Genomic DNA, 114,849 nt, shown 5'->3' on the forward strand with positions numbered 1-114,849 from the left:
GCCGCCGCGTACGCTCTCGTCCGCCGTGATCAGGGTGCGGCATTCGGCGTCTTGGATGCGATCCTTCAGCGCTTCGGGCGAGAAACCGCCGAATACCACCGAATGAACGGCCCCGATGCGCGTGCAGGCGAGCATGGCGACGGCCGCTTCCGGAATCATCGGCATGTAGATACAGACGCGATCGCCTTTCTTAACACCGCGTGCTTTCAGCGCATTCGCAAACCGACACACTTGCTCGTGGAGTTCGCGGTAAGTAATTCGTTTGTCCTGATCGGGTTCGTCGCCTTCCCAAATTAAAGCCGTTTGCTCGCCGCGCGTTTCCAGGTGGCGGTCCAGGCAGTTGTAGCTGACGTTAAGCTTGCCGCCTTCGAACCAGCGTACCTGACCTTTGGCAAGATCGTTGTTCTCGACCCGATCCCAACGTTTAAACCAGGTCAGAAACTTCTCGGCCTGTTCGGCCCAAAAGGCATCCGGCTCGTCCAGGGAGCGCCGATACATAGCCTGATAGTCATCGGCGGTGAGTAGGGCATGTTTGCCCTCGGCCGAGAGGACATTCGGAACGGTTTCGGACATGGGCTTCTCCTCCGATCAATTCGCGTCAGATTATTTTGCCGAGGTGTTCGGTACTGGGCCGAGAGTAGTCGAGTCCTGCGCTTGACCTCGGTCGGTTGTAGAGTCGCGATCGCGTGTTCCGCTGGTAAATTGCCCCTGAGCGCGCTTCAACCAAGTGTCTCTGCTTTGTGCAGGTCTTCCTCATCAAGCCTAGCAGGCTGCCAGGCCGTCTCTACCCAGTTGTAATTGTTGGCCCAGGGGCATGAATAAAAAAGGGCGTCGTAGTTAATCGTCAGCAGTTGTCCGACTGCGAGACAAACCGCTACCGTGCCGGGGAGCGACGCCCAAAGAAACTATTTTTGTGGACCGCTGAGCAAAACTGAGCGCTTAAGGAGAAAAGAGCAGGATAAAACCCCTTTGCCGTAGGAACTGGGTACGGATTAAGGCGGATGAGCTCTTTAAATGTCGTGTTCATACGTACTCCTCCAGGACTTACCGTCCTTGTCTTGTCGCACTTATGCGTGCGTTTCTAATGCATCGTATAGCGAAAACCGTGCCAACGATGGAGTCCTCTCTAAGTGGCTGTTTTTCTAGGAGAGCTGTTTTTGTTCGGCGACGCTGGCGCGTATCTGCGTTACCTCTCGTAACGCAGATTTGGGGCGTAATGTAACACTAACGGTACACCCTGCTTTGCTGTATGCTACGCCGGTAGCAGCCTGGTTGTGATGCGCCGCCAGGAAATGCGCTCGCTCAATCCGTTAGGCATGACGAGCGCGGGGAATATTCAACCGCTGCCGTTTTTCCCACAATGCTTTGCGGCTGATGCCCAGCTTTTTGGCCAGTTCCGTTTCCGTCATTTGATCTTGATTGGTCAGGACGAATTCCCGAAAGTAGTCTTCTAACGATAAGTCGAGATGGCTGTCGGCCTCAGAGTGTGTCGTTTGCGGTAAGCCTAATAGTTCCGTCGTGACAAGTTGACTCTCTGCCAGAATGACGGCGCGCTCGATGACATTGCCTAATTCCCGCACATTGCCCGGCCACTCGTATTGCCTGAGCACGGCTAGCGTATCGGTATGAAATTGCATGGGAGGGCGGTGTTGCCGTCTACAGGCTTTATCGAGCAGGAACTGAGCGAGCGATTCGATATCTTCGCCCCGCTCGCGTAAGGGCGGAAGGCGAATTTCCATGACGTGGATGCGGAAGTAGAGGTCTTCGCGGAATTGTTGCTGTTCGACCATTTTTTCCAGATCGCGGTGAGTCGCGGCTACGAGACGGATATCTACCTTACGGGCATTGGCCGAGCCGACCCGGCGAATTTCGCCTTCCTGTAACACCCGCAGCAAGCGAGCCTGAGCGGTTAACGGCAGTTCGCCGATCTCGTCGAGGAATAACGTCCCGCCGTCGGCGGCTTCGACCAAACCCTGGCGCGTGCCGACGGCCCCGGTAAACGCTCCTTTCTCGTGACCGAATAGCTCGGCTTCGATCAGCGTGTCGGGAATGGCGGCGCAATTGACTGCGACCAAAGGCGCTTCGCTACGTCGGCTATGCTCGTGTACCGCACGAGCAACCAATTCTTTGCCGGTGCCGGATTCGCCGAGGATAAGCACCGTCGTGTCCGTGGGGGCGACTTTGTGCACCCAGTCGAATACTCGTCGCATGGCCTCGCAGTGGCCGATCATGCCGGCGACGGGATAATCGCGCTCTACGTCGGCCTTGAGTGCAGCGCTGCGGCGTTGTAGTCGGTCTTCGGCTAATGCTCGTTTAATGGTCAGCAGCATTTCGTCGTGGTCGAAAGGCTTCGCCACATAGTCCACCGCACCCTGTTTCATCGCATCGACGGCCGAGCGGACGCTTGCGTAGCTGGTCATGATGATGACTGGGACCTCCGGCGCGCGCTGCATGACATCCGTACCTTCCGCTCCAGGTAGGCGTAGGTCCGAGAGAATAAGGTCGAAGTCGTTCAGGTCATGAGCGGCCTCGGCATCTTCGACTGACGCCGTATCGGCGACTTCGTAGCCGTTGCGTTCCAGCAAGCGTTTTAGCGAGCGTCGAATAATGCTCTCGTCTTCTATGATCAATATACGTCCCATAAGCTCCCCTTTAGATACTGGCGCTGCTATCGGTCAGCACGGCTTCCGGACGAGGCAGGGCTAGCAGAACCCGTGTCCCTCGCTGGTCGGAGTCGAGGCGGAGTTCGCCGCCATGTTCCTTCACGATGTTGTAAACCAGAGGTAGGCCTAAGCCGGTGCCTTGGCCGGCCGGTTTGGTAGTGAAAAAAGGTTCGAGCACTTTGTCCCGAATCGCGGGCGGAATGCCGGGGCCGTTATCCCGCACATGGATGTGAACCATCCGCCGATAGTTGCGTGCGGCAATGTCGACTTCGCCGCCGTCGCCACACACATCCGCGGCGTTGGAGAATAGATTGACGAATACTTGTACTAAGCGCTGACCATCGCCCAGCACCCAGAGGTCCGCCGGTACTCGATTGCGAAAGCGCAAACTACGCGCGCGTTTGCTCAGCTCTACGACGCGCCGGGCTTCCTCGACCGTGTCGCGCAGCCGTATCGGTGCCGGCTGATTCTCATTGCGCGCGCCGGCGTGGGCGTAGCTGACCAAGGTTTGCACGATATTGCTAATGCGGCGGGTCTGCTCGAGGATGTCGTCCAGTTGTTCGTGGATAATCGCCTCTTGCGTCTCTTGTTTCAGATCCTGTGCCAGGCAGGCAATACCGGTAACAGGGTTGCCGATCTCGTGGGCGACGCCGGCGGCTAAGCGGCCAATGGAGGCCAAACGTTCGCTATGAGCGAGCTCGTCTTCCAACAATTGCATCTCGGTGCGGTCGACGACCAGCAGTAGCCTATCGCCGGTTAGCCCCGTTCCAGGCTCGGCGATGTCGGCACGATGTAGGCTCAGCCAGCGGGTGTCTTCTCTGACCTGGAGGGCGCGCTTGTGAACATGCTCGGGCGAGCTTTCGAGAAAATCGCGCAAGAAGTCTCCCCAAGGCTCGGATAGTTGTTCGAGCGCACGGCCTAACGCTTCGTGGCTGGTAATGCCGGTAAGGCGCGTCATCGCCGGGTTCCAGCGGACTACGGTTCGATTGACCGTGATGGCAACAACGCCAATCGGTAGGTCTTCTAGAATTTGCCGATGGTAGCGGCGCAATGCGTCTAGTTCCGCGGCGACCCCGCGGAAGCGGCGATGCGAGTTCTCCAGTTGCTCCTCGATCATTTGCACGTTACGGGCAAGAGCGGTGCGGGTAACCGGATCGAGTTGCAGGTGTTCGTCGACAATCATGCGGGCCAGCACCGGGCCAAGCATACCGGAGAGGTTGCGTTCGATTTGTTGCCGGAGTCGATGCAGCCGGGAGGGTCTTTTCTCATCCCAGCTTAAGCCCAGATCCTGCAAGGCGGTCGCGACCTCCTTGTGAGCCGCAATCGAGCCGGTAACGGGCGCTAAACGGTCGATAAATTGCTTCGGTGAGCCGGCTTTTACCGCCGGCGAAGATAAGCGCACATTAATGTTTCGGCAAGCAGCGGCGGCATCGCGTTCGCGCTCGTCAGGCGCTTTCCAAAGCGATACGACGGCGAATAGCAATGTATTAATGGCCAGCGACCAGAAGGTTGTCGTCGTGTACGCGCCGAGGTTGCTTAAATCGGCGCCGAACAGGTATAGCGGTAAATTAATCGGACTGACTGCCGGTAGCAGTGCGGCAAATAACCAAATGAGTCCGCCGGCGCTAAGACCGGCTATAAAGCCGGCTCGCGTAGCGCCGGACCAGAACAGCACGCCGAACACGCCTGGCAAGAACTGCGCCATGGCGAGAAAGGATATGAGCCCCCAGGCAACCAGGCCTTCGCTATGCTCCAATATCAAATAGAACCCGTAGCCGGCGGCGATGATCGCTGCAATTAAGGCGCGCCTGGCCCAGCGTAGCGAGGCGTAAATGTCGACCGTTGGCTTGGGTTTTAGCAAAGGCAGTAAAAGGTGGTTCAACGAAGTCGCCGACAAGGCAAGCGTCACCACGATAATCATCGCGCTTGCCGCCGATATGCCGCCCAAATAGGTAAATACCGCTAAGGTAGGCGACTCGCTGAGCATGGCGAGCCCGAGGACATAGTAATCGGCTTGGGTTTCCGGCCCGAGAACCTGTCCGGCCCAGAGGATAGGAGGGACGCATGCGGCTAATAGCAACAGAAACAGGGGGAATCCCCAGGCTGCCGTATATAAGCTGCGCGGCCGCGAGTTTTCGGTGAAGATCATGTGAAACTGCCGCGGCAGGAGAAAGCCGGCCGCGAAGGCAAGGGTCAGTAGACTCAGCCAAGGACCTTCGCCGGTCGGTGAGTAAAAGCTTTCTAAGCGGTCGGGGTTAGCATCAAGCCAGGTTTGCATACCGGCGAAGCCGCCGAAGGCCATATTGACCGCCACCCAAACCAGAATCAGTAATGCCAGCAATTTAATGAGCGATTCGAAGGCGATAGCCAGGACCAGGCCGGAGTGCTTCTCGCGGGTGGTGACATGGCGAACGCCGAAAATAATGGCGAACACCGTCACCAGGATACAAAACCCCAGGGCGATAACCCCGGATTGCTCCTGTCCGGAGAGGACGTCGGTGCTTTCCGCGACGGCACGAATCTGCAGTGCGATGTAGGGCAGGCTGCCGTCAGCATCATCAGCGTGACCAATACGCCGGCCCATTGGCTTTGAAAACGAAAAGCAAACAAATCGGCAACGGACGTTAGCTGATGGCGGCGACACAGCTGCAATAACGGGAAGAGAAGGACCGGCGTTAAGACAAAGGCTAGCGACACGCCAACATAAATGGTGAGAAAAATCGCGCCGTGTTGCTGTGCCAGACCGACGCTACCGTAGTAGCTCCAGGTGGTCGCATACACCCCGAGCGAGAGTACATACACCAAAGGGTGTTTCACGATGGCTGCCGGTAGCCAGCGCCGTTCGGCCGCCGTAGCGATAAGAAATAACAGCAGCAGGTAAGCGGTAGCGCTTAGGAATAAGCTGCTTAGCTCATAGGTCATAGCGCCGCCACCTACGCGCTAGCAATCCCGTTACCGCTGTTAGCCCGAGCCAGAATACATAGGGCACGAACCACGGCGGATTAAGCTGAAACCACCAGAACGTAAAGGGCGACGCAAACAAAAACAGGGCGCATAGGAAAAGCACGAGGCTTTCCGCGCCGGGGCTGTTGTCCCGCTGCATGTCTCTCCTCCTGTGCCGACGTTGATCGTCGGTCTATCGTGTTACTTAAGGTAGCACATTAGTTGTCGATGCAAAGTCCCGATTGCGAAAATTACGGAAACGAGCGGATTTAACGCTTCGGCGCCTCAAGCGTGCGGCGGACGGCTGAATGCCTAGCGCGCGCTGCGGCGGAACTAACTCATCAGGCTCGGGGTGGGTAATGCCTCGCGACGGGGAAGGCTGGCGATATCCCAAGCGGCTATCGCCCAATCCCAAATCTCGGGCAGCGGGGCGGCGGTTAATTCTTTAGGCACTGGTTGGCCGAGAAACTGTAACGCCGCTGCCAGTAGCTCGTTGGCCCGGCTGTGGTCGAGCGCCGTAGCGAAAGTCTGTTTGCTGAGCTTCTGTCCGGCCCGGTTGACCGCAATCGGTAAATGGAGATAGGAAGGCGTAGGGGCGTCCAATAAACGCTGTAGGTGTATTTGCGGCGGGGTGCAGGCCAGTAAATCTTGCCCGCGGACAACCTCGGTGATACCGGCGGCTGCATCGTCGACGACCGACGCTAAATGATACGCGTAGTAGCCGTCGGCGCGGCGGACGACAAAATCGCCGATCATGTCGTCCAAGTTCCAGTACACCTCGCCCTGCAATCCATCGCTGAAAGCTACCTGCTCCCCCTCCGTGCGAACGCGCCAGGCCCGGGCTTGGCGGCCGTTTAAGCCCTCCCGGCAGGTGCCGGGATAAATGGCCCCTGCCGGCCCCAGGCGGGCGACGGCTTGAATCTGCTTCCGCGTACAAGCGCAAGGGTAGGCCAAGCCATGCTCGGAGAGCCTGTCGAGTGCTGCTTGATAGGCCTCATGACGCTCGCTTTGATAGACCTCCTTTGCGTCCCATTCGAAACCGAATGCCGTTAAGGTGCGCAGAATGTCGTCGGCAGCACCAGGAACTTCCCGCGGCGGATCGATGTCTTCGATGCGGAGGAGCCAGCGACCGTTCTGGCTTCGTGCTTGCAGGTAGCTGCCTGTCGCGGCGATTAATGAACCGAAGTGTAACGGACCGGTTGGGCTGGGTGCGAAACGACCGCGATATTCGGGTGCTTGCATAGGCTGTGGCTACCGTTGCGGGGGTCAAGCTTTAGCGGTAAGTGTATCCCGGAAAGAGTGCGAAGAGACGCACAGTTTTTAAGGCACGACCGTGACTAATATGAAAAATGGGGATGGGCGATACACTTTTTAGACACCTAATGGAATACCGAGTAAGCGCGTCGCCCCTCCGGCCGAAATGCCGGCCGGAGAGCATGAACGGAACTCTCCGCCCTTGTCTAGCGAATCAAAAGGGCAGTTGCACCGGAATCGGCGGCGTCCAGCCCTCGGCTCGGTGTTCGGCGACCACGTCGGTGTAGATGCCGCCGCGCACGTTAAATTCGGCCCGTAGTCGCATGTAGCGTGGTTCCAGGGCGCGCACCAAGTCGCTGAGAATTTCGTTTGTAATGGCTTCGTGGAACGCGCCCCGATCGCGGAACGACCAGATATAAAGCTTCAGGGCCTTTAACTCGACGCAGCGTGCTTCGGGAATATAGTCAAGATAAAGCGTTGCGAAATCCGGTTGGCCGGTTTTGGGGCACAAGCACGTGAATTCGGGAATGCGGATGCGAATAGTGTAGTCGCGCTCCGGCGTCGGGTTGGCAAAAGTCTCCAGCTCTGTACTCGGTTGTGTGGACATGGTGGCTTTCCAAGGATCTAACGTGTCGGGATAATGAGCGGCCGATTTTAGTGATGTCGCCACGGAAATGCTATGCATACTAACCTTTCAGGAAGTATTGCCCTATCTCGGCGGCGGCGCCGCGTTGACGCTTGTGCGTCTGGGCAAGAACGGCTTGAGATGCTAGCGGCGCTCTGCATCCGGGTATGGGCAGTAGATCGACCACGGGCCGGCCTAGTTCCGATTTTGTGCAGCGGTGTTGGGCACGGTTGTGGCGCTTGCCGTACAATCCGCGCCACAAAGTACGGTTTGAGACGACAGCACGTTAATGGGATGCGGACCAGCGATTGCCGGCATCCTGCCAAAGGGCGGCTGAAAGGAAATACGCTCGCATGCGTCTGACCAAAATAAAATTGGCGGGGTTCAAATCCTTTGTGGATCCGACCACGGTCGTGCTCCCCAGTGCGCTGATTGGCGTGGTGGGGCCGAACGGCTGTGGCAAGTCCAATATCATCGACTGCGTGCGGTGGGTGATGGGCGAGAGTTCCGCCAAGTACCTACGCGGCGAATCCATGACCGACGTTATCTTCAACGGCTCGTCGTCGCGTAAGCCGGTCGGTCAAGCATCGGTCGAGCTGGTTTTCGACAATCGCGACGGCACCTTGGGCGGGCAGTATGCGAGTTACAACGAAATCTCCGTTAAGCGGCAAGTCAATCGCGAGAGCCAATCGCATTATTACTTGAACGGCACCCGGTGCCGAAAGCGCGATATCACCGACGTTTTTCTCGGTACGGGTCTAGGGCCGCGCAGTTACGCGATTATCGAGCAGGGCATGATCTCTCGGGTGGTAGAGGCTAAGCCCGAGGAGCTGCGAGTATATCTTGAAGAGGCCGCAGGCATTTCCCTGTACAAGGAAAGGCGCCGGGAAACCGAGCGCCGGATGCGGGATACGCGCGAGAACCTGGAGCGGTTGAACGACGTTCGCGAAGAGGTCGGCCGACAACTGGAAAAGCTCAAGCGGCAGGCCGAGACCGCCGAGCGCTACAAGGCATTAAAGGCCGAGGAGCGCCAGTATCGGGGCCAGCTAATGGCGCTGCGGCTAAGAGATCTTGATCGCCAACTCGAAGAGCTGGGGCAGGTGCTACAGGAAAAGGAAACGGCGACCGAGGCCGAGCTGGCCAAACAGCGCGAATCCGAGCGCGGCATCGAAACGGCCCGCGAGGCGCATGCGGAGCGTAGCGAGCTATTGGGCGAGGTTCAGGCGCGTTACTACTCCCTGGGTAGCGAAATCGCCCGGATCGAGCAGCAAATCACGCACCAGAAAGAGCTACGCGGTAAGCATCAGGAAGACCTCGACCGTAACCAGGAAGCCATCGATGCGGCACAGCTTGCCCTGGAAGAAGACCGCGATAAGCTGGCCGAGTTGCGCGAGCGCCTGGAAGAGCTGGAGCCTATGCTGGAGGAAGGCGTCGCGGCCGAAGAGGAAGCGGCGGAGCGTGCCGGCGAGATTCAGGAGCGCTTGGACGAATGGCAGGCGCGCTGGGAGCAGTTCAACCGGGATGCTGCCGAGCCGGTACAAACGGCGCAGGTAGAGCGGGCGCGTATCGAGCAGTTCGAACGCCGCAATCAGGATTTGGTGCGGCGACGGGAGCGCTTGCAAGAAGAACATGGCACGATTGACCTGGCCGGTTTCGAAGACGAGATAGAACAGCTGGCGGAAGAAGAGCGGCAACTCGGCGAGCAACAGCTTACGCTCCAGGAACAACGCGAAGAGGTGCAGCAGCGGTTCGAGGCGTTGCGCGAGCAACATAACGACTTAGGCGAAGCGCTTGCCGAATGGCGGGGGACCGTGCAGCAAACGCAGGCGCGTTTGACCTCGTTGGAGACCTTGCAACAGGCTGCGCTCGGCGGTGTCGACGGCTTACAGCGTTGGCTAGCGGAACAGGGGTGGAATAGCGACGAGCGCCTGGCGCAGCAATTGGATGTCGAGCCAGGCTGGGAGCGCGCGGTAGAAATTGTGCTTGGCGATGTGCTGCAAGCCGTTTGTACCTCCCGTTTAGGTTTAGACGGAGCCTTGCTGCAAGGCCCGGAGCAGGGCCGCGTCACGATCATGGAGCAAGCGCCTACCGAAGCGGCGCCGGATGCTTTCCTGGCTAGTAAGGTCGCGGCCGATTGGCCGGTGCGCGATTTTCTATTGGGCGTAAGGTGGGCGGAGGATATGGCCGCTGCGCGCCAAATCCAGGCGACGTTAGCGCCTGGCGAGTCGGTCATTACCCGCAACGGCGTGTGGCTAGGTAAGCACTGGCTGCGCGTGGAAGGCGGCGAAGAGGCTGGTGGCGGCGTTCTCGAGCGCGAGCGAGACATTCAGCAGCTGCGCGAATCGCTGGTGGGCGAAAAGGATCGCTTAAGCGAGATCGAAGCGCAGCTGGAGCAGGCCAAAGCGCATTTGCAAGAGACGGAAGAGCGGCGCGACGAGCTGGCCTCTGCCCTGCACGAGTTGGAGCGCCGTTTATCCGCCGTCAGCGCGCAGCTTGAGAGCCGTCGTGGCCGTGTTGGCGAGTTGCAACAACGGCGCCAGCGTCTGGCCGAAGAAATAGCCGAAATCGATCGTGAGGTTGAAACCGGCGAAGAGGAGCTGCGGGCGGCGCGGCGGCACTTACAGGAAGCATTGTCGCGCTCGGAGGAGTTGGAAGCGCAACGGGAGCAGTTGCAGGGCGAGCGCGACGAATTGCAGGAGCGCTTGCAGGACTATCGAGAGCGGGCGCGCGAACAGCGCGAGTTACGGCACGATCTTTCCTTGAAAGTCGAGCATGCGAAAACCGCCGGTCGCTCTTTGGAAGAGGCCTTAGAGCGCTCCCAAGGGCAATTGGAACGGCTTTGCGAACAGCGCGAGAGCTTGCGAGAGGTGCTGCAGGAGCAGGGCGATCCGACCGAGGATTTGAGCCACCAGCGCGAGGCGTTACTGGAACAGCGCTTGCGGGTCGAGGAAGAGTTGAGCGAAGCGCGTGCGCAGCTAGGCGACCTGGAGGCGCAGCTGAGAGAGTTGGCCGACCGGCGGACCGAGGCCGATCGAGAGGTCCAGAGCCTGCGGCAAGCGCTAGAGAGCTTGCGCTTGAAGGCGCAAGAATTCAAAGTGCGGCGTCAGAACGAAGTCGAAAAGCTTAGCGACCTGGATCTGGAGTTGGATACGCTGCTGGACGCCTTACCGGCCGATGCTGCCGAAAGCGAATGGCAACAACAGCTAGAGCGTTTGGAAAGCCGTATCGCCCGGCTCGGCGCGATCAACTTGGCGGCGATCGACGAGTACAAGGCCTTAGAGGAGCGTAAAACCTACCTCGACCGTCAGCACGAAGATCTAACCGAGGCGATGGAAACCTTGGAAAGCGCCATTCGCCGTATCGACCGCGAGACACGCACGCGCTTTAAAGAAACCTACGACAAGGTTAATGCCGGTATGCAGCGGATTTTCCCGCGCTTATTCGGCGGCGGTCAGGGCTATCTGGAACTGACCGGAGACGATTTACTGGAAACCGGAGTGGCGATTATGGCACGCCCTCCGGGCAAGCGGATTACCAACATCCATCTGCTCTCGGGCGGCGAAAAGGCGCTCACTGCGGTGGCGTTGGTGTTTGCAATATTCGAGCTCAATCCGTCGCCATTCTGTATGCTTGACGAAGTAGATGCGCCTTTGGACGAGGCCAATGTTGGCCGATTCTGTAATCTACTCGTCGAAATGTCGCAACGGGTACAATTCATTTTCATTACCCATAACAAAGCGACGATGGAAATTGCAGAGCACCTGACCGGCGTCACCATGCACGAACCGGGCGTCTCGCGCCTGGTTATGGTGGATGTCGATGAAGCGGTGCAGTTGGCGGCGGTGTAACACATAGGCATGTTTGGGGACGCCCATGGATGAACTTCGCTGGTTTCTACTCATAGTCGGCTTGCTGGTGATCGGCGGGATCTACGGTTTTGGCCGCTGGCAAGAACATCGCCGGCAGGGCGGTCGCGGGCCGGGTAAAAGCCGACGAGAGGCCTTTAGCGACGATGGCGAGGTCGACGCAGCGTTGCGCGATTTAGATGCTGTCATTGGGGCGGCCGATCCGGTCGATCCCGTGTCGCGTCCCTTACCGGTCGAGCCCGACGAGCCGGCTAAGCCGGTCGCCACGGTCGAGTCGCCGGTTCCAAAAGAGCCGGTACGGGAAAAACGCAGCGAGCCGACGGCGGCTCCCATGCCGGAAGGCCTGGAGCAGAAGTTCATCGTGATTCACGTCGCTTCGCCGAACGGCGAAATGTATCGAGGCGATGAATTATGGGCAGCGATGGAGGCCGTAGGGCTGGAGCATGGCGAATACGATATTTTCCATCACTACATCGACCTCAATGGTAAACCGTGTTCGATGTTCAGCGTCGCCAATATGTTGGAGCCAGGCTGGTTCGACCGCGAACTGATCGATGAGATTCGTTCGCCGGGGTTGGCCTTGTTCCTGCAACTGCCGGCGCCGTTTGAGGGGCAGGAGGCCTTCGACGAGATGCTGGCAACCGCGCGGGCGTTGGCCGAGCATTTGAATGCGACGCTGCTCGATGGCCGCCGCTGCAATTTAACTCAACAAGCTATCGAGCATATCCGCGAAGAGCTACGCGAGTATCGTCGTCGGGCGCATTTATTGGCGAGTCAGCAAAAGCGCTGATTCTACCGCCAACAGCCTGTTAGAAAGGGTACCGCTGAATGTCTAGCGTAGATTCGCGCCAACCCGGCGTTGCGCAACGCATCGCCGAATTACGGCAAACTATCGACTATCACAACTACCGCTACTACGTGCTCGACGATCCGCAGATTGCCGATATCGAGTACGACCGCTTGTTGCGCGAACTCCAAGAGTTAGAAACGCAACACCCCGAGCTGGTGACGCCGGATTCGCCGACCCAGCGGGTCGGTGCCGAGCCGATCGCCGCTTTCGGCGAAGCGCGCCACGGGGTGCCGATGCTTTCTTTGGATAATATCTTCTCTGAAGCAGAGCTGGAGGATTTCGACCGGCGGGTTCGCGAAGGCTTAGGCTGGGAGCACGTGGACTACGTCGCCGAGCCGAAATTGGACGGTTTGTCGGTTAATTTGCGTTATCAGGACGGCCTGCTGGTACAGGCGGGTACTCGCGGCGATGGCCGGGTCGGCGAAGATATCACGGCCAATATTCGTACCGTCCGCACCGTGCCGTTGCGTCTGCAAGGCGACGGCTGGCCCGAGTTGCTGGAGGTGCGCGGCGAGGTGGTCATTCGCCGAGCAGATTTCCAACGTTTGAACGAGCTGCGGCTCGATCAAGGAGAGAAGCCGTTTGCTAACCCGCGCAATGCGGCTGCCGGTAGCTTGCGTCAGCTTGACCCCCGTATCACGGCGGCGCGTCCTTTGAGCTTTTTCACCTTTGGCACGGGCGCAAGTTCCGAGCCCATCGACGGCAGCCACTCCGCTGTGTTGGAGCGTTTGCGGCAATGGGGGTTTTTGGTCAACGACCAAGTCAAAAAAGTCGTGGGTGCCGAAGGTTGCGAGACCTATTACCGCGACTTGTTGGCACGCCGCGACGAGTTGCCTTTCGAGATCGACGGCATCGTCTATAAGGTCGACGACCTGGCCGCGCGGGAAGAGCTGGGGTTTACCGCCCGGGCGCCGCGGTGGGCCGCCGCGCACAAGTTGCCCGCTGTCGAGGCCAGTACGCGCGTTGCCTCTATCGAGCCCTCGGTAGGCCGTACCGGCGTCATCACGCCGGTGGCGAATCTGGAGCCGGTTGCCGTTGGCGGCGTTACCGTCAGCCGGGCGACCTTGCATAACCTGGACGAGGTGCGGCGTAAGGACGTACGGGAGGGCGATACGGTGATGGTGCGCCGGGCCGGCGACGTGATTCCGGAGATTACCGCGGTCGTTGTCGACAAGCGGCCTGCGGCCGCCGAGCCGTGGGAAATGCCCGCGAGCTGCCCGGTATGCGGTTCCGAGGTACAACGTTTGGAGGGGCAGGCAGCGCACCGCTGTATCGGCGGGTTGTACTGCCCGGCGCAACAGGTAGGGGCGGTCATTCACTTTGCTTCTCGCAAGGCAATGGATATCGACGGCCTCGGCGATAAACTGATCGAGCAACTGGTCAATAAAGGGTTAGTGCGGACGGTGGCCGATCTCTTCGCACTGAGCCACGAACAGGTGGCCGGGCAGGAGCGCATGGGCGATAAATCCGCCGACAACCTGCTCAAGGCCATCGATCGCGCCCGCAAGACCACCTTGCCGCGCTTGATCTACGCCTTAGGTATCGATCAGGTCGGCGAGGTGACGGCGAATCAACTGGCCCAGCATTTTGGCGATCTCGACGCCGTAATGCAGGCTGACGAGGAAGCCCTGCAAACGGTGCCCGATATCGGCCCGGTAGTGGCAAAAGCATTGCCCATTTCTTTGCCCAGCCGCATAACCGCGACGTGATTGAGGCTTTACGGCGTGCCGGCGTCGAGTGGGAGTCGGTGGCCGTAACGCACGAGGGTACGCTGAGCGGAAAAACCTTTGTGCTAACCGGCACTTTACCGAGCATGACGCGCGACGAAGCGAAGGCGAAAATTGAAGCTGCCGGTGGGCGCGTCGTAGGCAGCGTTTCGAGTAAGACGGACTACGTGGTCGCCGGCGAAAAGGCGGGTTCCAAGCGGGAGAAAGCCGAGCGCTTAGGGGTGAGTTTGCTAGACGAGGAAAGCTTGTTGGCGTTGCTAGCCGACAACGCCGGCTAAGGCCGAGCGTCACGAGGCGCTGGACCAAAGTCCAGCGCCTCGCAAAGTCCGCTTACGGTTGAGCCTGGATATCGATATCAACCTGTTCCCGGAGTTCTTCCAAGCGTTGCTCAAGCCGCTCTTGAGCCAGCATTTGCCGGATGCCATCCTGCACGTCGGCAAATTCCGGTGGCCTTGCTTCTCGCGTATCCTCTAACAAGATAATGTGCCAGCCGAACTGTGTCTCAATGGGTTCCTCGGTCATCTGGCCGGGTTCCATGGCGCGTACGGCAGCGGAGAAGCTATCGACCATCGCCCCCGACGGGAACCAGCCTAAATCGCCCCCGTTGCGGGCCGAGCCTGGGTCCAGCGAATGCTCTTCCGCTACAGCCGCGAAATTGGCGCCTTCTTCGATCTGTGCGAGCAGTTCGCGAGCGGTTTCTTCGTCTTCGACCAAAATGTGGCTTGCCTTATATTCGAGCGCTCCCTCCTCGACGAAACGCTCTTCGTAAGCGGCACGGACTTCTTCGTCGCTAACGCCTTCGGCTTCCATCCATTCGACCAGCCGCCGGGTCAGCACTTCGTTACGGATATTTTGAAGCTGTCCGATCAGCTTAGGGTCTTCCAACAAACCTTGGTTTTCCGCTTCGCCCGCCAACAGCGTGAGGTCGACCAATACCTGTAGCAACGCTTCCCGCTCCTCCGGCGTTAATCGCTCGGGCTGGCCTTGCGTGCGTTGCTCCAAGTAGGCTTCATACTGCTCTTGCGTGATTGTGTGGCCGTTGACCGTCGCGAGTGGCTCGGACGCAGCCGGTTCCGTTTGGTCGTTACCATTGCCGCACGCGGTGAGCCCCAGGGCTAGCGCGACACCCATCGCTAGGGAGTAGTATTTTTCATAGAAAGTCCTTATTACATCCGTGATCAACTTGCGTAGAAGCGTCGGCCTGACGCCGTGGGTACCAGGCTATTCGTTTACCTCCCGGTGTTGCCCTACCGAGCGCGAACCGATAGAACCGTGCCGGCTGCCTATCCTATCGAACGAGCGCTTGCCCAGAGGCTAAAGCGCCCGAAATTCCTCCGGCGTATACGCTTTGATGCTTAACGCGTGAATAACGTCGTTACGCATGGCATCGCCCATGGCAGCATAGATCATCCGGTGCCGTTCCATCGTGCTCTTGCCCGCGAAATCGGGGCTGACCACACGGGCGCGGAAGTGACCGCCGCCTGCCGCGGCGCCGGCATGTCCTGCGTGTTTATGACTATCGTCGATGACGTCGAGTTCCTCGATGCTCAGCGCTGCGTTTAAACGCTCCTTAATCATGGCGACACGTTCGGCGGTCATGGCAATACTCGTTTGAAGGGTTTGACGGTGACATCTCGGTAAACGCCGGCGGCGACATAAGGGTCGGCATCGGCCCAGGCGCGCGCCTCCTCCAGCGAGGCGAACTCGGCAACCACGAGGCTGCCGCTAAAGCCCGCCGGGCCGGGGTCCGGACTGTCGATGGCGGGGAGAGGGCCGGCCAACAGCAGGCGACCTTCGTCGCGCAGCACTTCCAAACGCTGCAAGTGTGCCGGCCGGGCTTGGGCGCGTAAGGGTAGGCTGTTCTCGACGTCGGTACTGATAATAGCGTAATACATACGGGTTCTGGCCTCCTTGAAACCAGAATTATGCAACAGACCAGCGCTGGAGCACACTGGGGCTAGCCCGATCGAGTAGGAGGGATAAACCGTTTGAGTTGCCCGAACGGTGTTTTTTCACAACAGAGTGCTTTGACTTCGGTACAATGGCCGTTTTCCGACGACTCCAGGGCCTTTGAGAGATACGATGAGTCAATACTTCGAAATCCATCCCGTCACTCCACAGCCACGCTTGCTCAAGCAGGCCGTTGAGATTTTGCGTAATGGCGGGGTTATCGTCTATCCGACCGACTCGACCTACGCGCTCGCTTGCCGTATCGGCGACAAACCGGCTTTGGAGAGGATTCGCGCTATCCGTCGTTTGGACGATCGCCACAACTTTACCTTGGCTTGTCTCGATTTATCGGATATTTCCCGCTACGCCAAAGTCGATAACCGCGCCTACCGCACGCTCAAGGCGCACACGCCCGGGCCTTACACCTTCATTTTAATGGCTACCCGCGAAGTGCCGCGTATATTGCAGCATCCGAAACGGAAAACGATCGGTATTCGGGTGCCGGAGCATGCGGTGGCGCGCGCGCTATTGAACGAGTTGGGCGAGCCGCTGATGACGACCAGCTTATTGCTGCCGGAAGACGATCTCCCGTTGACCGATCCGGACGATATTCGGGAGCGTTTGGACAAACAGGTCGATGCCATTGTGGCTTCCGGCACCTGTGGTTTGGAGCCCAGTACCGTCATCGATTTGAGCGGCGATGAACCTATTGTGGTTCGCCGTGGTCTGGGAGATGCGAGTCTATTCGAAGGGTAAGCATCTATGATGGCAGAACTCTCCTTATTGGAGCGTTTAGCGGTGTGGGCTTTGCCAGTGATTTTCGCCATTACGGTCCATGAAGTTGCGCATGGCTGGATGGCGGAACGCTTAGGCGACCCTACGGCCCGACGCTTGGGTCGGATCACGTTAAACCCAATCAAGCATATCGATCCTCTTGGTACCTTAATCGTGCCCGGACTGCTGCTGTTTGCCGGCGGTTTTATTTTCGGGTGGGCCAAACCGGTGCCGGTAACCTATGAAAACCTGCGCGATTCGAAACGCGGAATGGCCATTGTGGCCGCGGCGGGCCGGGTGCAAACCTGTTAATGGCGGTTTTGTGGGGGCTATTTATTAAACTGGTCTATAGCCTTGGGTTGGCGCCGGGTTTAAGCCAGGGGCTTATCCTGATGGGTATCGCCGGTATCCAGATCAACGTCATTTTAATGGTACTGAATCTGCTGCCGATTCCACCGCTCGACGGTAGTCGAGTGTTGGGCGGTTTCATCTCCGACCGGGCTGAAGCTGCGTTAATGCGTTTGGAGCCGTATGGCTTTCTTATTATTCTCGGTCTGCTAATTACTGGGATTCTCGGTTTTCTGCTGATGCCGCCGGTATCCGCTATCATAACGGGCATTGCTAGCCTACTAGGAATTTGAAGGAGGGACGTTGAGTACGCTTACCTCGCAAAGTCGTGTGCTATCTGGCATGCGCCCGACCGGAAGTCTGCACCTTGGCCACTACCACGGCGTATTGAAGAATTGGATCAAACTCCAGCAGGAGTATGAGTGTTACTTCTTCGTTGCCGACTGGCACGCCCTGACCACGCATTACGACGAACGCGAGGTGTTGGGTAAACACGTCTGGGATCTTGTCATCGATTGGCTGGCCTGCGGGGTCAACCCTAACCTGGCAAGGATCTTTATCCAGTCGCGGGTACCGGAGCACGCCGAGCTGCATCTATTGCTCTCGATGATCACGCCTTTAGGGTGGTTAGAACGGGTTCCGACCTATAAGGATCAGCAGGAAAAGCTCAAAGAGAAGGACTTGGCAACCTACGGTTTCTTGGGTTATCCGCTGTTGCAAAGCGCCGATATTCTCATCTACAAGGCCGACGCGGTGCCGGTAGGAGAGGACCAGGTAGCGCATGTTGAGATCACGCGAGAGATTGCCCGTCGCTTTAATCATATGTACGGACGCGAGCCGGATTTTGAGGAACGGGCGGATGCGGCTGTCCGGAAGATGGGTAAGAAAAACGCTAAGCTCTATTTCAATCTGCGCAAGCGGTATCAGGAGCAAGGCGATCACGAAGCGTTAAACGTCGCACAAGCCTTGCTGGAAGATCAGCAAAACATCACGCTGGCCGATCGCGAGCGTTTGTTTGGGTATCTAGAAGGTAGCGGGCGCAGTATTCTGCCGGAGCCGCATGCCTTGTTAACGCCGGCGGCGCGTATGCCCGGACTTGACGGGCAAAAGATGTCGAAGTCGTATCACAACACGATTTCCCTACGAGAACCGCTGGATTTGGTCGAGAAGAAAATTCGCACCATGCCGACCGACCCGGCGCGGGTGCGGCGGAGCGATCCGGGAGAGCCGACGAAGTGCCCGGTGTGGGAATTCCATAAAATCTATTCCGAGGACGATACGCAGGAGTGGGTGCTGAAAGGGTGTCGCACTGCCGGTATCGGTTGCATTGAGTGCAAGGGGCCAGTTATCGAGGCCGTTCAGGAGGAGCTGCGGCCCATCCAGCAGCGTATTCGGGAGTTTGAAGAAAGTCCGGAAGTGGTGCGTAGCATCGTTGCCGAGGGCACCGAAGCGGCACGTACCGTTGCCCGCGAGACCATGATCGAGGTCCGTAGTTCGATGGGGCTGGAATATCGCTGATGGAAGCCGGCCAGCCGGACGCCGATGAGGCGCTCGTCGAACAGATCGCGGTTGTCGCCGGAGAGCCTTTTACCGCGCTGCCGCAGGATCTTTACATCCCGCCGGATGCTCTCGAAGTGTTTCTGGAAACCTTCGAGGGCCCGTTGGATCTGTTGTTATACCTGATCAAACGCCAGAATCTGGATATTCTCGATATTCCTATAGCAGAGATCACGCGACAGTACATAAGCTACGTGGATTTGATGAAGGATCTACGGCTTGAGTTGGCGGCGGAGTATTTAGTCATGGCGGCAATGCTGGCGGAGATTAAATCGCGCATGTTGCTGCCGCGTCCGGCGCAAGCGGACGACGAGGAAGCCGATCCGCGGGCGGAGTTGGTCCGGCGCCTACAAGAGTACGAGCGCTTTAAGACGGCGGCCGAAAATCTGGACGAGCTGCCGCGGGTTGCCCGCGATATCTTCCCGGCACATGCCGAGGCGCCCGAGCGCAGGGTGGTCAAATTGCAGCCGGAAGTTAGCCTCAAAGAGCTGCTTTCGGCTTTTAGCGACGTATTGAAACGGGCAGAGCTATTCACCCACCACCAGGTGCAACGTGAAGCCTTATCGGTGCGAGAGCGGATGACGGAGACGCTAAGCCGGTTAAACGCGGATCGTTTCACTGTATTTACCGATTTGTTTCCGATTAAGGAAGGTCGGCTTGGTGTGGTCGTGACGTTTCTGGCGGTGTTGGAGTTGATTAAGGAATCCCTGGTGGAGCTTGTCCAGGCGGAGCCCTTTGCGCCGATTTATCTCAAAGCAAGAGCCTAAGGTCGCACCGTGGCTAAACCGAGTCTGAAAAATATCATTGAAGGTGCTTTGCTGGCGGTCGGCGAACCGTTAAGCATCGATCGGTTGCGTAATCTTTTCCCCGATTCCGAGATGCCCGAGCGCGAAGCCGTGAAGGCTGCGTTGGCCGAGTTGGAATACGACTACCGGCGGCGGGGAATCGAGTTGAAAGAGGTTGCCAGCGGTTTTCGCATCCAGGTGCGCGACGAGTTATCGCCCTGGGTATCCCGCTTATGGGAAGAGCGTCCGAGCCGTTACTCCCGTGCCTTATTGGAGACGTTAGCCATTATTGCCTACCGCCAGCCGGTGACGCGGGCCGAAATTGAAGATATTCGCGGGGTTAGCGTGAGTTCGAATATTATGCGCACCTTACAAGAGCGCGAATGGGTGCGCGTTATCGGCCACCGGGATGTGCCCGGCCGGCCGGCGATGTTTGGCACTACCCGTAAATTTCTCGATTATTTCAACCTTAAGAATCTCGACGATCTACCGAGTCTGATCGAGCTGCGGGATCTTGAGGAAATACATATGGAATTGGATCTGAAGCTGCCGGAAGAAGTGCCGGCCGCCGAGGGCTCCGAAACCGAAGCCGATGTGCCTGCGCAGGAGGACGATCCGGTATGAGCGAAAAATTACAGAAGGTGCTCGCCCGTGCCGGTATGGGATCGCGGCGCGAGATAGAGGGTTGGATCAACGAAGGCCGGATCAAAGTCAATGGCCGTATAGCGACCCTTGGCGATCGAGTAGAGGCTAAGGACCGCATCGAAGTCGACGGTCGAGCGGTGAAAGCCGAGCGCTTAGAGGTGCCGGAACGGCGCGTCTTGATGTACTACAAACCCGTCGGCGAAGTGACCACTCGGGACGACCCCGAACAGCGGCCGGTCGTTTTCGACCGCTTACCGAAGCTTGAGCGGGGGCGTTGGATTGCGGTCGGTCGTCTCGATGTGAACACCTCCGGGCTATTGCTGTTTACGACCGACGGCGAGCTGGCTAACCGCCTCATGCACCCTTCGTATCGGATTGTGCGTGAGTATGCGGTGCGTGTCTTCGGCGAAGTCACGCCCGAGATCTTGAATGAGTTGATACGGGGAGTGGAGCTGGAAGATGGTTTTGCCCGGTTCGAGCGCATCGACCCGGTGAGCGAAGGCGCGGCCAATGATTGGTTTCATGTCGTCTTGCGGGAAGGCCGTAAGCGCGAAGTACGGCGTCTTTGGGAGTCGCAGGGTTTGAAAGTAAGTCGTTTGATACGCGTTCGTTTCGGCCCTATCGAATTGCCCCGCAATATGCGCCGTGGCGATGTACGAGAGCTGCCGACAGGGCCGATTCGCAATCTGTGCGAACGGGTTGATTTGCCGGTCCCGCAGTCGCCGGCGAGGACGCGAACGACGAGCAAGACAAAGAAGCCCGTCCGGCGCCGTCGCTGAGGAGTTGTTTGCGGAGGGGGCATCCCCCTCCGGCTGCTGGCAGGCTGCTCTAGGTGTTGCTGGCGCGCTGCGAGGGGCGTATTTGGTGGCGTAAGCGTGCCACGTAGCTATCGAAAACGGCTGGAATCTCAATATCCTTACCCAGGAAAACTACCAGCCGCCTTATCTTGTCCTCTTTCTCCAACAGTTGCGTTAGCTGCCGGTGAATGGAGGGCTTACCAAGGGCAATGTCGAACTCGCGCAGGAGATAAATGCCGTAGTGACGGCTGCTGATCACGTAAGCCAAGGCGTCTGCCGGCGCGCGCGTACGCGGAATAAAAATATGCTCGATGCCGAGGCGGTAAAGGCCGTTTTCGGGGCTCCAGTCGTAGATAGCACGGCCGCTTGTCAATGCCTGGCGTTTAAATAGACTAAGCAGGCGCTCAGGTTCCGCCGTGTCGAGGACCGCAAGCCGGTACGGTGAGTCGATGAGCTTATCAAGGCTGATGTTCTTGTTTTCTTCCATGATTTTTCTCGTATGACTTTCCGTCACTATATGTTGTCGTTATCGTGCCTGCTGTGAGCCGGGTCAGAAATCGGTACGTTAAGAGTGGCTAATGCAGACATCTCTCCATGTGCTCTATGGAGATCTCCACCTGTAAACGCAGTTAGCTTAGCGCTCTATTCGTAGCATTTCTCCGTGCAGGTTGCGACCCTCCGGACTGAATAAATACAACATTGCGCCGACAATGTCCTCCGGCTCTGGCAGACGATCTTTGTTTTCGGCCGGATAGGCCGTGTTGCGCAGGTTGGTGCGGACGGGGCCAGGGTCGATACTATTGACGCGCAACGAGGTGCTAGAGGCGACTTCTTCGGCAAGAATTTGCATCAAGCCTTCCAAACCGAATTTGGCCACGCCATAAGAGCCCCAGTAGGCTTTGCCGCGGCGCCCGACGCTATCGCCAAGGAACAGAATCGAACCGTGTTCGCCTTTCCGCATTAACGGTAACAGCGCCTGGGTGAGCAAGAAGGGCGCGGTTAAATTGACTTGCATGGTGCTGAACCACAAACCGACGTCGGAGAGCTCCAGCGGAGCGAGCCGACCGAGCGTTGCTGCGTTATGGACTAGAATATCCAGGCCGCCGAAGTTGTTATCCAGGGTGGCGGCGAGTTCGTGGTAGTGCTCCGGCGTTGCGGTTTCCAGGTTAAGCGGATAAATGGCCGGCTGCGGCCCGCCGTCCGCTTCGATCTGGTCGTAGACCAACTCCAACTTGCGGACATTGCGATCCAAAAGCACAACGGTCGCTCCGGCACGCGCTGCCGCCAGCGATAGCGCTTTGCCGATGCCGTCGCCAGCTCCGGTGATCAACATGACGCGTTGATCGAGCAGGGCGTCGGGTGCCGCGTAATTGGCCGGAATGGTTTTTACGTCTTGAGAGTCTGTCATGCCCGTGCCCTCTTGTATGGCTTTTGCCGGCGCATACTGCGCCAGGCGATCCAAAGCTTGCGGATCGGTGTCAGGTGATACTCGCGTTCGAGTACCGGAAAGCTGTCGACCTGCATCTCAAGCAGCAACGTCCGATACAGCTCCCCAAGTATAATGATCGGGCGTTGCCTCCAGCGGTCTACGTCCGGTAGGTCCGCCTCGGCTTGTAGGAAAAATCGTCGATGCGTTTTGCCTGCTCCGCCAACAGTTCGCTGACGCGTTCGCTCATGCGGGGCTGGCGTAAATCCGCTTGGCTGACGTTGGCAGCCGCCATTTCGTCTTCGGGGATATAAAAGTGTCCTGCATCGGCATCGCGCCGGAGATTGCGCAGCTGCCGCGTTAATAATAGCGCGACGCCCAGGTGGTGAGCATGGCGCAATGTCGCCTTGTCGCGGTAACCGCAGACCTCGGCCATGAGCTGAGTTAGCGATGTTCCCATCCGGTGCGTGTAGACGCTAAGTTCCCGAAAGCTTGGATAACTCCCGTATTCCAAGTCCATGGCAACCGCTTCGATGATCTCTGCAAACGGTTCTTTCTCCAGCCCGAACTCTTTGATTGGCTGCTGCAAAGCCTGGCTTATCGGATGGCGGCCTTTGCTGTCGAAAGCGAAGCCGAGTTCCTGCCGCCACCAGTTGAGCTTTACCTCGGCTACGCTGCGCTCTTTGACTTCCCGCGCGATGTCCGCCAGCTCCGCTTGATACGCCAATACGGCTAGTAAGGCGGGTTGGCGTTGACGGTCGGCGAAATACACCGCGTAGTAGTTGCTGGAAGCGGGCGGTGCCGCCTTAGACCGGCAATATTCTAATGGTGTCATAAGCGCTGCTACTAAGTCCCAGGCTAAGGGCGGTCACATGATGCCGTAAATGGGCCGCTACGGCTAGTGGCCTATCGCCTTTCGCTTTGCCGGTTCAGCGGCCCATTCCGGGGTCGTTCTGTCAGGCAGCGATAAGGGCTTTCCCGTTAGTGTTCTTCGGAAATACTCGGCTCGCGTGGGGCTGATTCGATGGGGAGAGGCGATTCGACGGCTTTTCGACTTTCAATTCCCAGCTCGGTGAACCGGCGAGCAGAAGGTAGGAGCTGCCGTTCTAGCGAGCCGACCGCTTTATTATAGTGTTCCACACTGCCGCTAAGACTCTTGCCCAGCCGGGCTAGGTGTTCGCTGAAGGTGGCGGTTCTGCGATACAAGGTTTCGCCAAGCTCGCGGATTCGTTCGGCGTGTTCGGCGACGACCTCTTGCCGCCAGCCGAAGGCAACGGCTCGCAGCAGCGCGACGAAGCTGGTGGGGGTTGCGAGCACGACTTTATCCCGAAGCGCGTCTTCCAGCAGATTACGGTGGATTTCCTGTGCGGCGGATAAGAATTGTTCGCCGGGAATAAACAGGACGACAAAGTCCGGCGCATTCTTAAACTGTTGCCAGTAGCCTTTGCGCGCCAACTCGGTCACGCGATCTTTCACTTTGTTGGCGTGCCGTAGCAATTCCTGTCGGCGGGTTTCGTCGTCGCCGGCTTCGACTGCATTTAAATACGCATCTAAGGGGGTTTTGGCGTCTACCACGATTTCCCGCCCGTTCGGTAGGCGAACAATCATGTCCGGGCGCAATAGGCCTTCTTCGCTGTTGATGCTTTCTTGCTCGTAGAAATCGCAATGCTCGACCATGCCGGCGAGTTCGGCAAGACGTCGTAGCGTCAACTCGCCCCAGCGGCCGCGAACTTCCGGGCGCCGTAAGGCTTGTACGAGATTACGTGTTTCGTTTTGCAGATGCTGTTGGGCTAGCGCCATGCTGTGTAGGTGTTGGCTAAGCGAACCGTAGGCCTCCTTGCGTTCGTGCTCCATCAAGCGAATCTGTTGCTCGGTTTTCTGCAAGGCGTCGCGAATGGGGGAGACGAGGCCCTCGATCGCTTTTTCCCGCTCGCCAAGATCCGCTTTGGCCTGCAATTGAAACTGTTGCAGTTTCTCCTGCGCTAAGCGTAGAAAATGTTCGTTGTTGTCTCGCAACGCTTCGCTGGAGAGCGCGCTGAATGTTGCACTTAATTGATCGCGCGCTTCTTGGAAGGCTTGTTTTCGTTCCGTTGCCAGTCGTTGCTCGGCGAGCAGTTGCGCGCGCAGCTGGTGATTCTCGGCGCGTAGCGCGGTGTGCCGTTGCTGTGCTCGTAGATAAGCCGCCAGCCCCCCGGCAACAGCGGCTAGCGTCGCCACAACGAGAAGTAATATTAACGTTGCGAGGTCGATGCTCATGCCTCGGTTCCGGCTTTCAGGAAGGGTTGCATCATCCACTGGTTCCTTCGGGTAGGCCGTGAACAGGGACAAGGGGTTCGTTCAGCGTTTCCTTAAGAGCCGGTGGCGGCCCACTCCGGCTGCCGCGGTATTTGCCCCAGCAACTCGGGGTCTAACCAGCGCAGGATCTCTTCAGGATGGCTTATGATGCCGTCCGCGCCCCAGCGTCGCACGTGGTCTTCGCCGCAGATGTAGCCAAAGAGTGCGGCCAGCGTCAACGCACCGGCCCGGCGGCCTGCTTCGATATCGCGCTCGGCATCGCCGACCAAAACGCAATCGCAGGGCGCTAGCGCCAAACGTTTGCAGGCAAGCAGGATCGGGCCGGGGTCGGGTTTACGCGCGGCGAGCGTATCGCCGGAGACAATACAAGCCGCGCGGGGCGCGTAGCCGAGATCGGCTAATAGCGGCTCGGTAAGCCAGCCGGGCTTGTTGGTGACTACGCCCCAGGGGATGCCGCGCTCGTCGAGCAGGTCAATCAGTTCGTCCATGCCCGGAAAAGCCCGGGTCGCCTGACTCACGCGCGCTCGGTACAGGGCGAGAAAGCGCTGCCGCAAAGCCTCGAAACCGGCAGTGTCCGGTGCCAGATCGAAGCCGCGCTGCACCATTGCCGCACTGCCGTGGGAAACCACCGGTTGCAGGTGGCCTTCCGGTAAGGGCGTCTTGCCGTGCTCGCCGCGGAGCGTATTAAGCGCGCCGATGAGGTCGGGAGCGGTATCGAGCAAAGTGCCATCGAGATCGAGCAATACAGCGCGCGCTTGCGGGGGGAGTGGCATGGTTAGACCTCTTCGCCGAGGCGACGGAACTGCGCCAGATAGTTAACGTCAATATCCCGCCCTAACGAGTAATGGCGGGTCAGCGGGTTGTAGCTGATACCGGTGAGGTCTTCCAACCGTAATCCGGCCGAACGCGCCCAGGCATCCAACTCCGAAGGCCGGATGAAATGCGCGTAATCGTGAGTGCCTTTAGGCAGCAATCGGAGCAGGTATTCGGCGCCGACAATCGCAAGCAGGTAAGCTTTCGGATTGCGGTTGAGCGTGGAGAAGAATACTTCGCCGCCGGGTTTGACTAAGCGGGCACAGGCTGCGATAACCGAGGCAGGGTCGGGCACGTGTTCGAGCATCTCCAGGCAGGTGACGCTATCGAAACTGCCGGGCATTTCCTCGGCTAGGGTCTCAACGGTTTGTTGTCGGTACTCTACGTCGACCCCGGTTTCCAACGCGTGCAGACTGGCCACTTCCAAGGCGGCCGGCGCCATGTCGATGCCGAGCACGTCAGCACCGCGACAGGCCATGCCTTCGGCGAGTAAGCCGCCGCCACATCCCACGTCGAGAATGCGTCTGCCTTTGAGGCCGCCGCGACGTTCGATGTAATCCAGCCGCAATGGGTTGATATCGTGTAACGGCCGAAACTCCCCTTCCGGATCCCACCAGCGGGATGCAGCAGAGTCGAATTTTTCGACCTCGGCCAGGTTGACGTTCGGTGAGCTCATTTGCTCTGCTTCGCTCCTTTGTCAAGATGCTGCGATCTTATCACGCCAGCGGCGCGCTTTCGCGATGACCTCGCCGCGACTGATGGTGGTCAATTCCCGCTCGCGCACCAGGTGGCGGCCGGCCACCCATACGTCACTAATTTGGTTGCGATTACTTGCATATACCAGCTGCGACAGTGGGTTGTACATCGGCTCGCTGTGCAGGTCATCGAGGCTTATAGCCGTAATATCGGCGAATTTCCCTGCTTCTAGAGAGCCGATGACGTCACTCAGCCCTAGGGCTCGCGCCCCGTTCAACGTTGCCATCCTGAGTGCTGCGTGAGCGGGTAAGGCCGCGGCGTCGCCAGCGACGGCTTTGGCTAACAAGGCGGCCGTTCGCATCTCGCCGAAGAGGTCGAGGTCGTTATTGCTGGCAGCGCCGTCGGTCCCTAAAGCGACGTTTATCCCGGCTTGCATAAGCTCATGTACCGGGCAAAAGCCGCTGGCGAGCTTTAAGTTCGACTCAGGGCAGTGCACGGCGTGAGCGCCGACATCGGCCATCCGCTCGATTTCCGCTGTTTCTAATTGAGTAAGATGAACGGCGATAAGTTCCGGCGAAATCAGCCCCAGCCGGTCTAGCTTAGCGAAGGGACGCTCGCCTTCCGAGGCAACGGCCTGGGCGACTTCCTCGGCGGTTTCGTGGAGGTGGATATGAATAGGCGCTTCCAGCTCGGCTGCCAGGGCACCGACCCGTTCTAGGTTTTTTCGCTGACCGTGTAGGGGGAGTGAGGCGCGAACACGGTCGAGACGAGCGGGTGGTGGCGGTAGTGGTCGTGCAGCGATAGGCCTTTGTCGAAATATTCTGCGGGCGATTGTGCGTAACTGCTCGGAAAGTCGATGAGAATCATACCAAGGCTGACCCGAATGCCGGCCTGTGTTGCCGCCTTTGCCGTCATCTCGGGGAAAAAGTACATGTCGTTGAAGCAGGTGATGCCGCCCAGCAGCATTTCTGCAATCGCCAGTTCCGCGCCGTCGTGCACAAACTCGGCGCTGACGTGACGTTGTTCGGCAGGCCAGATGTGTTCGTTAAGCCATGTCATCAACGGTAGGTCGTCGGCCAAGCCGCGCAGTAGGCTCATCGCCGCGTGGCTGTGCGCGTTCACCAGCCCCGGAATCAACACATGGTGACTTAGTTCGTGAACGACTTTTGCCTCATAGGCGGACTCGGCCTCATTTCGTGGCAGTAAGGCCAGAATGCGGCCGTCGCGAATCAGCAAACTGTGGTTTTCCAGTACGGTATCCGCCGGTTCCACCGGTACGATCCAGCGGGCATGAATGATCGCGTCGATTGACTCCATGGGCTCCCCCTCTCGCAAGTAAGTCGCCAGTATACTATTGCGCCGGAGCCGGAGAAATTCGGTAGGGTGTCGATGTAGGCTTGGAAGAGGGGCTTTTGCAAAGGAAAGGCATTTGGCGAATACCCTGCAATAGAGCAAGTAGTGTAGCCTGAATAGGGATAGAGGAGCTCGGAAATCGTTATGAATGCATACGATAGCGTACGGCCGCTACGCTGGGTCGATTCGCGTCTACAGCTGCTGGATCAGCGCCGATTACCGTTACAGGCCGAATATGTGGATTGTTACTCGGCGCTGGAAGTGGCGGAATCGATCAAAGAAATGGTGGTGCGGGGTGCGCCGGCAATCGGTATAGCGGCCGCGTATGGCGTTGTATTAGCGGCAAAAGATGCCTATGCCCGGGCTGGCCAGGGCTGGCGGGAAGCGATTGCCGATGCGCTGCGTCAACTGGCCAATGCGCGTCCGACCGCGGTTAATCTGCATTGGGCCTTGGCACGGATGGAGCGCCGGATGGCTACCTTACCGATTGGCGACGACCCTTACCTTACCCTGCTTGACGAAGCGCGCAAGATTCAGGAAGAGGATCTTGCGGCGAATCTATATATGGGGGAGCAGGGAGCGGCCTTGATGCACGAGCAAGGCGCGGTGCTTACGCACTGTAACACCGGTTCGTTGGCGACAGCGGGTTATGGAACGGCGCTGGGAGTCATCAGGAGTGCCTACGCGCAGGGGAAAATCACCGAGGTCTTTGCCGATGAAACCCGGCCGTGGTTGCAGGGCGCGCGGTTGACTGCCTGGGAGCTCAAGCAAGACGGTATTCCGGTAAAGCTGATCGCGGATGCCGCCGCTGCTTTCCTTATGAAACAGGCTAATGTGCAATGGGTTGTCGTCGGTGCCGACCGCATTACTGCCAATGGCGATGTGGCTAATAAAATCGGTACCTACGGACTGGCGTTGGCGGCGCGGGCGCATGGGGTTAAATTTATGGTGGTGGCGCCCAGCTCGACCATCGATTGGGAGATGGCAACCGGGGCGGACATCCCGATCGAAAGCCGAATGGGAGACGAGCTGCTTGCCGTGCAGGGGCAGCGGGTGGCCGTTGAGGGTGTGGATGCCTGGAACCCGGTGTTCGATGTGACCCCAGCGGAGTACGTTGACGTCTTAGTGACCGAGCGCGGTGTGGTGCACCGCCCGAGTCGGGAGCACATGGCGGCATTGCGTTAAACAGCAATAGAGGAATGCGACTAATCATGGCGGAGCTAACACTGGTTATCGGCAATAAAAACTACTCGTCCTGGTCGTTGCGGCCTTGGTTGTTACTGAAGGTCGGCAAGGTCGATTTCCGCGAAGTGCGAGTCCCTTTGCATGCGGAAGACTCCGAGCAGCAGGTGCGGCGTTACTCGCCGACCGGGAAAGTACCGGTATTGCAGCACGGCGACTTAACGATCTGGGATTCGTTGGCGATAGCGGAGTACCTCGCCGAGCAGTTTCCGCAGCTTAAGGGTTGGCCGGAGGATGCCACGGCGCGCGCCGTTGCGCGTTCGGTGAGTGCAGAGATGCATTCGGAGTTCGCGGCGCTGCGCCAGGAGCTGCCGATGAATTGCCGGGTGCAGTTGAAAGACTACCCCTTGTCGGAGGACGTGCAGCGCGATATCGATCGGATTTGCGAGATTTGGCGCGATTGCCGTGCCCGTTTCGGAGGCGGTGGCCCCTGGCTGTTCGGCGAATTCTCGGTTGCCGATGCTATGTTTGCTCCGGTTGCCTTGCGCTTCATGAGTTATGGGGTCGCCCTTGGCGAGTTCGAAGCAGCTTATCGAGACCAAATTCTAGCGATGCCGGAAATCCAGGAGTGGATCGAGGCCGGGCGGGAAGAATACGAAGTGATTGAGCGGGCGGAAGTCCGTATTTAGGTCCGCCTCGGATCGCATGATTATACCGTCGTAGCTTTAGCGCGATGGCTGCCATGCGGTGTTAAGGAAATACTGAACAATTCTCTCGTCTGTAGCTTGAGCTGCGGGGCGAAGGTATGCAGCGGGCGGCAGTTTGGCGGTTGCCTCGTTTTCCTTGCATTGGGGGAGGGAGTCGTTCAGTGTTTCTTAGTATGATGTTTTATACTGGCCTATTCTTAAATGCCGATCGCTGTGTGGTGGTTTGCGTCGCTGCCAGATAGAAGACCCGCCATTTTGACACTCTACCCGTTTCGTTTCGGTATCGGCAGTTAGCCGTTCCTTAAGGAGATTGTTCAGCGTTTCCTTAATGGTAGCTAGCCCGGCTTTTCCGCTTGAGGGTGCGGAGGGGCAAGCGGTATTTTCTGGTTGTATGGAGAGAACGATGAAGTTTGGACGGTTTTTCGGTATTGTTGCCGCTTTTGCGTTGGGCTTGTCCTTTTCGGCACCGGCGCTTAGTGAAGAGTCGGGTGGTCAACCCGTTGAGGAGCAAACGATGGTCGTATTTTCCACCAATTACGGTGACATCAAACTGGAACTTTTCCCTGAGGAAGCGCCGATTACCGTCGAAAACTTCCTGTCGTACGTCGATGCCGGGTTTTATAACGGCACGATCTTTCATCGGGTTATCCCCGGCTTCGTCATTCAGGGCGGTGGCTTCGACACCGATATGAATCAAAAGCCCACCGAAGATCCGATTAAGAACGAAGCCGATAATGGTCTGAAGAACGAGCGCGGAACGCTGTCGATGGCGCGTACACAAGCAGTCGATAGCGCTACGTCGCAGTTCTTTATCAACCTGACGGACAATGCGTTTCTCGATCACGGTACGCGCGATTTCGGCTACGCGGTTTTGCGCGGGTTGTCGAAGGTATGGATGTGGTCGATCAGATCGCCAAAGTCGAAACCGGCAACCACGGTATGCATAGCGATGTGCCCCGCGAGCCGGTTGTCGTAGAGCGCGCACATCGCGTCGAAGACTAAGCAACCTTGTCGAGTGCGGTCGCCTCTATGGGGCGGCCGCGCTTGATTTCGCCCCGCTTCGCTCTGGCCGGTCGGCCAAAGCCCGCCTTCGCAAATACTTGCACCCGGTGGGCATGCGCTTATGGCGCCCCCTATGCTAATATTCTCTGTTTCCTACGACCGCTGCCCTTTCGGTTCGCAGCGGTTGCCGTAGTTGTTATAAAACGAGGTCGCAACCACTAATGGCGAGCGTCGCGAAAGAGATTCTTCCGGTCAACCTCGAGGACGAGATGAGGCAGTCCTACCTCGACTACGCGATGAGCGTAATCGTGGGACGGGCGCTGCCGGACGTGCGCGACGGGCTTAAGCCCGTACACCGCCGTGTGCTCTACGCAATGCGGGAGCTGGGCAACGATTTCAATAAGCCGTACAAGAAATCGGCGCGTGTCGTCGGTGACGTGATCGGTAAATATCACCCTCACGGCGATTCTGCGGTCTACGACACCATTGTGCGTATGGCGCAGCCCTTTTCGTTGCGCTATATGCTGGTCGATGGGCAGGGTAACTTCGGCTCGGTCGATGGCGACGCTGCGGCGGCTATGCGGTACACCGAAGTGCGCATGTCGAAGATTGCGCATGAGCTGCTTGCCGATATCGAGAAGGATACGGTCGACTTCGCCGAGAACTACGACGGCTCCGAAAGCGAGCCGACGGTGTTGCCGACGCGGGTGCCGAACATGCTGGTAAACGGCGGTTCCGGTATCGCGGTAGGCATGGCGACCAATATCCCGCCGCATAATCTATCCGAAGTGGTCAATGCCTGCATCGCACTAATCGACGACGAAACGCTCGCTATCGAGGCGTTGATGGAGTACCTGCCGGGGCCGGATTTGCCGACGGCCGCTATCATCAACGGGGTGTCGGGGATTCGCGAAGCGTATCGTACCGGCCGCGGCCGAATGGTTATGCGGGCGCGGACGCATATCGAGGAAGACGAAAAGAGCGGCAAGCAAAGCATTATCGTCACTGAGCTTCCTTATCAGGTAAATAAGGCGCGTTTGCTAGAGAAAATTGCGGAGCTGGTCAAGGAAAAACGCCTCGAAGGCATTACCGAGCTGCGTGACGAGTCGGATAAAGACGGTATCCGCATGGTCATCGAGCTGCGGCGGGGCGAAGTAGCCGAGGTGGTGCTGAATAATCTTTTCCAGCATACGCAGTTGCAGACCGTTTTCGGTATCAATATGGTGGCGTTGGTCGAAGGCCAACCTAAGTTGCTGAACCTTAAGGATGTGTTGGAAGCGTTCCTGCGCCACCGACGTGAGGTCGTGACCCGCCGTACCGTCTTTGAACTGCGTAAGGCGCGGGAACGGGCACATGTGTTGGAAGGCTTGGCGATAGCGCTGGCCAATATCGACGAAATCATTGCCTTGATCAAAGCCTCTTCCGGTCCGGCCGAGGCGAAAGAGCGCTTGATGGAGCGGCGCTGGCAGCCCGGCATGGTCAATAACATGCTGGAGCGTGCGGGTGCGGCGGCTTCGCGTCCGGAAGGGCTGCCGGCGGAATTCGGGCTCAACGAAGACGGTTATCGCTTGAGTGCCGCTCAGGCGCAAGCCATTCTGGACCTTCGTTTGCATCGCCTGACCGGGCTTGAGCAGGATAAGATCCTTGAGGAATATCGGAACCTGCTCGATCGTATCGACGAGTTGTTGCAAATTCTCGGTTCCAGCGAACGCCTGATGGAAGTTATTCGCGAAGAGCTGGTAAGTATCCGCGAGCAGTATGGCGATGCGCGCCGGAGCGAGATCATCGAGCAGCAGGTCGACCTGACGCTGGAAGATTTGATCAGCCCGGAAGATGTGGTGGTAACCTTGTCGCACGGGGGATATGCCAAGTCGCAGCCGCTCGATAGCTATCGTGCCCAGCGGCGTGGCGGTAAAGGCAAGAGCGCTACGGCGATCAAAGAAGAAGATTTTATCGACAAGCTCTTCATCGCCAACACCCACGACACCCTGCTGTGTTTCTCCAGCCGCGGCAAGTGTTATTGGCTTAAAGTCTATGAGTTGCCGCAGGGAAGTCGCGCCTCTCGCGGTAAGCCGATTGTTAACCTGTTGCCTTTAGAGCCGGAGGAGCGGATTAACGCGGTACTGCCGATCCGGGAGTTCGACGACGATCACTTCGTCTTCATGGCGACCCGCGACGGCACGGTGAAGAAAACCCCGCTGTCGCACTTCTCGCGGCCGCGCTCTAGCGGCATTATCGCGGTGGATCTGCGTGCCGACGATTACCTAGTGAACGTCGCCATTACCGACGGCAAGCGCGATGTCATGCTGCTGACCGATGGCGGTAAGGCGATGCGCTTCAACGAAGCGGATGTGCGTGCTATGGGGCGCACCGCCACGGGCGTGCGCGGTATTCGGCTTGCCGAAGGCCATAGCGTCATTGAACTACTGATCCTCGGCGAGGGCGATATCCTCACGGCTACGGCCAAAGGTTATGGCAAGCGTACGGCGGTGGACGACTATCCGGCCAAAGGGCGCGGCGGGATGGGGGTTATCTCCATTCAGACCAGCGAGCGCAACGGACCGGTGGTAGGTGCTTGCCAAGTCGTCGATGGCGACGAGATCATGCTGATCACGAAGGCCGGCACACTGGTACGTACCCGAGTGGACGAGATTTCTTGCTTGAGCCGCAATACGCAAGGTGTGAAGCTCATCAGCCTTGGCGACGACGAGGAGTTGGGCGGCGTCGAACGGATTGAAGGCTTAAACGGGGAAGACGACGGCGAACTGGAAGGCGCCGAAGCGTAAACGAGTGGTCGATCTGCTTGAATGTTGCGGGGGCCTGAACGCTGCTCGCAGGTCGACCGCTAGAGGCCAGACGTTTTTAATCACCTAAGGAGCGTTGGTTCATGACGCGAGTGTATAACTTCAGTGCGGGACCGGCCATATTGCCGGAAGCGGTGTTGCAGCAGGCTAGGGAAGAAATGCTGGACTGGCGCGGCTCCGGAATGTCTGTCATGGAGATGAGTCACCGCGGTAAGGAGTTCGTGTCCATTGCCGCCGAAGCGGAAGCTGACCTCCGTGACTTGCTGGCTATCCCCGAAAACTACAAGGTCTTGTTCTTGCAAGGCGGTGCGTCTGCGCAGTTTGCGGCGGTGCCGTTTAATCTGCTGCGGGGGAAAACGTCGGCCGATTACGTTAACACCGGTTCCTGGTCGAAGAAGGCGATCTCCGAAGCCAAGAAGCACGCCGGCGTCAATGTCGCGGCTAGCGGCGAGGCGAGTAACTTCATGTCGATTCCGGCACAGTCCGAATGGCAGCTCGACCCGAATGCCGCTTATCTCCACTACACTCCCAACGAGACGATCAGCGGTGTCGAGTTTCATTGGGTTCCGGAAACCGGCGATGTGCCGCTGGTGGCCGATATGTCCTCCACTATCCTCTCGCGTCCGATCGATGTCAGTCGGTTCGGAATGATTTACGCTGGGGCACAGAAGAATATTGGTCCGGCCGGTTTGACGATAGTCATCGTGCGGGAAGATTTGCTCGGGCATGCTTCGCCGCTTACCCCAAGCGTGCTGGATTATAAAGTGCAGGCGGATGCCGACTCTATGTCCAATACGCCCCCAACCTACAGCTGGTATCTCGCGGGTCTAGTCTTTAAGTGGTTGAAAGAGCAGGGCGGCTTGTCGGCAATGGCGGAGCTTAACAAGCGCAAAGCCGAGAAGCTGTACCGTGCTATCGACGAATCGTCGTTCTATAGCAATCCGGTCGATCCTGCTTGCCGTTCCTGGATGAACGTGCCCTTCCTGTTGGCGGACGACGCGCTGAATAAGACATTTCTTGCCGAAGCCCAAGAGGTAGGGCTGACTACGCTCGCGGGGCACCGCTCGGTTGGCGGTATGCGCGCGAGTATTTATAACGCGATGCCGGAAGCCGGTGTCGATCGTTTGCTTGCGTTCATGCAGGAATTCGAGCGCCGCAACGGCTGATTTGGGTTGCGCGGGGCGAGTGGCCCCGCGCGTAGGCCATGATTGACGGCCGTTTCTGGCTGCTTGCCAGCATCCGCAGGAGGGCGTGATGTACAAAGTCCAGACGTTGAACAACATTTCCGTGAAGGGCCTGGAGCGTTTGCCGCGGGAACAGTACGAAGTTGCTTCCGAAATCGGTCATCCGGACGCGATCCTGGTGCGTTCGGCGAAGATGCACGATATGGAAATCCCGACCACGGTAAAAGCGATTGGCAGGGCCGGGGCGGGTGTCAACAACATCCCGGTCGAGGTCATGAGTCGGCGTGGAGTGGCCGTATTCAACGCGCCCGGCGCCAACGCCAATGCCGTTAAGGAATTGGTGCTGGCTGCTATGCTGCTGGCGGCAAGGAATATCTGCCAAGCCTGGGATTTCGCTCGGCGGCTCGAAGGCGACGACGCTAGCATCAACCAGCAAACCGAGGCGGGTAAGAAGAACTTTGTCGGTTTCGAGTTGCCGGGCCGTACCTTGGGCGTCGTCGGTTTAGGGGCGATAGGCGTTAAGGTGGCGAATGCCGCACGGTTATTAGGTATGGAAGTGATCGGTTTCGATCCGCAAATCACCGTCCGCCGAGCTTGGCAGCTGGCTTCCGATGTTCGACAGGCGCATACGGTCGACGAAGTGGTGGCCAACAGCGATTTTGTCACGCTTCATGTGCCCTTAAACGAGCATACGAAAGGGCTGATCAACGCCGAGCGCTTGAGTTTGATGCCTGAGCAGGCGGTTGTGCTGAATTTCTCGCGGGCCGGGATTGTCGACGACGAGGCCGTCATCGCTGCCTTAGACGGCGGTCGTTTGCATGGGTACATGTGCGATTTCCCGAGCAACCGTCTGAAGGATCATCCCAAAGTCGTTACCTTGCCGCATTTGGGGGCATCCACCCGCGAGGCGGAAGAAAACTGCGCGATCATGGTCGCCGACCAAGTTCGCGACTACCTGGAAAACGGTAATGTTCGCAACTCGGTGAACTTCCCCGACATGAATATGCCGCGTGGCGGCAAAGGGGATCGCTTAGCGGTGGTAAACGCCAATGTCCCGAACATGCTCGGGCAGATCTCGACCGCGTTGGCCGATGCCGGTTTGAATATTGACGATATGTACAACAAGTCCCGCGGGGACTTGGCCTACACGTTAGTCGATGTGGAAGGCAAAATTCCCGACGCGGTAACCCAACGAATCGCGGATGTAGAAGGCGTGCTCCACGTCCGTGTGATCGAGTGACCCAGCCAGGCCGGGGGTGTGGTGAGCGAGCAGCAAATGTTGAAGCAGGTCCGCGAGCGTATCGACGCGCTCGACGACCAAATTTTGTCGTTAATGAGCGAACGGGCCAGACAGGCTCTGGAAGTTGCCCGAGTGAAACGGGCCGCCGGCGAGAGCGGCGATTTCTATCGCCCCGATCGAGAGGCGGAGGTGCTGCGCCGCTTGTGCGACGCAAACCCCGGACCTTTGAGCAACGACACCGTGGCGCTCCTGTTTCGGGAGATTATGTCCGCCTGTCTGGCGCTACAGCAGCCGTTAAAGGTCGCCTACCTCGGGCCGGAAGGTACCTTTACGGAAGCGGCCGCGATAAAACAGTTCGGCCACGGTATGGTAGGGCAGCCGTTGGCAACGATTGACCATGTGTTTCGCGACGTGGAAGCAGGAACGGCCCATTACGGTGTCGTGCCGGTGGAGAACTCTACGGAGGGTGTTGTCACCCACACGCTGGACCGCTTCATGAGTTCGCCGTTGCAAATTATCGGCGAAGTGGAGCTGGTGATTCACCAGAACTTGTTAAGCAACGAACAAGAGCGTGACGCGATTAAGCGGGTGTTTTCTCATCAACAGCCGTTTGGCCAATGCCGGGCATGGTTGGATGCCCATCTACCGCATGCCGAACGGATTGTCGTAAGCAGCACCGCAGAGGCCGCGCGGATGGCGAGCGAGACGCCCGCTACGGCGGCCATCGCAAGCGATGTGGCTGCCGAGCGTTACGGCTTGAACGTGCTCGATGCCAACATCGAGGACGGCGCCGTGAACACCACCCGGTTTCTGGTGATCGGCAATCAGTCGCCGAGTTCGACCGGGGAGGATAAGACCTCGCTGGTTATCTCCCGCTCCAACCAGCCGGGTGGCTTATATCGGTTGTTGGAGCCGCTATCTCGGCAAGGCGTTAACATGAGCCGTATTGAATCGCGGCCGTCCCGACAGGGGATGTGGGAATATGTCTTTTTTGTCGACTTGCTCGGCCATGTCGACGACGAGCCGGTTAAGCGAGCGTTGGAGGAAATCCAGCAACAGGCGAGCTTGCTGAAAGTGCTTGGCTCCTATCCGCGCGCCGCTCGTTAAGCGGCCGCGTTCGTTATAGTTCTTCGACGTGGTGTTTGCATGAAGCAGTCGATGCCCGATTACTGCGACCTGGCTGCGCCCGGTGTGCGCGGTTTACAGCCTTATCAACCCGGCAAGCCGATGGCGGAACTGGAGCGCGAATACGGTTTGCGCGACGTTATTAAACTAGCTTCCAACGAAAATCCGCTCGGGCCGAGCCCAAAGGCGCTGGCTGCTGCCGAAGCGGCACTGAAAGATTTACATTGGTATCCGGACGGCAACGGTTTCGAGCTGAAAACCGCGCTTGCCGCGCACCACCGTGTCGATCCGGCCTGTATTACCCTGGGTAACGGCTCCAACGACTGCCTGGACTTGATCGCTCGCACCTTTCTGGGGCCGGGACGGGAAGCTTTATTTGCTCAGCATGCTTTCGCCATCTACGCCATTGCCGCTATGTCGGCCGGTGCGAAGCCGGTCGCGGCGCCGGCATTAGCTATCGACAGTTCGATGCCTTACGGGCACGACCTGGACGCCTTGGTCGAGCGTATCGGGCCGAACACCGCGGTGGTGTTTGTGGCTAACCCCAACAACCCCACCGGGACGTGGTTGCAAAAGGACGAGTTAGAGAGATTCCTCGCGGCGGTACCGCCGAAGGTCATCGTCGTGCTCGACGAGGCCTATATCGAGTACGCCCTGGAAGCCGAAGGCTATCCGGATGCTACGCAATGGTTGGCGCAAATGCCTAATCTCATCGTGACGCGTACCTTTTCCAAGGCCTATGGACTCGCGGGTCTACGCATCGGATATAGCGTGTCCAGCGCGGCCGTGGCGGATTTGCTGAACCGTGTTCGCCACCCGTTCAACGCCAATAGCCTGGCTCAGGTGGCGGCGTGTGCCGCCTTAGGCGACGAGGCGCATATTGCCGCCGCCGTCGAGTTGAACCGCGAAGAAAAAGCCCGGGTCGCCGATGCGTGTGCCGGGCTCGGGTTGCCTACTTTGCCCTCGGCGGGCAATTTTCTATGCGTTCAGGTCGGCGCTAAGGCCATGGAGGTGAACGAGGGTTTGTTGCGCCGAGGCGTGATCGTGCGGCCGATAGGCGGTTATCGCATGCCGGAGTACCTGCGTATTAGCATCGGCTTGCCGCACGAGAACGACCGTTGCTTGCATGTTTTGCGCGAGCTTGGCGAGCACGGCTTGCTGACGGTTCGGGAGCGATAGCTATGATGCATATCGAGCGGCTATGCCTCATTGGCGTCGGTTTGATCGGCGGCTCCTGGGCGCGTGCACTCCGCGACGCCGGCGCTGTCGGCGAAATTATCGGATGCGGACGTACCGAGGCATCGTTGCAACGCGCTGTCGAGCTTGGAGTGATCGATCGCTACGAATGCGATCCTGCACAAGCAGTGCTTGGTGCCGATATGGTTGTGCTCGGGGTACCTTTAGGCGGAATGCGCGGCGTATTGGCCGCCATTCGCGAAACCCTGGCGCCGCACGCCATTATAACCGACGTCGGTAGCGCCAAAGGGAGTGTGGTCGCCGATGCGGAAGCCGTTTTCGGCCGAGTGCCACCGCGTTTCGTGCCTGGGCACCCGATCGCCGGAACCGAAAAAAGTGGTGTCGAAGCCTCGTTCAAAGAACTATTCCGGCACCGCCGAGTTATCCTTACCCCCGTTGCCGATACGGACCCGGACGCCGTTGCAACCGTGCGCGCGTTGTGGGAAGTGGCGGGTGCCGAAGTGGTGGCAATGGATGTCGAGCATCACGACGAGGTGCTTGCTGCGACGTCGCACCTTCCGCATGTGCTGGCATACGGCTTGGTCGATACGCTCGCCCATTGGGACGATAACCGAGAGATCTTCCAGTACGCCGCAGGCGGCTTTCGCGATTTCACCCGCATCGCTTCTAGCGATCCGCGCATGTGGCGCGACATTTGTTTAGCGAATAGAGAAGCGCTATTGACAGCGATGAAGCGTTACATCACGGATTTGAACAGTTTGTTGGAGAGCGTCGAGCAAGCCGACGGAGAGCGTTTGGAAGCGGTGTTCGACAATGCCAAACAGGCGCGGGATCATTTCATCAGCTTATTGGAGCAGTAAGGAGAGCGACTTGTCCGCACATGGTAGCCCCAATACGGTAAAGTTTCACGTCTCGCCCGGTGGCGCCTTGCAGGGCAAGTTGCGCGTACCGGGCGATAAATCGATTTCTCATCGCTCGATTATGTTGGGCTCCTTGGCCGCTGGCGTCAGCGAGGTAAGCGGTTTCCTGGAAGGCGCCGATGCACTGGCGACGCTGGCGGCGTTTCGCGCCATGGGCGTTGAAATCGAGGGGCCGGAACAAGGGCGCTTGCGTATCCACGGTGTTGGGCTACACGGCTTGCAAGCGCCTGCGGCGCCGTTGGATCTAGGTAACTCCGGTACCTCGATGCGACTCCTCTGCGGCCTATTGGCCGGCCAGACGTTCGACGTCGAGTTGGTTGGCGATCAGTCGCTATCGCGGCGACCCATGCAACGCGTCACCGGCCCGCTCGCCAGTATGGGTGCACGGATCGAAGCGACCGATGCCGGTACCGCGCCTTTGCGAATTCATGGTAACCCCAACTTGCAGAGCCTGGCCTACCGGATGCCCGTTGCCAGCGCGCAAGTTAAATCCGCTATTTTGCTGGCCGGCCTTTATGCCAGAGGACAGACCTGCGTGACCGAGCCGGCGCCTACGCGGGACCATACCGAGCGCATGCTGCGTGGTTTTGGTTACCCTATCGACGTGTCGGGAGAAACCGCGTGTTTAGAGGGCGGCGGATGCTTGCAGCCGACGCATGTCGAAGTGCCGGCGGATATTTCCTCCGCGGCCTTCTTCTTAGTCGGCGCGAGTATTGCGGAGGGTTCCGACATCGTGCTGGAGCACGTCGGCATCAATCCTACCCGCACCGGTATCATCGATATTCTTCGATTGATGGGAGCTTCCATCGAGCTTTCGAACCAGCGCGAGGTCGGCGGCGAGCCGGTGGCCGACATCCGGGTCGTGTCCCAGCCGTTGCAGGGTATCGAGGTGCCGCCGGAGTTGGTTCCGCTTGCCATCGACGAATTCCCGGCCATCTTCATAGCCGCGGCGTGTGCCGAAGGCGAAACCGTGGTGACCGGTGCCGAGGAGTTGCGGGTTAAGGAAAGCGACCGTATTTCTACTATGGCCGACGGTCTGGTAGCGCTCGGCATCGATGCGCGCCCGCAACCCGACGGCATCCGCATTCGCGGCGGGCAACTGACCGGCGGCCGGATTAACAGCCATGGCGACCATCGTATCGCTATGGCTTTTGCTATGGCGGCGCTCAGGGCTAACGGGGCGATAACCATCGACGATTGCGCCAACGTCAACACCTCCTTCCCCGGCTTTGTCGAGTTGGCGCAGACGGCCGGATTGCAGGTCGCTGCCGAAGCGGCAGAGGAGTAGCGGTCGATGGCGGAGCAGATACCGGTCATTACCATCGACGGCCCTGGCGGTTCCGGTAAAGGCACCATCGCCCGCCTGCTCGGAGAGCGTTTGGGATGGCATTTTCTCGATAGCGGCGCCTTGTACCGTGTGCTGGGCTTGTACGCCGAACGAAGCGGTGTTGCACTGGACGACGAGGCAGGCTTGACCGTCTTAGCGCATGCGCTGCCGGTCCGTTTCGAAGGTGGCGCGGACGGTGCGCGGGTTTGGTTGGCGGATGACGATGTGACGAGTGAAATCCGGACCGAGTATTGTGGGGGGCTAGCATCGAAAGTTGCTGCCTTGCCTCACGTTCGGGCGGCCTTATTGGAGCGGCAGCGGGCTTTTCGGCAGGCGCCGGGCCTGATCGCCGACGGCCGCGACATGGGAACGGTCGTTTTTCCCGGCGCTCCGGTCAAAATCTTTCTCACCGCCACCGCCGAGGAGCGTGCCCGCAGGCGTCATAAGCAGTTGAATGAACAGGGGGTAAGTGTTAACCTCTCTGCCCTTTTAAGGGAGATTGCGGAGCGCGACGAGCGCGATGCCTCGCGCGCAGTCGCCCCCTTAAAGCCCGCCGACGACGCGGAAATCGTCGACACGACAGAGGTTTCCATTGCATCGGTGGTTGAACGTGTGCTGAATATTGCGGAACGCCGTTTAGGCATTTCGCTAATAGGGGAAGAACGATTCTAGCCCGTTACGGTCTAATCCTGAATCGTTCTTTTGTTTTACTAACCTTAACTTTTAACGTGCCATTTCGGCCGGGATCACTAACCACATGAGCGAAAGCTTTGCAGAACTGTTTGAGGAAAGCCTTGCCAATACCGCGATGCGCCCTGGCGCCATCGTTAACGGTAAGGTGGTGGCCATCGATAGCGAAACGGTGGTTGTCAACGCGGGCCTGAAGTCCGAAGCGGTTATTCCGCTCGACCAATTCTACGACGAAGAGGGTAACCTTGAAGTCGCGGTCGGAGACGAGGTCGAAGTTGCGCTGGATGCTGTCGAAGACGGCTTTGGCGAAACTCGTTTATCCCGCGAAAAGGCTAAGCGCGCTCACGCGTGGAAGTTCCTGGAAGAAGCCTACGAGAAGGGCGATACCGTCACCGGTATGATCAGCGGCAAGGTCAAGGGCGGTTTCACCGTCGACCTCAAGCACATCCGCGCCTTCTTGCCGGGCTCCTTGGTCGATGTACGTCCGGTGCGCGATACCACTTACCTCGAAGGTAAGGATCTCGAATTCAAAGTTATCAAACTCGATCCGAAGCGGAACAACGTGGTCGTTTCCCGCCGCGCCGTGGTCGAGGAAGAGTACAGCGCCGAGCGCGAAGCGCTGCTTGAAAAACTGCAGGAAGGCCAAGTTCTGCAGGGCATCGTCAAGAATCTCACCGATTACGGTGCATTCGTCGACCTTGGCGGTATCGACGGCTTGCTGCATATCACCGATATGGCTTGGAAGCGCGTTAAGCATCCGTCCGAGGTGGTCGAAGTCGGTCAGGAGATCGAAGTCAAGGTTCTCAAGTTCGACCGCGAGCGTAATCGCGTGTCGCTAGGCTTGAAACAGCTGGGCGAAGATCCGTGGAGCAACATCGCGCGTCGCTACACCGAAGGCACCCGCGTATTCGGTAAAGTCACGAACATCACCGATTACGGTTGCTTCGTGGAGATCGAGCCCGGTGTCGAAGGTCTGGTGCATGTTTCCGAAATGGACTGGACCAACAAGAACATCAACCCGGCCAAAGTTGTCCAAGTGGGCGACGAAACCGAGGTTATGGTGCTCGATATCGACGAAGAGCGTCGTCGCATTTCCTTGGGTATGAAGCAGTGCCAGTCCAACCCGTGGGACGACTTCGCTGCCAAGCACAAGAAAGGCGACCGCGTTTCCGGTGCCATCAAGTCGATTACCGATTTCGGTATCTTCGTTGGTCTGGACGGCGGTATCGACGGTCTGGTTCACTTGTCCGACCTTTCCTGGGCGGAAGCCGGCGAAGAAGTCGTTCGCAACTTCAAGAAGGGCGAAGAAGTCGAGGCCGTCGTTCTCTCTGTGGATCCGGAGCGGGAGCGTATCTCCCTCGGCATCAAGCAGCTTGAGCAGGATCCGTTCGGCTCCTGGGTTGCCGAGCATCCGAAGGGCAGCATCGTTACCGGTACCGTTAAGGAAGTCGATGCCAAAGGCGCTGTGATCGATCTGGGCGACGGCATGGAAGGCTACCTACGTGCGTCCGATATCTCCCGCGATCGGGTGGAAGACGCTCGTGCCATCTTGAAGGAAGGCGAAGAAGTCGAAGCCAAGTTCGTTGCGGTGGACCGCAAGAACCGTGCGATCAGCCTTTCCATCAAAGCCAAGGACATCCAAGAGGAAGCGCAGGTCATGCAGGACTATGTGCGTCCGGGCAGCGCGGGTACCACCACGCTGGGCGATCTCCTCAAGGAGCAGATGGACAACAAGGGCGAGTAATTCGCGCCTTTAAGTCTCGTCTAAAGCGGGGCCGTAACGGCCCCGCTTTTGAGATTGTCAAAGGCAGGCTTTTAACGCCGGTGTTACCCGAAGACAATCTCCTAAGCATCACCTTCGCAGATCAAAACCTACCGAGCGGCACATGCCGTTTCGGCACTAGGTGAGGTCCACCCGGGTGGAAGTACGATAACGCCTATCCACTGAGAAACCACGATGACCAAATCCGAGCTTATCGAACTCATCGCCTCTAAACAGCAACATCTTGCTTACCGTGATGTAGAACTGGCGGTGAAAACGGTCCTCGAGCGGATGAGCGAGGCCTTGGCGACGGGGGAGCGGATAGAGATCCGCGGCTTTGGGAGTTTCTCTCTACATCATCGCCCGCCGCGTATTGGCCGCAATCCGAAGACCGGCGAGCCGGTTGCCTTGCCCGGCAAGTACGTACCGCATTTCAAACCAGGTAAGCTACTCCGCGAGCGCGTTAACGACGGGCGCGCTGACTGAGTAACACGAGGGGGCCTATCGTTACCCCTATCGTTTGATTGCTAGCGGTGTTGCTTTTCTGTGCGCTGACTTAAAGAAACGGGCCTTCGGGCCCGTTTTTACTTTGTGCCGGCATAGTTCATAATGGAGGGCGTTGTAAGCGTTAGTGTAGCGCCGAGCCCCTCGACCCTTTCGGCAGTGCAGGGCGGTAACGGCGTTGCGAGGTGTTGGTGGCCGAGGCTGGGTGCAGCGCAGGGATCGTTCGACCGCGTTGCGTTGCTTGCGATCTGCGTGCCAGAGTTGGGGGCGGTTAAGCTCTCGCCAGATATTACCTCACAAGGGAGTCCACAATGGGGAAGATCATCGGCATTATTCTGTTGCTGGTCGTCGTATTGTTCGGCTTAAGCTTTGCGTTGCTTAATGCTCAGCCCGTGGAATTGGACTATTACCTTGGCATGACCACTATGCCCTTGTCTTTGGCTTTAGTATTAGCGCTTATAGTCGGAGCCCTGTTAGGCGTGTTGGCTTCCCTAACGATGTGGGTGAGGCAGCGTCGGGAGTTAGCTCGTTTGCGGAAAAAATGGGCTATACCCGGAAGGAGTTGAACGAATTGCGTAAACTTCCTCTGAAAGACGCTTCCACCTGATTGTATAACGCGTCCGACCATGTACTTTATCTTAATGCCGCCATCGTGCCCGCTGACCCGGGGCTAGCGGACAGGGTGCCTTAGCATGCTGGAACTCTTCTGGCTATTGTTGCCGGTAGCTGCCTGGTCAGGCTGGTATATCGGGCGCCGCGACTCGGGGCGACGAAACCGCCAGCAGGCGCATTTATCCAGGGACTACTTTCGCGGACTGAACTACATCATCAGTGAACAGCCCGACAAGGCAATCGAAGTGTTCACCCGGATGGTGGAAGTCGACAGCGAAACGGTCGAAACGCATTTGGCTCTGGGTAACTTATTTCGTCGGCGCGGCGAAGTCGATCGGGCTATTCGTATCCACCAGAATCTTATCGCGCGCCCTTCGTTAAGCAGCGACCTGCGAGCGCAAGCGCTCCTAGAGCTTGGCGTGGATTATATGCGTGCGGGCCTGCTCGATCGTGCCGAGAGCCTATTCGAACAAGTAGTTGAGTTTGGGGTGCACGTCGAGGCGGCTCTGCGTCAGCTGCTTGTTATTTACCAGCAGGAAAAAGAGTGGCAGAAGGCCATCGACGCCGCAACGCGGTTAGAGTCCCGCTCGGGGGCGGCTATGCAAAGCGTCGTCGCACACTTTCATTGCGAGCTGGCCGACAAAGCGATTGCGCAAGGCGATCGCTCCCGGACCAAGCAATTATTGCGCCGCGCGCTATCGAATGACCCCAACTGCGTTCGCGCAAGTATCCTTACCGGGCGCTTAGAGGCCGGACAGCAGAATTATCGGGGTGCGCTTAAAGCCTATCAACGCGTAAAGCACCAGGATATCGATTACCTACCGGAGGTGCTGGCGCCGATTCGGGATTGTTACCATCAGCTAGGCCAAACGCCTAACATGGTGCGCTACCTAAAGGACTTGTTAGACGAGTATCCGGGACCGGCTCCGATGCTTATGCTGGCAGACCTTCTCCAGGAGCAGCAAGGCGAGCGGGAAGCTATTGAGTTTGTTGCGACCGAAGTTCGGCGGCGGCCGACGGTGCTTGGTTTGCATCGTCTGATTGAACTGACGGCGGCTGGGGCGGATACGAAAGAGAGTGCCGGCCGCCAAATCCTGGAAGATGCGTTTGCCGAAGTGCTGCGCGATCGCCCAGGCTACGAATGTAAGCAATGCGGATTCACGGCCAAGTCCCTGTACTGGCAATGCCCCAGCTGTAAGTCTTGGTCAACGGTAAAACCGACCCACGCTTTGAAAGGAGATTAGCTGCTCATGTCCCAGCCTATAGCCGTCGACGGTCCTCGCATTCTGGTCGCTCTCGACTTTCCGGATGCGCAAGCGGCTTTGGCTCTTGTCGAGCAGCTCGACCCCGCTCGTTGCCGCTTAAAGGTCGGTAAAGAGTTGTTTGTCGCTGCGGGCCCTGTGTTTGTGCGCCAGTTGATCGACCAAGGCTATGACGTCTTTCTCGATCTGAAATTTCACGACATCCCCAATACGGTGGCCTCCGCCTGCCGAGCAGCGGCCGAACTGGGGGTATGGATGGTAAACGTCCATGCCTTGGGCGGTTCTAAGATGATGCGTGCTGCCCGAGAGGCCTTGGCGGAATTTCCTAACCGGCCGTTGCTGATTGCTGTCACGGTGCTCACCAGTCACGATGCCGAAAGCTTAGCCGAGATCGGCTTGCAGGAGGCACCGGCAGCGGCGGTCGCTCGCTTAGCGCGCCTGGTTGACGCATCGGGCTTGGATGGCGTCGTGTGCTCCGCACGCGAGGCTGCGTTGCTGCGCGAGCAGCGTGGCCCCGACTTTAAATTAGTATGCCCGGGTATAGGCCCAGCGGCGCAGTTCAGGACGATCAGTCCCGCATCACAACGCCTGCCGATGCGATCGATTTGGGGGTTGATTATATGGTGATAGGGCGTCCCATCACCCGTGCGACAGATCCCCTGGCCGCATTGGCTAAGATCGAAAAGGAAATTGGCAAACGCGGAAAAGCTTGATAATTTTCTCTTTGAGCGGCTCGGGGGAGTCGCTTTCTCGCCATCTGATGTGGCGAGATCTACTCCATGGAATAGGAGAATAATAAAATGAAGTTTACACGCCTTCTGTTATTGGCGTTTGCGCTTTTCTTTACTACCGCCGTAGCGGTGGCCGATGTCGTTAATCTCAATTCCGCCGATGCCGAAGCTTTGGCTGCGGTTCTGCAAGGGGTAGGAGAGCAACGGGCGGAAGCCATTGTGGCCTATCGAAACGAGCACGGTCCGTTTCGGACGGTTGAGGAGCTACTTGAAGTGAAGGGAATCGGTTCGGCAACCTTGGACGCCAACCGAGATCGTATTACCCTTGAGTAGCCGTTTTGTCAGGCTTTGAAAAAAGGCCGCGTCTATGCGGCCTTCTCGGTAGCCGTCTGCTTCTCCTACCTACCTGTTTACCGAATACCTTGAGAAATGCCTGCCGCTACCGCAGATAGGTGGAAGCTATCGTTTACCCCTAGCTGGGTACTGCAATAGCCCCTCCTAGGCGGTTTACAGTTCGCAGCTTCGCGCGGTTAAGCCCGAGGGGCGCTTCAACGGATCAAGTGCTGGCGAGCTTGGTCGACATGCGGCACGTTCCGTGCCGTATCAATCAAGATGCTGGCGGTTACTAAGGAACGGTTTATGCAGCAGAAGATTCGCAAGGCAGTGCTACCGGTCGCCGGCCTAGGCACGCGATTTCTCCCGGCGACTAAGGCCAACCCGAAAGAGATGCTGCCGGTGGTAGATAAGCCCTTAGTTCAATACGCGGCGGAAGAAGCTATCGCCGCAGGCATTGAGGTGCTGATCTTTATTACCGGGCGTAACAAACGCTCGATCCCCGATCACTTCGATAAAGCCTACGAGCTTGAAACCGAGCTTGAAAGCCGCGGCAAAATGAAACGGCTCGACGAAGTTCGCGGGATTATTCCGAAAGGCGTTACCTGTATCTATATTCGTCAAGCCGAGGCGCACGGCTTAGGTCATGCCGTTGGCTGCGCCGAAGCGGTGGTGGGTAACGAGCCCTTTGCTGTCATGTTGGCGGACGATTTAATCGATACGAATGGCGTGCCCTGCATGAAGCGCATGGTGGAACGTTATGAACGTCATGGAGGTAGTTTAATTGGCGTCGAACGGGTACCCCAAGAGCATACCGAGCGTTATGGGATCGTATCGACGAGTGATTTCAGGCCGCGTCTAGGGCGGGTGAATGCGATCGTCGAGAAACCGAAGCCGGAGAATGCGCCAAGCAATCTGGGCGTCGTGGGGCGTTACATTCTCAGCCCGTCGATTTTCCAAATTCTCCGGCGGACTAAGCCGGGTGCGGGTGGGGAAGTGCAGCTGACGGACGCTATTGCGGAATTGCTGGCCCAAGAGTCGGTGTTTGCCTATGAGTTCGAAGGACGCCGATACGACTGCGGCGATAAGCTTGGCTATTTACAGGCTACGGTAGAGTATGCCCTCAAGCATCCCGAGTTGGGCCCTGATTTTGCCGCTTACTTGAGCCGTATGCAGCAGAGTAGGCCGCAGCAAGCCATTGCAGGCATACGTTAGATCGTTATTTAGAACCGAGGTGCTGACCGGGGGCGTCAGAGCGGCTCGTCTCTGCGCTCTCGGTGTGTTCTCCGTTTGGTGGAAAAGCAACGTAATAATAATTGTCCGGTGTTTCCTTGGCGCAAGATGCGGCGAAGTTTGCGAATACCCCCCTGCCTTTGCTATACAAGATGAAGAGGTGTATTGCGTTTGTGTGACTTGTGCAGCGCCGCGCCGATGGATATCGCTATCGTAAAACAGCCTGGAAGACTGTTTTTCCTACAAGGAGGTATGTAATGGAATCCGCCATGCTTAGCAGCGCCGCTCCGCGGCGTCTTTCGGATATCGCCTTTCACGGTAATCCGGACTCCCCTTACCTCCGCTGGTTTGCCCAAAATCTCAAGCGACGTATGAAGCGCGCTGGGCATACGGAAGTCGAACCCGAAGCTAATCCCGGTTTCGTCTTAAACTTCATCAACCCGGATCGGCCGCGACCGTTTCGGCGTAATTCCCAAGGGACTTTCGTTGTCGGCGTTGTCGAAGTCGCGGAAAAGCCCGCCGATTTACTGCCCGCCGCTTACCCATACCTAGTAAAATCGCTATCCAATCTGCTGATCTATATCACCCCAACGGAGCAGGGGCCGGAAACACATTTCGTTACCTTGGAGCAGGGGTACTACACTGCGGCTGCGCGGGAAGGCGACGCGCTGTTCGAAGAGGTTTATAAGCATATTGCTCCTCTTGCTTCCACACGTTTGGTTATCAACAACCTCTTTCGGAAAGACCTGCCGGAGTCCCTATGGCAGGGCACCGAAGTCACTCAAGCCATTTACGACGCCGGCCAGCGGTTGGAGGCGATGAACCTGCTTCCGGCTCCTTTTCCGATTACGGAACTGCTTAACGAGCGCGACATGGCTCATGTCAAGCGCTTGTTCGGTATCGGCGGTTTGTCCTACGGCAATGTGAGCGCGCGCCACGATGCCGACAGCTTCTGGATGAGTGCCCGCGGGGTGAATAAAGCACAGCTGCGTGACGTCGGACGAGATATTCTGTTAATCGCGGGCTATGAGGCAGAAGAGGACGCCATTGTCGTGAGAGTGCCGCCGAACGTAGAGCCGCGGGGCGCCTCGGTGGATGCCATTGAGCACTGGGCCTTGTATTCCGAGCATCCGGACATCGGCGCCATAATTCATATCCACGCCTGGATCGACGGCGTGGCCAGCACAACGGTCAACTACCCCTGCGGTACCTATGAGCTGGCGCAAGAAGTCGCCGACGTCGTACGTGCCGCGCCGGACCCGAGCCGGGCCATTATCGGTTTAAAAAATCACGGCTTAACGATTACCGGCCGTAGCTTGGACGACATATTCGCGCGAATCGACGGCAAAATCCTACCGCAGGTACCAATGACATGACGCGTTTGACGGGGCAAGTAGCTTTAATAACCGGAGGCTCCAAAGGAATCGGGCAGGCGCTCGCGCAACGCCTGGCAGAGCAGGGCGTGCGGGTTTATCTCGCCGCACGCGATCGCGAACAACTGGCGGCAGCGGCCGCAGCCATGCCTGGCGAGGTCAGCGCCTTACCCGCCGATTTGTCGCGAACGGAAGGTGCTAAAGCATTGCTTGCCGAACTCGCACAGCGAGAAGAGCGCTTGGATTTGCTGGTCAACTGTGCCGGCCAGTTCGATATAGGGCCGGTTGAAGCGCTTGGGCCGGATGCGGCCGAACGCCTCATTCAGATTAACTATCTTGGGACGGTGCGCGTGATTGACGCGGCTTTACCGATGCTGCGCCAGAGCGTGCGCCGTTCCATCGTCAATGTTTCCTCCTTGGCCGGCTGCATGGCGCCTCCCTATATGACGGCGTATGCCGCGAGTAAGTTCGCCGTTACCGGTTATACGAGAGCATTGAGGCAGGAGCTGCGTGCCGAGGGCTTTCATGTCGGTTTGATCTCGCCCGGCCCGGTCGATACCACCCTCATAGAAGGTCACCTCGGCAACGAATACTATCCTCTGCCGCCCGGTGTGCCGGTCGTCAGGGTCGAGGTCGTTGCTGACGCGATTATTCGGGCTGTTACGCGGCGCAAGGCAGAGGTGGTGCTGCCGGCGCGCTTAGGGCCGGCTAGTCGGCTTATGAGTGCGTTTCCCGGCATTGTCGATCTCATGTACCGTTGGCTTGCAGGTCGGGCGGGCAGCAAACCTGAGCCTGTGGCGTCCAATACCGACAAGTAAGTTCCACAGGCTGTCGGCAAACGCTGCGGCGGCCTATGCAACGCCCGCGGCGCTATCGTGGCCGTTGCGCGGTCCAGCATTCATTTTCCTAACCTCTCCGTGATGTGTTCTTCGCCTTTTTTCAGAGCTATCACCCCTTTATGTGGCGCGTTAACGTTTATCCGTATAAGGCCTTCTTACAGACCGAAGGAAGACAGCAGCGGCGATTCGCAGGTATTTTCGGCAACCCGGTGTTGTGGGTTTCCATCGAGTACCAACATTGTCTTACCGAGGTGCCACTGCGGGGTTGTCTCTATGGCCGGCAACGAGACCCAAGCGGACATTAATAATATTCAGCAATTGCTTGTTCAGATCGAACGGGTAGCTCGTGGTAGCGACCGGATTTCGCTACGGATGGTTCTGCCTATCCTTGGCCAGCGCTCCTTCGCACCGATACTCATTTTTGCCGGTTTGATTACCGTGGCACCGGTGTTAGGGGATATTCCGGGCGTGCCGACCATTATGGGGGCGTTCGTGGTGTTAACGGTGGCGCAATTGCTCTTCCGTAAGCAGCATATTTGGCTTCCTCGCTGGATGCTGGATCGCTCGATCGCGAGCGAGAAGGTCGTTAAAGTCTCGCAATGGTGTTGCCGCCGGCCCGTTTATATTGACCGTCTACTGCGACCGCGTCTGGAGTTTATGGTTCGCACAATGGGTACCTACGCGATCGCCGTCACGTGTTTTTTAATCGGATTGCTGATGCCGATGATGGAAGTGATTCCGTTTACGGCGAACGGCGCAGGAGCCGCCTTCACTATCTTCGGCTTAGCCTTGATAGCGGACGACGGCTTGCTCGCCTTGATGGCTTTTGCCTTTATCGTCGGATTTATCGCCTTAGGCGTATTTGGCTTGTTGTAAGCCGGTGGCCGAGACGTAATTTAAGAAGGGGGAAAAGAAAAGGGCTTGGATTTCTCCAAGCCCTTTTCTTAATTTGGCTCCCCGGGACGGGCTCGAACCGCCGACCCAGTGATTAACAGTCACTTGCTCTACCGACTGAGCTACCGGGGAATAGTCTGTCTCGCCTCAAGCGAGGTGGCCTATTCTAGCGAATTTTTGCCGCCGTCAACACCGGCTGCCGCCACTTTTGGGGCGGCAGCCGTAAGGTATTGTTTTAGCCTAATACCTTCTTCATGCGCTCCATGGCCTTCTGCAGGTTCTCCATGCTGGTGGCATAGGAAATACGTGCATGGCCCTCAAGGCCGAAGGCGGAGCCCGGAACCAGCGCAACCCCGGCTTCGTTGATCATGTGCTCGGAGAAGGCGACGTCGTCCTTCAAACCCAGTGCCTTGATCGCGCCTGCAACGTTCGGGAAGCAATAGAAGGTACCGTCGGCGGTAACGCAGTCCACGCCTTGCATGTCGTTCAGCGCGTTAACCACGAAATCGTGCCGCTCTTTGAACGCTTTGAGCATGGGCCCCATCACGCTTTGGTCGCCATCCAGCGCTGCCACCGATGCCGCCTGCGAAATGGAGCAGGGGTTGGAGGTGGTTTGCGACTGAATTTTCTTCATCGCCGCGATCACCCGCTGCGGCCCAGCTGCATAGCCAATCCGCCAGCCCGTCATCGAGTAGGCTTTGGAAACGCCGTTGACGACGACCGTCCGGTCTTTTAGCTGCGGGCAGGCCATCGCAATGTTGGCGAAAGGCTCCTCGGTCCACAAAATGTGCTCGTAGATGTCGTCGCTCGCGACGAGAATCTGCGGGTATTTCAGTAGCACTTCGCCTAATGCGGCAAGCTCGGCTTTAGTGTAGGCGCTACCGGTCGGGTTGGAGGGGCTGTTGAGGAACACGACGCGCGTTTTATCGGTAATCGCCGCTTCCAGCTGTTCCGGCGTGATTTTGAAGCGCTGCTCCTGGCCGGCTTGAATGACGACCGGCGTGCCGTCGTTCAGCAGGGTCATATCCGGGTAAGATACCCAGTAGGGTGCCGGAATAATGACTTCGTCGCCTTCGTTGAGAACGGCGGCCAGCAGATTTACCAAGCACTGCTTAGCGCCGCTGGAGACGAGGATTTCGTTGGCCTCGTAATCTAAGCCGTTGTCGCGCTTTAGTTTGGCCTGAATGGCTTTTTCAGCGCGGGCGTGCCGTCAACGGGGGTATACTTAGTTTGTCCGTTCTCGATCGCTTTAATCGCCGCAGCCTTAATATGCTCCGGCGTATCGAAATCCGGTTCCCCTGCGCCCAAGCCGATAATGTCATGACCGGCAGCGCGCATTTCAGCGGCGCGGGCCGTGACGGCTAGGGTTGGGGATGGCTTGATCCGCTGAACTCGATTTGCGAGTTGAATGTCCAAGCTAATTCTCCTGTGCTCTTAGAAAGCCGGGTCAACATCATACGGGGAATTGTTACAAACGCCAAAAGGTTACTAACCTTCTCGTAACGATTCGCGGGCCGCAGTGGTTTTCGGCGCCGCTGCGGCCAGGCGCGAGAAGGATTTTGTAGCCAAGCTACATAGCTTGCGAATAACGCGAGCACGGCAGCACCGATGCCAACGGCGGCACGTTTGAGCGGCTCGCCCGCGACGTCGCGCTCGCTTGCAGCGGGCAAGCCTCTGCGGCCCTTATGTGCTGCGGCCTGCCAACCGTTACGAGAAGGTTAGTATATGACACGAGAATTCATTCTAGAATCGAAATACCAGCCTGCGGGCGATCAGCCCAAGGCTATCGATTCACTGGTGGAAGGTTTGGAGCAGGGCTACAGGCATCAGATCCTATTAGGTGTGACCGGTTCCGGTAAAACCTTCACCGTCGCCAATGTGGTCCAGCGCCTACAGCGGCCGGCTATTCTTTTGGCGCCGAACAAAACGCTGGCGGCCCAATTGTACGGCGAAATGAAAGAGTTTTTCCCGCACAACGCGGTGGAATACTTCGTTTCCTACTACGACTACTATCAGCCGGAAGCCTACGTGCCGTCCTCCGACACGTTCATCGAAAAGGACGCATCGGTTAACCAACACATCGAACAGATGCGCCTTTCGGCGACCAAAGCGATTCTCGAACGGCGCGACACCATCATCGTCGCCTCGGTGTCGTCCATTTACGGTTTGGGCGACCCGCAGCAATACATGAAGATGATCCTGCACTTAGTGCGGGGCGAACGGGTCGATCAGCGTCAAATTCTGCGTCGCTTGGCGGAGCTTCAATACACCCGGAACGACATGGAGCTGGCCCGCGGCACGTATCGGGCGCGCGGCGAAGTGATCGACATCTTCCCGGCCGAATCGGAAACCGAAGCGGTGCGGGTAGAGCTGTTCGACGACGAAATCGAAGAGCTCAGTTACTTCGACCCGCTGACCGGAGAAGTACTGCGGCGCGTACCGCGCCTGACCATTTACCCTAAAACCCACTACGTCACGCCCCGCAATACGATTCTCGATGCGATCGAAAGCATCAAAGAGGAGTTGCGCGGGCGGCTCAAGACCCTACGCGATTCCGGGCGTCTGCTGGAAGCGCAACGGTTAGAGCAGCGGACCCAGTTCGACATCGAGATGATGGTCGAGCTCGGTTACTGCAGCGGTATCGAGAACTACTCGCGTTATCTCTCCGGCCGCAAGCCCGGCGAAGCGCCGCCGACCTTGTTTGACTATCTACCGCCGGATGCCATGCTGTTCATCGACGAATCTCATGTCACCGTGCCGCAGTTGGGAGGCATGTACAAAGGCGACCGCTCGCGGAAGGAAACCTTGGTCGAGTATGGTTTTCGCCTGCCTTCCGCGCTCGATAATCGCCCCCTGCGCTTCGACGAGTTCCTGCGTTTGGCGCCGCAGATGATCCACGTCTCGGCAACGCCTGGGCCGTATGAAGAGCAGAATACTCAACAAGTCGTCGAGCAGGTTGTGCGTCCCACCGGCTTGGTTGACCCGGAGGTCGAGGTGCGACCGGCGAGCAGCCAAGTCGACGACTTATATGGGGAGATTCGCTTGCGGGTGGAGGCCGGCGAGCGCGTGTTGGTGACCGTGCTCACCAAACGGATGGCAGAAGATCTTACCGAATACCTGTACGAGAACGGTATCCGCGTCCGTTACCTGCACTCGGACATCGACACCGTCGAACGTACCGAGATTATTCGCGATTTAAGGTTGGGGGAATTCGACGTACTGGTGGGGATCAACCTACTGCGTGAGGGGTTGGACATTCCCGAAGTGTCCCTGGTCGCCATTCTGGACGCCGACAAAGAAGGCTTCCTGCGCTCCGACCGCTCGCTGATCCAGACCATAGGTCGTGCCGCACGTAACTTAAACGGTAAAGCGATTCTGTATGCCGATCGCATAACGGGCTCTATGGAGCGTGCGTTGGATGAAACCGCGCGGCGGCGCGAGAAACAATTGGCGCATAACGAAGCCCACGGCATTACGCCGCAAGGCGTACGTAAAGCCATCGCCGATATCATGGAGCGCGATACTGTCGGCGGGCCGGGTAGTCCGCGGCGTGCCGCCAAGGTGGCGGAAGAGGCGAAAGCCTATGCGGCGTTATCACCTGCGCAGGCGGTACAGAAGATCAAGAAACTGGAACAGCAAATGCACAAACATGCGCGCGATCTAGAGTTCGAAGAAGCCGCCAAGCTGCGCGATGAGATCCAGCGGTTAGAAAAGCACGCATTGGGGCGGCCGGATGCGCAGTCGGCGTGAGTCGAAAAGCGCCAGCGTATATCTTGGCCGTAAACAGTCAGCGTTGCCGCCAGTTGCACTAAGCAAAGCCGAGCAGGGCGCTCGTTCACGAAACGGTAAAAGACTTGCGAGGCGGAAGAACTGGCGGTATAGTACGCCCCACTTACAGGCGCGTAGCTCAGCTGGTTAGAGCACCACCTTGACATGGTGGGGGTCGTTGGTTCGAGTCCAATCGCGCCTACCACACAAATCCTGATCCGTCAGGTACTTAAAGCCCCGCCCCTGTGCGGGGCTTTTTGTTTATCCAGGTTAAAGCCCGCCCCTTGTACGGTCCGTTGAGGCGCTTCTGCTGTCGTTAAGGCGTATCTCGCCTGATAGGTCTTTGTCGTGCTCTTCTTGGTGTGTCCGCGTGGCTGTTGCAGCTACTCGCAGAGCTTCGTTGCGCCCCTCAGTCTTCTTTATCCTCTTTGGCTTCCGGCGGACCAGATGTGGTGAATGAGTCGCCGAGCTGCGATGAGCCGTGTCGGTGTCCAGCTTGAGGTAGGCAATGGCGGGCTCGCGAGAAAGTGCACCAGGCGCCACTGTGGTGTGGCCGCTTATCATCAGGACCGTGCTAGGCGCGATGACACGACTTAATCGGAGATGTAAGAGTCAAAGAGTGTTGTCATGAGTGGCGTTATGAGTTTGACCGCGATTCTTCGAAACTTTACTATAAGTACAGTAAAGTTTCGACATCGAAGGATTTCTTATGCCCCAATCCGATCGACGCCCCGGTCGCGCCAGCTCGCGCGACAAGCTTCTTGATGCCGCCGCCGACCTCGTGGTCAAGCACGGCGTACAAAACCTGACCATTGATTCCGTCGCCGCGGCGGCGGGTGTGACCAAGGCCGGCCTTATCTACCATTTCAAGACGCGCGACGAGCTGCTCAGCGCACTGGTGGAGCGCATGGTCGAGGCGTTCGACGTGCTCAAATCTGCCGCGCAAGAAGGGTCCTCGACGACTTCCCCGAAAGCCGCGCTGAGCCGGCTATTGAACGACACCCTCGACATGCCGCAGGACCAGCGCCAACTGCTGGCCAATCTGCTGGTGGCTGTGTGCCTGCAACCCAGTCTGGCTGGCCCTGTACAAGCCTTGTACGCGCGCGACTATGAGGCGCTCAGTGGAGGGGACGATGGCGGACGGGCCATGCTCCTGGCAGCGGCGATGGATGGTATTGCGCTGATCGAGCTGCTCCACTTGCACAAGTTCACTTCTCAGCAGCGTCAGGCCATGCGCGCGGCCTTGGAGCGCGAGATTCGCGAGCTTCCGTGAATCTGTTACATCGCTTCCCATCTCTGTGATTAGAGAAGGTTCTTATATGAACTCACGCTCCATGTTCGTCCGTGGCAAGCAGGTGCTCTGCGCTGTCGTCGCGGCCATCCTTTTGTCGGCGTGCGCCGAACCCGAAGTTTCTCAGCCCGTTCTTCCGAAACCGGTAAAAGTCGAAGCGGTCAGTCTCGGCACGACGTATCAGATTGACAGTTTCGTCGGCACCGTGCGCGCACGCCAGCGTGCTGATCTGAGCTTCGAGTCTCCCGGTCGCGTAGTAGCTGTTCTTGCGGACGTGGGGGACCGTGTGCGGGCGGGACAAGTGCTGGCTCGATTGGACGACTCTCCCGCACGCTGGCGGCTTGAGAGGGCGCAGGCTGATCGTAGTGCCGCTGCCGGCAGCTTGGCCGAGCACAGGGATCAGTTGCGTCGGCAGGAGGCGCTGGCCCGCGAGGAGTTCGTGTCTGCGGCGGCAGTGCAGGCGGCGCAATCCGCTTACCGGCAGGCAGTGAGTCGGTTAGAAGCCGCCGAGGCCGCCGTGGCTGCGGCCAAGCGCGAGCTGGATCTGACGCGCATTACCGCCCCCTTCGACGGTGTAGTCGGTGCACGCCATTCCGAGCCATTCGTCGACGTGGCGGCGGGGCAGCCGATCTTGCAGATGGAGTCGGGGGGCGCGCTGGAGGTGGTCGTGATGTTGCCGGACAGCGTGGTAGAGACGCTGGCCCCGGGCGCGCGAGCGCAGGCGATCACGAATGGGCACAGCCTTCAGCTTACGCTGGAGCGGGTTTCGAGTCGCCGTAACAACGGCTCGCTGGTACAGGCGATCTTCCGGGTCCACCAAACGCCTGAGCATGTCCGAAGCGGTGGAGTCGTGTCGGTCGAGATCGCACGCGGGGCCGGTCAGGCGATGACGCTGCCTGCCACGGCTGTCATGCCCGGCCGCAATGCCGGCGAAGCGAGCGTGTTCGTCATTGAAAGCCACAGCGGGACGCTGGAGCGTCGCGTTGTGCAGGTCGAAAACTCTCTGCAGCCCGGTGGGCGAGTGGTCGTCGCCGAAGGGTTAAGCGACGGCGAACAAGTCGTCGTAGCGGGCACGGCGTTCCTGCACGAGGGGCAGCCCGTTGTCGCACACGAAGCCCAGACACTCCTAACGGGAGCGCGCCCGTGAAACTCACCGCCGCGGCACTGAATTCCAGTCGGCTCACGTTCTTCGCCGCGCTGCTCATCCTCGTGACCGGGGCCTTCACCTTCCTGAGCTTTCCTGCCCAGGAGGAGCCTACCGTCACCATCCGCGATGCGATGGTATACGTCTCTAATCCTGGCATGCCGGCGGAGCGCATGGAACAGCTCGTGGCGAAGCCTCTAGAGGAACGGTTGCGCCAGCTGTCCGAGCTCAAGAACGTCGTCAGCACGGTACGTACTGGCAGCGTGATCATGAAGGTCAGTCTGCGAGACGAGGTGCAGGAGATGTTACCCGCTTGGCAGCGCGTGCGGACAAAGGTAGAGGAGGTGGTGCCGCTGTTTCCGGAAGGCACGCTGCCACCGCAGGTCGACGACGATTTCGGTAGCGTAGCGATTGCGTCGATTGCAGTCACGGCACCCGAATTTTCAATGAGTGAGATGCGTGCCCCACTCCGGCAGTTGCGTGAGGGGCTGTACCGCGTGCCCGGTGTGCAGAAGGTGAGCTTCCATGGGTTGCAGGGTGAGCGCATCTACATCGAGTTCGACCGAGCTCGCATGGCAGGGTTGGGTCTTTCGGCCGCACACATCCAGCAGCAGTTACAGGAGCGGAACATCCTCCAGCCCGGTGGTCGGGTCGTTGTCTCCGGCCTGAACAGCGCCATCGCCGCGTCGGGTGAGCTTCGCTCGGTGCAGGACCTGCGGGAATTCACCCTGAGCGTGCCCGCAACGGGCGACCGGGATGATGCGGCGCCTGCCAGGGTGAGGCTGGGTGACGTTGCCCAGATCAGGGTGCTCACGCCCGATCCGCCTGAGAGCGCCGCCATTTATCGTGGTGAAGACGCGGTCGTGCTGGGCGTGTCGATGCACCCGGGTGAGAATATTCAGGCGGTGGGAAAGGCGCTTCGGGAGCACGTGACCGAGCTGGAGCAACTGCTGCCTGCGGGCTTCTCGCTCGACTACGTTACTTTTCAGGCCGATGCCGTCAAGCACGAGATTGACAACATGAGCGTGACGATGCTCCAGACGATCCTGATCGTGATGATCGTCGTCGTGCTCTTTATTGGCTGGCGAGCCGGTATTGTGGCGGGGAGCATCGTGCCTCTGACCATCTGTGCAACGCTGCTGGTCATGCGCATGCTCGGCATCGAGCTGCACATTGTCTCGATGGCGGCCATTATCATCGCGCTGGGTCTTTTGGTAGACAGCAGCATTGTGATCGTGGAAGACATCGAGCGCCGCCTAACCGCCGGCGAGGATCGCTTACATGCCTGTATCGAAGCCTGTCGCTCGCTGGCGATCCCGCTGTTGACATCGTTACTCGTCATTATCCTCGCCTTTTCGCCGTTCTTCTTCGGCTACACAGTGACCAACGAGTACATGCGCCCCCTCGTCGTGGTGCTGACGGTGGCGCTAATCGGGTCGTGGATCTTGTGTCTGACGGTGATTCCGCTCTTGTGCCACCGCTTCTTGCCAACGCGCCATGGCGATACAGATGGCGCACCGCGGCGGAGCGCGTTCTATGAAACTTACGCTCGCCTGATGCATTTCGTGCTGGACCACAAGAAATGGTATCTGGCTGCAATGACGCTTCTTCTGAGTGGATCGTTGGTAATACTGGCGAACCAACCAGCCGGCTTTCTGCCACCATCGGATCGGCCGCAGTTCCAGATTGAGCTGGAACTCCAGCCTGGTAGCGATTCGCGCCTTACGCAGCACGTTGTGCGCGACTTGAGTCGATGGCTTAGCGACCCGGAGGTTAACCCAGAGGTGACCACCAGCATCGGCTATGTTGCCGAAGGCGGCCCGCGCGTCGTGCTGGTGATCACGCCACCACTACCGGCCACACATGTCGGCTACTTTACGGTTTCGGTCGCACGGCCGAAGGACGTCGAGACGGTCATGGCCCGGACCCGAAAGTGGATGGCGCAGCACTATCCGGAGGTGCGGGCGGACATCAAGCGCTTCTCGCGAGGCGAGAATGATGCCGGCACGGTGGTCTATCGTGTCTCGGGTCCGGAGGAAGCGGTGCTGCGCGATATTGGCGACCAGATCAAGGAGACGCTGCGCTCTTTACCCGCCATGGGGCACGTACGTGACAACTGGGGGCCGCGCGTGCCGCGCATCGACGTCCAGGTCAACCAGGAGAAGGCCCGGGCGCAGGGCATCAGTAACGAAGATATCAGCACTGCACTGGCCAAGCGCTACAGTGGCTTAGATGTCTCTGTGCTGCGCGACGGCGACACGCTGGTGCCCCTGATCATACGCGGCAGCGATGGTGAGCGTGGCCGGCCCGAAGATCTGGCCAACACCCTGCTGTATCCGCTGGACGGCGGTGCCGCTGTGCCACTGTCCGCGGTCGCGACTGTCGCACTTGATTCAGAACCTTCGGCGATACATCGCCGCAACCTGGAGCGCACCCTCAGCGTCGAGGGGCGTAGCTCGCAGGAGACCGCGCATCAAGTCGTCAACCGGGCGGCGTCAGCCATCGATCGTATCAAAATTCCACCCGGCTATCGCATCGAACTGGGTGGGGAGATCGAGGAGGCGGCTGAGTCAAATGAGCCTCTGGTTCAGTATCTCCCACATGCGCTAGTAGCCATAGTGGTACTCTTCCTCTGGCAGTTCGGCTCTTTCCGCAAGCTGGTCGTGATCTTTGCCAGTATCCCCTTTGCCCTGGTCGGCGTCGGTCCGGCACTGGCCCTTGCCGGGGAGCCGTTTGGTTTCATGGCAACATTCGGTGTGCTCTCATTGGCGGGCATCATAACCAGCAATGCTGTGCTACTGCTCGAGCGTATTGACGTCGAATTGGGTGCTGAAAAAGCGCAGCGCGAGGCGGTGGTGTCGGCAGCGGTTGCACGTCTGCGTCCGATCGTCATGACACAGCTCACCTGTATTGTCGGCCTTGTACCGCTGCTGCTGTTCGGTGGCACGCTGTGGGCCGGCATGGCCGTGACTATCATGGGCGGATTGCTGCTTGGCACACTGATCACGCTTGGGCTGGTGCCAGTGCTATATGAAATGTTGTTCAATGCCAAGCTGTCCCGTTGGAGTAGAAAGGTGTTCGGTGCCAAGGTGCCCTAGGCGGGCGGGCAAGCGAGCACCGTCACATTAACGGCGCAGCCGCGCTGCGGCTGCTCTGCAACAGGGAGTTGGGTCGGCCGAGCGAAACCGGAGCGTGCGGATGGAAGCGCCAACTGGCGCCCTCACACGGCGGCGTGCAAAGTAGGCTGTGTTCTCTGGCACCGATTTCGTGCCCAAGCGCCAAAGGCGGTGATGTCGCGGATCATGATCCAGCCTCTCTGCGGCCGCCTGAGACTGGAGCAATTAAGGCGATTACAGCGTCGACAAGCTCCCGAACCCGCTGCGGCGTGAACCTCTCTGGCTCAATGGGGGACATCATTGTCCAGCCGTCGCCCATAGCACTGAGCTGATCTGCGAGCAAGTCGGCGGGGATGTCGTCGCGGATGGTGCCCTGTGCCTGTGCAGCCGCGAGAATCGAAGCATAGATGTCGCGGTAGCGCGCATAGCGCTCTGCGATAACCCTTGCGAGCGCTGGGTCGTGCCGCCCATGAGCGAGCAGCTCGGACATCACCGGCCAGAACTCGGGATCGCCGACGGTCGTCTTTAGCCAGCTGTTGACAAGAGTTTTGATATCACCTTCGCCTTGGATGGCCTCAAGCATCGCATCGTAGTTGTCAAACCGACTTTCAGCCAATGCGATGACCATCTCTTCCTTGTTTGCGAAGTAATACGTCACGGCCCCCGTCGTGTACCCCGCGCGTTTGGCTACCTTGCGCAGCGATGCGTTGGCGTACCCCTCCTGTGCGATCACCGACGTCGCCGCCTTCAGCAGCTCTGCGCGCTTCGCCTCATGGTTGCCAGTCGGGCGACCCCGCTGCGCAACTTCCTCATCGCCGCTCCTACTGGTCAGATGTCTGCCGTTACTTCTCGGCACCCCTTAGCCTCCTTCTTCAGAATCCCTTGACTGTATCACAAGCTTTTCGTAACACCGGTTGCGTAACGATCGTTGTGTAAAGTCGGGGTTGTGGTCGCCATGACCGGCATCAACGGGCGGGAGGCCGCCCACCCTATGTCAGTGCGGGAGGCATTGACGCATGACGGCGCCCTCATTGCGGACCTCCTTGACGAAGCACTGTTGGCATAGTCATGAGGCGTTCAGGTGAGCCGTCGAGAAGTCCGGCCCGAACGCAACTCAGGTGTTCAACGGGACCGAGACACGGCGCTGACGAAGCGGGTCCGCGAGGCGCTGAGCGTCTCAGCCCGTTAGTCGACGGCGGGGCTCCTATAATTAAAATAACATTTGTTGTGTAAAATATCGTATCGCGCTAGTCTGGTGGTGAGTCACCGTTGGCTTGATCGTGCAGCCAGAAATCCATCTCCGTGGACAGAAGGAGATTTCCCATGCTCACAACCCAGGAACAACGAGACGCTTTTAGCAACGATGGAGCCGTCCTCATCAGGAACTGCCTCGACGAGACTCAGCTGGCACAGTGCTATGAGGCGTTCAAGTGGAATGTCGCCAACCCGGGGCCGTACGTCTTCCGGAAGCTGGACGGCACTAAGCTGCAGACCCACATCGACAACGCCAACCCCGCCGTCAAGGGCAGGTACGACGATCTCGTGACGACGCTTCCGCTCGCCAGGATCTTCCAGGAACTGTGGGGCTCGGAGCATGTTTGGTATTTCGCCGAGGAGATCTTCGCCAAGGAGGGCGGCAGCAGTGGTCGCGGGCCGTGGCACCAGGACACCGCGAACTTACCCTGGGCTGGCCCGCATTGGGGTAACGCCTGGATCACCTTTCAATCCATCCCCAAGAAGAATTCACTTGAGATCATTCGCGGCTCCCATCGCGGCATCCAGTACGACGGCTCCACTTTCGCGAATCCCGACGATCCGACCGAGCCACTGCATAGGGACGGGACCTATCCCCGCCTGCCACACATCGACAAGGATCTCGCGGAAGATCCCAACTCCTGGGACGTGATGTCCTGGCCTGTCACCCCCGGCGACGTGCTCTTCCTTCACCCGCGTTCGCTGCATGGCGGGGCAGCCGTCGATGCCGAGTGCCCAACGCGTCACACGCTGGTGCTGCGGTTCTTCGGCGACGACGCCAGGTTTCGCTGCCTCCCGGAATCGAACCCGCGATACGCGCGTACTGGCCCTCTGTTCAAGGAAGAAATGGCCAAGCTCAATGAGGGCGACCTGTTCCGCTCGCCCGTATTCCGACAGCTCGCCTGAAGCGCCCGGGAGAACAAAGATGAAGCGACAAATGATCAACCCGAGCGAGGCTCGGGAACTGTACGACCGCCTGCACCTTTCATCGGCAACTCGTGTCGGCGACATGATCTGGGTGTCCGGCCAGGTGGGCATGGACCGCGCCACCAACACCGTTGGGCAGGGCATGGAGGCACAGGCCAGGCTAGCGTTTGAAAACCTGAAGACCGTCCTTGAAGCCGCGGGCGCCACCATGGCTGACATCGTCGAGATCATGACATTCCACCTCGACATGGAGGGCAGCGACATTCAGGAGTTCGTCAAGGTCAAGGACGAGTACTTGCCGAGCGACTACCCGTCATGGACGGGCGTGGGCGTCACTCAGCTCGCTCGGCCTGAATTCAAGATCGAGATCCGCGCCATCGCTGTTGCTGGATGCGGCGCGGACTGACGCTGCGACGCAACCGCGCATGGGTCAGTTTGGTGTCCGAAATGGCCCGGCCAACACCGTCATGCAATGGCCAACCGAAACTCAAGAGGAAAGCTGTGATGACCGAGACACGACGAGTAGGCATTTACGGTACCGGCAAGGCTGCGGGTGAGATCGTCCGCGCCGTGGCGTCGAGTCCGCACACGCTGACGACGGCGATTGCGTTCTTTGATGAACAGGCGGGCCAGGACATTGGGGTGCTGACCGGCGGCGCACCGGTCGGGGTCTTGGCGACGACGGACTTGGAAGGCGTCGTGCGCTCCGGCGATTTCGAGGTGCTCCTTTACGCGGGCCTCTCGGGCGACGTTCTCTACAAGACCATGGCCCTGTGCGCCGATGCTGGTGTCGACATGGTGCACGCCTGTTTCGCGCATCCTCGCCTGCGGCTGCCGCCGGAGATGCACGAGCGCTTGCAGGAACGCGCGGCAGCGACGGGTTCGCGCATCGTGGGCACGGGCATGCTGCCGGGGTTTTGGCTCGACGTGTTGCCCTCGCTGTTGACCAGTGCATTGCCTGCGCCGGTTTCCATCGTCGGCCAAGCCTGCTCCGACATCACCTCGTGGGGAGCCGGCGTACTGGCGGACGAGCTTGGCCTGGGGCGTCCGCCCGAGGATGGAGTCGGGCCGATCGGCGGCATTTTGCAGGAATCGGCGGAGATGATTGCCGAGGTGCTTGGCTTGGGCGGCGTGAAGTCGGAGCGGCGTGGCGGCTTCGTGATTGCCGAGGCCGCCACCGAAGTGGCCGGCATACAGGTTAGTCCGGGTGATCGCGTTGGCTTCGATGAGTCCGCGGTGGTCCTTCATGATGGCAAGGAGCGGGTGCGCCTCGGTTGGACAGGCCTGCCGGGTGGCTCGTTCGAAGGCTTTGAACGGGCCCTGTTGGTCACGGCCATCGGCGGCGATGGCACCGAGATCGTCATCGATGTCACGAATCCTCTGGATCCCTATCCGGGTACGGCGGCGCGCTTCGTTCACGCCATTCGCGGGGTGCAACCCCTGCCCGGTGGCTTGCACACGCCAGTGAAGCTCAGCATCTGACGCCAATGGAGTGAGAACGGGTAAAATGGCAGAAGACCTGAAGACATACCGAAGGTTGGGGGTGGTGTACCGAAGCCCTGCTCCATTCTCTTTGCCAAGTATGGAAGATGCAGTATCGCGTGAGCTCTCAGAGCGGATTCCACAGATCTTTTCCTGAAGCAAGGTAGCCACTATGAACTCCGACGGAGTAAACCAACGTTCGCAAACACGCATCCAGCGCGCTGCTTTCGGCCGCGTTTCCGTCTTCTTCGGCGAGAAGAGCGGCAAGTATCCGGACGGCAATCAGGTGCTCATTCGCGGTTCGGACACCCTGGCCGCTTTCGATACACCCATCGTCTCGAACTACATCGGTGCAGAGTTCGACGCCACGGAGCTGGTCGTGCTGGGGCACGTGCACGAGGACCACATGGCCGGCCTGCACCGTCTGCCCAACGCCGAGGTTTACGCGCCCGAGGCCGACGTGTCGGCGGCCCGCAGCTGGGAAGGCCTGGCGGCGCATTTCGGTTGGGAGTCCGAGGAGCGCATCGCGCAGGCACTGGAGGCATTCCGGCGGGATTTCTTCTACGTGCCCCGGCCGGATGCCAAGGGCTACCAGGACGGCATGACCTGGGATTTCGGCCAGGTCACGGTTCGCGCTATTCACATGCCCGGCCATACCGCGGGGCATACCGTGCTGCTGGTCGAGCCAGAGGGGATCGCCTTCATCGGCGATATCGACCTGAGCGGATTCGGGCCGTACTACGGGGACGCCTGTTCGAGCCTGGCGGACTTTCGACGCAGCCTGGCTCGCTTGCCCGATATCCCGGCGAAGGTCTGGGTAACCTCCCACCACCGGGGTGTCTACACCGACCGCGAGCATTTCCTCAAGGACCTTGCCGCCTTCGCCGCCAAGATCGACGAACGCGAACAACGGTTGCTGGCCTTGCTGGGCGAATCACCGAAGACGTTGGAACAACTGGTGGAGCAGCGGCTACTTTATCCTCCCGGCTTCAATGCCGGCTGGGTGACGGACGCCGAAACCCGCACGATCTCGCAGCACCTGAGCGAACTGCTGGCGGACGGGCGCGTGACGATGGACGAATCGGGGTTCTACCGGCTGGGTGGCTGAGGGTTTTACGCCGGATCGGTGGCAACCGCCTGTGGCGATTACCTCCGTACGAGACGCCGTTCGTCCGGTCACAATCTCGGGCCGCCGCGGCGGCGTTTGGGTCTGGCCATCAGCGTCTGGCACTCCAACTGCAGTACGTCGGGATGGCCGAACCACTGTTCGCGCACAGCGTGTGCAGCGTCTCCCGTCAGTGTATTCAAGTGCAGGCTCTGCTTATCACTCATGGTCCGTCGCATGTCTACGCTAGCGAGCGCGTCCATGCGCCGCCAGGGATTGGACACAATGCCTCAACTCTTCGACTCTGCTGCCTACCCGGCGGCAAAGCGCTGCCACGGCAATGACAACCCGTGGCAGGAAAAAGTGGCGACAGCAGTATCGCTCTTTAACAGGATTGCCCGGCGTGCTATCGAGGCGGGTAGAGGTCCGGAACGAGGTAGCCGGCGGCATGCGCCGGAAAGCCCAATCGTACCGGGGCTCTCTCCGATTTCGAGGCCAGTAGTCCCTCCGCGAGCAGCGGGCTCAGCACCCTGCGGGCTTGACGCTCGGACGTGCCAAGGACATTGGGGCCTCGCCGCGCGCGTACTCGCCCCGCTGCCAAACGAGCCGGACGTTCGGCCCCTAACCCGTCGACCGTTCGATCTGGATTACCCCGATCTGGACGATGAGTCGGAAGGGTCGGTGTGATGGCCGAGACCCTGCTCGCCATACTCAACGGCCATGTCTGGGCCGTCGCGCTGGCACAGGACGCGCTTGGCGGTATCGGGAGGGTCGCTAAGCTGCTCTTGCTGCCCTCAAGGTTCCGACCGAGCGGCCGCTACTTCAGTGTGTGCCTATCCTGGGCTCGGGGAGGCTTTGCTTAAACCTTTAGCCGCTTGAGTATCCGCATGCCGTACTTCCTAGCCTTAATCCTGGTGTTACTCGCGGGCTGCGCCACGTCCAATCCTAGCCACTCTCCTGCTGTGCTCGCTTATTCTTATGATCCAGATGCTTCCCTCGCATTGAACGTTGCTCGGGCGGCAGGGATTGCAGGCATTTCCGACCTGCCTTACGAGGAGTACGCGGCCCTGGTGGAGGCAAACCCTGAACTGTCTAGCGCAGTAAGCGGCGAAGTGCGTGACGTCTCGCGGGCGAACCTGCCGGTCGCTGCGGCCGCAGCGAGGATCAGCTACGTCTCTCCGCCTACTGGCTTGAGCCCCGGTGCTGGCAGCGTCTTAAGTGCAATAAGCTGGCTGTCGGCGGGGGAAATGGTCCCGGCGCGGGAGACTTGGTTCATCGCATGGCTTCCAGAGGGGAAGACGTTGCAGGACTTGGAGGCCGAGTTCCTCGACGCGCTGTTTAGGATCAGCCCGCTTTCGGAGCAGCCGCACGAGCGCACGGTGCTCGATGCCGACAGCAGCGACCCGCGGCCTTACTACCACACCCCCGACTGTGCGCGGGTGCGTTGGGCCCGTATGGACGTGTTCGAGGCGGACTGCAGCTTGGGCATGACGTTCGCCACCTACTGGCTGGATCCTGAAGAGCGATCCTACCTGAGGGCGTCAAGCTTTCCGTTCCCGGAACCTCGCCCGGCTCCCCAGTTTCTTGGGGGCGGCGGCGAGCGTGCGCACGGCCCTGTTTTGTTCGGTATCCGAACTCGCGGCGTTGGGGAGCTTGCCGAGCTAGGCGATGAAGGCATCCTTCAGCTGAGCGCCAATCTTCCGGCGTGGGTGTACATCTACTACGCCAGGGCGTTCACCCGCGACTTCACGCGGTTCACGCCTGTGGTCCTGAACAGTGGTGAGGCGCACTACTTCATCGGGGCGCCGACGCGTGATTGATTTCGCAGAACTTTTTATGGCGAACAGACGCTTTGGCGGGGTGCTTCGCCCGCCGTGTGCTCAGGACGCGCCGTCTTTTTCGTAGCTCGCCTTCGGAAACCTAGCAACAGTTTAGTACTTACTGGGTGCGAAACGGGTGGGGCCACGCCGATTAGTTTGGCGCCTACCGCCGGTGAGTTGCGTTGTAGGGATCGGACCTGCCACTGGTTGGCTACACCTTCAAAAGGGCGCGCCAGAGGAAGCCGATGCCCGCTGGCTCTGGTTCAAAATCAGCGTGCAAGTGCTTGCTTATCTTGCGCCCGGAGGTCCTCTTTTGAAGCCTTCTGAGGCTAGCGCGAGAGCCCCGGAAGACTCGCACTGTCAGCAACTTACCGCCAAATGCATTCCTTCTTGACATGGTGGGGGTCGTTGGTTCGAGTCCAATCGCGCCTACCAAATAAATCCTGGCCTGTCAGGTGCTTAAAGCCCCGCCACCGAGCGGGGCTTTTTGTTTGGCGCGAATCCCCCCGGATCGATCCTGATAACACCCTCGCTGGTTTGGCCGCTCTGGCGCCGGCGCGCGGTGTATGCCCAGCCGCCGCCGAGCGGGGAGTGGGCCGCCCTGACTCCTAGAGCCAGCGCTTGCGTCTGAAGTAGATGAGCATGGCGCCGCCGACCACTGCCAGCAGCGCCAGCACGGCGGGATAGCCGTAGCGCCAGCCAAGTTCTGGCATGTTCCACGGGCTGGCGCCGGTATCGAAGTTCATCCCGTAGATGCCGACGATGACCGACAGCGGGATGAAGGTGGTGGCGATGATGGTCAGTACCCGCATGATGTCGTTCATCTGCTGATTGACCGCGCTCATCAGCAGGTCCAGCATCGCGCGACTCATCTCCCGGTAACTGTCGGCCTGCTCCAACAGGTGGCGCGCGTGGTCGGCGCAATCGCGCAGGAAGACCTCGCTCGCCGGGGTGATCAGGGGGAGTCATGGCGCAGCAGCATTTCGGTTACCTCTTGCTGTGACCACAGCGCCCGGTGCAGAAACACCAGCTCCCGCCGCGCGCGGTGAATCCGGTCCATGAGACCGGGTTGTCGCGGGTCTTCGAGGATGGCCGCTTCCAGCGCCTCCAGTTCATCGGCATACCGCTCAAGGACGGGGAAGCCCTGATCCACCAGCAGATCGGTCAGGGCATAGAAGAGATAGTCTGTGCCGCTCGTGCGCAGGCGGCCTTCGGGGGCCGCCTCGAGCCGGCGGCGCACCGGGGCGAACTGATCGTCACCGGCGTCGTCATCGATGCTGATGACAAAGTGCTCGCCCAGCAGCAGGCTGACTTGGCGCAAGGACAGCCCGTGGTCGCTCCAGCGCGGTCGCCGCAGGACGAGGAACAGGTAGCGCTCGTAATCCTCGACCTTGGCGCGTTGCCCGGGGTGGCAGATGTCCTCCAGAACCAAATGGTGCACCGAGAAGAGCTCGGCGACGTCACGTAACAGTTCTGGGCCCGGTGTGCCTTCGATATCCAGCCATAGCGTTTCGCCGCGCCCAAGCCACTCCCGGCAGCGGGCGATGTCGAATGCCTCGACGGCCTGATAAGCCTCGGCGGTATACCTGATCAGGGTGATGCGGCATTCGCTGCCGGCACTGTCCTGCCATTGGCCCGGTGGGCTTCCCGGTGGGTTTCGGGTTTTGCTTATGTACTTCACGAGTTCTCCTCCCGCGTGCTGCCGTGGCGACACTGGTTGCGCCGATGCTGAAAGAAGTCGGTCCCGGTCAAGCGCTCTGCTAGGACCGTCTGGTCCGGCTCGCACCCTGCGAGCCCGTAGCAGGGCGCTCGCTCGTCGCAGCGTGCGGGCAGTGTGGCTATTTAGAGGGGTGCCCGCCTCAGCAGCTGGGCGTTGAGCGCGACGATGACGGTGCTGGCCGACATCAGCACCGCGCCCACGGCGGGAACCAGCAGCAGGCCCCAGGCGGCGAACAGCCCCGCCGCCAGCGGAATCGCGACGATGTTGTAGCCAGCCGCCCACCACAGGTTCTGCAGCATCTTGCGGTAGGTGGCGCGGCTTAGCGTGACAATGCGCGGCACGTCGCGCGGATCGCTGCGCACCAGCACCACATCGCCGGCCTCGACGGCAACACTGGTGCCGGCGCCGATGGCGACGCCGACGTCCGCAGTGACCAGTGCGGGGGCATCGTTGACGCCGTCGCCCACCATCGCCACCCGCTTGCCGCGGCGCTGCAGCTGCTTGATCTTCTCGGCCTTGTCCTGTGGCAACACCTCGGCGAACACCGTGTCGATGCCGAGCTCGGTCGCCACCGCCTGGGCGACGGCCTGGGAATCGCCGGTGAGCATGGCGACCTCGATCCCCGCCTCATGCAGGCGCCGAACGGCTTCCCGCGACTCCGGCCGAACGGCGTCCGCGATCGCGAATACGGCCAGCGCCGCCTGCCCCTCGATCAGCCAGATCGCCGAGCGTCCCTGGTCGGCGTAGCGGCGGGCGGCGTCCCGCAGCGTCTGCGGCGGGCTGAGCTCCAGCGCGCGCAGCAGGTTCGGACCGCCCATGCGCAGCCACCTGTCTTCCACCCGCGCGCTCACGCCTTCGCCGGCGGCGGAGGCGAACTCGAGGGCCTCGGGAACCTGCAGCTGCTGGTCTTCGGCGCTGTGCACGATGGCGCGCGCCAGCGGGTGTTCCGAGTCGCGTTCGACCCCGGCGGCGAGTCGCAGTGCCTCGTCTCGCGTAAGCCCGCCGGCGACCGCCATGTCGACCACTCGATGCTCGCCCAAGGTCAGCGTTCCGGTCTTGTCGAAGACCACTACATCCAGCTCGCGCGCCTGTTCGAGTCCGCGCCGTTGCCGCACGAGCAGGCCACTGCTTGCGCCCAGGCTGGTCGAGATGGCGATCACCAGGGGCACCGCCAGTCCTAGTGCGTGTGGGCAGGCGATGACCAGCACGGTCACCACCCGCTCGACCACGAAGGCCCCCTCGGCGTCCAGGGCAATCCAGACAAGGGCGGTGAGCACGGCCGCGCTCACCGCCACGAACGTCAGAAAGAACGCGGCGCGGTCCGCCAGCGCCTGGGCGCGCGAGCGCGACGCCTGCGCCTGCTCGACCGTGCGCATGATTCCGGCCAGCGCGGTCTGCTCGCCCGATTCGGTGACGTCGACCCGCAGCGAGCCGCCGCCGTTGACGGTGCCGGCGATCACCTTATCGCCCGCGTCCTTGGCCACCGGACGCGACTCGCCGGTGATCATCGCCTCGTTGACGTCGCTATGGCCGCTGATCACCGTGCCGTCGGCGGGCACCTTGGCGCCGGGCCGGATCAGCACCGTGTCGCTGGGGCGCAGCTCGTCGACGGCGACTTCCTCCAGCCTATCGCCGCGGACGCGTACCGCTTGGCTGGGCAACAGCCTGGCCAGCGCCTTGAGCGCGCCCTGGGCCTGAAAGATGGAGCGCATCTCGATCCAGTGGCCGAGCAGCATCACGGTCACCAGGGTCGCCAGCTCGTCCCACAGCGGCATGCCGGGGTAGCCGAGGGTGACGATGACGCTGAAGCCAAAGGCGACCGTGATCGCCAGGGCGATGAGCGTCATCATGCCCGGCACGCGGTCTCTCAGCTCGCGCGCAGCGCCCTGCAGGAAGACCCAGCCGCCGTAGAAAAACACGACGGTCCCGAAGGCGGGCGCGATCCACTCCGAGCCGGGGAAGGTCGGTGCGTGAAAGCCGGTCAGGCGGGGCAGCATGTGGCCCCAGAGCACGATGGGAACGGTCAGCGCGAGCGAGAGCCAGAACTTGTTGCGAAACATCGCGACGCTGTGGCCGGCATGCTTGTCGTGGCCGCGTTGCGCAGGTTCCGCTTCGCCTTCGAGCGCCTGCGCTTTCCGGCCATGTTTCGGGTGCTCGGGATAGCCGGGCTTGTCCGCCGCCGGGTCGTGGTGATGCCGAGGGTGCCGATTGCCGTCGTCCATAAGGTCAACTTCGGCTGCTCTGCCTCCGCCGTGCATTGGGGGCCACTGCCGCGCTAGCCAATGCCTGGTCCGGTATCAGCTGAGACCACGACCGCCCCCTGTGGGAGTGCCCGCGTGCACAGGCGAGGCATCGGGCTCTGGCGAGTCCGCATGAGGGCCGTAAGCCCCTCCGGCAGCAGTGCCGGCTGTGCTTTCGTGGCCGACTCCAAACCACCCGCGGCTCAGCGCGCGCGAGAAGGGGGCAAGACGGCTCAAGCGCGGGCGAGGAGTTGCGCTTGCAGGGCGCCGAGCTCCGCCCGCACGAACTCGCGGAAGACCCGCACCCGCGGCGGCAATCAGGTCCGGGACGGGGCCGATCCCGCCGCCCGCGATCGTCAGGCGCAGCACGCCGGCGTAGTCGCTGGTGCGAATGGCCGGCCGGCACCCGCGAACTCACGCGACCCCACCAGGTGATGCTCGGCGAGCGCCGTGGGCGCGCCTCCCACCCGCGCGAGGAACACCTGCTGCCGCTGCATGCGATGGCCGGCGGCGCCGGTGAAGACACCGGTCGGCAGGCGTTTCAGGATCGGGTGCTCGGCAGCCTGCAGTCGGCCTTCATGTTCGGCGGCTGACCGGGTAAACGGAAAGGCGGTCTCCGGTCTCGACCGCCGATGCCGCGCTGAGCGCGGAGGGCCGGCTCTTGCCACCGCGCAGGCCTTACCCCGCGACGCGATACAGCAGCGCGAACCCGCCGACATAGAGGAGCAGCATGACCAGCGAGTCGACCCCGAAGCGCCAGATTATGAGCCTGCGGCGTTCCAGCAGGCCGATCAACGCGACCGTCGTGAGCAAGATGGCGAGCAGGGTCATGCCGAGTGCGAAGGTGCCGGTGTGGTTCAGCACTGGCCCTCCGCGGTAGGCGGCATCCGCGAGCAGCAGTAGCGACAGGTCGAGGATATTGGCGCCGAAGATGTTCGAGTAGGCCATGGTGTGTTGGCCGAGCCGAATCGCGGAGATCGTCGTGCTCAGTTCCGGGAGCGAGGTGGCCAGCGCGAGCAGCAGGGCGCCGATCAGGCCTGTCCCGAGGCCGGTTTGCACTGCGAGTGCGTCGGCCATCTGAGCCAGTACGATCCCCGCGACCAGAATGACCAGACCGAGGCCGCCGATGCCGAGTATCAGGCCCCGGGTCGTTCTGAGCGAGGCCGCGTCCCGTCCCGCCACGCTATCGACGTGCGGAAACCGCCTCGGCTTCCAGGGCTCGCGGGCACGCCCCTGGTGCAGCAATGCGAAGGCGAGCAGGGCGCAGACGAAGATCGCGATCGTCCACGCGCCCAGCCCGAACAGGTTGACGTCGCCGAGCAACAGGCCGGCCGCGGTGATGCCTAGCAGCAGCGTGCAGAGCGCCGCCTGCAGCAGAACCGAGGGCTGCGCAACCTCGAACGACAGCGGATGACGGCGCAGCACGCTGTCCGCGAGCGCCAGCACGACGACCTGCATGGCCACGCCGCCGAGGATGTTGTTGACCGCCAGGGCCGGGCTGCCGATCGCCGCCGCTGCGACTGTAGTGCTGCCTTCGGGCAGCGAGGTGACTCCACCGAGTAGCACGGCTCCCAGCAAGGCGCGACCGATGCCGGTGCGCTCGGCAAGCAGGTCTGCGGCCACGGCCAGACGAACGCCGGCCTGGTAAACGGCTGCGGCGGCGAGTACGAACAGAGCCAGGTTCAGCCAGACCGGCCATTGTTCCACTCCCAGAATCGCCCCTTACCTCCTCTGCCGAGACATAGGCGGCTTCCGGCGAAACGGGGGTGGCGCTTCGATATCCGCTCCCTGCCGTAACCGGGCCGCCGCGGCAAGGCGGCCTCGATCGGGACGCCCCTGCGCCAATCCTCCAACTCCGCCCGAACTTGCGGCCGCCGCGCCGCGGGCTCAAGCTCGGGCGGTTAGCGGTCTACGGACCCGGGTGCGGTCTCAAGCCAGCAAGGCATAGATGCCAAGCCCGATGAACAGCAGGGCCGCGATGCCGCGGATCAGCTTCAGTGGCAGTTTCTCAGCTGCAAAACCGCCAGCGAGTACCACCGGTACGTTCGCCGCCAGCATGCCGACGGTGGTTCCGACGATGACCAACAGGGTTTCCTCGAACCGCGCCGCCAGGACCACGGTAGCGACTTGAGTCTTGTCGCCGATCTCGGCCAGGGCGACCAGCAGGGTAGAGACGAGAAGCGCTTCCACGGTGGGTTCCTCAGGGGCGGGCTGTTGACCGATGACACGAAACCCCGCCCACCCCGGACGAGGGAATCGTGTCAAAGGTCTCGCCAAACCGAAGTCGCGCATGCCATGGCCCATGCGGGCCAACTATGTTGACAGGCGCCCTCCGCCGGAGCGAAGGCGGCTACTCCCCTAAGACGGCGGGCATCGTAGCAACTTCATCATGTAGTGCCAAGTCGCCGGGCCAGGAAAGAGGCCGCGTGCCGCGTCTCGCGGGCACCTATTCGAAGGCGGCCGTAGCCCGTATGTTCACCGCAAGGACGGAGGGCGGACGGCCATGGGCTCCTGGATCTCGAACCGCAACCTGATGCTGACCGCGCTGGTCGCCGGCCTGCTCGTCGCGGGCGGCGTGGCATGGCTGCTTGGTGCCTCGCCCGCGCCGCCGTGGATCGCGGCGATCGTAATGATGCTGATCGTTGCAACGGTGGAGACCCTGCGCGCGCTGTGGCGGCGCCAGGCCGGCATCGACCTGTTGGCGCTGCTGACCATGGCCGGCACCCTGGTGCTTGCGGAGTATCTTGCCGGCGCCGTCATCGCGTTCATGTTCGCCAGCGGTCGGATGCTTGAGGAATACGCCGGCCGCCGGGCCCGCAAGGCGCTCACCGCCTTGCTGGAGCGGGCGCCGCGGCTGGCCCACCGGCTCACGGCCGCCGGAGCCGAGGCGGTGCCGGTGGATGCGGTGGCGGTCGGCGATCACCTGCTGGTCAAACCGGGCGAGATCGTCCCCGTCGACGGCCTGCTCTCGTCGAGTTCGGCGCAGCTCGACGAGGCGGCCCTGACCGGCGAGTCGGTGCCACGCCTGCGCGCGCGCGGCGAGCGCCTGGCGAGCGGCGTCGTCAACGCCGGCGGGCCGCTGGAGATGCAGGCCCTGGCCACCGCGGCCGACAGCACCTACGCCGGGGTGGTGCGGATGGTCGAGCAGGCGCAGGCCGGCGAGGCGCCGTTTACCCGCATGGCCGACCGCTACGCGTTGCTGTTTACCCCACTGGTGCTGCTCATTGCCGCCCTGGCGTGGGCCTATTCCGGCGAGCCGGTGCGGGCGCTCGCGGTGCTGGTGGTGGCGACGCCATGCCCGCTGATCCTGGCCGCGCCGGTGGCCATCGTGGCGGCGATCTCGCGCGCGGCCCGGCGCGGCATCCTGATCAAGAACGGGGCGGCGCTGGAGCAGCTGGCGCGGGTCAACGTCATGCTGTTCGACAAGACCGGGACCCTGACCACCGGCCTGGCGCGGCTGGTGGCAATTGAGGTACGGGCCGGTGTCGATGCCGATGAGCTGCTGCGCTTGGCCGCCTCGCTGGATCAGGTTTCACAGCACGTCACGGCGCAGTCGCTGGTGACCGAGGCGCGTCGGCGGACGTTGGCACTGAGCCTGCCCCAAGGGGCGCAGGAGCATGCAGGGGAGGGGCTGCGCGGCCGGGTCGACGGGCGCGAGGTGGCGGTCGGCTCGCTCGCGCTGGCAAGCTTCGGTGGCGAAGCCGACGCCTGGACCGCAAGCGTGCTCGAGCGGATGGAGCTCGAGGGCCTATCCGGTGCCTTCGTCGGTGTGGATGGGCGGCTGGCCGGCGTGCTGTTGCTGTCCGATCAAATCCGCCTGGATACCCCGCGTGCCCTGCGTGAGCTGCGTCGCGCAGGTGTGCGGCGCACCGTGATGCTCAGCGGCGATCGCCAGGAGATAGCGGAGGCGGTTGCCACGGCCTTGGGTGTCGATGCGGTGCTGGGCGAGCGCTCGCGGCCGGCAAGGTCGAGGCGGTCACGGCCGAACGCGCCAATGGCGTTACGGCGATGGCCGGCGACGGCATCAACGACGCCCCGGCGCTGGCGGCGGCGCACGTGGGAATCGCCATGGGCGCGCGCGGCTCGGCGGCGTCCTCGGAGGCGGGGGACGTGGTGTTGTTGGTCGATCGCTTCGACCGTCTTCCCGAAGGTCTCCGGATCGCGCAGCGCGGACGGCGCATCGCCTTGCAGAGTGTCGTGGTGGGAATGGGGCTTTCCGGGGTGGCGATGGGGTTTGCGGCGGTAGGCCTGCTGGCCCCGGTTGCCGGAGCGGTGCTGCAGGAAGGGATCGATGTGGCGGTTATTCTCAACGCGTTGCGGGCGCTGCGCTCCGACCCCGAGCAACGGCGAGCGCCGCGACTGCCGCCGGAGCTTGCTCAAGAGCTGCGGGCGCAGCATGAGCGACTGCATCCTGTGTTGGAGCGTATCGAGCGGGCGGCGAAGGCCCTCAACGACCGCGAGACGACCGATGTGCTGCCTGAGCTCGATGCGGTCGCAGAGGTTATCGCGCAGCGTCTTCTTCCACATGAGCGCGAGGACGAGGCGCAGCTTTATCCTAAGCTTGCGCCGATCGTGGGAGGGTTCGATCCGCTTGGAAGCATGAGTCGGGGGCATCGCGAGATCTTCTGCCTGGCGCGCCGTCTGGATCAACGGATCGCAGCGCTGGGGCAGGCACCGCCGGACGAGCGGCAGTTGCAGGAGCTAAGACGCCTGCTGTTCGAGCTGGATGCCGTTCTCAGATTGCACTTTGCTCAGGAAGACGAGCTGTACTTTAACCTTGAGTGAGGCCTAGGGAGACGCTGATCAATTCCTTGGTGCCGATGAGCTTTATCTTGAGATCGAGAAAGCTAGCGCTCTCGAGCCAGCGGGCAGGTGAGTGGCCGTGCCACGAAGTTCCGATAGCCGCTGAACAGCAGGATCAGCAAAAGGCTGGCGATCAGAGTGGTATCGACCAGGGCAAGCACCGCAAGTACCACGTCATGATTTTCAGGCGTCCAGACGCTGGCGATAACCAGAAACAGTTGACGCAGGCTGCCTTTATCATGGTGCAGGCCTAGGCCGGTCGGGCGCGCCTTGGGCGGCAGCTAACCCCTATGTAATCTGCTGAGCGGAACGGATGCTCGCGGCCCTTGGCATGTTTAGCTTGGGCGATGCGCCGCAACACAATAGCCTTGTGTTGGCTCGGCTGAGGCTGTCCGCGCTAAAACTGTACTGGCGGCAGCTCAGCATCGGGCGGCGACACCTGCGTAAGGCTTTCCAGCTCCAGGAAGCGCCGCAGGATAGCTTGCTCCGTACGTCCCTTCCTCCGCGCAGGAACGGGAAAGCGAGCGATCAGATGGATCTCTTCAGGCTTTGGAAAGAGCAGCGTGACCCGCGGCTGTACGGAGGGCACCTCGATTCCCTGGCGCCGCCCAACGCGCGAGATGTGTCGCTGCGCGGCGTCGATGAACTCCTCGCACACCTCTGTGGCGGCTTGCAGCAGATGTCTCTCGATGCGCACCCAGTCCTCTTTGCGCGAGGCGGGCATGACGCTTGTGTGGAGGACGTAGTCTTCGGTGTAGCTCTCGTTGACGACCGGTTCGGCAAGAAATACCGAATTAGGTATAACCACCGCACGCCCTGTGTGTTGATGGGATAGCTGGTCGGGGCCGATCTCGAGAACAGTGGTGGTTAGCATGTTCAGGTCGATTACATCGCCCCGCAGCTTCTTGACCTCGACCCGGTCGCCGATGCTGAACATGTTTGTGCTCGAGCGTAGCATGCCGCCCGTCAAGCACATCAGCAGCTCCTTGGTCGAGAGGATGATCGCCGCGGCAAACGCAACAACGGACAAAGCCAGCGTACGGAGTTGCTCGGCCCAGACCACTACGAGTAGGAACAGACAGAGCAGCACCGCCACGTTGCGCACCATAACGAGCCAGCGCCGCCGCGCCTCCAGCGTGGACCACTCCAGGCGGCGGATGCTTGCCGCAGCGAACCGATAGGCGAAAGTCAAGCCTGCAATGAGCAGTACACTGCTGATGAGCTTACTCAGAAGTGGACCTGCCGAAAAATTGGCGAATAGCTCCACGGGAACCTCAATGCTTCGCAACCCTGACGAGGCGTCGATTATCCGGCCAACTGTGGCGGCCGTCACGCGATTACCTTTGATCGGCTTCACAACTTCGATCAGAGGCGCGAAGAAGGGGCCTCGGAGGGCGGTCAACCGCGTCGCCGTACATGTCTGCCATGCCTATCAGGGGCATCAGGGCACGCGCACTGTCCGCATGGAATGCATCTTCCGGTAAGGTGACGTTAAACGCTGTATCGATGCGAGTGAGGAGTTCCGCCCGCGCCAAACTGTCTAGCCCCAGATCCCGCTCAAGGTGCGAGTCCAGGGTGATCGGAGGTAGAGCCTGCCCTGGCGGTCCCGAGCGGACTTCGGCGCTGAGCCGTGCGATAAGCGTCAGCAGGCGTGTTTCCACCCCTTCGCTGGCTGCTGCGTTTGGTTCGCCCTGCGAGTCACTCATCGGCGCGCTCCTCAAGGAGGCGTGGCGTCCCTCAATACCAGATGGGGGGAAGCCTCGTCTCGGCGACTGCGATCGGAGGGTATGGCTTGGGGGCTGCATCGGCATTAGCGGCTGGAACTGCCTACGGGAAGTGCCGGTTGATGTTGGTGAGCCGGATCTTTAATGGTGAGTTGAGAAGCGTTCCTATTTGTATTAATGTTTCGGCGTTCATCTTGTAATGAGGTTGCCGGCCGCCATGCCCCTCGTCGAGCCTTTCGTTGCGACGCTCTATCGCGATCATCACACTTGGTTGCACCGTCTGCTGCAGCGCCGCCTACCATGCGCGGAGACGGCCGCGGACCTCGTGCAGGACGTCTTCGTTCGACTGCTGGGTCGACCGGCGCTGCCGGCTATGGATGAACCGCGGGCGTACCTGGCCCGTATCGCCAACGGCTTGGCGATCGATCATCGGCGCCGGCAGGCGGTAGAGCGTGCCTGGTTGGAGACGCTGGCGGCCCTGCCCGAGGCGCAGGCGCCGTCGGCCGAGGATAGCGTGCTGATCATCGATGCGTTGGCGCGGGTCGACGCGTTGCTGGACGGGCTCAAGCCACGCGTGCGCGAGGTGTTTCTCTTATCTCGCCTGGAAGGGTTGAGTCATCCGGCTATTGCCCGCCAGTTGCAGGTCTCCTTGAGCACGGTGGAAAAGGATATGGCACTCGCGCTACGGCACTGCTACCGAGTGATGCTCGGCTGATGGCGAGCACGGCGGGCGCACCGAATACTCAGGCCGATATTCCCGAGCCGGTGCTCGAGCGTGCTATCGCGTGGGCGGTGACGCTCAATTCGGGGACGGCCTCGGCCGCCGATCGTGCCGCATTCGCCGAGTGGCTGGCGCTCGCGGCCGTACACCGTTGTGCTTGGCAGCGGATTCAGGCGGTGGAGCAGGAGTTCGCCGGCATACGCCCGCTCGGCGAGTCGGCTCATCGAACACTGCGCGGGTCCACGCGGCGGCGCCGGCGCGGCGTGCTGGCCGGTGGCTTGTGCTCGTTCGTGCTCCTGTTTTTTACGCTGTTCCTGCTGCCCATGCCCCAGCTGCAGCAGGAATACGTTACCGCCGCCGGCGAGCGGCGTACCCTCGACTTGCCGGGCGGTGCCCGGGTCTACCTCGACGGTGGCACCGTACTCACCGTCGAGCTTGGCGAGGCGCCGACTCTGCGGCTTCGCCGCGGCGAGCTGTTCGTCGACTCGGGCTTGGCGCAGGCGGCCGATAAACCGCGCGTCTGGACGGCGGACGGTGTGGCGACCCCGCTAGGCACCCGGTTCACGGTGACCAAACGCGCCGCCGGTACTGAGATCGCCGTGACCGAGGGCGACGTGCTGCTTGCAACGGCTACCGGTGAGAGCCTCGCTACCGCCCGTGTCGGCGAGCGTTGGCGCCTTGCCGACGGCGTCGCGGTAGCGGTGGCTAACAACGGGCTGCGTCCCGGCGCTTGGCGCGAAGGCATCATCGAGGCGGACGATGCCCCGCTCGGCGAGGTGTTGGAGGCGCTTGCGCGGCACCGCCGCGGCTGGTTGCACTACGACGCCGAGGCCGCCGCGCTGCGCGTGAGCGGTGTATTCCGTCTGGACGATGCCGACGGCGCCTTGGTGGTGCTTGAGGGTACGCTGCCGGTCCGTGTTGAGCGCCGCACGCCGTGGTGGGTAAGCGTCCGGCACAAATAGCCTAAATTTCTTTTACGGGGTCGGGCCGGTTCGTTCGGCAAGGAAGGTAGAACAACCTCATCTCGAACGGAAAGAGCCCTAACAATATGTCTCACCATCTTTGTTCCCGGCGCGCGCTACCGGCGTTTTCCCTTTCCTTGGGTCTTGCTCTGCTGGCGGCCGCACCGCCTACGGTGGAGGCAGCCGCTGGCGAGCAAAGCGTGCGGGCGACACAGCACTTCGACATCCCGGCCGGCCCGCTGGCGCAGGCGCTTAACACGCTGGCGCGCCAAGGCGGGTTGACGCTGTCGGTTGATCCCGCGGCGGTGGCCGGCCAGCGCGTCGCCGGCATGCAAGGCGAATTCGCGGTCGCCGACGCACTTGACCAGCTCCTCGCCGGGACTGGGCTGCACTACCGCTTCGCAGGCCCCCGCACGGTCATCGTCGAGCAGACCGCCGCTGCGCCGCAAGGCGCGGTACTTTCCCCCTTGCGTGTAGCCGCTGGCGCCGGCCGCGGCGATGGCGCGGAGGGGATGCACGGCGTCGGGCTCTCCCGCGGCGATATAGAGCGGCGCAATCCCGCCAGCGTCAAGGAATTGTTCGCCGCCGAGAGCAGCGTAGCCGTCAGTGGCGGTCCGTCGCTGTCGCAGAAGGTGTTCGTTAACGGCATCGACGAGAACAACCTTGCGGTCAGCATCGACGGTGCGCGCCAGAACAATCGCGTCTTTCACCACGCCGGGACTAATATCATCGATCCGGCACTGCTCAAGCTCGCCCGTGTCGATGCGGGCGTTGCGCCGGCCGACGCCGGCCCTGGCGCCCTTGGCGGCGCTATCGTCTATGAGACGGTGGACGTCGATGACTTGCTCGCACCTGGGCGCAGCCTTGGCGGTTTCGTGACCGGCGGCTTCGCCAGCAATGGCGAGACCTGGCGGACCGGCGCCGCTACCTACGGCCGCGCGGGCAGCTTTGAGGCCCTGGGCTATGTCCAGCGCGCGCAGGGCGACGACTACAAGGACGGTGCCGGCGATACCGTTCCCGGCACCCGTACCGATCTGCTGAGCCTGCTTGGGAAGCTCGCCTACGAGCAGGACGGCCACCGCGTCGAGTTTTCGGCCGAACAGCTCCGCGACCATGCGAAGCGGCCGTTCCGTGCCAACATCGGCGCGTGATCGGCCGGCCGGACCCGGAAATGCGCCGCTACGAGATGACCCGGCGCAACTATGTGCTGAGTTATACCACTCCCGGTGCGAGCGGTCTGTGGGATCCCGAGATCGTGCTCGGTTACGGGGTGACCGAGCTGGCGGTGCCCGAGCCTTTCGGCAGCGACGGCGAAACCAGCAGCCTGTCGCTGAAGTTCGCCAACAACCTGCATCTATCGCCGCGCAGCGTGATCGCCGTCGGCACCGACGTCTACCGCGACCGCGCCAGTTATGCCGAGCCGGACACCTCGGAGGTGCGCGAGCAGATTACCAACGTCGGCGCATTTGCGCAGGCGCGGCTGCAGCCGCTTGATCCGCTGCGCCTCTCGGCGGGCCTGCGGGCGGACCGCCAGGAGTTCGAGGGCTTGGACGGCACCGAGTTCGATGATAGCGGGCTGAGCGGCAACGTCAGCATCGCCTACGACATCACCGATGCCCTCACGTTGACAGCGGCGGCTTCGAACGTCTGGGGCGGTATCACCCTGGCGGAGAATTTCATCCTGAACCCGGCCTGGGAGTACGACCCCATCGACCCCGTCCGCGCCCGTAGCCAGACGGTCGGTTTTGTCTACGAGACCGGCCCGTTCAGCCTTGACGGCCGGGTATTCCGCACCGACTTCGACAACGCGCGCGAGGCGTCCTGGCGCGGCGGTCCTTCGGAAACCATCGACTTCCGCAGTGAAGGCTACTCGTTAGGCGCCGGTTACCGCTGGGCGCAGGGCTTCGCTCGGCTCAGCTATACCGACAGCGAGATCAGCGTTGACGGCGACTCGACTAGCTCCTACACGATCCGTGCGCACGGCGCCCCGCTGGGCCGGATCTTCAATCTAGAGCTGGCGTACTGGCTGGCGCCGATAGACGTCATGCTCGGCGGTACCCTGGAGGCGGCGCTCAAAATAAAGATACCGTGGACGCCGGCGCGGCCGCTGGAGGCCTACGAGGTGGTCAACGTCTACGCCGAATACCGGCCGCGCGGGGTGGATGGGTTGAGCCTGCGCCTGGAGGTGAGCAATCTCTTCGACGAGACTTACGCCCAGCGCGCCACCTACGGCCAGGACTTCGAAGACATCCGGCCGCTCGCCGAGCCCGGCCGCTCGTTCGCCCTCAACGCCCGGATGGAGTTCTAGCATGAAAGGCGTAAGTGCGGGCCGGCATCCGCTCGCGGTGACTCAGCGGCTGTTGCTCGTGGTGGTCGGGGGGTACTTGTTGAGCGCGGCGGCGGTTGCTCTGGGCGGGTTGCTGCTTACCGGCGTGCTGGCACCGAGCGAGGCGGTGGCGCTGAGCGCGATGCTCGGTTTCATCCTCTATCTCGTGTTGCTGCTCTGGGGCTTTGCCGAGCGTAGCCTCGGGCGGCTGTGGTGGCTGCTTGGCGGTGGCGCCGTACTCGGGCAGGTGGTGGTGCAGGCGCTGGCGTGGAGCGGAGGCTGAAGTGGGCGAGAGTTTCGGACGCGCGATGACTTGGCTGCATACCTGGGCCGGTTTAGTTCTGGGCGCGGTGCTGTTTGCCGTGTTCTGGATGGGTACGCTCAGCGTGTTCCACGAGGAGTTGGATCGCTGGATGCAGCCGGCCACGCGGCTGCCGCCGCCGCCCGCGGTAATCTCGCTCGATCGTCTCGTGGTGCCGCTGGCGGCCACGGAAGCGGTGGGGGCGTCGCAATGGGGGCTGATGCTGCCGACCGCGCGGGAGCCGATGGCGCAGTTTTTCTACCGCGCTCCCGATGGCGGCTTCGTCGTCCACGCGATCGACCCGCACACCGGTGCGCTTCTACCCGAGCCGGGCAGTGCGGGTGCTACCGGCTTTATCGTGCCGTTTCACTATGGCTTGCATATCGAGTGGCGCCGGCTTGGCTATTGGCTGGTCGGTGCCGCCTCCATGGGTATGCTCGTGCTGCTCGTCTCGGGGGTGGTGGTCCATCGACGGCGTTTCAAAGAGTTCTTCACCTTTCGCCCCGACAAGCGCCTGCCGCGCGCCACCCTCGACTTGCACAATCTTACGGGGATGGTGGCCCTGCCGTTCCACTTTCTGATCACCCTCACAGGGGTGATCCTCTTCATGGAGGTGTACTTTCCAAGTGCAGCGGATCTGGCCTACCGCAGCGCTGACAACCCGCGGGGGAGTTTCTTCGCCGATGCCTTCGGCGGTTTCCGTCGTCCGCTCCTGAACGAGTCGGGCGAACTCGTCTCGCTGGATGCCATGGTAGTGGAGGCGTCGGCCCGCTGGTCGGGCAGTCCGCCGCGCTTCGTTCGGGTCTGGCATCCGGGCGATGCCAATGCCTACGTGGAGGTGCGGCGTACGTACGCCGATCAGGCATCGCTCACCCGGGGGCAGATCTTCTTCGACGCGGGGAGCGGCCGGATCCTGCATCAATTCGACACCGCACCGGTGATGAGCACGCAGCGCTTTCTCTCCGGCCTGCACTTCATTGCTTTCGACCACTGGGCGCTGCGCTGGCTCTATTTCCTCGCCGGTCTAGCCGGCTGCGCGATGATCGCCACCGGCTTTGTGTTCTGGCTGGAGGCGCGACGGCGCCGGCATGCGGGCACCGCTATGGGAGGCCGGCGCTTGGTGGAGGCACTGACCGTAGCCTCCGTGACCGGCATCATCGCTGCCACGTTGGCTCTGCTGGTGGCCAACCGCCTGTTGCCGGCTGATGCGAGCATGGGCAGCACCGGCCGCTCGGAACTTGAAGTGTGGGTGTTCTGGGCCGTCTGGCTCGTCGCTTTCGCCCACGCTAGCTTGCGCGGTACCCGCGCCTGGCGCGATCAAACCTGGGCGATCGGTGGGCTAGCCTTTACTGCTGTGCTGCTCAACGGGCTGACTACCGGGCATCACCCGCTGGCTGCACTGCAGGCGCAGCTGTGGGCAGTGGCGGGGGTGGATGCCGTGCTGCTCATGACTGGCGCCGCTGCGCTGGCTGTCGCTATCCGGCTAGGTCGCCGTGGGACGCCGCACACCCTAGGAGTGGATGGGAATGGTTGACGGTATGCTTCTGGCGGTGATCGTTGTCTGCGCCTACCTGGGGATGGCGATGCTGGCGCTTTCCCAACCTCCCCACTGGCGGCGAGTCGCGGGCGAGCCCGGGGCACCGCCTGGGTGCCCCCGCCGTCCACGACGGATCGCGGTGCTGTTGTTGGCAGCCAGTCTAGTCGTCGCACTGCTCCGCGATGGCCCGGTGTTTGGCAGCGTGCTCTGGGTGATGGTACTGAGTGCCGCCGCTGCGGCGGTTGCCGTGACGCTGGCATGGCAACCGCGGACGCTGGCACAGTTAGTACGATTGGTGGACTCCGCGCACCGTGGCTGATCAGTCAATCGTGGTAGCCTTGGCGGAGGGTCAATCGTCGATCTCGCCCATGGCGGATTGCAGGTAGTTTTGCAGTCCTAGCTGTTGGATCAAGTCCTGGTTGGTCTCGAGGAAGTCGATGAACTCTTCCGCATCGTCCAGGAACTCCACCAGCATGGCGCGGCTGACGTAGTCTCCTTCCGCCTCGCACAGTTTGATCCCGTCCACCAGCACATCGCGGTAGCCGTGCTCGGCGCGCAGGTCGCAGTCGATGATCTCGGGCACCTCCTCGCCGAGCAGTAGCTTGTTCAAATCCTGGAGGTTGGGCAGGCCCTCCAGGAAGAGTACGCGCTGGATGAGTTTGTCGGCGTGCTTCATGGCCTTGATGGACGCCTTGTAATCGCGCTCGTTCAGCTCGCGGTAACCCCAGTTCTTGAGCATGCGGGCATGCAGGAAATACTGGTTGATGTTGGTCAGCTGAACCTTGAGCACTCCGTTCAGGTGCTTGATGATGGTCTGATGGCCCTTCATTTGGAAACTCTCCCATCCGCTTGGCTTTGCAGGTAGTTCTGAATGCCTATAGCGTCGATCAGGCGAAGCTGCTGCTCAAGCCAGTGAGTATGATCCTCCTCAGTGTCGTAGAGCAGACCGAGGAGCAGGTCGCGAGTGACGTAGTCCCCCTTCTGCTCGACCAAGGCGATGACGCGGCGCAGCTCGGAGACCACCTTCAGCTCCATGTCTAGGTCGGCTTGGAGCATGCCCGGCACGTCGCCGGCAATGGTGGGCGTCTGGCGGGCGCCGAGATCGGGTTTGCCTTGCAGAAACAGGATGCGGCGGATCAGCTTCTGGGCGTGTTCCAGCTCCTCCTCCTGCTCGTGCTTGATCCGCTCATAGAGCCGGTATAGGCCCATGTCCTCGTAGACGTGAGCGTGGACGAAGTACTGGTCCGCCGCCGTCATCTCATAAGCCAAGAGACCATTGAGTTCGGCAATGATGGTAGTGTCGCCCCGCATCGGTACGCTCCTGCTTAGGAATAACTCGTCCGCTAGACCTGAAAGATAAGACTTTGGAGGGTTGAGAGCAAGTCTAAACGTTGTAAAAACAAAGGGTTAATGGTAATGAGAACAAAAAACGGTCGCATGTAGATGCCAATTGTTCCTCCGGAAACATTCGAAGGCCGTGTGTTGGCGCGACCTGCTGATCGCGAAATGGCGACTTCAATCCGCCATCCACTGCAAGTATCCGCCCGTGGTAGTAGTCGTTCCCTAGCACATGGCGCAGCAAGTGGGTGATCTCCTCACGGTGTCGAATCGGCCCGGCGGAATGCCCGCTAGCACGTCCGGCCGCGTGCGGGTCATCATCGGCATCTCGCTGAAGCCGGGCGCGATCCCCACCAGTTCCTGTGCCCAGGCACTGTCACTGCCACGCCGTGCTCCCTCGCCTTAGCACCACTAGCGATTCATTATCGGGTTCCGGGACGATCAACAGATCTCCGAGCGCCGCGGCGTCGGCAGAGTACGGCCGATCGGTATACTCGGTCACAAGGGTCGGCTCCTCAAGTTCGCCAAGCTCAACCAACGCATACCCTTGATCGCGACGAATGAGCAGGGGAGCCCCGGCACCGTCTAACGCGAACCCCTCGAAGCCGCGCAGGCCAGGCATTCGGTAAGCGCCGATGGGTGAGACATCGGCGCCGTCGACAGCGTATACCCGCATCTCGTTACTTCCGCCCACAAACAAGCGCTCATTGTTCGCGGCAAGGAACTCTGGCGGTAGCGTCTCCTCGGATTCAACGAAGCCGTAACCGAGCTGCTCTACTCGTCCCTCACGCAACGCGAAAACCTGTTCTCCGATCTCAACCAGCGCGTCCGTCGCGCCCGGCAGGTGGTCTCGTACGATCAAGTCCCCCGTCTCGGTGTTGACGGACAAGTCGTGGATCCCGTCGTCTCCCCACACGCGAATTTCGCCCTCTCGGGCAAGAAGCCCCCGTCCACCGAATAAGGACGCGCGTGCAATCTGCAGAGGGTTGGACGACGCCGAGGGGGCGAAAATGGCTACACCCGCTGTCGTCAGTACCGCCAAGCGTGGCTCGGTACCAACGCGAAACGCTGCGTGAGCGAGATAATCGGGTGCGTCGAGGCGCGCCAGTTCCAGCCATTGCGTTTGCCGAACGTCGATGGCCAAGCGTCGCCGCTCCTCCAGCGCCGCAACGGCGTCAGTAGTGGAAACCGTATCTTCGCCCTCTGCGGGACGCTCGTTGCGCCAGCGCAACTGCCCTTCGTATTCTTCCCGACCCAGTAGTATGTGCCCGCGTGCCAAACCCGAGCTACGGGCGAAACTCCTTATCAAGGTTCGCCCGGCTAACGTTTCCACCGCTATCGGTTCCCGCGGCGCAAGGCCGGTTACGACGAACTCCCACAAATGACGCTCACGGATGCGATCCGCCGGATCGATAATCCACTTTGGCGAAAACTGCGCTTGTTTGGCGTAACAGCGATTGACGGCTTCGGCCCAAGCACCTAGCGCGGCAGACCTAACCGTATCAGAGGCAGGCCGCGCGATCGCGGGTAAGGTGATCAGGCGCGTGCCGCGCGAGGTTTGAATCAGCACGCGGCACGGGTAGGGATTGTCGAAGTACTCTTGGGGGATCCTATCGAGGGGCACCTCGACCGTGACAGTGGCAACGAACGGACTCGGCGGTTCCAACTGAATGTAGGGTGCGAAAACGTTGAGCGGATCGTCCTCCGGTCGCACGCGCGGCATGCACATCGTCGGTGTAATCAACGCCGTGCGGCTGGTGCTGATGAAATTGAAGCGCTCACCGGTGGACGAGTGCGGCTCAAAGAAGAGTGTAATCGTCGCCTTCAGGCGCGCGAATGCCTCAGAGTGTTCGCCTGCAAGGGCAAGCCCCGCGCTACTGGCTGCGCCGCAGGGCAGGTGTGGCGTTTCCAACCGAAACGGCTCGACGTCCAACGAGCGAAGGTCGTAGTCGCGAGCGAGCCGCCGTTGCCAGAAGGTGGTACCCGACAGGATGATCGCATCGGGGCGTGCGACTAAGCGGCTGAGCTCCGGAAAACCGCCTCCGGGTAGCGCAGTGGACGTAAATGCCCGTGTGCATAAGAATTCGTCGCGGTCGCTATGAGGACGCATGCACGTATCCAGCGGCGGATCTATTCGACCGCCGCGATTCATTTCAATCAGAGCAACGATCGGGATCAAGATGGGCAAGAGAAAACCGCCGACGTAGCCGCCCCACGAGCTCCTTTCCTGGTCAATCAAGTGCGCGCCGACATACGGCCAGAAGGTCGTTATGAGCAAGGTGCAAGCTGCGGTGTCGAGATCGTTCTTCCAGGTGTTTACCTTGATAAACTGCTGCAACGCCCCTGGGTCGTAAGGATCACGATTAGTCGAAGGTATCGCCGTCAACTCGACGCGCACCTGCACGTCCAAACCGATATCAAAAGAGCCCAATGCTCCCAGGTTGCAGGCGTCGATCGCGTCGGCCCGAAAGCTCAGCATGACCTGCCCTTGCTCGGGGCCGGACGCTTTCCACGCCGCGCCTATCTCATCGAGGACCCTTACGTTGCGACGGCGCCGCATGCGCGCTCCAACCGTTCTCTTGGCCGCTTCCGTCACGAAGTAGGGGTCGGCAATAATGGCCCACCGGCGCGTCTCGATCCCGGACGGACCAAGATCGATGACTGACTCGGTATCGGTGTAGAACGTCTCCCATGCATCGGAGCTTACCGGATAGTTGCCGATCTCCAGGCGCAATACGAGCACGGATTCGGCATCTAGAACACGCAGCGCGTTGCCGGGATCGGCGATTTCCATCGTCTGGTGCTCCCGCAATGTAGCAGACAGACCGCAGTTCGCGATTGTAGGTGTGTCGCCAAGTTCGGTGAGAGCACCGACATTGATTTGCAAATTACTTGGGGACAGGCGTGCACGCAGGCGGCCTTCTATCGCGGCCAGATCGAGACCGGTCGGGCCACCCTCGATCCCGGTAAAGCTTATGGTGAAGTAAACCTCATTATCGACGTTACGAACTTGCAAGGAAAAGACAATATGCACGTCGAGAGCCTGAGGGTTGCTCGGTCCATCCGTGCCGCCCTGCGCCAGATCATCGAGTGTCGCCACGGATACCGTCGCCGGCTGCACCAATTGCACGCGCTTCGCGCCGGTAATGTATTCGATGCGCGGCTGAACAGGCCCCGGCGGAGGAAAAGAGTCGCGGACAAAGACTGTCTGCGTCTCATCGACCAAGCGTGCAAAGGCATAGCCGAAGCTGATTCCGGACACGACAGAGGGGCCGAGCGGCGTAATGAACTCGTCCGGGACACAAAGCGGTATCCTGCGCAATCTCTCACGTAGAGCAAGCGCCGTATTCAGCACCGAAGTTTGATACTGGATGATCTTTCCCAAGAGCGGCGCCTCCTATATGGAAGCCGTCATCACCGAAGCCGCTTACAAAGCGGGTTCGACCCCATCGTATTCCGTTGCCGCTTGATGTATGGGGGTTTGCTTTGCTAGCGCAAAGACAGGGCGCCGATGTCGATCAAGTGATCGCAAAGCCATATACCCACTGCAGCCGCGTTATTGCGATAATGCTTAGCCACACATGAGTGGCTGGAGTATTCCTTTCGAGGTACCGAGCCGGCCCGGCCATCGCACGCGCCCGTCGCTATCGCACCACTGAGATCCAAGCCGCTTCGCGCACCCTGGTGCCCCGGATTCGATCCCCTTATGCTTTCGCCGTACCGAAGATCACGACTTGGACAAGTTGGTCAGAGTTCGGAGAGCAGGCCGGAGTCGCGTTTTGACCGCTTGCCGATTCGCTGAGCAGGCAAATCTAAGCGTGAAGACGTACTCGTAGCCTGCTAGGCGAGCTCTTGAACATTATTCTTGGGGTTTGGGGTGAAAATAAGAAAAACTTTATTTTTTTATTCTCTCGCGGTCATCGTTCTTTTGCTTTGTTGGGTGAATGCTGCCGATATGGGGTTTGCGCAACAGAACGTTTGGCCGGGCGCGTTCGGCTTTGTCGGTTTTAGTGTTGCTCTGCTATCGCTGTATGGCTTTCTCGCCGCAAAAAAGAGTTTGGTGCGATCCTCGTAACCAGCCCTTTCCTTATCGGGGCGGTGTACATGGTAGTAATGGCCGGACTGATCGGGAAGATTGATTCGACGCCGATCCAGCGATGGCAAGATCACGATCTGCAAGCGGTGCGCGACGCATTTGATAAAGTAGTCGAGGAGCCGACCATCGCCGCGACGCTAGGAAGCGCCGTCTACCGAGTTCGTCTTGGCGATGATTATCGGTTTGTGGCTGCCGGGCCTGGTTACGCAATCGTTTCAAAAGCGCGTAGCGGTTGGGCGATCAGCCGGCATTTGACCATCGTTAGCGTTGGGGCAAATCTATCTCGCCAGCTAGATAGCCCCGATGGGATTATTCACCGGGTGGTTCCGCGGGAATTTCCTGAGGTGGCGGCTTTACTGGTCGAAGAGCGCGGGCTCGACCAGATCTGGTTATTCGGGGGCAGAGGGCGTCGCGAGCGTTTGATGAAAGTTTGTCTCTGAGTGCCGCTAAGCAGACATGGTTGGAGTGGCACCATCCCGATCAGTTGTTGCTTTTCTTGCGGCTGGACGAGGATATGCTCCGTCCAGAGGTGCGGGAAGGCATCTTGTACTACGAAATCGCCGGGGAGCCGCGAGGACGGTACTGGGGCGTGCCAATTTTCAAACTGGAAGAGACTTACGACTCGAGGTTAGGGAATATCTATGTGGCCGACCCCTTGCTTGAAGCACTGTTTCTTACCATCGCGGAAGCGGGAAGCCCCAGCCGGTTGCGGCCTTCTCCGATTGGTGGACGGGTAAGACTTTATCGCACCGTGCATGAGTCCTTTCCGCGTCGACGGGAAGAGAGTGCCAAGTTTTCCGAACTGATTCAGGATCCGTATTTTCGGTTTGTTCGTGGCGATATTTCCGACCAGGAATTGCTAGGGCTGCCTGGGGGGCAGCAGCGGTACGAGCTGATCGAGAAGAAGCATGTCGAGCGATATTTATGGTCTTACTTCAGGGATGGCTTTCCCTATCATGTCCCTTTTGAGCGGGAGTTCGTGAAACTTAATGCCCAAGGCGAGCCTCTTCCGGTCGATGCACAGGCGTGGGACTGCGTTCTGGATCGCTCTACAGGGTTAGTCTGGGAGGCGAAGGCTGAGGAAGGACCGCGTGCTTATCGTAAAGTATATCGTTGGCATGTTGAGGAAGATTCAGCGCGTGGACGATACTGGGGGTACGGGAGCGAGCCACAGGGCGTTTGCGAGCAAAGCCTATGCGACGCAGCCGCGTACGTGGACCTAGTCAACGACATGCAGTTATGTGGCTTTGACGATTGGCGAGTGCCGGTCCAACAGGAAATGGCCAGTATCGTTCTGCCAGAAGGGCCGAACCAGGTGTTTTTCCCGAATCGTCTGCGGAAGGGGGCATTTGGTAACGACCCGTATGGCCCGGATGATATGACGGGGCCATTCTGGGTCGCGCCCATAGCCGCTATGTCCGTTCGTCCGGAGGGGGGAAGGCCTGCTCGGTGGAATGGCGTTTGGGGACGAGAGTACTCCTGGATTGACAGGGCGCCGACAGGAGCCGAGAGTCATCTTCGATTAGTTCGGGGGGTGGCTCCTGCGCTGTTGCCTTGCTATGGAGGTGTCAATCCGTTTGACGATGGCACTGCATGTTTGACGGAGCCCTATCATCCGGGGTTTTGACCGCCAGGTTTAGGGCCTGACGCGGCTGCTTTATTCGCGGCATCAGCTAGCCCGAGTGCTCCTTACGGGCCGTCGGAGAGGCAAAGCGAGGGGGCGCGCTGTTTCTCTATGGTTGGAGAAAAAAATGACCGAAGTCGCACAAGTAGGGCAGGGCGTGCGCTGGGATTGGGCACAGGAGGTTTGGGGGTGGAGGCCGGATCGGGAGGTATGGTCGGCCGCTCAGGGTTTGCCTCGGGGTAATGTGTACCTGAGCGTGTCTACCGCCGCTTTGCCGGCACGATCCGCGTATGAGTTTTGGTGTGAAACAGCGCTACCCGGGCTCGATGTGGCTGCGCCGGACGCCATCCAGCGGCGCGGCTTCGAGGCGGGCCTGGACGCAATCGTCTCGCCCTCGGGCGAGTTCTACCGTACCTATTGGGATGCGCTTTCCGCGCGCCGCAGCCGCCGCCACTGTGCCAACGCTGAGAGCCGGGATCTGGATATCAGCCTTTTGTTGGGCGGTCGTAGCCAGTGGTTCTATGAGGGTACGTCGCGGCAGGGAAAGCCGGGCGGCTTATTCGCCTACGCGACCGACCGGCCCATCGCGTTCGACTCCCATGCCTACCAAGGCCTGCATCTGGTGGTTCGGCAGGCGGATCTTGCCGCCTCGCTGGAGCGTGACGAAACGCTGTCGGCCGGTTTTGTGGACAGGGCGTTCGCGACTTCGCCGCTGGCGCCGTTTTTGCAAACGCAGCTGCTGGCCCTGGCGCAGCGCGGCTTTGGCCTGCCTGCCTCGGCGCGCGAATTGGCCTTGGCCAACGCCCGCGATATTGCGCTGACGATACTACAGCATGAGTTGCGCGAGTATCGGCGCCCGGAAGCTGATAACGGCGTTTTTCTTGCCGCCAGACAACTAATTAATCGGTATTTATCCAATCCGGAGTTGGGGCCTGCTTTTTTGCTCGAAAAGCTAGGCTGTTCGCGTGCCACCCTCTATCGTGCCTTTGCCCGCCAAGGCGAAACGGTTTCCGGCTTTATACGAGAGCAGCGCTTGCAGCGTGTGCACCGCCTGCTGCGACAAGCCCCGGAACACGCCACGATTGCCGAAATAGCCAGACGCTGCGGTTTTCTCGATAGCGCTAGTTTCAGCCGCCAGTTTCGCCAACGATTCGGCATGCCACCGCGCGAATGCCGTCCTTGAGACGCTGCTCAAACTTGCCTGAGACATCAAGCCTAACGCCAATACAAAAGCGGATGCTGTAATTCCCGGAATTGCGATTTCATCTGGGGGTGTGGGTATGAACCGGGGAAGATGGTTGTGCTTGGCGGCGCTGGTGACCGTGATCGCCATCGTGTCGGGTTGTGGTGGCGATGGCTCCAACCAAGAGGGAGGGGGGCAACGATGGCGCCCATCGTTGCCAGCGAGGCCGAACCGCTGTTCATGTTTGCCGGGCCGCTGTATCCGAACGAGGGCCGCATCGAGCCCAGCGCCGGGGCACATTCCGGCCCGCTGCCGGCAACCGAGTTAATCGCAACGGATGGCAGCGCCAGCGGAACTTATCTGGTGCGGCACATTGGGGGCGGTTACGGCAGCGAGCCGAGGCATTTTGTCCGAGTCAACGGTTGGACGTTCTTCAGCGCGCGCGGCGACAACGGAGAGCGGGCCTTATGGCTGAGCGACGGGACGCGAGACAACACCCGGCGAGTCGAGAGCGCCGCCGAAACTGCCGCTGCGGACCCCCGGCCGCTAGCCAACTTCGGCAACACACTGGTGTTCACCGCCGAGGACAGCGCCGGCGCCCGCCACTTGTGGCGAACCAACGAGGAGGAGACGGTTCGGCTGACACCGACGGGCGAGGGGGGTGTCGTCCAGGTTCACCCGGTAAGCGCTGTTCTCGACAATACCCTCTATTTCATCGCTAACACTTCCGATAAGCAAAACACGCTATGGATGACGGACGGTACGCCTGAGGGCACTCGGGTGGTGCGCGAGCTCGTCGAAGAGCCCGATGAGTTGGTCATGCGACATCTCGTCGTGCACGACGGCTTTGTCTACTTCATCGGCGCTAGTGGCGAATATTACAGCCCGGGCGATCCCGGTTTTGCTGGCTCGGCGCATTTGGCGCTGTTCCGTGTGCGCGATGGCGAGGTGGAGCGTGTGCACGAGGCTGGCCGGCTCGGGGGCAATCTGTTGGCGGTGTTCGCCGGCGAGCTGTATTTCGACGTGGCTAGCGTGTACCGCAATAGCCGCAGACTCTATCGCTATGACGGCACCGAGGCGCATCTAGTGGCGGATATCTCGGATATGGGTAGCGGCTGGTACTCGGATGGCGAGTTCCTGGCGGCTAGCAACGACGCCGGGCTGTTCTTTGCGCCGCGCAACGCCGATGGCAGCGTCTGGTTCAGCGACGGCACGGATGACGGGACGGGGCCGGTATACGACAAGAACCGGCCGGCCACCGGGCCGATTGCGCGTGTCGACGCCATGGTCGTGCACCGCGACAGAGTGTTCTTTACTACCCGGCATGAAGAACGTGGCTATGAATTATGGAGCGCTTCGCAGCGCGATGACGTGCATCGGCATGATCGCGTGCGGGCCGCCGAGCGCTCGGCGGAAGCAGGCTTTCTGACGGTATTCGAGGACACTCTGTACTTCTATGCCCATCGACAGCAACGAGCCAGACCGCGGTTTGCCGAGGGTGGCAGCGGTGCGGCGTCGGCCCGGGTGAAAACGGAATTGGTGGTGGGCCGTAATCTAGAAGTACAGCCTTGGCGTATTCCCTTGTGCGAAGGTGCGTGCGATGTGGGGACCGGGTTTGCGGCGTCGCTACAGGGGGAGCGGGCGAACAGCCTTATCCCGGCTACCGAAGTGCCCACCGACCACTGGCCCGAGACGTTTATTGTGGAAGTCATCGACTTAAGCGCTTCGGTGGTTATTCGGAGCCACGGGATCGTGGCGATACCCAATAGCAGTCAAGTACCCCCGGTTCTGGTGACCCCGGATGGGGTCGTGGAGAGTTCGCCGCAGCAGTTTCTTGAGGAATGCATGAGCGGCGACACTTTCCACGAGCACATTCGTGAGCTGCGCCGCGCCGGCGATTACGTGTTGAACATCGACATCGAGCGTGATTGCGACGTCAGAGCGAGCAAAACGCCGTTTCTCGATGCGCTAAAAGACTATCGCGAAGGCTTTACGGCCGGCGTGCCTGACGCGGCGTTGCCCGTGTTGCGGAGTGCGGTGAACGAGTGGCGGCTAGCTATGCAAATGCTGCGCAACGGGGGGCCGGAGCAAGTTAATTTATTCGAGGAGCTGGGCTCCGACGACGAGTTCATCGAGCTGTTGTTCGGCGAAACCGATGTGGGCCCCGAGGAGTACGAGACGGCGCTCACGTTCTGGCTGGAAGACTACACGCACGGATTGTTGGAGGACGGCACCGATCCATTGGATCTGACGCGCGATCAGGTCATAGCCCGCCTAGACGAGGGGGACCGCGAGCTGGCCGTCCGCGTCCTGCCGTTCTTGGTCGTCGAGCTGGTGCAGATTCTAGAAAACCCGCGTCATAACGCCGCCGAACATGCGTATGCCAGCCACATCGCGCGAGCCATGCATTCGGAGTGGAAGCGTACGCTAGAGCATGCCCTGGTTGCCCGGCAATTTGCGGAGGAGACCGAGCCCCGGCCGGCGTGGCATGACAGCGCATCGCTAGCCATATTGTTTGCTCCCCCCGGCGGGGCGCCGCCAGAGTATGTCCAGATAGCTGCCGCCGATGCCAGGCAAGGCTTTGGCCAGCAACCGGCCTACGTCGATTCGCTCATGTCGGAAGGTATGCTCGCGGTTGCTTTGATCACGGTTCCCACGGTGGCTGCGCTGCTCGGCAGCGGTCTTGGCAGCACTTTGTTCGTGACGCTGGGATCGGTGATTTTCCCGTTTGCTGCTCGGTCGGGCGCCGTGGTGCTGGTGGCCGCCAGCGGCATGGCAGCCGGGGTAGTGCTGGCGGCGGTGGGTTTCGTTTCGGTCGTCTTCGCCTTTATGTTGCCGGATGTAATTGCCGACGCGCAGGTGAACAGCGATATCAACTTTGCCCAGCAGCGAGTCGAGGCCGGTCCGCCGACGATTCCCGAGCTGGCCGCTATGCTCCATTCCGAGGACGATACCGCGCTATTGGTTTCCCATCAGATGAGCGCTTTTTTCCGCCACCTCCCCGGTGGCTCCCTGGATCAGTTCATCAGCGAGGGGGAGCATGGCATCGTACGCTTGTCGGGGCCGGGGCTCGATAACGACCACGCCTACTGGGAGTTTCTGCGGCCGGACGAGCAATAGCGGGAGCGGTCGGCGTTTCCTGCATGCTACGTTAAGCCACGCCAAGTCGGAGACGGGGCGTGGCTGTCGTGCTTAACGCCGGCTTGTTGCCGTCAAGCATTATTAGCCCTCTCCTTTTGCCTGTGCATCTTTCTGCTGCAGATCGTAGTATTGCCGCAGCAAGAGGAGAGGATATGCATGGATAAGACCATCAGCGCGGCCGATACGGCGCGCGACGAGCGGCGGCTGCGGCCGCTGGACCCAACGCAGGCACCGCGCGGGCGGGGATTTCTGGCTTGGATGTGGTTCGCCATCGGGCCATACCGCTCGACGTTCTACCTGGTGACGCTCGTCATGGCCTCGCGCCATACGGTGGCTGCCGCCATCCCTATGTTCTTTTCCTATTTCATCGCACTGGTGGCGGCGGGCGGTTTGGGGTTCGGCGAAGCCATGAGTCTCGCCGCTCCCTATCTGGTGGTCTTCGCCCTCTTCCTGGCCGGGATCGTGGTGCTGTATCCGCAACTGACCATGGTCGATCTGGCGATGCGCGGCCTGGGCATGTACGCGCTGGATCGCATGATCGCCATGGATACCGCTTGGCACGAGGATAAGGCGAGCGGCGCGAAGGGGCAGAAGATCAACAAGGGGCGCGAGTCCTTCAAGATCCTGCTCGACAGTTTCTTCTGGTCGATCCTGGCTCAGGTTGGTCTGTTCGTCTCGCTGGGCGCCGCGGTCGCGATGCTCGACGTGCCGCCGCTGTTCTATCTGCTCTATTTGCTGTTCGGGCTGAGTTATTTCGCGCTCGCGGTCCTGACCCTACCGGCCTTGCGCCGGCGCTTCGACCGCTTCTACGCGGCGTTCGAGGAGCTATTCGGGAATGTCTACGACTTTCTATCCTCGGTCACGACCATCAAAATTTTTACGCTGGAGCGGCCGATCCTGCGGCGGGCGCGCAATGTCGAGCTGTCGGGGCATCGGACGGCGCAGCATCTGTTTCGCTTTCAGGGTTTGCGCTGGGTTTTATTGAATCTACTGGCCGGCCTGTGGATTGTCGTCATCTTCATCTTTGCGCTTTACTCCGCCACCACGGGCACCATGCCGCTTGAGGCCTTCACCTTGATCCTGATGTTCACGGTCAACGCCTGGATGCGCTTTGAGTGGTTGGCCTACGAGCTGAATGCCATGGTCGAGGCCTATGCCGGTTTCAGTCGCTTAACGGAGGTGCTGGCCGACGCGCGCGATGCCGTCGAGGCGCCGGACACCCAAACCGGCGAGATCTTCACGCCTCGCCGGGGCGAGATCGCGCTCTCCGAGGTCAGTTTCGCCTACAAAAATTCGGCGGAGCCGGTGGTGACGGGGCTAACGCTGTCTATTCCGGCAGGCCAGAAAGTAGGGCTGGTGGGCCCCTCGGGGGCAGGTAAATCGACGCTGTTGAAACTCCTGCTGGCGCTTTACAAGCCTGACGGCGGGCGTTTGGAAGTGGATGGCCGATCGGTCGCCGATCTGGATTTGCGCGCCTTCCGTCAAGGGTTCGCCGTGATTCCGCAAGAGCCGGCAATCTTTAATATGTCCCTGCGCGATAACATTCGCTTTGCCCGACCGGAAGCCAGCGACGCAGAAGTCGAGGCCGCCGCCCGTGCAGCCCATGCGCACGAGTTCATCGATGCCTATCCGCAAGGCTATGAGACGGTTGCGGGCGAGCGGGGCGTAATGCTCTCAGGCGGGCAGCGGCAGCGGATCGCCATCGCCCGCGCCGTGCTGCGCGATGCGCCCATCGTGATTCTGGACGAAGCCACCAGCGCGTTGGATTCGGCCACCGAGCGGTTGGTGCAGGACAGCCTGGATAGCCTGTTTGCCGGTCGCACGGTGATCGCGATTGCGCATCGGCTATCCACCCTGGCACGTTTCGAGCGCATCGTCGTCATGGATCAAGGCCGCATCGTCGAGGACGGCCCGCACGACGCTTTGATCGACAAGGCCGGCTTGTACGCCCGCCTCTGGGGTTTGCAGGCGCGGACAGTGGAGTAACCTCAATATAAGTGTTGTGCGTACTTACGCTGCTGCGTTGCGTCGTCAAAACAGGTAGATTAGCGTCGAGTCGAACGGGCAGGTTTATCACGGAGTAAGCGATTGGCGACTGGAGGCAAGCGGGGCGAGGACCAGCCGCGCGATAATCAGCAGTTGGCGGAGGCTAGCGTCGATGGGGTGCAGGATACGGCACTGGTTGAGAAGCGGCGCGAGCAAATCCTCGATGCCGCGCTGGAGCTATTCCTGAAAAAAGGTTTCGCCTCGACGACCATTCGCGATATCTGCGCCAAGTCCGGCGTCAATCAAGCCAGCATTTACGACTATATCGCGAACAAAAACGACATCCTGCGGCGGCTTTTGAACCGCTTGTGGTTCAGCGCCGACATGCCGACGCTGGCAGAGCGGCTTGATCGGGAGAACGTGCCTTTTCAAGACAGCGTTGCCGATTTCTTGCGCGATGCCTGGAGCAAGAAACGCGATGGTACCGTGTTGATCTATCGCTGCGTTCCCTACCTCCAGGACGACGATCGCAGAACCATGCGCGCGCGGGACAGCGCCATGATCGAAGCGCTGGCGCCGCGGTTGCGGCAGCGAGCCAATCTGCCGGATGACGATCCTCGGGCCGAAGTGTTGGCGAACCTGATTATTTATCTCACCGCGTTCGCTCCCATGCGCGATTGGCTGCATGAAGGCATCGACGACGAACTGGTGTTGAGCACGGTGGCCGCCGGCGTGGCAGCGATGCTGGACCGGCTTGCCGAGGCAGGCTCCGCCGACAAGCCTGCCGAATAAAGCGGCGGCCATAACGCTGTCTTGCCGCCTTAATCGAAGCATCCTCTTCTTTCCCTTGTGCGCCTTGTTCGCGGGTGCACTCGTGTGCTTGTCTTTAATGTTCTGAAATTTAAAAGCTTTCGCGTGTTGTTGTCGAAGGGGCTTGACAGCGCTTCGCTATCCGCCGTAGCGTTTCCTGACAAGTGTCAGCCTAAGGTCCGACGGCTGATCCGAGCTTTCCACATATCAAGAAGAGCGAGCCTATGGATATCAAAGATCGCATTGTCGTCGTCACCGGGGCGGCGGGTGGTATCGGCCGCGCGTTGGCGCTGCGTTTTGCCAAGGCCGGCGCCAAACGTGTCGTCTGTGCCGACCTCGACGAGGCCGGTGCGCAGGCGACGGCGGAACAAGTCGGAGGCATCGCCCGGCGGGTGAACGTTGCCGCCGAGGAGGATATCAAGGCGCTCATCGAAGAGGTTGAAGCCCAGGAAGGGCCGATCGATCTGTTCTGCTCCAACGCCGGGATCTTGATGCGCGGCGGCCCGGAAGTGCCGGACGAAGACTGGCAGCGAATCTGGGACATCAACGTCATGGCGCACATCTACGCCGCCCGCCACCTGGTGCCGCGCATGCAGGCGCGCGGCGGCGGCTATCTGCTCAACACCGCCTCGGCGGCCGGTTTGCTCTCGCAAGTCGGCTCCGCACCCTATGCAGTGACCAAACATGCCGCGGTCGGTTTTGCCGAATGGCTGGCGCTTACCTACGGCGACGACGGCATCAAAGTCTCGGTGCTCTGCCCGCAGGCGGTGCGCACCGCGATGACCGAAGGCCACGAAGAAGGTGTGGCCAGCGTCAACGGCATGCTGGAACCCGAGCCGGTAGCCGAGGCCTGCCTGCAGGCGATCGAGGAGGAAACCTTCCTCGTCCTGCCGCACCCCGAAGTGCTCGATTACATGCGCCGCAAAACGGAGAACTACGATCGCTGGATCGGCGGCATGCGCAAGCTCAACCGCATCTATAACCCGTCCACCGGCAACGACTGATCGGTAGGGAATTTATGAAAACACGCATCACGGAACTATTCGGTATCGAGCGGCCCATCATTCAGGGCGGTATGCACTACGTCGGCTTCGCCGAGCTGGCCGCGGCGGTTTCCAACGCCGGCGGGCTGGGCACCATCACCGCGTTGACTCAGGGCACGCCCGAGAACCTAGCGGCGGAAATCCGCCGCTGTCAGGAGCTGACCGACAAACCCTTCGCGGTCAACCTCACCTTTCTGCCCTCCGTCACGCCGCCGGACTACCCGGGGTTTGTGCAGGTTATCGTCGACAGTGGTGTGAAGATCGTCGAGACGGCCGGCAATAACCCGCAAAAGTGGTTGCCGACCCTCAAGGAAGCTGGGATTAAAGTCATCCACAAATGCACCTCCGTGCGTCACGCGCTCAAAGCCGAGGCTATCGGCTGCGACGCCGTCAGCGTCGATGGTTTCGAGTGCGGCGGCCATCCGGGCGAAGACGACGTGCCGAACTTCATTCTCCTGCCGCGCGCGGCCGAGGAGTTGAAGATTCCCTTTGTCGCCTCCGGCGGCATGGCCGACGGCCGCTCGCTGGTGGCGGCGCTCTCGTTCGGCGCCGACGGTATGAACATGGGCACGCGGTTCGTTGCCACCCAAGAAGCGCCGGTGCATGAGAAGGTCAAGCAAGCCATCGTCGCCGCCAGCGAACTGGACACCCGGCTGGTCATGCGCCCGCTGCGCAACACCGAGCGGGTGCTGGCTAATCCGGCGGTGGAGCGATTGCTGGAGAAAGAGCGCCAGCTAGGCAAAGCGTTGAAGTTCGAAGACATCGCCCCCGAAGTCGCCGGCGTTTATCCGCGCGTGATGAAAGAGGGCGAACTCGATGCCGGCGCCTGGTCCTGCGGCATGGTGGCCGGGCTGATTCGCGATGTGCCCACCGCTCAGGAACTCCTCGATCGCATCATGAATGAGGCCGAGACGCTGATTCGCCAGCGGTTGGCCGGCATGCTCAACGGCTAGGTCCGTTCGGCCGATCCTCATGCCCGCCGTGTCGGCTCGGCACGGCGGGCGATTCCAACTTTTGGGAGCGCAGTTATGGCTTTGCCACCGTTAGAGACGACGCAGTACAGCGTGGAAGACGGTATCGCCACGATTACCCTGAACCGGCCAGAAAAACTCAACGCCTATAACGCCAAGATGCGCGAGGAGTTGATTGCTCTGTTCGACGAAACCGACGCCGACGATAACGTCCGTGTGGTTGTTGTCACCGGCGCCGGCCGCGCCTTCTGTGCCGGGGCGGATTTGTCCTCCGGCGGCTCGACCTTCGACCGTAAGGCTGACGCCGGCAACCTCTCGCGCGAAGCGCTGAAAGTCGGCGACGTCTACCGCGACGGCGGCGGCACCAACACGCTGCGCATCTACCAAAGCCTCAAGCCCGTCATTGGCGCTATCAACGGTCCGGCGGTCGGCATCGGCGCCACCATGCAATTGCCGATGGACATCCGCATGGCCTCCACCCAAGCCCGTTTCGGCTTCGTGTTCGCCCGCCGCGGGATCACGCCGGAGGCGGCTTCGTCTTGGTTCCTGCCTCGGCTGGTGGGCATGCAAACGGCGCTGGAGTGGTGCATGACAGGCCGGGTATTCGGTGCCGAGGAGGCGCACGAGCGCGGCCTGGTGCGCTCCTTGCACGAGCCGGACGAACTGCTGCCGGCCGTCTACGCCCTGGCGCGCGAAATCGCGGACAACACCGCGCCGGTCTCCATCGCTCTGACCCGCCAGCTCATGTGGCGGATGACGGCGGCGCCGCATCCGATGGACGCGCATCGTATCGACAGCCGCTCCATTCAAGCCCGCGGCGAATCGGCCGACGCCCGCGAAGGCGTAACCTCCTTTCTGGAAAAACGCCCGGCCGAGTTCCCCAACAAAGTCTCCACCGATATGCCGGACTTCTTCCCCTGGTGGGACGAGCCGACCTTTAAATAAGGAGTCGCGCGATCATGAGTTTCGACACCCCTCTTGCGCTCTGCGGCCCCTTGCGGGAACCGCGGCAAATGCTGGCCGAGCAGGAATACAGCGGGCATACCTCTATTCACGACGACGACATGGCCGAAAAGCTCGGCTTTCGCGCCGGTCCGATCGAAGGGCCGACGCATTTTAGCCAGTTCGTGCCGCTGCTTGCTCACCTGTGGGGCAAGGATTGGTTCGAGCGCGGCTGCTTCTCCTCCCACTTCCAGAACATGGTGGTGGAGGGCGAGTCGGTGCGTGCCTTCGTCGAGCTGCCCGCGCCCGGTGCCACCCGTGCCCGCGCCTGGGCCGAAAAGGCCGACGGCACGCCGGTGTTGGAGGCAAGCGCCAGCCTCGGCCCCGACCACGGCCCGAGCTTGTTGGAGCAACGCATGGCGCGGCTGCGCCCGCCAGAGCAGTTGGTGATTCTGGCTGACCTTAAAGTGGGTATGAAAGGTGCTGAGGACGAGCCGGTGCGCATGGACCCGGAGCAGCACATGGGCCATCTGTATCCGTTTTCTCTCAAACAAAAGCTGGAGCGAATCACCGAATACTCGCCCTGGTACGCCGATGCTTCCGCCTCGCCCTGGGGGCGGCCAGCGATTCCGTTGGAGATGGTCAGCGTGCTCGCCGAGTACACCAGCCCGCAGGCCGGCTTTCCGGTCAAACAGCCCGCTATCGGTCTGTTTGCCGATCAGGAAATCCGCATGATCGACGGCCCGCTACTGGTCGGTGAGGACTACCTCATCCGCCGCGAGATCGTGGCATTGTCGGAGAGCAAACGCACCGAGTCGTATTGGGTGCGCACACGTATTTTCGACGCCGCCGGCGATAAGCTCAAAGCCGAAATGCTGCTTAACCATGCCGTGTTGAAGCATTCCTACCCGAACTACGACGCCGAGCGCGCAGGCGCTTAAGGCACGGATAACGCCCGCTGCCGGCACGGCGGCGGGCGCTGCTGACCATAACGATAACGAGGAAGCTATGGCCGATTTGGAAACCTTTCGTAAAGAAACGCGCGCCTGGCTGGAGGAGAACTGCCCGCAGAGCATGCGCCAGCCCATCACCAGCGACGACGACGCCTGCTGGGGCGGCCGCAACCCTGCCTTTAAAAGCGAGGATCAGCGTCTGTGGCTGGAGCGCATGGCCGCGCGCGGCTGGACCGCGCCGGACTGGCCGAAGGAATACGGCGGCGGCGGGCTGAGCAAAGCAGAAGCCAAAATCCTGCGCGAGGAAATGGCCCGCATCAAAGCCCGCCCGCCGTTACACAGCTTCGGCATTTGGATGATCGGCCCGGCAATTCTCAAGTTCGGCTCCGAAGCGCTGAAACGTCAGCACATTCCGCCGATCGTGCGCGGCGAGATTCGCTGGTGCCAGGGCTACAGCGAGCCGGGCGCCGGCTCCGACCTGGCCGGCTTGCAGACGCGGGCGGAGGACAAGGGCGATCACTTCATCGTCAACGGCCAGAAAGTCTGGACCTCCTACGCCAACAAGGCCGATTGGATGTTCTGCCTGGTGCGCACCAACTCCCAGGTTAAGAAACAACTCGGCATCAGTCTGGTGTTGTTCGACATGACAACGCCCGGTGTCAGCACGCGACCGATCAAGCTGATCTCCGGCAGCTCGCCGTTTGCGAAACCTTCCTCGACGACGTGCGCGTCGAGAAGGATCAAGTGGTGGGGGAGGTCGATCAAGGCTGGACGATTGCCAAGTACCTGCTCACTCACGAGCGCGAAATGATCGGCGGCATGGGCCGCACCGCCGCCGGCCAGAAGACCCTGGCGCAGTTGGCGGTGGACGCCGTGGGGCTGGAGCACGGCCGGCTGGCCGATAGCATGCTGCGTAGCCAAGTCGCCCGCTGGGATCTCGATGCCAAGGCCTTTGAGCTGACCGCCGAGCGGGTGGTCGATGAGGCCAAGGCCGGCCAAGGCGTGGGTGCTGCCTCCGCCATGCTCAAGTACTACGGCACCGAGCTCAACAAACGCCGCTACGAGTTACTGATGGCGCTCAACGGCAGCGACGCCATGGTCTGGGAGGGCGAGGCCTGGAACGACGGCGACTTGCCCCGACAGTGGCTGCGCACCAAAGGCAACTCCATAGAGGGCGGTACCTCGGAGATTCAGCTCAACGTCATCGCGAAGAACATCTTGGGCCTCGGCTGAGTCCGAACCCTTCCGAGCAAAAGGTAGTAGCACAATGGCAGGTTTGGTACTTAGCGAAGAACAACAAATGCTCAAGGATGCCGCCCAAGGCTTCCTGCAGGATCACGCCCCGGTCGGCCAACTGCGCAAGCTGCGCGACGAGCGCGACCCGCTCGGCTATGTGCCTGAGCTGTGGCAAGGCATGGCTGAACTGGGTTTCACCGGCACCTTGGTACCCGAGGCGTTCGGCGGCTCCGCCTTTGGCCACGTCGGCATGGGGCAGATTTCCGAACAGGCTGGCCGTAATCTTTCGGCCTCGCCGCTGTTCGCTACCGCCATCGTCGGCGCTTCGGCCATCGCGCTTGGCGGTAGCGAGTCGCAATGCGAGGCGCTGTTGCCGGCGCTTGTCGACGGCTCGCTGCTCACCGCGCTGGCGGTAGACGAAACGGCGCGCCACGCGCCCACGCAGGTGCGTACTCAGGCAACGCAAAGCGGCGACGGCTATCGGCTGAGCGGCGAAAAGCGCTTCGTCATCGATGGCCACATCGCCAACAAGCTGATCGTCTCGGCCCGTAGTGCCGGCGAGCCGGGAGACACACAAGGGATCACCCTGTTCCTGCTCGATGCCGACGCCGCCGGCGTCAGCATCGAGCGCACCGTCATGGTCGACAGTCGCAACGCCGCCGTGGTTCGCTTGGACAATGTTCAGGTCGGGGCCGAGGCGGTGCTGGGCGACCCCGGTGCCGGCTATGACTTACTGCAGCAGGTGCTCGATATCGGCAATGCCCAATTGGCCGCGGAGTTATTGGGGATTAGTCAGGAGGTGTTCGAGCGCACCGTACAGTATCTAAAAGAGCGCAAGCAGTTCGGGGTGCTGATCGGCTCGTTCCAGGCCTTGCAGCATCGTGCCGCGCACTGGTTTAGCGAAATCGAGCTGGTCAAATCGGTGGTGCTGCGTGCTTTGATGGCGCTCGACGAAGGCGCCGCCAACGCTGCCCAACTGGTCAGCCTCGCCAAGGCGAAAGCCAGTGAAGTGGCCGAGCTTTCGACCAACGAAGGTGTGCAAATGCACGGTGGCATCGGAATGACCGACGAGTTCGATATCGGGCTTTTCCTGAAACGCGCCCGGCCGGCGCAGCAATTATTCGGCGATTACGGTTATCACGCTAATCGATTTGCCTTGTTGGGCGGTTACTAGCCGCTTGCCAAGTAGAAAAGCCCCGCGTTTCTGCGGGGCTTTTTCTTTTGCTACGTTTCGTAACACTTTCCCGTCAAAATTTTCTGTTTTTACTAACTAAAGCTTAGGTGCCTTTTTAAACGCCTAATCTAGTGCTATTGTTGCCGAATAACGACAACTTTTTCGGGCATTCGCGTGATCAACGGATTGAATTTTCTTCTTGGCAGGGAGCCGAAAATGGCCGCTGTCGTAGTGGCGGCTCTACTGCTTTGCGTTGCACCCGTTACGGGGGCCGAGCCCACCGCTAATCCTTCCCAGGCTTCTCCAACGAAAGCTTCTTTCTCCTCTTCAAGCCAACTGAGCGTCAACCAGCGCATGGCAATTAATATGCGCCAAGGCGTCTGTAGAACGATGGCGCATCACCTCGTCGTACTTTCCGATGCGGCGGACGAGTCGGAGGCTTTGCCGGCTTTGCAAGCCATTGCCCAACTTGCCGGAGGCATGCTTAACGGCTATTCCCTGCGGGGCGAGTTTGAGGAATCTCGGGCCTCCGAGCAGATCTGGAGTAACGGTGGGGGCGAGTTTAGGCAACAGCGCCAGGAGTTTATGGAGACGGTTCGTGGTTCGCGGGCGAATTGGGAGCCTACGGCTTACCGTAGAATCGCCGACTCATGCGCTGCTTGTCATGCGGCGTTCACGACCGAAACGCCTTGGCCCAGGCTCGGCGAGCCGATTAATAACACGTATTAGAAAGACGTTTCCAAAAAGGTTAATCAGGCAGCAGCAATGAATCCTTTGCCGGTAAGCGAAACGCTTGCTGCGTGCTGCTAACAAAAAAATTAACGGACAATGAAGCCGCCCTAGCGGGCGGAAAAGGATGGGGGCGAAACTCATGTGTAGCCGGAGTCGGACGTTGGGTGCGGAGCTACGGCGCCGCGTAATAGGTGGCTTTGCTTCGTGGCGGAAGTTGATCTTTATCGTCGGCTTGGCGGCGGCAATAAGCGCCTGTAGCGACAGCAGCTCCAATAGAGGGACTCCCGCGCCGGAAGATACGCTCGGTGAGGTGGACGAGCATCTGAGCGCGGCTGCCGAGCTATTGGCCAGCGATGTCCCGCCTACCTCGGAAGCAGCGTTCGCCGATACCGAGTTTGCGCAGAGCCAAATGGAGCCCCGGCGGCGCGCGCGGCTTGACCGCGCACATGCGCTGGTCATGGCGGCGGAAGATCCAGAACCGGATTGGTTTGCCACGACGGTTGATCGCGATGTCATTGTCGCCGGCCGGGTGAAACCTATACCGTTCGCGTCCGGAAAGTGGATGTCGATGGCAACGACATTGGCCCAGTCGATCCCGAGCGGTTGCGGCTCGTTACTCGTATTCAACGCGCCGATAACGACTTTGAGTACATTCCGGAGGAGTTTAGCGCCGGCTATGTCGGTTGGGGCACTGAACCGGGTGTTTTGACGCTAACGGTTCCCGCCGATTTGACCCGCGGGCGCTTGATGATCGGCTTACGGCCGGATTTGGAAGATGCCGGTCAGGTCGCGATTGCCGAGCGTTGGTCTACCGTCGTGTTGGCGGAAGTATGGCCTGCCAAGGCGGGGGTGACCGCCATCAACCCGGAGCGGGTGCTATTCCCGGTTTCTGACGACCAGCCGTTAGCGAGCGAGGCGGCGTTTTCTCTCGCCGATATCAGCGCCGAGTTCGATAATGCGTTGACCCAGGGCGAATTTGTTCTGCCTCTGCTTATCCGCGATGCCGACCTGGTCGAGGGGCAGCTGGTCGATTATCGGTTCGGCGACCGAGCCTACGGCGGCCGCGTCAACAAGATCATTCGACGCGGCGAACAGCAGCTCGTTCTGTTGGCACCGGAGTGGTTCGATGTCTATGACATCGCCGATGCCGAGGACGACTTCCTGGTGAAGGAGGGGGTTTATCCAGAGTTTGTTGTCTACCGCGAAGGTGCGCCGGTTGCGGGATACGATGCGCACTATCGAGGCGATTTAACGCATATCGGTCCTTCCGATAGGGCCGATATCGCCCCGATGTCCACCTTCGCGCTGCCGCCAGAACTACAAGCTGAGGCGTTAGCGCGTTCCGCTCGGAATCAGAACCGCTTCTTCGTTCCCGATAATTGTAATGCGAACAGCGCTAGTTTGACCTTTTCGCCTCAGTTTTCGCTGATGCCGCTCGATGCCGGTGTCTATCTTGAAGGCGGTATCGAAGGAGCCGGGGTCGAATGCTCGTGGAAATCGACCGGGCGCAAGTCCTCCGGTGGGGCCGGTATGTTCCTCGCCGGTGGGCCGGCGGGCGTTGTCTTGCGCGCGCTGCTCGGGAGCGACGTGCAAATGGCGCCCTACGGCGAGTTCAAACTTGGCGTTGCGGCCGACATGCCCGCCACTTACAGCTTGAAAGCGGGTTACAGCGTCCGTGACGGCAGCACGTTCCAGTTTGATTTGCTTGGTGCGACCGGTGGCAGTGGGTTGAGCGGAACGCCTCTCGTTTATAAAGGCTCGGGCGGGCTTTCCGGTGGGCTTGAGGCTACGCTGACGCTGACCGACGCAGAAAGCGGTGCGGTTGGCTGGCTCATTTCTAAATTGGGTGTGAGCACTCCTAACATTGGCCTGGATGCGAAGGCCGGGATTGCCGGTGGCGCCGAACTGAGTGCGGCTAATAGCGCCGCTGTTTACCAGAATGTGGGCCAGTCGGGCGGTGCGGTCTCGGTGAAGACGTCTGTCGCGATCGGTGCCAGCCAAGACTTTGAGAGTCTGGTTCGAATGCTGGTGTCGGGGGCCGAGCTGAGTTTGGAAGCCGAAGGCACGCTGGCTCAGTTTAAGTTCGATGCCGGCTTCGGGACGATGGGTGTTATCGATGACGGCTTAGGTCGCGCTCATGTTCACGGACTGCATGTGAACAATGCGGTATTCCGCTCGTTTTTCCCGATGGGCAGCATTAACGGGGTTATGGGGCCGGACAATCAGTCCAGCTCCATCTTTGAAAATCCCGCCAACGCCGTGACGTATGACTTTGCCGAGTGTGAGGCTAATGGCGGCAATATCACGGCGCCCGTCGTTGCCTGTGGCGGTCTCTTTTGCGGCTTGACGGAGCCTGTCGAGTTCTGTGGCGGTCAAGTCTGGATCGATCCGGTGAGCGCCAGCGGTTTCGTCGGCGATCAGGTGCAGGCTACCGGCCGGGTCGGTACGCGTGGCTCCAGCAGCGGAGAAGCGAGCCCGATTAACATCAGTGTTAGCGGTAATCCGCTCAGACCGAGCCAGGGCAGTTTTAGCGTGGCGCCGGGCGGGTCCGAATCTTTCACGGCGCGGGCTCAGTGCAGCGCCCGCGGCATTCAGCAGGGCACTATTCGCGCGAGTGCCGGCAACGGCAACGAGGACAGTGCCAATAATACGGTCACCTGCCGCTGCCGCCCGAGCGAGCCGGACTGCGACCGAATTTGGGGGCACCCTCATTTGGTGACCGCCGATGGCCTGGGGTACGACTTCAACGCGACCGGCGACTACATCTTGCTTCGCGTGCCGGGTGTCGACGGGCTAGAAGTGCAAGGGCGCTTTCTTGCCGGTTACGACGGCTCATGGCCGCAGGCGGTGGCGGCACAAGTTGGAGCCGATGTGGTCGAGATCCACGTGATGGAGCTTGACCAGTCGGAAGCGTACACGCCTTATCATTATGCGCTGCGGGTGTTGGTCAATGGGCAGGAGCTGTATCCGCCCCGGGGCTGGGAAACCGTTCGCGAGCGTGGCTACGTGCCGTTGCCGGGTGGCGGAGCATTGCTTGTAGAGCAGTTTGCCGCCTACGGCGGCAGTGCGTTCTGGCGCGTCGACCCGATTTCGGTGCTGGTGGTATGGCCGGAGGATGGGCCGGGTCAAGGCTATGGCGTTCGGATGTCCGCTCCGGATGTGACCGCAGCCGATATGCCCATCGCCGAGATAGAAATCATTCGACCCGAGACACACGCCGGTCAAGAACGAGGGCTTCTAGGCAATAACGACGGCGACCCGACCAACGATTTCATCCGCCGTAACGGCCAAGTGCTGGGGCAAGATACACCGCTGAATTGGACTACGTTGTACGCGTTGTTCGGTGGCGACTGGCTGGCGCGTTCCCACGAGTGCTTATTCCGTAATGGCTGTCAAAGCGCGAGCTTTCCTACTAGCGCGACGATCCTTAGCCCGGAACAGCGATTACTGGGCGAGGCCGCTTGCCGTGAGTTGACCGGATACTACCGCGAGGCCTGCATCATCGATGTTGGGTTAACCGGCTCGCCGGAGCTGGTGCAGGCCTATTATGCCAATACTGACGATCTCAATTTCATGGCGGACCGCATCGTTTACCCAGGGGTCGACGTTGCCGTATTCGCCCTCGATCGCGGGCCGCGAGAGCAGTTGGCCGAGCCGCAGGCGTCGGGTCTTGCCTATGTGCAACAGTTCAACGTGCGGCGGGTGACAGGAGAGGGCAGCTACTTGTTGCGGGTGCGACCGCCTGCCGGTGCGAGCGCACGATTAGCCGATGAGGCTGCCGATGACATCTATACCGACGATATGGCCAGCGAGGTCGAGGTGCTTTGCGGCGAGCCCGACCCGGAATGGCATCGCTTCGAAGAACTCCAGATGCCTAGCGCCGGCGCCCTGCAGTTGTGGTCGGTCGATGTTCTCACCGGTGGCGCCCGCGATTTGCTAGGAGAAATCTCACTTACCTGCGTAACGGCCGATTCCAATCGGGTCTTGGCCGCAGGCAGCGAGCACTCGCACGCGATTGACGGGCGAGGAGTGCTCTTTGGTTGGGGAAGTAACCAGGAAGGCCAGGTTGGCGACGGCCAGGTTGGTTGGAACGCCGACCGATCACGGCCGGTTTCAGTGGACGTTGGCGCCTCCGAAGCGATCTCCGTCATGTTGGTGGCCAACGGCGGGGCGCATAGCATTGCGATAGACGAGCATGGCCAGCTATGGGCCTGGGGTCGCAATGGCTCCGGACAACTGGGAGACGGCTCAACGACCCGACGCTCAACGCCGGCCAGGGTGCTATTTGACGAAACCGAGGAGTTCGGATTTATAACGGCGGCAGCTGGAGCTAGTCATAGCCTTGCGCTCGATCTAGCGGGCCGACTTTGGTCGTGGGGGGAGAACGGCTCAGGGCAGCTTGGAGACGGCTCGTCCACGGCCCGCCTAGCGCCGGTTGCTGTCGAGTTTGACGAGGCGGAAGGCTTGCAAATCACCGCTGTTGCGGCGGGAGACGGACACAGCCTGGCGTTGGATAGTTCGGGTCGGGTTTGGGCCTGGGGCGATAATGGTCGCGGTCAGTTGGGTGACGGTACGACTACCCCCCGTTTCGAGCCCACTCCGGTAAGTTTCTCCGGTTTAGAAGACGGCCGAATTATCGCTATCGCCGCCGGACAACTCCATAGCTTAGCGCTTGACGATAGCGGGCGACTGTGGAGCTGGGGTAGTAACAACTCTCGACAGTTGGGAGACGGCACGACGACAGACCGTACCACGCCGGTGCAAGTAAACTCCGATCCCCTTGCCGGGGCACAGATTATCGCCCTCAGTGCGGGCTCTCAGCACAATCTGGCGCTTGACGTGACGGGGCGTCTTTGGGCCTGGGGAGCCAATAGCACTGGCCAGTTAGGTGTTGGACATACAGCGGAGGTCGGGGGGCTGGTTGCAGTCGATCTCGCCGTACTGGAAGAGTCGCAACCGGTCGCTTTTGTCAGTGGCAGAAACCACAATCTTGTCCTCGACAGTCAAGATCGCCTTTGGAGCTGGGGGCTGAACGGCTACGGTCAGGTCGGCGACGGCAGTAATGCCACGCGTTCCGTGCCGGTTCTGATCGGTGCCTTGGAAGGGCGAGGTGCGGTTACTTTCACGATAAGCCCGGAGCCGATTCGCGTGGTGCAAGGTCAGGAGCGAGGTGTTGCCATTGCTGCGGCAAGCTTGAGCAACCCCTTGATCCGTCCGCTGCGCTTCGGACTCTCGGGGCAAGGGCTTAGTTTTGCGGATGGTGCTTCTTACATTTCGGTTCCCGCAGATTCCAGGATAGAGACCGAAGTTCTCGTTACCGGGGCTGCTGTTTGCTCGTCGGTTGGCGAGCTTCCCGTCAATCTCGCGGTTCGAGGTGAGGCAGGAAACCTCTTTGGTTCTGGGTATGCAACCGTCAGCTGCGTACCGGACATTCGTTATTCTGTCGATGTCGGCGAAGACTCGTCGCAAGTGCATATCAGCAGCGCTGCGGACGATGCGTACCGCCTACGGTTTACCGGAGGCCCCGACGTCACGATTGGGGGAGAGCCTACTTGGGAAGGCAGCGTTTGCCCCGGCTGCCAAATTAGCATCGAAACAGATGCCGTTTGTACCGAGACGGTGGGGCGGCACTTGGGCCATTTGGATATATACGATCTGACAGGACAGTTGATCGATAGCCGCAGCGTTAGCTGCGTCTCGCGCCGTTTAATGGCGCCCGGAACGCATCATAGCCTTGTCTACGACCGGCACGGATATTTGTCGGCCTGGGGCTCGAACGGGGGCGGGGAGCTGGGGATCGGCGAGACGAGCTGGCGCCGGGAGACTCCTGCCCTTACCGATCTGACCGAATTGGGAGATACCGGCATAGTGACTTTGGCTGCCGGTATTGGCAGCAGTTATGCCATTGACGATAGCGGTCGGCTTTGGGCTTGGGGATACAACTATAGCGGCCAGCTTGGGGTTGGCGATGACATTGAGCGGCGCCGGCCCGAGCAGGTCGGCGACAGAGTGTGGACGGATGTAAGCGCCGGCGGCGAGCATGCGCTGGCGCTCGATCAGAGTGGGCGCTTATGGGCTTGGGGCGACAATACGTTCGGCCAGCTCGGCGATGGCAGCACAACGGCGCGGCATACGCCGGTTGTCGTTGACTTGTCGAGACTGAGCGGCGCTAAGGTAGTGAGTTTCGCCGCAGGCGAAGAGCATAGCGTATTGTTGGATGAAATCGGCCGCGTGTGGGCTTGGGGTAACAACGAAACCGGCCGCCTCGGCAACGGCACGACAACGTCCAGTACAACGCCGGTTGCGGTCGATCTACAGCCGCTTGGCGGTGCCGATGTCATCGCGCTTTCGCTAGACAGCGAGGGAAGCTTTACCCTCGTGTTGGATAGCGAAGGCCGCGTCTGGACCTGGGGGGAGAATTGGCACGGCTCGCTTGGCGACGGCACCACCGTTCCTAGTCCTCGCCCTGTCCAAGTTGATCTTAGTCCTTTGAATGGCGCTACCGTAGAAGCGGTCGAAGCCGGCGCTTACCACGCTATTCTTCTGGATAACCAAGGCCGTGTATGGGCCTGGGGATCGAATTATTACTGGCAGCTTGGTAATGGTACCGGCGACGATAGCGGGGTTCCTGTGCTTGTCGATCTGGAAGCCCTCGGCGATAGCCCGGTAGTCGATATAGCGGCTGGTTCTAGCCATAACTTCCTACTTGATGGCAATGATCGCCTTTGGGCCTGGGGCAGAGTGGCTGGGTCTGGGAGTGGTTCGGCGAGCCGTCAGGAGCTGTTCCTGATGGGGCAGCTATCGGGTGAAGTCAGCGCCGAGATAGAACCCAGTGCAGAGCCGTTGCGGTTACCGCTGGGGCGCTCCGGTTCTTTGGCGGGTGCTAACATTCGTTTCGACAACCCCTTATTGCGGCCAATTACGGTCGACTCGCGGGATTCGAGCTTCCACTTTCTCGGTGCTGAGGATGGGCTCCTGGTGGAAGGCAACTCGTTGACCGAGGCAAAGCTGGCTGCCAACGGGCCTGCCGTGTGTACCGTCGTTGGCGATTACATGGTTGAGTTCACGGTGCTAGACGATTCGGGGCGTTTCGTTTTTTCCGACGAAACACCGATCCACTGCTTCCCGGACATCACCCACGTGGCTGGGTCGGTCGACGGTACGCTTCAGCTCACGTTGCGTAACGCGGTCGACGAGGCCTATACCGTGCGTTTCCTGAGTGCGGATGACGCCGGCCTCGACGGCGAATCGCCGTGGGAAACCACTGTGTGTGGGGGATGTACCGAAGCTTTAGACTTGAGCGGCGCGGCCTGCCCGCAAGCGGGTACGTTAAACCTCGGCCAGTTGGAGATTATTGGCGCCGACGGCACGCTGATCCAAACGCGCAACGTCGCCGTTCATGCCAGCCAGTGCGGTGCTTTCCAGTCGTACGGGGCAGGGTCGAGCTGGTCTTACCAGTTGACCGATGCCGGAGAACTCTGGACTTGGGGAAGCAGTCGGGACGGTCAGCTTGGCAACGGTTCCAGCCAGCATCGTAGTTCCCCGGCCTTGGTCGACCTGACGGCGCTCGGCGAGGCCCGGATGACCCGGATCGGTGTAGGGCAGGCGCACGCCATCGCGCTTGACGAGGAAAACCGCCTATGGGCCTGGGGGCGGAATACCCATGGCCAGTTGGGAGATGGTACGACGACCCACCGGCATGCACCGGTTGCGGTGGATCTTTCGCCATTAGGCGAAGCCCGCGTGGTATCGACAACGGGTGGTTACATGCACAGTCTCGCCCTCGACGATCAGGGGCGTCTATGGGCTTGGGGGTACAACAGTCGCGGCCAGCTTGGCGACGGCACCCAGGAGGATAGAAGTATCCCCGTTGCGGTGGATCTCTCGCCCTTAGGCGCTGCGCGCGTGGTCACGATGGCGGCGGGCGAGTCTTACAGTATGGCGCTGGATGATCATGGCCGCGTATGGGTTTGGGGTTGGAACTGGCATGGCGTGGCTGGGGACGGCAGTGCCGATCACGACGATATTCGCTTAGCCCCGACGCCGGTTGATCTGCTGCCCATGGGCGAGGCGCAAGTCGTGTCCATTGCCGCCGCGGCACGCTTTAATCTGGCCCTGGATGACCAGGGTAGGCTGTGGTCATGGGGTTCGAACTATTACGGCACGTCCGGAAATGGCACCACCGTCGACAGCTCGACGCCGATAGCGGTGGATCTGACGCCGTTAGGTGGGGAGCACTTTGTGGCCATGTCCGCGATGCATAATCATGTCGTCGCGCTTGATTCGCGTGGCCGCGTGTGGGCTTGGGGCCGAAATGCCGGTGGTAGCGTCGGCGATGGCACTACTGACGAACGCATCGTCCCGACTGAGACGGATCTCGCCGCGCTGGGAGGTGTCCCCGCGGTTTCGGTGGCGGCGGGTAGCCATAGCTTAGCCGCCGATGAAGAAGGTAGGCTCTGGGCTTGGGGGTTTAACACGGAAGGTGCCCTTGGTGACGGCACGATGGAGAATCGGCAGCGTCCGGTTCGGGTTAATCCCCGCACTTCGGCGGTGACGGCCCAGATCGAGTTGGAGCGCGACGACGCATTCCGCATTGTGGAAGGTAGCGAGCGCCAAGTCCAGATCGGAACCGCCACCTTCTTTAATCCGCGCAACGAAGGCGTTTACATCGTTTCCGACACCGCCGCCGTTTCGCTTGGCGGGGGAGGCGGCGAGGTTTATCTGCCGGCTTCTGTCGACGCGCATCGCATCACGCTTTTTGCTGCGGGCGCGCAGGCCTGCTCCGAAGCGGGTGAACTCGTCGTGCCCTTTGACGTGTTGGAGACCGACGGTACGCTGATTGCCTCGCACGCGCTGCCCGTGCAATGCCTGTCTGCCGTGCGGCACGGTTATGCGCAGGCGGACGGCAAAGTACAAGTAAACGTTTCGAATCCGGCGAATAGCCACTACGGCTTGCGCTTTGTCGGGGCCGACGGCGTCACGGTTGACGGCGGGGGCGTTTGGGAGCAGGACCTATGCGTTGGTTGTGACCTTACGATCGCCACTGACGTTGCGTGTGCCTCCCTGGCTAATCGTCACTTGGGCACGTTGGAAATACTTAATGGGGCCGGCGATGTCGTAGAGTCGCGCGAGTTGGCCTGCATAGAGCGGCAGACGCTGGCGGCCAATGGGCACCATAACCTGGCTTTAGACGATCGCGACCGGGTCTGGGTCTGGGGCGGCACGGACGCCTGCGAGGGGGCGGCGATGTCTTCGCATACGCCTCCCAAGGAGTGGCCGAACAACATATCCATAGCGTGCCGAGCGAAATGAGTAGAGACGGCTGGGGCGATGCTCAGGTTGCGACCCTGGCGGCAGGGGGGACGTCAGGCTTGCGCTTGATAGCCTGGGGCGCCTGTGGTCATTGCCGTCCCATGACTGTCTTTATCCTCCAGCCATCGACATCGCGAGCAACGACGATTCATACGGCCTGCCGGAACCCGTCGATTTGGAGGCGCTTGAGAATGCTGGGGTGGTCGCATTGGCAGCGGGTGGCGAGCACAGACTACTTTTAGATGACCTGGGCCGTATGTGGGCTTGGGGCAGTGGCGGCAACGGCGTTTTGGGTACCGGGCGAGGGTGGCATGAGCCTAACCCGGTGGCAGTGGATATGACAGCTTTGGGCTCGGCTCGGGTTGTGATGCTGGCCGCCGGAACCCACAACCTCGCGCTCGACGACCAAGGGCGTCTGTGGGGCTGGGGCGCGAATGGCGTCGACCAGTTTGGCGACGGCATTACCGATAACCGCTGGACGCCGCTACCGGTCGATATTGCCGCTTTGGGCGCAGCGCGGATTGTCGAGTTACAGGTTGGCGATTCGTTCCACCTCATACGCGACGATTATGGCCGGGTCTGGGCCGCAGGTGCGGAGTGGGCGCTTTATCCCGATGCCGGCACGAGTGTCATCCCAACCTACGATGGACTGACCGAGCTCGACCTTTCCGCTTTGGGCGGAGTAGCGGTGGTAGCCATGGCCGCCGGCAGTCGGCACGCGCTCGCGTTGGATGCGAATGGCGCTGTATGGGCTTGGGGCGACAATAGTGCGGGGCAGCTCGGTAGCGGAACGCTGGATCCTAGCGCAGCGCCGATTGCCGTTGCTATGAGCCCCCTCGCTGGAGCCAGCGTAGTCGCTATCGCCACGGGTGAAAACCATAGCCTTGCGCTAGACGACACCGGCCGCTTGTGGGCGTGGGGGGCGAACGAGCAGGGGCAGACCGGCAATGAAGAAAACGCCCCCGATATCGTGCTAACCCCGGCTCCCGTGGATATGGAGCCGCTGGAGGGGGCGCACTTCGTATGGCCATAATTCGTCAATCCGCGTGATGGGCCTGTAGATATTATTGGTCGTGCGGGGAGGTCAAGGCGGCGCATGTTAACCCGCGTCGCCAGAAGGGCAGGGGAATTATCCAGCGTTTCCTAGCTCATGTGACTTGACAGCGTTAATGCCATTCCAAAAAATATTGGCTCAACAACACCATAACCAAGGAAGGCTCTATGAACCCGGGGGGTACGGATTTCTCACGTCTGTCGCTGGAGGTGGCGGACTTCCCGCCGCTCAATGCCATCGCCCTGCAGGGTACCGAACGCTTCTCTCAGCCCTTCCGCTTCGAGATCGACATCAAAATCCCCCGCGGCTATCCGGTCCAGCAGTTGGCGGGCCAGCGCGCCCGGCTGCGCTGGCAAACGCCCGATCGCGGCGCGGGGCTGCGGATCGGGGTGATCACCGGCGGGCGCGATCTGACCTGTGCCGCACAGCCCGAAGTCATCACCCGACTCTATCTGGAGCCGCAACTGGCACTCACCGCCAAGACCGTGCACACGCGGGTGTTGCGCGGGCTGAGCTTGCCGCAGCTTACCGAGCTGATCTTGGGCGAGTGCGGCGTGCCGCGCCAGGCGATTGATTGGCGGCTCTCGGGGCAGTACCCGGTGCGCGATTACGTGCTGCAAGCGTTTGAGAGTAATTTCGCCTTTCTCCAGCGCCAGCTCGCCGAGGCGGGGGTGTTTTATTGGTTCGAGGTCGACGCCGCACAGCGCCGGGAGCGGCTGTGCGTG

Annotated in this window: 95 protein-coding genes, 2 tRNA genes, 5 pseudogenes and 1 riboswitch; of the genes and pseudogenes, 70 read left to right on the top strand and 32 right to left on the bottom strand. The window is 60.6% G+C overall.

Going from position 1 to position 114,849, the window contains the following annotated elements; translation table 11 throughout:
• The 7 genes from CAI21_RS14050 to queF form a co-directional block, all read right to left on the bottom strand.
• The coding region (locus CAI21_RS14050) for an AMP-binding protein (RefSeq protein WP_147305122.1) at nucleotides 1–573 on the bottom strand (573 nt) is incomplete at its 3' end.
• 737 nt (nucleotides 574–1,310) lie between these two features.
• Entirely contained in the window at nucleotides 1,311–2,642 is a 1,332-nt protein-coding gene (locus CAI21_RS14055) for a sigma-54-dependent transcriptional regulator (protein ID WP_116302871.1), read from the bottom strand.
• Nucleotides 2,643–2,652: 10 nt separating this feature from the next.
• The gene (locus CAI21_RS14060; protein ID WP_258868068.1) at nucleotides 2,653–5,103 is read right to left on the bottom strand and encodes an ATP-binding protein; all 2,451 of its coding nucleotides are present in this window, start codon (nucleotides 5,101–5,103) and stop codon (nucleotides 2,653–2,655) included.
• Nucleotides 5,100–5,585 (bottom strand): SLC5/6 family protein, encoded by a 486-nt coding sequence (locus tag CAI21_RS25015; RefSeq protein ID WP_258868961.1) that lies wholly within the window; start codon nucleotides 5,583–5,585, stop codon nucleotides 5,100–5,102. Before CAI21_RS25015 ends, CAI21_RS14060 begins: the two co-directional genes overlap by 4 nt.
• Nucleotides 5,575–5,766, bottom strand: coding sequence for an Asp23/Gls24 family envelope stress response protein (locus tag CAI21_RS14065; protein WP_116302872.1), 192 nt, complete (start codon nucleotides 5,764–5,766; stop codon nucleotides 5,575–5,577). Before CAI21_RS14065 ends, CAI21_RS25015 begins: the two co-directional genes overlap by 11 nt.
• Nucleotides 5,767–5,939: 173 nt before the next feature.
• The gene (gene gluQRS, locus CAI21_RS14070; RefSeq protein WP_116302873.1) at nucleotides 5,940–6,848 is read right to left on the bottom strand and encodes a tRNA glutamyl-Q(34) synthetase GluQRS; all 909 of its coding nucleotides are present in this window, start codon (nucleotides 6,846–6,848) and stop codon (nucleotides 5,940–5,942) included.
• A 226-nt stretch (nucleotides 6,849–7,074) separates the two neighbouring features.
• Complete coding sequence (queF, locus tag CAI21_RS14075) at nucleotides 7,075–7,467, bottom strand: preQ(1) synthase (RefSeq protein ID WP_116302874.1); 393 nt, start codon at nucleotides 7,465–7,467, stop codon at nucleotides 7,075–7,077.
• A gap of 371 nt (nucleotides 7,468–7,838) precedes the next feature.
• Between queF and smc the strand changes: the two genes are divergently transcribed.
• From smc to ligA, 3 genes and pseudogenes are all read left to right on the top strand, one after another.
• Entirely contained in the window at nucleotides 7,839–11,333 is a 3,495-nt protein-coding gene (gene smc, locus CAI21_RS14080; RefSeq protein ID WP_116302875.1) for a chromosome segregation protein SMC, read from the top strand.
• 25 nt (nucleotides 11,334–11,358) lie between these two features.
• On the top strand, nucleotides 11,359–12,141 hold the full coding sequence (zipA, locus tag CAI21_RS14085) for a cell division protein ZipA (RefSeq protein WP_116302876.1): 783 nt from the start codon (nucleotides 11,359–11,361) through the stop codon (nucleotides 12,139–12,141).
• Nucleotides 12,142–12,179: 38 nt separating this feature from the next.
• Nucleotides 12,180–14,206: pseudogene (gene ligA / locus CAI21_RS14090) on the top strand (NAD-dependent DNA ligase LigA).
• Nucleotides 14,207–14,258: 52 nt separating this feature from the next.
• Here ligA and CAI21_RS14095 read toward each other — a convergent pair.
• The 3 genes from CAI21_RS14095 to CAI21_RS14105 all read right to left on the bottom strand — a co-directional run bounded on the left by CAI21_RS14095 (nucleotide 14,259) and on the right by CAI21_RS14105 (nucleotide 15,823).
• The gene (locus CAI21_RS14095; RefSeq protein ID WP_147305123.1) at nucleotides 14,259–15,110 is read right to left on the bottom strand and encodes a peptidylprolyl isomerase; all 852 of its coding nucleotides are present in this window, start codon (nucleotides 15,108–15,110) and stop codon (nucleotides 14,259–14,261) included.
• A gap of 132 nt (nucleotides 15,111–15,242) precedes the next feature.
• Nucleotides 15,243–15,527 carry a BolA family protein gene (locus CAI21_RS14100; RefSeq protein ID WP_116302878.1) on the bottom strand — a complete coding sequence of 95 codons (285 nt, stop codon included), beginning with the start codon at nucleotides 15,525–15,527 and terminating at the stop codon, nucleotides 15,243–15,245.
• A complete protein-coding gene (locus tag CAI21_RS14105) occupies nucleotides 15,524–15,823 on the bottom strand; it encodes a YciI family protein (RefSeq protein ID WP_116302879.1) in 300 nt (99 codons plus the stop codon). The genes CAI21_RS14100 and CAI21_RS14105 overlap by 4 nt, the downstream gene beginning before the upstream one ends.
• A gap of 187 nt (nucleotides 15,824–16,010) precedes the next feature.
• On the opposite strand from CAI21_RS14105, the gene CAI21_RS14110 reads away from it, so the two are divergent.
• The 7 genes from CAI21_RS14110 to rluB are packed head-to-tail and all read left to right on the top strand — an operon-like array spanning nucleotide 16,011 to nucleotide 20,766.
• On the top strand, nucleotides 16,011–16,634 hold the full coding sequence (locus CAI21_RS14110) for an L-threonylcarbamoyladenylate synthase (protein WP_116302880.1): 624 nt from the start codon (nucleotides 16,011–16,013) through the stop codon (nucleotides 16,632–16,634).
• A gap of 6 nt (nucleotides 16,635–16,640) precedes the next feature.
• Nucleotides 16,641–16,964 (top strand): site-2 protease family protein, encoded by a 324-nt coding sequence (locus tag CAI21_RS25020; protein ID WP_258868066.1) that lies wholly within the window; start codon nucleotides 16,641–16,643, stop codon nucleotides 16,962–16,964.
• On the top strand, nucleotides 16,964–17,293 hold the full coding sequence (locus CAI21_RS25025; RefSeq protein ID WP_258868065.1) for a site-2 protease family protein: 330 nt from the start codon (nucleotides 16,964–16,966) through the stop codon (nucleotides 17,291–17,293). The genes CAI21_RS25020 and CAI21_RS25025 overlap by 1 nt, the downstream gene beginning before the upstream one ends.
• 10 nt (nucleotides 17,294–17,303) lie before the next feature.
• The gene (locus tag CAI21_RS14120) at nucleotides 17,304–18,518 is read left to right on the top strand and encodes a tryptophan--tRNA ligase (protein WP_181919439.1); all 1,215 of its coding nucleotides are present in this window, start codon (nucleotides 17,304–17,306) and stop codon (nucleotides 18,516–18,518) included.
• Nucleotides 18,518–19,324, top strand: a complete 807-nt coding sequence (locus CAI21_RS14125) for a segregation and condensation protein A (RefSeq protein WP_116302881.1) — start codon at nucleotides 18,518–18,520, stop codon at nucleotides 19,322–19,324. The genes CAI21_RS14120 and CAI21_RS14125 overlap by 1 nt, the downstream gene beginning before the upstream one ends.
• A 9-nt stretch (nucleotides 19,325–19,333) precedes the next feature.
• Nucleotides 19,334–19,966: an SMC-Scp complex subunit ScpB gene (gene scpB / locus CAI21_RS14130; protein WP_116302882.1), complete on the top strand. Its 633-nt coding sequence runs from the start codon at nucleotides 19,334–19,336 to the stop codon at nucleotides 19,964–19,966.
• Nucleotides 19,963–20,766, top strand: a complete 804-nt coding sequence (gene rluB / locus CAI21_RS14135) for a 23S rRNA pseudouridine(2605) synthase RluB (RefSeq protein WP_116302883.1) — start codon at nucleotides 19,963–19,965, stop codon at nucleotides 20,764–20,766. Before scpB ends, rluB begins: the two co-directional genes overlap by 4 nt.
• A 49-nt stretch (nucleotides 20,767–20,815) precedes the next feature.
• Here the strand turns inward: rluB and CAI21_RS14140 are convergent, their stop codons facing one another.
• From CAI21_RS14140 to CAI21_RS14170, 7 genes and pseudogenes are all read right to left on the bottom strand, one after another.
• Complete coding sequence (locus CAI21_RS14140; RefSeq protein WP_116302884.1) at nucleotides 20,816–21,271, bottom strand: hypothetical protein; 456 nt, start codon at nucleotides 21,269–21,271, stop codon at nucleotides 20,816–20,818.
• 147 nt (nucleotides 21,272–21,418) lie between these two features.
• Nucleotides 21,419–22,192 (bottom strand): YciK family oxidoreductase, encoded by a 774-nt coding sequence (locus CAI21_RS14145; RefSeq protein ID WP_116302947.1) that lies wholly within the window; start codon nucleotides 22,190–22,192, stop codon nucleotides 21,419–21,421.
• Between the two features lie 178 nt (nucleotides 22,193–22,370).
• Nucleotides 22,371–23,045: a squalene/phytoene synthase family protein gene (locus CAI21_RS14150; protein WP_116302885.1), complete on the bottom strand. Its 675-nt coding sequence runs from the start codon at nucleotides 23,043–23,045 to the stop codon at nucleotides 22,371–22,373.
• A 146-nt stretch (nucleotides 23,046–23,191) separates the two neighbouring features.
• Nucleotides 23,192–24,466, bottom strand: a complete 1,275-nt coding sequence (locus CAI21_RS14155) for a DNA recombination protein RmuC (protein ID WP_116302886.1) — start codon at nucleotides 24,464–24,466, stop codon at nucleotides 23,192–23,194.
• Between the two features lie 92 nt (nucleotides 24,467–24,558).
• Nucleotides 24,559–25,278, bottom strand: a complete 720-nt coding sequence (locus CAI21_RS14160) for an HAD-IA family hydrolase (RefSeq protein WP_116302887.1) — start codon at nucleotides 25,276–25,278, stop codon at nucleotides 24,559–24,561.
• Nucleotides 25,279–25,280: 2 nt separating this feature from the next.
• Nucleotides 25,281–25,994, bottom strand: coding sequence for a bifunctional 2-polyprenyl-6-hydroxyphenol methylase/3-demethylubiquinol 3-O-methyltransferase UbiG (gene ubiG / locus CAI21_RS14165; protein ID WP_116302888.1), 714 nt, complete (start codon nucleotides 25,992–25,994; stop codon nucleotides 25,281–25,283).
• Between the two features lie 21 nt (nucleotides 25,995–26,015).
• Nucleotides 26,016–27,331, bottom strand: a pseudogene (locus CAI21_RS14170) (TRZ/ATZ family hydrolase).
• A 180-nt stretch (nucleotides 27,332–27,511) separates the two neighbouring features.
• Between CAI21_RS14170 and mtnA the strand changes: the two are divergent.
• The 21 genes and pseudogenes from mtnA to CAI21_RS14275 all read left to right on the top strand — a co-directional run bounded on the left by mtnA (nucleotide 27,512) and on the right by CAI21_RS14275 (nucleotide 50,270).
• Nucleotides 27,512–28,552: an S-methyl-5-thioribose-1-phosphate isomerase gene (gene mtnA, locus CAI21_RS14175; RefSeq protein WP_116302889.1), complete on the top strand. Its 1,041-nt coding sequence runs from the start codon at nucleotides 27,512–27,514 to the stop codon at nucleotides 28,550–28,552.
• A gap of 26 nt (nucleotides 28,553–28,578) precedes the next feature.
• Nucleotides 28,579–29,238, top strand: coding sequence for a glutathione S-transferase family protein (locus CAI21_RS14180; protein ID WP_116302890.1), 660 nt, complete (start codon nucleotides 28,579–28,581; stop codon nucleotides 29,236–29,238).
• A gap of 532 nt (nucleotides 29,239–29,770) precedes the next feature.
• A pseudogene (locus tag CAI21_RS14185) lies at nucleotides 29,771–30,258 on the top strand (peptidylprolyl isomerase).
• 221 nt (nucleotides 30,259–30,479) lie between these two features.
• Nucleotides 30,480–33,044 (top strand): DNA gyrase subunit A, encoded by a 2,565-nt coding sequence (gene gyrA / locus CAI21_RS14190; protein WP_116302891.1) that lies wholly within the window; start codon nucleotides 30,480–30,482, stop codon nucleotides 33,042–33,044.
• A 101-nt stretch (nucleotides 33,045–33,145) separates the two neighbouring features.
• Complete coding sequence (gene serC / locus CAI21_RS14195; protein WP_116302892.1) at nucleotides 33,146–34,228, top strand: 3-phosphoserine/phosphohydroxythreonine transaminase; 1,083 nt, start codon at nucleotides 33,146–33,148, stop codon at nucleotides 34,226–34,228.
• An 88-nt stretch (nucleotides 34,229–34,316) separates the two neighbouring features.
• Nucleotides 34,317–35,486, top strand: a complete 1,170-nt coding sequence (locus CAI21_RS14200) for a phosphoglycerate dehydrogenase (RefSeq protein ID WP_116302893.1) — start codon at nucleotides 34,317–34,319, stop codon at nucleotides 35,484–35,486.
• A 36-nt stretch (nucleotides 35,487–35,522) separates the two neighbouring features.
• Entirely contained in the window at nucleotides 35,523–36,593 is a 1,071-nt protein-coding gene (pheA, locus tag CAI21_RS14205) for a prephenate dehydratase (RefSeq protein ID WP_181919446.1), read from the top strand.
• A 39-nt stretch (nucleotides 36,594–36,632) separates the two neighbouring features.
• Complete coding sequence (hisC, locus tag CAI21_RS14210; protein WP_116302894.1) at nucleotides 36,633–37,790, top strand: histidinol-phosphate transaminase; 1,158 nt, start codon at nucleotides 36,633–36,635, stop codon at nucleotides 37,788–37,790.
• Between the two features lie 2 nt (nucleotides 37,791–37,792).
• Nucleotides 37,793–38,668, top strand: a complete 876-nt coding sequence (locus CAI21_RS14215; protein WP_116302895.1) for a prephenate dehydrogenase/arogenate dehydrogenase family protein — start codon at nucleotides 37,793–37,795, stop codon at nucleotides 38,666–38,668.
• Between the two features lie 10 nt (nucleotides 38,669–38,678).
• Complete coding sequence (gene aroA, locus CAI21_RS14220) at nucleotides 38,679–40,016, top strand: 3-phosphoshikimate 1-carboxyvinyltransferase (RefSeq protein ID WP_258868184.1); 1,338 nt, start codon at nucleotides 38,679–38,681, stop codon at nucleotides 40,014–40,016.
• A gap of 6 nt (nucleotides 40,017–40,022) precedes the next feature.
• The gene (cmk, locus tag CAI21_RS14225; protein WP_116302897.1) at nucleotides 40,023–40,727 is read left to right on the top strand and encodes a (d)CMP kinase; all 705 of its coding nucleotides are present in this window, start codon (nucleotides 40,023–40,025) and stop codon (nucleotides 40,725–40,727) included.
• Between the two features lie 85 nt (nucleotides 40,728–40,812).
• Entirely contained in the window at nucleotides 40,813–42,489 is a 1,677-nt protein-coding gene (rpsA, locus tag CAI21_RS14230; RefSeq protein WP_116302898.1) for a 30S ribosomal protein S1, read from the top strand.
• Between the two features lie 213 nt (nucleotides 42,490–42,702).
• Complete coding sequence (locus CAI21_RS14235; RefSeq protein ID WP_116302899.1) at nucleotides 42,703–42,993, top strand: integration host factor subunit beta; 291 nt, start codon at nucleotides 42,703–42,705, stop codon at nucleotides 42,991–42,993.
• A 329-nt stretch (nucleotides 42,994–43,322) separates the two neighbouring features.
• Nucleotides 43,323–43,577 (top strand): LapA family protein, encoded by a 255-nt coding sequence (locus CAI21_RS14240; RefSeq protein ID WP_258868183.1) that lies wholly within the window; start codon nucleotides 43,323–43,325, stop codon nucleotides 43,575–43,577.
• 126 nt (nucleotides 43,578–43,703) lie between these two features.
• Nucleotides 43,704–44,867, top strand: a complete 1,164-nt coding sequence (gene lapB / locus CAI21_RS14245) for a lipopolysaccharide assembly protein LapB (RefSeq protein ID WP_116302900.1) — start codon at nucleotides 43,704–43,706, stop codon at nucleotides 44,865–44,867.
• Between the two features lie 6 nt (nucleotides 44,868–44,873).
• Nucleotides 44,874–45,598 (top strand): annotated as a pseudogene (pyrF, locus tag CAI21_RS14250) (orotidine-5'-phosphate decarboxylase).
• An 87-nt stretch (nucleotides 45,599–45,685) separates the two neighbouring features.
• Complete coding sequence (locus tag CAI21_RS14255) at nucleotides 45,686–45,949, top strand: ComEA family DNA-binding protein (RefSeq protein WP_116302901.1); 264 nt, start codon at nucleotides 45,686–45,688, stop codon at nucleotides 45,947–45,949.
• A 306-nt stretch (nucleotides 45,950–46,255) separates the two neighbouring features.
• On the top strand, nucleotides 46,256–47,164 hold the full coding sequence (gene galU / locus CAI21_RS14260; RefSeq protein WP_116302902.1) for a UTP--glucose-1-phosphate uridylyltransferase GalU: 909 nt from the start codon (nucleotides 46,256–46,258) through the stop codon (nucleotides 47,162–47,164).
• Nucleotides 47,165–47,439: 275 nt separating this feature from the next.
• Entirely contained in the window at nucleotides 47,440–48,558 is a 1,119-nt protein-coding gene (locus tag CAI21_RS14265) for a class II aldolase/adducin family protein (protein ID WP_220348303.1), read from the top strand.
• Nucleotides 48,555–49,373, top strand: a complete 819-nt coding sequence (locus CAI21_RS14270) for an SDR family NAD(P)-dependent oxidoreductase (RefSeq protein WP_116302903.1) — start codon at nucleotides 48,555–48,557, stop codon at nucleotides 49,371–49,373. The genes CAI21_RS14265 and CAI21_RS14270 overlap by 4 nt, the downstream gene beginning before the upstream one ends.
• Nucleotides 49,374–49,667: 294 nt before the next feature.
• On the top strand, nucleotides 49,668–50,270 hold the full coding sequence (locus tag CAI21_RS14275; RefSeq protein WP_116302904.1) for an exopolysaccharide biosynthesis protein: 603 nt from the start codon (nucleotides 49,668–49,670) through the stop codon (nucleotides 50,268–50,270).
• A gap of 74 nt (nucleotides 50,271–50,344) precedes the next feature.
• Here the strand turns inward: CAI21_RS14275 and CAI21_RS14280 are convergent.
• Both CAI21_RS14280 and CAI21_RS14285 read right to left on the bottom strand, forming a co-directional pair.
• Nucleotides 50,345–50,420 (bottom strand) — tRNA-Asn (locus tag CAI21_RS14280).
• Nucleotides 50,421–50,523: 103 nt separating this feature from the next.
• Nucleotides 50,524–51,704: pseudogene (locus CAI21_RS14285) on the bottom strand (pyridoxal phosphate-dependent aminotransferase).
• Nucleotides 51,705–52,013: 309 nt separating this feature from the next.
• Here CAI21_RS14285 and uvrB point away from each other — a divergent pair.
• From uvrB to CAI21_RS14310, 5 genes are all read left to right on the top strand, one after another.
• On the top strand, nucleotides 52,014–54,038 hold the full coding sequence (gene uvrB / locus CAI21_RS14290; RefSeq protein ID WP_116302905.1) for an excinuclease ABC subunit UvrB: 2,025 nt from the start codon (nucleotides 52,014–52,016) through the stop codon (nucleotides 54,036–54,038).
• A gap of 146 nt (nucleotides 54,039–54,184) precedes the next feature.
• A tRNA-Val gene (locus CAI21_RS14295) sits at nucleotides 54,185–54,261 on the top strand.
• Between the two features lie 504 nt (nucleotides 54,262–54,765).
• Nucleotides 54,766–55,329 carry a TetR/AcrR family transcriptional regulator gene (locus tag CAI21_RS14300; RefSeq protein WP_116302906.1) on the top strand — a complete coding sequence of 188 codons (564 nt, stop codon included), beginning with the start codon at nucleotides 54,766–54,768 and terminating at the stop codon, nucleotides 55,327–55,329.
• A gap of 46 nt (nucleotides 55,330–55,375) precedes the next feature.
• Nucleotides 55,376–56,494 (top strand): efflux RND transporter periplasmic adaptor subunit, encoded by a 1,119-nt coding sequence (locus CAI21_RS14305; RefSeq protein ID WP_220348306.1) that lies wholly within the window; start codon nucleotides 55,376–55,378, stop codon nucleotides 56,492–56,494.
• Nucleotides 56,491–59,589, top strand: coding sequence for an efflux RND transporter permease subunit (locus tag CAI21_RS14310; protein WP_116302908.1), 3,099 nt, complete (start codon nucleotides 56,491–56,493; stop codon nucleotides 59,587–59,589). The genes CAI21_RS14305 and CAI21_RS14310 overlap by 4 nt, the downstream gene beginning before the upstream one ends.
• Before the next feature lie 202 nt (nucleotides 59,590–59,791).
• On the opposite strand, the gene CAI21_RS14315 is transcribed toward CAI21_RS14310, so the two are convergent.
• Nucleotides 59,792–60,463, bottom strand: coding sequence for a TetR/AcrR family transcriptional regulator (locus tag CAI21_RS14315; protein WP_220348308.1), 672 nt, complete (start codon nucleotides 60,461–60,463; stop codon nucleotides 59,792–59,794).
• Between the two features lie 467 nt (nucleotides 60,464–60,930).
• On the opposite strand from CAI21_RS14315, the gene CAI21_RS14320 reads away from it, so the two are divergent.
• The 4 genes from CAI21_RS14320 (at nucleotide 60,931) to CAI21_RS14335 (ending at nucleotide 64,378) form a co-directional block, all read left to right on the top strand.
• Nucleotides 60,931–61,767: a phytanoyl-CoA dioxygenase family protein gene (locus CAI21_RS14320; protein ID WP_116302909.1), complete on the top strand. Its 837-nt coding sequence runs from the start codon at nucleotides 60,931–60,933 to the stop codon at nucleotides 61,765–61,767.
• 19 nt (nucleotides 61,768–61,786) lie between these two features.
• Nucleotides 61,787–62,194 carry a RidA family protein gene (locus CAI21_RS14325; protein WP_116302910.1) on the top strand — a complete coding sequence of 136 codons (408 nt, stop codon included), beginning with the start codon at nucleotides 61,787–61,789 and terminating at the stop codon, nucleotides 62,192–62,194.
• 98 nt (nucleotides 62,195–62,292) lie between these two features.
• On the top strand, nucleotides 62,293–63,270 hold the full coding sequence (locus tag CAI21_RS14330; RefSeq protein ID WP_116302911.1) for a hypothetical protein: 978 nt from the start codon (nucleotides 62,293–62,295) through the stop codon (nucleotides 63,268–63,270).
• 172 nt (nucleotides 63,271–63,442) lie between these two features.
• A complete protein-coding gene (locus CAI21_RS14335) occupies nucleotides 63,443–64,378 on the top strand; it encodes an MBL fold metallo-hydrolase (RefSeq protein WP_116302912.1) in 936 nt (311 codons plus the stop codon).
• A 68-nt stretch (nucleotides 64,379–64,446) separates the two neighbouring features.
• Here the strand turns inward: CAI21_RS14335 and CAI21_RS23235 are convergent, their stop codons facing one another.
• Nucleotides 64,447–64,602 (bottom strand): hypothetical protein, encoded by a 156-nt coding sequence (locus tag CAI21_RS23235; protein ID WP_181919440.1) that lies wholly within the window; start codon nucleotides 64,600–64,602, stop codon nucleotides 64,447–64,449.
• A 459-nt stretch (nucleotides 64,603–65,061) separates the two neighbouring features.
• On the opposite strand from CAI21_RS23235, the gene CAI21_RS22915 reads away from it, so the two are divergent.
• Both CAI21_RS22915 and CAI21_RS14345 read left to right on the top strand, forming a co-directional pair.
• Nucleotides 65,062–65,238, top strand: a complete 177-nt coding sequence (locus CAI21_RS22915) for a hypothetical protein (RefSeq protein ID WP_220348310.1) — start codon at nucleotides 65,062–65,064, stop codon at nucleotides 65,236–65,238.
• Between the two features lie 24 nt (nucleotides 65,239–65,262).
• Nucleotides 65,263–66,195 carry a hypothetical protein gene (locus tag CAI21_RS14345; protein ID WP_116302914.1) on the top strand — a complete coding sequence of 311 codons (933 nt, stop codon included), beginning with the start codon at nucleotides 65,263–65,265 and terminating at the stop codon, nucleotides 66,193–66,195.
• 608 nt (nucleotides 66,196–66,803) lie between these two features.
• Here CAI21_RS14345 and CAI21_RS14350 read toward each other — a convergent pair.
• From CAI21_RS14350 to CAI21_RS14360, 3 genes are all read right to left on the bottom strand, one after another.
• Nucleotides 66,804–67,154, bottom strand: a complete 351-nt coding sequence (locus tag CAI21_RS14350; RefSeq protein ID WP_116302915.1) for a CorA family divalent cation transporter — start codon at nucleotides 67,152–67,154, stop codon at nucleotides 66,804–66,806.
• A complete protein-coding gene (locus CAI21_RS14355; protein ID WP_181919441.1) occupies nucleotides 67,151–67,876 on the bottom strand; it encodes a CorA family divalent cation transporter in 726 nt (241 codons plus the stop codon). The genes CAI21_RS14350 and CAI21_RS14355 overlap by 4 nt, the downstream gene beginning before the upstream one ends.
• Before the next feature lie 161 nt (nucleotides 67,877–68,037).
• Nucleotides 68,038–70,137 carry a copper-translocating P-type ATPase gene (locus CAI21_RS14360; RefSeq protein WP_258868962.1) on the bottom strand — a complete coding sequence of 700 codons (2,100 nt, stop codon included), beginning with the start codon at nucleotides 70,135–70,137 and terminating at the stop codon, nucleotides 68,038–68,040.
• Between the two features lie 449 nt (nucleotides 70,138–70,586).
• Between CAI21_RS14360 and CAI21_RS14365 the strand changes: the two genes are divergently transcribed.
• The gene (locus CAI21_RS14365) at nucleotides 70,587–70,748 is read left to right on the top strand and encodes a hypothetical protein (protein WP_181919442.1); all 162 of its coding nucleotides are present in this window, start codon (nucleotides 70,587–70,589) and stop codon (nucleotides 70,746–70,748) included.
• 85 nt (nucleotides 70,749–70,833) lie between these two features.
• Here the strand turns inward: CAI21_RS14365 and CAI21_RS14370 are convergent, their stop codons facing one another.
• Both CAI21_RS14370 and CAI21_RS14375 read right to left on the bottom strand, forming a co-directional pair.
• Entirely contained in the window at nucleotides 70,834–71,862 is a 1,029-nt protein-coding gene (locus CAI21_RS14370) for a sodium:calcium antiporter (protein WP_116302917.1), read from the bottom strand.
• A gap of 222 nt (nucleotides 71,863–72,084) precedes the next feature.
• A complete protein-coding gene (locus CAI21_RS14375) occupies nucleotides 72,085–72,345 on the bottom strand; it encodes a TMEM165/GDT1 family protein (RefSeq protein WP_258868182.1) in 261 nt (86 codons plus the stop codon).
• A gap of 7 nt (nucleotides 72,346–72,352) precedes the next feature.
• Nucleotides 72,353–72,526: riboswitch (yybP-ykoY riboswitch) on the bottom strand.
• 132 nt (nucleotides 72,527–72,658) lie between these two features.
• Between CAI21_RS14375 and CAI21_RS14380 the strand changes: the two genes are divergently transcribed.
• Together CAI21_RS14380 and CAI21_RS24005 are read left to right on the top strand one after the other, a co-directional pair.
• On the top strand, nucleotides 72,659–74,401 hold the full coding sequence (locus tag CAI21_RS14380) for a heavy metal translocating P-type ATPase (RefSeq protein WP_220348317.1): 1,743 nt from the start codon (nucleotides 72,659–72,661) through the stop codon (nucleotides 74,399–74,401).
• A complete protein-coding gene (locus CAI21_RS24005; RefSeq protein ID WP_220348324.1) occupies nucleotides 74,341–74,940 on the top strand; it encodes a hemerythrin domain-containing protein in 600 nt (199 codons plus the stop codon). The genes CAI21_RS14380 and CAI21_RS24005 overlap by 61 nt, the downstream gene beginning before the upstream one ends.
• A gap of 62 nt (nucleotides 74,941–75,002) precedes the next feature.
• Here the strand turns inward: CAI21_RS24005 and CAI21_RS26040 are convergent, their stop codons facing one another.
• The 3 genes from CAI21_RS26040 to CAI21_RS14395 all read right to left on the bottom strand — a co-directional run bounded on the left by CAI21_RS26040 (nucleotide 75,003) and on the right by CAI21_RS14395 (nucleotide 76,664).
• The gene (locus CAI21_RS26040) at nucleotides 75,003–75,131 is read right to left on the bottom strand and encodes a YqhA family protein (RefSeq protein WP_404840879.1); all 129 of its coding nucleotides are present in this window, start codon (nucleotides 75,129–75,131) and stop codon (nucleotides 75,003–75,005) included.
• Between the two features lie 224 nt (nucleotides 75,132–75,355).
• Nucleotides 75,356–76,315, bottom strand: a complete 960-nt coding sequence (locus CAI21_RS14390; protein ID WP_116302920.1) for a mechanosensitive ion channel family protein — start codon at nucleotides 76,313–76,315, stop codon at nucleotides 75,356–75,358.
• Entirely contained in the window at nucleotides 76,296–76,664 is a 369-nt protein-coding gene (locus CAI21_RS14395; protein WP_116348265.1) for an acyl carrier protein, read from the bottom strand. Before CAI21_RS14395 ends, CAI21_RS14390 begins: the two co-directional genes overlap by 20 nt.
• A 235-nt stretch (nucleotides 76,665–76,899) precedes the next feature.
• Between CAI21_RS14395 and CAI21_RS14400 the strand changes: the two genes are divergently transcribed.
• The 7 genes from CAI21_RS14400 (at nucleotide 76,900) to CAI21_RS14430 (ending at nucleotide 82,848) form a co-directional block, all read left to right on the top strand.
• Nucleotides 76,900–77,397, top strand: a complete 498-nt coding sequence (locus tag CAI21_RS14400; protein ID WP_220348327.1) for a sigma-70 family RNA polymerase sigma factor — start codon at nucleotides 76,900–76,902, stop codon at nucleotides 77,395–77,397.
• On the top strand, nucleotides 77,397–78,365 hold the full coding sequence (locus CAI21_RS14405; RefSeq protein WP_116302923.1) for a FecR family protein: 969 nt from the start codon (nucleotides 77,397–77,399) through the stop codon (nucleotides 78,363–78,365). The genes CAI21_RS14400 and CAI21_RS14405 overlap by 1 nt, the downstream gene beginning before the upstream one ends.
• Nucleotides 78,366–78,451: 86 nt before the next feature.
• Nucleotides 78,452–79,516, top strand: a complete 1,065-nt coding sequence (locus CAI21_RS14410) for a TonB-dependent receptor (protein WP_116302924.1) — start codon at nucleotides 78,452–78,454, stop codon at nucleotides 79,514–79,516.
• Nucleotides 79,517–79,536: 20 nt separating this feature from the next.
• Nucleotides 79,537–80,673 (top strand): TonB-dependent receptor domain-containing protein, encoded by a 1,137-nt coding sequence (locus tag CAI21_RS14415; RefSeq protein ID WP_147305125.1) that lies wholly within the window; start codon nucleotides 79,537–79,539, stop codon nucleotides 80,671–80,673.
• A 1-nt stretch (nucleotide 80,674) separates the two neighbouring features.
• Entirely contained in the window at nucleotides 80,675–80,974 is a 300-nt protein-coding gene (locus CAI21_RS14420) for a hypothetical protein (protein ID WP_116302926.1), read from the top strand.
• A gap of 25 nt (nucleotides 80,975–80,999) precedes the next feature.
• Nucleotides 81,000–82,526: a PepSY-associated TM helix domain-containing protein gene (locus CAI21_RS14425; RefSeq protein ID WP_116302952.1), complete on the top strand. Its 1,527-nt coding sequence runs from the start codon at nucleotides 81,000–81,002 to the stop codon at nucleotides 82,524–82,526.
• Nucleotides 82,519–82,848, top strand: a complete 330-nt coding sequence (locus tag CAI21_RS14430; RefSeq protein ID WP_220348330.1) for a DUF3325 family protein — start codon at nucleotides 82,519–82,521, stop codon at nucleotides 82,846–82,848. Before CAI21_RS14425 ends, CAI21_RS14430 begins: the two co-directional genes overlap by 8 nt.
• Nucleotides 82,849–82,878: 30 nt before the next feature.
• Here CAI21_RS14430 and bfr (CAI21_RS14435) read toward each other — a convergent pair whose 3' ends face one another.
• The 3 genes from bfr (CAI21_RS14435) to CAI21_RS14445 all read right to left on the bottom strand — a co-directional run bounded on the left by bfr (CAI21_RS14435) (nucleotide 82,879) and on the right by CAI21_RS14445 (nucleotide 87,252).
• Nucleotides 82,879–83,358, bottom strand: a complete 480-nt coding sequence (gene bfr / locus CAI21_RS14435; RefSeq protein ID WP_116302927.1) for a bacterioferritin — start codon at nucleotides 83,356–83,358, stop codon at nucleotides 82,879–82,881.
• The gene (bfr, locus tag CAI21_RS14440) at nucleotides 83,355–83,840 is read right to left on the bottom strand and encodes a bacterioferritin (RefSeq protein WP_116302928.1); all 486 of its coding nucleotides are present in this window, start codon (nucleotides 83,838–83,840) and stop codon (nucleotides 83,355–83,357) included. The genes bfr (CAI21_RS14435) and bfr (CAI21_RS14440) overlap by 4 nt, the downstream gene beginning before the upstream one ends.
• 403 nt (nucleotides 83,841–84,243) lie before the next feature.
• The gene (locus CAI21_RS14445) at nucleotides 84,244–87,252 is read right to left on the bottom strand and encodes a hypothetical protein (protein WP_116302929.1); all 3,009 of its coding nucleotides are present in this window, start codon (nucleotides 87,250–87,252) and stop codon (nucleotides 84,244–84,246) included.
• 719 nt (nucleotides 87,253–87,971) lie between these two features.
• Here CAI21_RS14445 and CAI21_RS14455 point away from each other — a divergent pair.
• The 18 genes from CAI21_RS14455 to CAI21_RS14535 form a co-directional block, all read left to right on the top strand.
• Entirely contained in the window at nucleotides 87,972–88,403 is a 432-nt protein-coding gene (locus CAI21_RS14455) for a hypothetical protein (RefSeq protein ID WP_116302931.1), read from the top strand.
• Nucleotides 88,394–89,590 carry an Lcl domain-containing protein gene (locus tag CAI21_RS14460; protein WP_116348260.1) on the top strand — a complete coding sequence of 399 codons (1,197 nt, stop codon included), beginning with the start codon at nucleotides 88,394–88,396 and terminating at the stop codon, nucleotides 89,588–89,590. The genes CAI21_RS14455 and CAI21_RS14460 overlap by 10 nt, the downstream gene beginning before the upstream one ends.
• Nucleotides 89,591–89,714: 124 nt before the next feature.
• Entirely contained in the window at nucleotides 89,715–90,770 is a 1,056-nt protein-coding gene (locus tag CAI21_RS14465) for a helix-turn-helix domain-containing protein (protein WP_116302933.1), read from the top strand.
• Between the two features lie 201 nt (nucleotides 90,771–90,971).
• The gene (locus CAI21_RS14470) at nucleotides 90,972–93,890 is read left to right on the top strand and encodes a hypothetical protein (protein ID WP_181919443.1); all 2,919 of its coding nucleotides are present in this window, start codon (nucleotides 90,972–90,974) and stop codon (nucleotides 93,888–93,890) included.
• 177 nt (nucleotides 93,891–94,067) lie between these two features.
• On the top strand, nucleotides 94,068–95,897 hold the full coding sequence (locus tag CAI21_RS14475) for an ABC transporter ATP-binding protein (protein ID WP_116302935.1): 1,830 nt from the start codon (nucleotides 94,068–94,070) through the stop codon (nucleotides 95,895–95,897).
• 102 nt (nucleotides 95,898–95,999) lie between these two features.
• Nucleotides 96,000–96,689 (top strand): TetR/AcrR family transcriptional regulator, encoded by a 690-nt coding sequence (locus tag CAI21_RS14480; RefSeq protein ID WP_116302936.1) that lies wholly within the window; start codon nucleotides 96,000–96,002, stop codon nucleotides 96,687–96,689.
• Nucleotides 96,690–96,931: 242 nt separating this feature from the next.
• On the top strand, nucleotides 96,932–97,711 hold the full coding sequence (locus CAI21_RS14485) for an SDR family oxidoreductase (protein WP_116302937.1): 780 nt from the start codon (nucleotides 96,932–96,934) through the stop codon (nucleotides 97,709–97,711).
• A gap of 14 nt (nucleotides 97,712–97,725) precedes the next feature.
• Nucleotides 97,726–98,703 carry an NAD(P)H-dependent flavin oxidoreductase gene (locus CAI21_RS14490; protein WP_116302938.1) on the top strand — a complete coding sequence of 326 codons (978 nt, stop codon included), beginning with the start codon at nucleotides 97,726–97,728 and terminating at the stop codon, nucleotides 98,701–98,703.
• 75 nt (nucleotides 98,704–98,778) lie between these two features.
• A complete protein-coding gene (locus tag CAI21_RS14495) occupies nucleotides 98,779–99,666 on the top strand; it encodes a crotonase/enoyl-CoA hydratase family protein (protein ID WP_116302939.1) in 888 nt (295 codons plus the stop codon).
• Between the two features lie 14 nt (nucleotides 99,667–99,680).
• A complete protein-coding gene (locus CAI21_RS14500) occupies nucleotides 99,681–100,604 on the top strand; it encodes a hypothetical protein (protein WP_116302940.1) in 924 nt (307 codons plus the stop codon).
• Nucleotides 100,605–100,671: 67 nt separating this feature from the next.
• On the top strand, nucleotides 100,672–101,427 hold the full coding sequence (locus tag CAI21_RS24010) for an acyl-CoA dehydrogenase family protein (RefSeq protein WP_220348342.1): 756 nt from the start codon (nucleotides 100,672–100,674) through the stop codon (nucleotides 101,425–101,427).
• The gene (locus CAI21_RS24015) at nucleotides 101,364–101,849 is read left to right on the top strand and encodes an acyl-CoA dehydrogenase family protein (RefSeq protein ID WP_220348345.1); all 486 of its coding nucleotides are present in this window, start codon (nucleotides 101,364–101,366) and stop codon (nucleotides 101,847–101,849) included. Before CAI21_RS24010 ends, CAI21_RS24015 begins: the two co-directional genes overlap by 64 nt.
• Before the next feature lie 34 nt (nucleotides 101,850–101,883).
• Nucleotides 101,884–103,026, top strand: coding sequence for an acyl-CoA dehydrogenase family protein (locus tag CAI21_RS14510; protein WP_116302941.1), 1,143 nt, complete (start codon nucleotides 101,884–101,886; stop codon nucleotides 103,024–103,026).
• 216 nt (nucleotides 103,027–103,242) lie between these two features.
• Entirely contained in the window at nucleotides 103,243–103,755 is a 513-nt protein-coding gene (locus CAI21_RS14515) for a cytochrome c (protein WP_116302942.1), read from the top strand.
• A 127-nt stretch (nucleotides 103,756–103,882) separates the two neighbouring features.
• Complete coding sequence (locus CAI21_RS24020) at nucleotides 103,883–104,467, top strand: hypothetical protein (RefSeq protein ID WP_147305126.1); 585 nt, start codon at nucleotides 103,883–103,885, stop codon at nucleotides 104,465–104,467.
• A complete protein-coding gene (locus CAI21_RS14525) occupies nucleotides 104,362–113,070 on the top strand; it encodes an RCC1 domain-containing protein (RefSeq protein ID WP_147305127.1) in 8,709 nt (2,902 codons plus the stop codon). The genes CAI21_RS24020 and CAI21_RS14525 overlap by 106 nt, the downstream gene beginning before the upstream one ends.
• A gap of 91 nt (nucleotides 113,071–113,161) precedes the next feature.
• The gene (locus CAI21_RS14530; RefSeq protein WP_116302945.1) at nucleotides 113,162–114,103 is read left to right on the top strand and encodes an RCC1 domain-containing protein; all 942 of its coding nucleotides are present in this window, start codon (nucleotides 113,162–113,164) and stop codon (nucleotides 114,101–114,103) included.
• Between the two features lie 188 nt (nucleotides 114,104–114,291).
• On the top strand, nucleotides 114,292–114,849 hold a 558-nt coding region (locus CAI21_RS14535), incomplete at its 3' end, for a contractile injection system protein, VgrG/Pvc8 family (RefSeq protein WP_181919445.1).

It is taken from the genome of Alkalilimnicola ehrlichii (genome assembly GCF_003399765.1).
In the GTDB taxonomy this organism is placed as follows: Bacteria; Pseudomonadota; Gammaproteobacteria; order Nitrococcales; family AK92; genus AK92.

What these genes read in the sequence shown, in the direction of transcription:
- CAI21_RS14055 (WP_116302871.1), bottom strand. Translation starts at nt 2,642, where the DNA reads ATGGGACGTATATTGATCATAGAAGACGAGAGCATTATTCGACGCTCG.
- CAI21_RS25015 (WP_258868961.1), bottom strand. Translation starts at nt 5,585, where the DNA reads ATGACCTATGAGCTAAGCAGCTTATTCCTAAGCGCTACCGCTTACCTG.
- CAI21_RS14065 (WP_116302872.1), bottom strand. Translation starts at nt 5,766, where the DNA reads ATGCAGCGGGACAACAGCCCCGGCGCGGAAAGCCTCGTGCTTTTCCTA.
- gluQRS (WP_116302873.1), bottom strand. Translation starts at nt 6,848, where the DNA reads ATGCAAGCACCCGAATATCGCGGTCGTTTCGCACCCAGCCCAACCGGT.
- queF (WP_116302874.1), bottom strand. Translation starts at nt 7,467, where the DNA reads ATGTCCACACAACCGAGTACAGAGCTGGAGACTTTTGCCAACCCGACG.
- smc (WP_116302875.1), top strand. Translation starts at nt 7,839, where the DNA reads ATGCGTCTGACCAAAATAAAATTGGCGGGGTTCAAATCCTTTGTGGAT.
- zipA (WP_116302876.1), top strand. Translation starts at nt 11,359, where the DNA reads ATGGATGAACTTCGCTGGTTTCTACTCATAGTCGGCTTGCTGGTGATC.
- CAI21_RS14100 (WP_116302878.1), bottom strand. Translation starts at nt 15,527, where the DNA reads ATGACCGCCGAACGTGTCGCCATGATTAAGGAGCGTTTAAACGCAGCG.
- CAI21_RS14105 (WP_116302879.1), bottom strand. Translation starts at nt 15,823, where the DNA reads ATGTATTACGCTATTATCAGTACCGACGTCGAGAACAGCCTACCCTTA.
- CAI21_RS14110 (WP_116302880.1), top strand. Translation starts at nt 16,011, where the DNA reads ATGAGTCAATACTTCGAAATCCATCCCGTCACTCCACAGCCACGCTTG.
- CAI21_RS25020 (WP_258868066.1), top strand. Translation starts at nt 16,641, where the DNA reads ATGATGGCAGAACTCTCCTTATTGGAGCGTTTAGCGGTGTGGGCTTTG.
- CAI21_RS25025 (WP_258868065.1), top strand. Translation starts at nt 16,964, where the DNA reads ATGGCGGTTTTGTGGGGGCTATTTATTAAACTGGTCTATAGCCTTGGG.
- CAI21_RS14125 (WP_116302881.1), top strand. Translation starts at nt 18,518, where the DNA reads ATGGAAGCCGGCCAGCCGGACGCCGATGAGGCGCTCGTCGAACAGATC.
- rluB (WP_116302883.1), top strand. Translation starts at nt 19,963, where the DNA reads ATGAGCGAAAAATTACAGAAGGTGCTCGCCCGTGCCGGTATGGGATCG.
- CAI21_RS14140 (WP_116302884.1), bottom strand. Translation starts at nt 21,271, where the DNA reads ATGGAAGAAAACAAGAACATCAGCCTTGATAAGCTCATCGACTCACCG.
- CAI21_RS14145 (WP_116302947.1), bottom strand. Translation starts at nt 22,192, where the DNA reads ATGACAGACTCTCAAGACGTAAAAACCATTCCGGCCAATTACGCGGCA.
- CAI21_RS14150 (WP_116302885.1), bottom strand. Translation starts at nt 23,045, where the DNA reads ATGACACCATTAGAATATTGCCGGTCTAAGGCGGCACCGCCCGCTTCC.
- CAI21_RS14155 (WP_116302886.1), bottom strand. Translation starts at nt 24,466, where the DNA reads ATGAGCATCGACCTCGCAACGTTAATATTACTTCTCGTTGTGGCGACG.
- CAI21_RS14160 (WP_116302887.1), bottom strand. Translation starts at nt 25,278, where the DNA reads ATGCCACTCCCCCCGCAAGCGCGCGCTGTATTGCTCGATCTCGATGGC.
- ubiG (WP_116302888.1), bottom strand. Translation starts at nt 25,994, where the DNA reads ATGAGCTCACCGAACGTCAACCTGGCCGAGGTCGAAAAATTCGACTCT.
- mtnA (WP_116302889.1), top strand. Translation starts at nt 27,512, where the DNA reads ATGAATGCATACGATAGCGTACGGCCGCTACGCTGGGTCGATTCGCGT.
- CAI21_RS14180 (WP_116302890.1), top strand. Translation starts at nt 28,579, where the DNA reads ATGGCGGAGCTAACACTGGTTATCGGCAATAAAAACTACTCGTCCTGG.
- gyrA (WP_116302891.1), top strand. Translation starts at nt 30,480, where the DNA reads ATGGCGAGCGTCGCGAAAGAGATTCTTCCGGTCAACCTCGAGGACGAG.
- serC (WP_116302892.1), top strand. Translation starts at nt 33,146, where the DNA reads ATGACGCGAGTGTATAACTTCAGTGCGGGACCGGCCATATTGCCGGAA.
- CAI21_RS14200 (WP_116302893.1), top strand. Translation starts at nt 34,317, where the DNA reads ATGTACAAAGTCCAGACGTTGAACAACATTTCCGTGAAGGGCCTGGAG.
- pheA (WP_181919446.1), top strand. Translation starts at nt 35,523, where the DNA reads ATGTTGAAGCAGGTCCGCGAGCGTATCGACGCGCTCGACGACCAAATT.
- hisC (WP_116302894.1), top strand. Translation starts at nt 36,633, where the DNA reads ATGAAGCAGTCGATGCCCGATTACTGCGACCTGGCTGCGCCCGGTGTG.
- CAI21_RS14215 (WP_116302895.1), top strand. Translation starts at nt 37,793, where the DNA reads ATGATGCATATCGAGCGGCTATGCCTCATTGGCGTCGGTTTGATCGGC.
- cmk (WP_116302897.1), top strand. Translation starts at nt 40,023, where the DNA reads ATGGCGGAGCAGATACCGGTCATTACCATCGACGGCCCTGGCGGTTCC.
- rpsA (WP_116302898.1), top strand. Translation starts at nt 40,813, where the DNA reads ATGAGCGAAAGCTTTGCAGAACTGTTTGAGGAAAGCCTTGCCAATACC.
- CAI21_RS14235 (WP_116302899.1), top strand. Translation starts at nt 42,703, where the DNA reads ATGACCAAATCCGAGCTTATCGAACTCATCGCCTCTAAACAGCAACAT.
- CAI21_RS14240 (WP_258868183.1), top strand. Translation starts at nt 43,323, where the DNA reads ATGGGGAAGATCATCGGCATTATTCTGTTGCTGGTCGTCGTATTGTTC.
- lapB (WP_116302900.1), top strand. Translation starts at nt 43,704, where the DNA reads ATGCTGGAACTCTTCTGGCTATTGTTGCCGGTAGCTGCCTGGTCAGGC.
- CAI21_RS14255 (WP_116302901.1), top strand. Translation starts at nt 45,686, where the DNA reads ATGAAGTTTACACGCCTTCTGTTATTGGCGTTTGCGCTTTTCTTTACT.
- galU (WP_116302902.1), top strand. Translation starts at nt 46,256, where the DNA reads ATGCAGCAGAAGATTCGCAAGGCAGTGCTACCGGTCGCCGGCCTAGGC.
- CAI21_RS14265 (WP_220348303.1), top strand. Translation starts at nt 47,440, where the DNA reads ATGGAATCCGCCATGCTTAGCAGCGCCGCTCCGCGGCGTCTTTCGGAT.
- CAI21_RS14270 (WP_116302903.1), top strand. Translation starts at nt 48,555, where the DNA reads ATGACGCGTTTGACGGGGCAAGTAGCTTTAATAACCGGAGGCTCCAAA.
- CAI21_RS14275 (WP_116302904.1), top strand. Translation starts at nt 49,668, where the DNA reads ATGGCCGGCAACGAGACCCAAGCGGACATTAATAATATTCAGCAATTG.
- uvrB (WP_116302905.1), top strand. Translation starts at nt 52,014, where the DNA reads ATGACACGAGAATTCATTCTAGAATCGAAATACCAGCCTGCGGGCGAT.
- CAI21_RS14300 (WP_116302906.1), top strand. Translation starts at nt 54,766, where the DNA reads ATGCCCCAATCCGATCGACGCCCCGGTCGCGCCAGCTCGCGCGACAAG.
- CAI21_RS14305 (WP_220348306.1), top strand. Translation starts at nt 55,376, where the DNA reads ATGAACTCACGCTCCATGTTCGTCCGTGGCAAGCAGGTGCTCTGCGCT.
- CAI21_RS14320 (WP_116302909.1), top strand. Translation starts at nt 60,931, where the DNA reads ATGCTCACAACCCAGGAACAACGAGACGCTTTTAGCAACGATGGAGCC.
- CAI21_RS14325 (WP_116302910.1), top strand. Translation starts at nt 61,787, where the DNA reads ATGAAGCGACAAATGATCAACCCGAGCGAGGCTCGGGAACTGTACGAC.
- CAI21_RS14330 (WP_116302911.1), top strand. Translation starts at nt 62,293, where the DNA reads ATGACCGAGACACGACGAGTAGGCATTTACGGTACCGGCAAGGCTGCG.
- CAI21_RS14335 (WP_116302912.1), top strand. Translation starts at nt 63,443, where the DNA reads ATGAACTCCGACGGAGTAAACCAACGTTCGCAAACACGCATCCAGCGC.
- CAI21_RS23235 (WP_181919440.1), bottom strand. Translation starts at nt 64,602, where the DNA reads ATGAGTGATAAGCAGAGCCTGCACTTGAATACACTGACGGGAGACGCT.
- CAI21_RS22915 (WP_220348310.1), top strand. Translation starts at nt 65,062, where the DNA reads ATGGCCGAGACCCTGCTCGCCATACTCAACGGCCATGTCTGGGCCGTC.
- CAI21_RS14345 (WP_116302914.1), top strand. Translation starts at nt 65,263, where the DNA reads ATGCCGTACTTCCTAGCCTTAATCCTGGTGTTACTCGCGGGCTGCGCC.
- CAI21_RS14360 (WP_258868962.1), bottom strand. Translation starts at nt 70,137, where the DNA reads ATGGACGACGGCAATCGGCACCCTCGGCATCACCACGACCCGGCGGCG.
- CAI21_RS14380 (WP_220348317.1), top strand. Translation starts at nt 72,659, where the DNA reads ATGGGCTCCTGGATCTCGAACCGCAACCTGATGCTGACCGCGCTGGTC.
- CAI21_RS14395 (WP_116348265.1), bottom strand. Translation starts at nt 76,664, where the DNA reads ATGAGTGACTCGCAGGGCGAACCAAACGCAGCAGCCAGCGAAGGGGTG.
- CAI21_RS14400 (WP_220348327.1), top strand. Translation starts at nt 76,900, where the DNA reads ATGCCCCTCGTCGAGCCTTTCGTTGCGACGCTCTATCGCGATCATCAC.
- CAI21_RS14405 (WP_116302923.1), top strand. Translation starts at nt 77,397, where the DNA reads ATGGCGAGCACGGCGGGCGCACCGAATACTCAGGCCGATATTCCCGAG.
- CAI21_RS14410 (WP_116302924.1), top strand. Translation starts at nt 78,452, where the DNA reads ATGTCTCACCATCTTTGTTCCCGGCGCGCGCTACCGGCGTTTTCCCTT.
- CAI21_RS14415 (WP_147305125.1), top strand. Translation starts at nt 79,537, where the DNA reads ATGCGCCGCTACGAGATGACCCGGCGCAACTATGTGCTGAGTTATACC.
- CAI21_RS14420 (WP_116302926.1), top strand. Translation starts at nt 80,675, where the DNA reads ATGAAAGGCGTAAGTGCGGGCCGGCATCCGCTCGCGGTGACTCAGCGG.
- CAI21_RS14425 (WP_116302952.1), top strand. Translation starts at nt 81,000, where the DNA reads ATGACTTGGCTGCATACCTGGGCCGGTTTAGTTCTGGGCGCGGTGCTG.
- CAI21_RS14430 (WP_220348330.1), top strand. Translation starts at nt 82,519, where the DNA reads ATGGTTGACGGTATGCTTCTGGCGGTGATCGTTGTCTGCGCCTACCTG.
- bfr (WP_116302927.1), bottom strand. Translation starts at nt 83,358, where the DNA reads ATGAAGGGCCATCAGACCATCATCAAGCACCTGAACGGAGTGCTCAAG.
- bfr (WP_116302928.1), bottom strand. Translation starts at nt 83,840, where the DNA reads ATGCGGGGCGACACTACCATCATTGCCGAACTCAATGGTCTCTTGGCT.
- CAI21_RS14455 (WP_116302931.1), top strand. Translation starts at nt 87,972, where the DNA reads ATGGTAGTAATGGCCGGACTGATCGGGAAGATTGATTCGACGCCGATC.
- CAI21_RS14465 (WP_116302933.1), top strand. Translation starts at nt 89,715, where the DNA reads ATGACCGAAGTCGCACAAGTAGGGCAGGGCGTGCGCTGGGATTGGGCA.
- CAI21_RS14470 (WP_181919443.1), top strand. Translation starts at nt 90,972, where the DNA reads ATGGCGCCCATCGTTGCCAGCGAGGCCGAACCGCTGTTCATGTTTGCC.
- CAI21_RS14475 (WP_116302935.1), top strand. Translation starts at nt 94,068, where the DNA reads ATGGATAAGACCATCAGCGCGGCCGATACGGCGCGCGACGAGCGGCGG.
- CAI21_RS14485 (WP_116302937.1), top strand. Translation starts at nt 96,932, where the DNA reads ATGGATATCAAAGATCGCATTGTCGTCGTCACCGGGGCGGCGGGTGGT.
- CAI21_RS14490 (WP_116302938.1), top strand. Translation starts at nt 97,726, where the DNA reads ATGAAAACACGCATCACGGAACTATTCGGTATCGAGCGGCCCATCATT.
- CAI21_RS14495 (WP_116302939.1), top strand. Translation starts at nt 98,779, where the DNA reads ATGGCTTTGCCACCGTTAGAGACGACGCAGTACAGCGTGGAAGACGGT.
- CAI21_RS14500 (WP_116302940.1), top strand. Translation starts at nt 99,681, where the DNA reads ATGAGTTTCGACACCCCTCTTGCGCTCTGCGGCCCCTTGCGGGAACCG.
- CAI21_RS24010 (WP_220348342.1), top strand. Translation starts at nt 100,672, where the DNA reads ATGGCCGATTTGGAAACCTTTCGTAAAGAAACGCGCGCCTGGCTGGAG.
- CAI21_RS14510 (WP_116302941.1), top strand. Translation starts at nt 101,884, where the DNA reads ATGGCAGGTTTGGTACTTAGCGAAGAACAACAAATGCTCAAGGATGCC.
- CAI21_RS14515 (WP_116302942.1), top strand. Translation starts at nt 103,243, where the DNA reads ATGGCCGCTGTCGTAGTGGCGGCTCTACTGCTTTGCGTTGCACCCGTT.
- CAI21_RS24020 (WP_147305126.1), top strand. Translation starts at nt 103,883, where the DNA reads ATGGGGGCGAAACTCATGTGTAGCCGGAGTCGGACGTTGGGTGCGGAG.